At 61.2% G+C, this 113,633-nt stretch carries 105 protein-coding genes and 2 tRNA genes (1 of these 107 only partly in view); 54 read left to right on the top strand and 53 right to left on the bottom strand.

The window, feature by feature from the left end; all coding sequences use genetic code 11:
- Positions 1-251 carry the end of an ATP-binding cassette domain-containing protein gene (locus tag CIK76_RS09010; RefSeq protein ID WP_096285571.1) on the top strand. 385 nt of this gene lie to the left of the window's left edge, so 251 of the gene's 636 nt are visible here — the last part of the coding sequence; the start codon falls outside the window, past its left edge; it ends in the stop codon at positions 249-251.
- A gap of 100 nt (positions 252-351) precedes the next feature.
- Positions 352-924, top strand: coding sequence for a histidine phosphatase family protein (locus tag CIK76_RS09005; protein WP_096285569.1), 573 nt, complete (start codon positions 352-354; stop codon positions 922-924).
- Here the strand turns inward: CIK76_RS09005 and CIK76_RS09000 are convergent, their stop codons facing one another.
- The 6 genes from CIK76_RS09000 to CIK76_RS08975 form a co-directional block, all read right to left on the bottom strand.
- Entirely contained in the window at positions 925-1,962 is a 1,038-nt protein-coding gene (locus CIK76_RS09000) for an alpha/beta hydrolase (protein ID WP_096285567.1), read from the bottom strand.
- Between the two features lie 95 nt (positions 1,963-2,057).
- Complete coding sequence (locus CIK76_RS08995; RefSeq protein ID WP_096285565.1) at positions 2,058-2,510, bottom strand: hypothetical protein; 453 nt, start codon at positions 2,508-2,510, stop codon at positions 2,058-2,060.
- A gap of 339 nt (positions 2,511-2,849) precedes the next feature.
- Complete coding sequence (gene aceB, locus CIK76_RS08990; RefSeq protein ID WP_096285563.1) at positions 2,850-4,487, bottom strand: malate synthase A; 1,638 nt, start codon at positions 4,485-4,487, stop codon at positions 2,850-2,852.
- 78 nt (positions 4,488-4,565) lie between these two features.
- Positions 4,566-5,867, bottom strand: a complete 1,302-nt coding sequence (gene aceA / locus CIK76_RS08985; RefSeq protein WP_096285561.1) for an isocitrate lyase — start codon at positions 5,865-5,867, stop codon at positions 4,566-4,568.
- 310 nt (positions 5,868-6,177) lie between these two features.
- Positions 6,178-6,780, bottom strand: a complete 603-nt coding sequence (locus tag CIK76_RS08980) for a HutD family protein (RefSeq protein ID WP_096285559.1) — start codon at positions 6,778-6,780, stop codon at positions 6,178-6,180.
- Between the two features lie 9 nt (positions 6,781-6,789).
- The gene (locus tag CIK76_RS08975) at positions 6,790-7,527 is read right to left on the bottom strand and encodes a thymidylate kinase (RefSeq protein WP_255248407.1); all 738 of its coding nucleotides are present in this window, start codon (positions 7,525-7,527) and stop codon (positions 6,790-6,792) included.
- Positions 7,528-7,715: 188 nt separating this feature from the next.
- On the opposite strand from CIK76_RS08975, the gene CIK76_RS08970 reads away from it, so the two are divergent.
- Positions 7,716-9,209 (top strand): helix-turn-helix transcriptional regulator, encoded by a 1,494-nt coding sequence (locus CIK76_RS08970; RefSeq protein ID WP_096285557.1) that lies wholly within the window; start codon positions 7,716-7,718, stop codon positions 9,207-9,209.
- A gap of 13 nt (positions 9,210-9,222) precedes the next feature.
- Positions 9,223-9,945: an ATP-binding cassette domain-containing protein gene (locus tag CIK76_RS08965; protein ID WP_096285555.1), complete on the top strand. Its 723-nt coding sequence runs from the start codon at positions 9,223-9,225 to the stop codon at positions 9,943-9,945.
- A 159-nt stretch (positions 9,946-10,104) separates the two neighbouring features.
- Here CIK76_RS08965 and CIK76_RS08960 read toward each other — a convergent pair whose 3' ends face one another.
- The 5 genes from CIK76_RS08960 to CIK76_RS08940 form a co-directional block, all read right to left on the bottom strand.
- Positions 10,105-10,767, bottom strand: a complete 663-nt coding sequence (locus CIK76_RS08960; RefSeq protein WP_096285553.1) for an alpha/beta family hydrolase — start codon at positions 10,765-10,767, stop codon at positions 10,105-10,107.
- Between the two features lie 96 nt (positions 10,768-10,863).
- A complete protein-coding gene (locus tag CIK76_RS08955; protein ID WP_096285551.1) occupies positions 10,864-11,778 on the bottom strand; it encodes a hypothetical protein in 915 nt (304 codons plus the stop codon).
- 77 nt (positions 11,779-11,855) lie between these two features.
- Positions 11,856-12,206, bottom strand: a complete 351-nt coding sequence (locus tag CIK76_RS08950; RefSeq protein WP_096285549.1) for a VOC family protein — start codon at positions 12,204-12,206, stop codon at positions 11,856-11,858.
- Between the two features lie 99 nt (positions 12,207-12,305).
- Positions 12,306-14,858 (bottom strand): ATP-dependent Clp protease ATP-binding subunit, encoded by a 2,553-nt coding sequence (locus tag CIK76_RS08945; RefSeq protein WP_096285547.1) that lies wholly within the window; start codon positions 14,856-14,858, stop codon positions 12,306-12,308.
- 112 nt (positions 14,859-14,970) lie between these two features.
- The gene (locus CIK76_RS08940; protein WP_096285545.1) at positions 14,971-15,645 is read right to left on the bottom strand and encodes a response regulator transcription factor; all 675 of its coding nucleotides are present in this window, start codon (positions 15,643-15,645) and stop codon (positions 14,971-14,973) included.
- Between the two features lie 312 nt (positions 15,646-15,957).
- On the opposite strand from CIK76_RS08940, the gene CIK76_RS08935 reads away from it, so the two are divergent.
- Positions 15,958-17,142 (top strand): histidine kinase, encoded by a 1,185-nt coding sequence (locus CIK76_RS08935; protein WP_096285543.1) that lies wholly within the window; start codon positions 15,958-15,960, stop codon positions 17,140-17,142.
- 1,039 nt (positions 17,143-18,181) lie between these two features.
- On the opposite strand, the gene CIK76_RS08925 is transcribed toward CIK76_RS08935, so the two are convergent.
- Positions 18,182-19,378 (bottom strand): hypothetical protein, encoded by a 1,197-nt coding sequence (locus CIK76_RS08925; RefSeq protein WP_096285540.1) that lies wholly within the window; start codon positions 19,376-19,378, stop codon positions 18,182-18,184.
- A gap of 310 nt (positions 19,379-19,688) precedes the next feature.
- Here CIK76_RS08925 and CIK76_RS08920 point away from each other — a divergent pair, with 310 nt between their 5' ends.
- Positions 19,689-20,966: an FAD-dependent oxidoreductase gene (locus CIK76_RS08920; RefSeq protein ID WP_096285538.1), complete on the top strand. Its 1,278-nt coding sequence runs from the start codon at positions 19,689-19,691 to the stop codon at positions 20,964-20,966.
- A 124-nt stretch (positions 20,967-21,090) separates the two neighbouring features.
- Here the strand turns inward: CIK76_RS08920 and CIK76_RS08915 are convergent, their stop codons facing one another.
- On the bottom strand, positions 21,091-21,948 hold the full coding sequence (locus CIK76_RS08915; RefSeq protein WP_096285536.1) for an NAD(P)H-binding protein: 858 nt from the start codon (positions 21,946-21,948) through the stop codon (positions 21,091-21,093).
- Between the two features lie 211 nt (positions 21,949-22,159).
- On the opposite strand from CIK76_RS08915, the gene CIK76_RS08910 reads away from it, so the two are divergent.
- The 4 genes from CIK76_RS08910 to CIK76_RS08895 all read left to right on the top strand — a co-directional run bounded on the left by CIK76_RS08910 (position 22,160) and on the right by CIK76_RS08895 (position 26,454).
- A complete protein-coding gene (locus CIK76_RS08910) occupies positions 22,160-23,395 on the top strand; it encodes a glycosyltransferase 87 family protein (RefSeq protein ID WP_096285534.1) in 1,236 nt (411 codons plus the stop codon).
- Between the two features lie 78 nt (positions 23,396-23,473).
- Positions 23,474-23,890 carry a translesion error-prone DNA polymerase V autoproteolytic subunit gene (gene umuD, locus CIK76_RS08905; protein WP_096285532.1) on the top strand — a complete coding sequence of 139 codons (417 nt, stop codon included), beginning with the start codon at positions 23,474-23,476 and terminating at the stop codon, positions 23,888-23,890.
- Positions 23,880-25,199 (top strand): Y-family DNA polymerase, encoded by a 1,320-nt coding sequence (locus CIK76_RS08900; RefSeq protein WP_096285530.1) that lies wholly within the window; start codon positions 23,880-23,882, stop codon positions 25,197-25,199. Before umuD ends, CIK76_RS08900 begins: the two co-directional genes overlap by 11 nt.
- 25 nt (positions 25,200-25,224) lie before the next feature.
- Positions 25,225-26,454, top strand: a complete 1,230-nt coding sequence (locus CIK76_RS08895; RefSeq protein ID WP_176484146.1) for a glycoside hydrolase family 3 protein — start codon at positions 25,225-25,227, stop codon at positions 26,452-26,454.
- A 136-nt stretch (positions 26,455-26,590) separates the two neighbouring features.
- Here CIK76_RS08895 and CIK76_RS08890 read toward each other — a convergent pair whose 3' ends face one another.
- The 5 genes from CIK76_RS08890 to CIK76_RS08870 form a co-directional block, all read right to left on the bottom strand.
- Positions 26,591-29,833, bottom strand: coding sequence for a S8 family serine peptidase (locus CIK76_RS08890; RefSeq protein WP_255248406.1), 3,243 nt, complete (start codon positions 29,831-29,833; stop codon positions 26,591-26,593).
- A gap of 528 nt (positions 29,834-30,361) precedes the next feature.
- Complete coding sequence (locus tag CIK76_RS08885; protein ID WP_096285524.1) at positions 30,362-30,850, bottom strand: FBP domain-containing protein; 489 nt, start codon at positions 30,848-30,850, stop codon at positions 30,362-30,364.
- 337 nt (positions 30,851-31,187) lie between these two features.
- Positions 31,188-32,012 carry a hydroxymethylpyrimidine/phosphomethylpyrimidine kinase gene (locus tag CIK76_RS08880; RefSeq protein ID WP_096285521.1) on the bottom strand — a complete coding sequence of 275 codons (825 nt, stop codon included), beginning with the start codon at positions 32,010-32,012 and terminating at the stop codon, positions 31,188-31,190.
- 36 nt (positions 32,013-32,048) lie between these two features.
- On the bottom strand, positions 32,049-32,663 hold the full coding sequence (locus tag CIK76_RS08875) for a hypothetical protein (protein WP_096285519.1): 615 nt from the start codon (positions 32,661-32,663) through the stop codon (positions 32,049-32,051).
- A gap of 184 nt (positions 32,664-32,847) precedes the next feature.
- On the bottom strand, positions 32,848-33,594 hold the full coding sequence (locus CIK76_RS08870) for a TetR/AcrR family transcriptional regulator (RefSeq protein ID WP_096285517.1): 747 nt from the start codon (positions 33,592-33,594) through the stop codon (positions 32,848-32,850).
- 340 nt (positions 33,595-33,934) lie between these two features.
- On the opposite strand from CIK76_RS08870, the gene CIK76_RS08865 reads away from it, so the two are divergent.
- The 3 genes from CIK76_RS08865 to CIK76_RS08855 all read left to right on the top strand — a co-directional run bounded on the left by CIK76_RS08865 (position 33,935) and on the right by CIK76_RS08855 (position 36,993).
- Positions 33,935-34,645 (top strand): queuosine precursor transporter, encoded by a 711-nt coding sequence (locus CIK76_RS08865; RefSeq protein ID WP_096285515.1) that lies wholly within the window; start codon positions 33,935-33,937, stop codon positions 34,643-34,645.
- 64 nt (positions 34,646-34,709) lie between these two features.
- On the top strand, positions 34,710-35,396 hold the full coding sequence (locus CIK76_RS08860; RefSeq protein WP_096285513.1) for an ABC transporter ATP-binding protein: 687 nt from the start codon (positions 34,710-34,712) through the stop codon (positions 35,394-35,396).
- A complete protein-coding gene (locus CIK76_RS08855) occupies positions 35,386-36,993 on the top strand; it encodes a DUF6297 family protein (protein WP_096285511.1) in 1,608 nt (535 codons plus the stop codon). Before CIK76_RS08860 ends, CIK76_RS08855 begins: the two co-directional genes overlap by 11 nt.
- Positions 36,994-37,076: 83 nt before the next feature.
- On the opposite strand, the gene tgt is transcribed toward CIK76_RS08855, so the two are convergent.
- A complete protein-coding gene (gene tgt / locus CIK76_RS08850; RefSeq protein WP_096285509.1) occupies positions 37,077-38,369 on the bottom strand; it encodes a tRNA guanosine(34) transglycosylase Tgt in 1,293 nt (430 codons plus the stop codon).
- Between the two features lie 170 nt (positions 38,370-38,539).
- Between tgt and CIK76_RS08845 the strand changes: the two genes are divergently transcribed.
- Positions 38,540-39,592, top strand: coding sequence for an FUSC family protein (locus CIK76_RS08845; RefSeq protein WP_255248405.1), 1,053 nt, complete (start codon positions 38,540-38,542; stop codon positions 39,590-39,592).
- An 8-nt stretch (positions 39,593-39,600) separates the two neighbouring features.
- Here CIK76_RS08845 and CIK76_RS08840 read toward each other — a convergent pair whose 3' ends face one another.
- Positions 39,601-40,140 (bottom strand): NUDIX hydrolase family protein, encoded by a 540-nt coding sequence (locus CIK76_RS08840; RefSeq protein ID WP_096285505.1) that lies wholly within the window; start codon positions 40,138-40,140, stop codon positions 39,601-39,603.
- A gap of 185 nt (positions 40,141-40,325) precedes the next feature.
- Here CIK76_RS08840 and CIK76_RS08835 point away from each other — a divergent pair, with 185 nt between their 5' ends.
- Both CIK76_RS08835 and CIK76_RS08830 read left to right on the top strand, forming a co-directional pair.
- Entirely contained in the window at positions 40,326-41,774 is a 1,449-nt protein-coding gene (locus CIK76_RS08835; RefSeq protein ID WP_096285503.1) for an MDR family MFS transporter, read from the top strand.
- Between the two features lie 133 nt (positions 41,775-41,907).
- Positions 41,908-42,684 carry an SDR family NAD(P)-dependent oxidoreductase gene (locus CIK76_RS08830; RefSeq protein WP_096285500.1) on the top strand — a complete coding sequence of 259 codons (777 nt, stop codon included), beginning with the start codon at positions 41,908-41,910 and terminating at the stop codon, positions 42,682-42,684.
- Here CIK76_RS08830 and CIK76_RS08825 read toward each other — a convergent pair.
- The 4 genes from CIK76_RS08825 to CIK76_RS08810 all read right to left on the bottom strand — a co-directional run bounded on the left by CIK76_RS08825 (position 42,681) and on the right by CIK76_RS08810 (position 50,206).
- Positions 42,681-43,580: a hypothetical protein gene (locus tag CIK76_RS08825; protein WP_096285498.1), complete on the bottom strand. Its 900-nt coding sequence runs from the start codon at positions 43,578-43,580 to the stop codon at positions 42,681-42,683. The genes CIK76_RS08830 and CIK76_RS08825 overlap by 4 nt on opposite strands.
- 105 nt (positions 43,581-43,685) lie before the next feature.
- Complete coding sequence (locus tag CIK76_RS08820) at positions 43,686-44,693, bottom strand: pseudouridine synthase (protein WP_096286003.1); 1,008 nt, start codon at positions 44,691-44,693, stop codon at positions 43,686-43,688.
- An 11-nt stretch (positions 44,694-44,704) separates the two neighbouring features.
- Positions 44,705-45,520: a DNA-formamidopyrimidine glycosylase family protein gene (locus CIK76_RS08815; RefSeq protein ID WP_096285496.1), complete on the bottom strand. Its 816-nt coding sequence runs from the start codon at positions 45,518-45,520 to the stop codon at positions 44,705-44,707.
- Positions 45,521-45,541: 21 nt separating this feature from the next.
- Positions 45,542-50,206 carry an ATP-dependent helicase gene (locus tag CIK76_RS08810; RefSeq protein WP_096285494.1) on the bottom strand — a complete coding sequence of 1,555 codons (4,665 nt, stop codon included), beginning with the start codon at positions 50,204-50,206 and terminating at the stop codon, positions 45,542-45,544.
- 487 nt (positions 50,207-50,693) lie between these two features.
- Between CIK76_RS08810 and CIK76_RS08805 the strand changes: the two genes are divergently transcribed.
- The 4 genes from CIK76_RS08805 to CIK76_RS08785 all read left to right on the top strand — a co-directional run bounded on the left by CIK76_RS08805 (position 50,694) and on the right by CIK76_RS08785 (position 54,740).
- Positions 50,694-50,984: a hypothetical protein gene (locus CIK76_RS08805; RefSeq protein ID WP_096285492.1), complete on the top strand. Its 291-nt coding sequence runs from the start codon at positions 50,694-50,696 to the stop codon at positions 50,982-50,984.
- A 42-nt stretch (positions 50,985-51,026) separates the two neighbouring features.
- On the top strand, positions 51,027-51,671 hold the full coding sequence (locus tag CIK76_RS08800; RefSeq protein WP_141393516.1) for a hypothetical protein: 645 nt from the start codon (positions 51,027-51,029) through the stop codon (positions 51,669-51,671).
- 827 nt (positions 51,672-52,498) lie between these two features.
- Positions 52,499-53,437, top strand: coding sequence for a formimidoylglutamase (gene hutG / locus CIK76_RS08790; RefSeq protein WP_096285486.1), 939 nt, complete (start codon positions 52,499-52,501; stop codon positions 53,435-53,437).
- Between the two features lie 7 nt (positions 53,438-53,444).
- The gene (locus CIK76_RS08785) at positions 53,445-54,740 is read left to right on the top strand and encodes a sodium/glutamate symporter (RefSeq protein ID WP_096285484.1); all 1,296 of its coding nucleotides are present in this window, start codon (positions 53,445-53,447) and stop codon (positions 54,738-54,740) included.
- A 194-nt stretch (positions 54,741-54,934) separates the two neighbouring features.
- On the opposite strand, the gene CIK76_RS08780 is transcribed toward CIK76_RS08785, so the two are convergent.
- On the bottom strand, positions 54,935-55,393 hold the full coding sequence (locus tag CIK76_RS08780; protein ID WP_096285482.1) for a 23S rRNA (pseudouridine(1915)-N(3))-methyltransferase RlmH: 459 nt from the start codon (positions 55,391-55,393) through the stop codon (positions 54,935-54,937).
- A gap of 64 nt (positions 55,394-55,457) precedes the next feature.
- On the opposite strand from CIK76_RS08780, the gene CIK76_RS08775 reads away from it, so the two are divergent.
- A complete protein-coding gene (locus CIK76_RS08775) occupies positions 55,458-56,174 on the top strand; it encodes a phosphatase PAP2 family protein (RefSeq protein WP_176484145.1) in 717 nt (238 codons plus the stop codon).
- Here the strand turns inward: CIK76_RS08775 and CIK76_RS08770 are convergent.
- A complete protein-coding gene (locus tag CIK76_RS08770; RefSeq protein ID WP_096285478.1) occupies positions 56,140-57,114 on the bottom strand; it encodes a D-2-hydroxyacid dehydrogenase family protein in 975 nt (324 codons plus the stop codon). The genes CIK76_RS08775 and CIK76_RS08770 overlap by 35 nt on opposite strands.
- Positions 57,115-57,258: 144 nt before the next feature.
- The gene (locus CIK76_RS08765; protein ID WP_096285476.1) at positions 57,259-59,106 is read right to left on the bottom strand and encodes a calcineurin-like phosphoesterase family protein; all 1,848 of its coding nucleotides are present in this window, start codon (positions 59,104-59,106) and stop codon (positions 57,259-57,261) included.
- A gap of 180 nt (positions 59,107-59,286) precedes the next feature.
- On the opposite strand from CIK76_RS08765, the gene CIK76_RS08760 reads away from it, so the two are divergent.
- Together CIK76_RS08760 and CIK76_RS08755 are read left to right on the top strand one after the other, a co-directional pair.
- Positions 59,287-60,411, top strand: coding sequence for a hypothetical protein (locus tag CIK76_RS08760; RefSeq protein ID WP_096285474.1), 1,125 nt, complete (start codon positions 59,287-59,289; stop codon positions 60,409-60,411).
- Between the two features lie 50 nt (positions 60,412-60,461).
- Positions 60,462-60,902, top strand: coding sequence for a thioesterase family protein (locus tag CIK76_RS08755; protein ID WP_255248404.1), 441 nt, complete (start codon positions 60,462-60,464; stop codon positions 60,900-60,902).
- An 83-nt stretch (positions 60,903-60,985) separates the two neighbouring features.
- Here CIK76_RS08755 and pcaC read toward each other — a convergent pair whose 3' ends face one another.
- From pcaC to CIK76_RS08720, 7 genes are all read right to left on the bottom strand, one after another.
- Positions 60,986-61,396: a 4-carboxymuconolactone decarboxylase gene (gene pcaC / locus CIK76_RS08750; RefSeq protein ID WP_096285469.1), complete on the bottom strand. Its 411-nt coding sequence runs from the start codon at positions 61,394-61,396 to the stop codon at positions 60,986-60,988.
- A 17-nt stretch (positions 61,397-61,413) separates the two neighbouring features.
- Positions 61,414-62,211 (bottom strand): alpha/beta fold hydrolase, encoded by a 798-nt coding sequence (locus CIK76_RS08745; RefSeq protein ID WP_176484144.1) that lies wholly within the window; start codon positions 62,209-62,211, stop codon positions 61,414-61,416.
- On the bottom strand, positions 62,193-63,599 hold the full coding sequence (locus CIK76_RS08740) for a lyase family protein (protein WP_096285467.1): 1,407 nt from the start codon (positions 63,597-63,599) through the stop codon (positions 62,193-62,195). Before CIK76_RS08740 ends, CIK76_RS08745 begins: the two co-directional genes overlap by 19 nt.
- 143 nt (positions 63,600-63,742) lie before the next feature.
- On the bottom strand, positions 63,743-64,321 hold the full coding sequence (gene pcaG, locus CIK76_RS08735) for a protocatechuate 3,4-dioxygenase subunit alpha (RefSeq protein WP_096285465.1): 579 nt from the start codon (positions 64,319-64,321) through the stop codon (positions 63,743-63,745).
- A complete protein-coding gene (gene pcaH / locus CIK76_RS08730) occupies positions 64,322-65,155 on the bottom strand; it encodes a protocatechuate 3,4-dioxygenase subunit beta (protein ID WP_096285464.1) in 834 nt (277 codons plus the stop codon).
- A gap of 56 nt (positions 65,156-65,211) precedes the next feature.
- A complete protein-coding gene (locus tag CIK76_RS08725; protein ID WP_096285463.1) occupies positions 65,212-66,408 on the bottom strand; it encodes a 4-hydroxybenzoate 3-monooxygenase in 1,197 nt (398 codons plus the stop codon).
- A gap of 311 nt (positions 66,409-66,719) precedes the next feature.
- Positions 66,720-67,466: an IclR family transcriptional regulator gene (locus CIK76_RS08720; protein ID WP_096285461.1), complete on the bottom strand. Its 747-nt coding sequence runs from the start codon at positions 67,464-67,466 to the stop codon at positions 66,720-66,722.
- A 169-nt stretch (positions 67,467-67,635) separates the two neighbouring features.
- Between CIK76_RS08720 and CIK76_RS08715 the strand changes: the two genes are divergently transcribed.
- From CIK76_RS08715 to CIK76_RS08695, 5 genes are all read left to right on the top strand, one after another.
- On the top strand, positions 67,636-67,851 hold the full coding sequence (locus CIK76_RS08715) for a hypothetical protein (protein WP_096285459.1): 216 nt from the start codon (positions 67,636-67,638) through the stop codon (positions 67,849-67,851).
- Positions 67,852-68,120: 269 nt separating this feature from the next.
- Positions 68,121-69,332: a thiolase family protein gene (locus tag CIK76_RS08710; protein WP_096285457.1), complete on the top strand. Its 1,212-nt coding sequence runs from the start codon at positions 68,121-68,123 to the stop codon at positions 69,330-69,332.
- Positions 69,333-69,373: 41 nt separating this feature from the next.
- Positions 69,374-70,045, top strand: a complete 672-nt coding sequence (locus CIK76_RS08705; RefSeq protein ID WP_096285455.1) for a 3-oxoacid CoA-transferase subunit A — start codon at positions 69,374-69,376, stop codon at positions 70,043-70,045.
- Positions 70,045-70,701 carry a 3-oxoacid CoA-transferase subunit B gene (locus CIK76_RS08700; RefSeq protein WP_096285453.1) on the top strand — a complete coding sequence of 219 codons (657 nt, stop codon included), beginning with the start codon at positions 70,045-70,047 and terminating at the stop codon, positions 70,699-70,701. The genes CIK76_RS08705 and CIK76_RS08700 overlap by 1 nt, the downstream gene beginning before the upstream one ends.
- Positions 70,702-70,800: 99 nt before the next feature.
- On the top strand, positions 70,801-71,583 hold the full coding sequence (locus CIK76_RS08695) for an IclR family transcriptional regulator C-terminal domain-containing protein (RefSeq protein ID WP_176484143.1): 783 nt from the start codon (positions 70,801-70,803) through the stop codon (positions 71,581-71,583).
- Positions 71,584-71,587: 4 nt separating this feature from the next.
- On the opposite strand, the gene CIK76_RS08690 is transcribed toward CIK76_RS08695, so the two are convergent.
- Positions 71,588-71,980, bottom strand: coding sequence for a VOC family protein (locus tag CIK76_RS08690; RefSeq protein ID WP_096285448.1), 393 nt, complete (start codon positions 71,978-71,980; stop codon positions 71,588-71,590).
- A 216-nt stretch (positions 71,981-72,196) separates the two neighbouring features.
- On the opposite strand from CIK76_RS08690, the gene CIK76_RS08685 reads away from it, so the two are divergent.
- Positions 72,197-72,865 (top strand): alpha/beta fold hydrolase, encoded by a 669-nt coding sequence (locus CIK76_RS08685; RefSeq protein WP_096285446.1) that lies wholly within the window; start codon positions 72,197-72,199, stop codon positions 72,863-72,865.
- A gap of 92 nt (positions 72,866-72,957) precedes the next feature.
- A complete protein-coding gene (locus CIK76_RS08680; RefSeq protein WP_096285444.1) occupies positions 72,958-73,251 on the top strand; it encodes a hypothetical protein in 294 nt (97 codons plus the stop codon).
- Positions 73,252-73,354: 103 nt separating this feature from the next.
- Here the strand turns inward: CIK76_RS08680 and CIK76_RS08675 are convergent, their stop codons facing one another.
- The 5 genes from CIK76_RS08675 to CIK76_RS08655 are packed head-to-tail and all read right to left on the bottom strand — an operon-like array spanning position 73,355 to position 76,107.
- Entirely contained in the window at positions 73,355-73,564 is a 210-nt protein-coding gene (locus CIK76_RS08675) for a DUF1653 domain-containing protein (protein WP_096285442.1), read from the bottom strand.
- A gap of 30 nt (positions 73,565-73,594) precedes the next feature.
- Positions 73,595-74,101 (bottom strand): molybdopterin-binding protein, encoded by a 507-nt coding sequence (locus CIK76_RS08670; protein WP_343252120.1) that lies wholly within the window; start codon positions 74,099-74,101, stop codon positions 73,595-73,597.
- A complete protein-coding gene (moaC, locus tag CIK76_RS08665; RefSeq protein ID WP_096285440.1) occupies positions 74,085-74,573 on the bottom strand; it encodes a cyclic pyranopterin monophosphate synthase MoaC in 489 nt (162 codons plus the stop codon). The genes CIK76_RS08670 and moaC overlap by 17 nt, the downstream gene beginning before the upstream one ends.
- The gene (gene glp / locus CIK76_RS08660) at positions 74,566-75,828 is read right to left on the bottom strand and encodes a gephyrin-like molybdotransferase Glp (protein ID WP_096285438.1); all 1,263 of its coding nucleotides are present in this window, start codon (positions 75,826-75,828) and stop codon (positions 74,566-74,568) included. Before glp (CIK76_RS08660) ends, moaC begins: the two co-directional genes overlap by 8 nt.
- 9 nt (positions 75,829-75,837) lie before the next feature.
- Positions 75,838-76,107, bottom strand: a complete 270-nt coding sequence (locus CIK76_RS08655; RefSeq protein WP_096285432.1) for a MoaD/ThiS family protein — start codon at positions 76,105-76,107, stop codon at positions 75,838-75,840.
- A gap of 60 nt (positions 76,108-76,167) precedes the next feature.
- On the opposite strand from CIK76_RS08655, the gene CIK76_RS08650 reads away from it, so the two are divergent.
- The 10 genes from CIK76_RS08650 (at position 76,168) to CIK76_RS08605 (ending at position 84,143) form a co-directional block, all read left to right on the top strand.
- Positions 76,168-77,382, top strand: coding sequence for a ThiF family adenylyltransferase (locus tag CIK76_RS08650; protein WP_096285431.1), 1,215 nt, complete (start codon positions 76,168-76,170; stop codon positions 77,380-77,382).
- 5 nt (positions 77,383-77,387) lie between these two features.
- Positions 77,388-77,801, top strand: a complete 414-nt coding sequence (locus CIK76_RS08645) for a molybdenum cofactor biosynthesis protein MoaE (protein WP_217990369.1) — start codon at positions 77,388-77,390, stop codon at positions 77,799-77,801.
- A gap of 696 nt (positions 77,802-78,497) precedes the next feature.
- On the top strand, positions 78,498-79,313 hold the full coding sequence (gene modA, locus CIK76_RS08640; RefSeq protein WP_096285429.1) for a molybdate ABC transporter substrate-binding protein: 816 nt from the start codon (positions 78,498-78,500) through the stop codon (positions 79,311-79,313).
- Positions 79,310-80,122 (top strand): ABC transporter permease, encoded by an 813-nt coding sequence (locus CIK76_RS08635; protein WP_096285428.1) that lies wholly within the window; start codon positions 79,310-79,312, stop codon positions 80,120-80,122. The genes modA and CIK76_RS08635 overlap by 4 nt, the downstream gene beginning before the upstream one ends.
- Positions 80,119-80,880, top strand: a complete 762-nt coding sequence (locus CIK76_RS08630; protein WP_096285426.1) for an ATP-binding cassette domain-containing protein — start codon at positions 80,119-80,121, stop codon at positions 80,878-80,880. Before CIK76_RS08635 ends, CIK76_RS08630 begins: the two co-directional genes overlap by 4 nt.
- Before the next feature lie 94 nt (positions 80,881-80,974).
- Positions 80,975-82,213 carry a gephyrin-like molybdotransferase Glp gene (glp, locus tag CIK76_RS08625; RefSeq protein ID WP_096285425.1) on the top strand — a complete coding sequence of 413 codons (1,239 nt, stop codon included), beginning with the start codon at positions 80,975-80,977 and terminating at the stop codon, positions 82,211-82,213.
- On the top strand, positions 82,210-82,818 hold the full coding sequence (locus CIK76_RS08620; RefSeq protein ID WP_096285424.1) for a molybdenum cofactor guanylyltransferase: 609 nt from the start codon (positions 82,210-82,212) through the stop codon (positions 82,816-82,818). Before glp (CIK76_RS08625) ends, CIK76_RS08620 begins: the two co-directional genes overlap by 4 nt.
- Before the next feature lie 19 nt (positions 82,819-82,837).
- On the top strand, positions 82,838-83,104 hold the full coding sequence (locus tag CIK76_RS08615; protein ID WP_096285423.1) for a DUF6457 domain-containing protein: 267 nt from the start codon (positions 82,838-82,840) through the stop codon (positions 83,102-83,104).
- A 130-nt stretch (positions 83,105-83,234) separates the two neighbouring features.
- Positions 83,235-83,573, top strand: a complete 339-nt coding sequence (locus tag CIK76_RS08610; protein ID WP_096285422.1) for a transcription initiation protein — start codon at positions 83,235-83,237, stop codon at positions 83,571-83,573.
- Between the two features lie 27 nt (positions 83,574-83,600).
- Positions 83,601-84,143: a YaeQ family protein gene (locus tag CIK76_RS08605; RefSeq protein WP_096285421.1), complete on the top strand. Its 543-nt coding sequence runs from the start codon at positions 83,601-83,603 to the stop codon at positions 84,141-84,143.
- 237 nt (positions 84,144-84,380) lie between these two features.
- Here CIK76_RS08605 and CIK76_RS08600 read toward each other — a convergent pair whose 3' ends face one another.
- Positions 84,381-85,337: a YafY family protein gene (locus tag CIK76_RS08600; protein WP_096285420.1), complete on the bottom strand. Its 957-nt coding sequence runs from the start codon at positions 85,335-85,337 to the stop codon at positions 84,381-84,383.
- Between the two features lie 104 nt (positions 85,338-85,441).
- On the opposite strand from CIK76_RS08600, the gene CIK76_RS08595 reads away from it, so the two are divergent.
- A complete protein-coding gene (locus tag CIK76_RS08595) occupies positions 85,442-85,987 on the top strand; it encodes a DinB family protein (protein ID WP_217990363.1) in 546 nt (181 codons plus the stop codon).
- Positions 85,988-86,162: 175 nt separating this feature from the next.
- Here CIK76_RS08595 and CIK76_RS08590 read toward each other — a convergent pair.
- A tRNA-Ser gene (locus CIK76_RS08590) sits at positions 86,163-86,253 on the bottom strand.
- Between the two features lie 94 nt (positions 86,254-86,347).
- A complete protein-coding gene (gene tadA / locus CIK76_RS08585) occupies positions 86,348-86,824 on the bottom strand; it encodes a tRNA adenosine(34) deaminase TadA (RefSeq protein WP_096285411.1) in 477 nt (158 codons plus the stop codon).
- Positions 86,825-87,024: 200 nt separating this feature from the next.
- Between tadA and upp the strand changes: the two genes are divergently transcribed.
- Complete coding sequence (upp, locus tag CIK76_RS08580) at positions 87,025-87,672, top strand: uracil phosphoribosyltransferase (RefSeq protein WP_096285410.1); 648 nt, start codon at positions 87,025-87,027, stop codon at positions 87,670-87,672.
- 11 nt (positions 87,673-87,683) lie between these two features.
- On the opposite strand, the gene CIK76_RS08575 is transcribed toward upp, so the two are convergent.
- Positions 87,684-89,165 (bottom strand): HAMP domain-containing sensor histidine kinase, encoded by a 1,482-nt coding sequence (locus CIK76_RS08575; protein WP_096285409.1) that lies wholly within the window; start codon positions 89,163-89,165, stop codon positions 87,684-87,686.
- Complete coding sequence (locus CIK76_RS08570) at positions 89,162-89,902, bottom strand: response regulator transcription factor (protein ID WP_096285408.1); 741 nt, start codon at positions 89,900-89,902, stop codon at positions 89,162-89,164. Before CIK76_RS08570 ends, CIK76_RS08575 begins: the two co-directional genes overlap by 4 nt.
- Before the next feature lie 613 nt (positions 89,903-90,515).
- Between CIK76_RS08570 and CIK76_RS08565 the strand changes: the two genes are divergently transcribed.
- From CIK76_RS08565 to CIK76_RS08550, 4 genes are all read left to right on the top strand, one after another.
- The gene (locus CIK76_RS08565) at positions 90,516-91,307 is read left to right on the top strand and encodes a winged helix-turn-helix domain-containing protein (protein ID WP_096285407.1); all 792 of its coding nucleotides are present in this window, start codon (positions 90,516-90,518) and stop codon (positions 91,305-91,307) included.
- An 86-nt stretch (positions 91,308-91,393) separates the two neighbouring features.
- Positions 91,394-91,921: a histidine phosphatase family protein gene (locus tag CIK76_RS08560; RefSeq protein ID WP_096285406.1), complete on the top strand. Its 528-nt coding sequence runs from the start codon at positions 91,394-91,396 to the stop codon at positions 91,919-91,921.
- 214 nt (positions 91,922-92,135) lie between these two features.
- On the top strand, positions 92,136-93,290 hold the full coding sequence (locus tag CIK76_RS08555) for a DUF1611 domain-containing protein (protein WP_255248403.1): 1,155 nt from the start codon (positions 92,136-92,138) through the stop codon (positions 93,288-93,290).
- 8 nt (positions 93,291-93,298) lie between these two features.
- Positions 93,299-94,960, top strand: coding sequence for an ABC transporter ATP-binding protein/permease (locus CIK76_RS08550; protein WP_096285404.1), 1,662 nt, complete (start codon positions 93,299-93,301; stop codon positions 94,958-94,960).
- A gap of 19 nt (positions 94,961-94,979) precedes the next feature.
- On the opposite strand, the gene CIK76_RS08545 is transcribed toward CIK76_RS08550, so the two are convergent.
- Genes CIK76_RS08545 through CIK76_RS08535 form a run of 3 tightly spaced genes read right to left on the bottom strand, consistent with a single transcriptional unit; the run spans position 94,980 to position 98,866 of the window.
- Entirely contained in the window at positions 94,980-95,591 is a 612-nt protein-coding gene (locus tag CIK76_RS08545) for a TetR/AcrR family transcriptional regulator (RefSeq protein ID WP_096285403.1), read from the bottom strand.
- Positions 95,588-97,918 (bottom strand): YhgE/Pip domain-containing protein, encoded by a 2,331-nt coding sequence (locus tag CIK76_RS08540; protein WP_096285402.1) that lies wholly within the window; start codon positions 97,916-97,918, stop codon positions 95,588-95,590. The genes CIK76_RS08545 and CIK76_RS08540 overlap by 4 nt, the downstream gene beginning before the upstream one ends.
- Positions 97,919-97,921: 3 nt before the next feature.
- Positions 97,922-98,866 (bottom strand): ABC transporter ATP-binding protein, encoded by a 945-nt coding sequence (locus CIK76_RS08535; protein WP_141393515.1) that lies wholly within the window; start codon positions 98,864-98,866, stop codon positions 97,922-97,924.
- Between the two features lie 219 nt (positions 98,867-99,085).
- On the opposite strand from CIK76_RS08535, the gene CIK76_RS08530 reads away from it, so the two are divergent.
- The 6 genes from CIK76_RS08530 to CIK76_RS08505 all read left to right on the top strand — a co-directional run bounded on the left by CIK76_RS08530 (position 99,086) and on the right by CIK76_RS08505 (position 107,339).
- A complete protein-coding gene (locus tag CIK76_RS08530; RefSeq protein WP_096285398.1) occupies positions 99,086-101,014 on the top strand; it encodes an ExeM/NucH family extracellular endonuclease in 1,929 nt (642 codons plus the stop codon).
- Positions 101,015-101,390: 376 nt separating this feature from the next.
- The gene (locus CIK76_RS08525) at positions 101,391-102,722 is read left to right on the top strand and encodes an extracellular solute-binding protein (protein WP_096285396.1); all 1,332 of its coding nucleotides are present in this window, start codon (positions 101,391-101,393) and stop codon (positions 102,720-102,722) included.
- A gap of 59 nt (positions 102,723-102,781) precedes the next feature.
- The gene (locus CIK76_RS08520) at positions 102,782-103,942 is read left to right on the top strand and encodes a sugar ABC transporter permease (protein ID WP_255248402.1); all 1,161 of its coding nucleotides are present in this window, start codon (positions 102,782-102,784) and stop codon (positions 103,940-103,942) included.
- Positions 103,935-104,819, top strand: coding sequence for a carbohydrate ABC transporter permease (locus CIK76_RS08515; protein WP_096285394.1), 885 nt, complete (start codon positions 103,935-103,937; stop codon positions 104,817-104,819). The genes CIK76_RS08520 and CIK76_RS08515 overlap by 8 nt, the downstream gene beginning before the upstream one ends.
- Positions 104,819-106,237: a GH1 family beta-glucosidase gene (locus tag CIK76_RS08510; RefSeq protein WP_096285392.1), complete on the top strand. Its 1,419-nt coding sequence runs from the start codon at positions 104,819-104,821 to the stop codon at positions 106,235-106,237. The genes CIK76_RS08515 and CIK76_RS08510 overlap by 1 nt, the downstream gene beginning before the upstream one ends.
- Positions 106,238-106,319: 82 nt before the next feature.
- Positions 106,320-107,339 (top strand): LacI family DNA-binding transcriptional regulator, encoded by a 1,020-nt coding sequence (locus tag CIK76_RS08505; RefSeq protein ID WP_096285390.1) that lies wholly within the window; start codon positions 106,320-106,322, stop codon positions 107,337-107,339.
- Positions 107,340-107,409: 70 nt separating this feature from the next.
- On the opposite strand, the gene CIK76_RS08500 is transcribed toward CIK76_RS08505, so the two are convergent.
- Positions 107,410-107,483: transfer RNA gene (locus tag CIK76_RS08500), tRNA-Arg, on the bottom strand.
- 190 nt (positions 107,484-107,673) lie between these two features.
- On the opposite strand from CIK76_RS08500, the gene CIK76_RS08495 reads away from it, so the two are divergent.
- A complete protein-coding gene (locus CIK76_RS08495) occupies positions 107,674-108,909 on the top strand; it encodes a histidine kinase (RefSeq protein ID WP_255248401.1) in 1,236 nt (411 codons plus the stop codon).
- A 95-nt stretch (positions 108,910-109,004) separates the two neighbouring features.
- Positions 109,005-109,679: a response regulator transcription factor gene (locus CIK76_RS08490; protein WP_096285386.1), complete on the top strand. Its 675-nt coding sequence runs from the start codon at positions 109,005-109,007 to the stop codon at positions 109,677-109,679.
- A 16-nt stretch (positions 109,680-109,695) separates the two neighbouring features.
- Here CIK76_RS08490 and CIK76_RS08485 read toward each other — a convergent pair whose 3' ends face one another.
- Genes CIK76_RS08485 through CIK76_RS08470 form a run of 4 tightly spaced genes read right to left on the bottom strand, consistent with a single transcriptional unit; the run spans position 109,696 to position 113,368 of the window.
- A complete protein-coding gene (locus CIK76_RS08485; RefSeq protein WP_096285383.1) occupies positions 109,696-110,622 on the bottom strand; it encodes a hypothetical protein in 927 nt (308 codons plus the stop codon).
- A gap of 11 nt (positions 110,623-110,633) precedes the next feature.
- Entirely contained in the window at positions 110,634-111,863 is a 1,230-nt protein-coding gene (locus CIK76_RS08480) for an insulinase family protein (RefSeq protein ID WP_096285381.1), read from the bottom strand.
- Between the two features lie 9 nt (positions 111,864-111,872).
- Positions 111,873-112,733, bottom strand: coding sequence for a hypothetical protein (locus CIK76_RS19060; RefSeq protein WP_141393514.1), 861 nt, complete (start codon positions 112,731-112,733; stop codon positions 111,873-111,875).
- Positions 112,730-113,368 carry a flavoprotein gene (locus CIK76_RS08470; RefSeq protein WP_096285377.1) on the bottom strand — a complete coding sequence of 213 codons (639 nt, stop codon included), beginning with the start codon at positions 113,366-113,368 and terminating at the stop codon, positions 112,730-112,732. Before CIK76_RS08470 ends, CIK76_RS19060 begins: the two co-directional genes overlap by 4 nt.
- Positions 113,369-113,633 lie beyond the last annotated feature (265 nt).

Here is a 113,633-nt window from a genome sequence, read left to right as displayed (position 1 = left end):
GCGGGCGGGGTAAAGAGATGGTCTATTCCCTTTCCGGTGGCGAACAACAGCGGGTGGCCTTAGCCAGACTGATCGTTAAACGCCCTGCGCTAGTCTTAGCTGATGAACCTACCGGCGCGTTGGACAGCACTAGTGAGTCCATGGTGATGAAGGAGCTTCGTAATATCGCAGCTGGGGGAGCCACCGTGTTAATCGCAACGCATTCGACGGCTGTGATGAACCATTGCGACACGGTTCTGGAATTGAGCTAGGTATACGCTGTCACCGGTTTGGGTCAGAATAGAGGCCGGACTCAGGGGCAGGCACCTGGGACGCGTTAATTATGTTGGCCCGCGGTGGGAGAATAACCCTATGGAACTTGGATTCATCAGACACGGTCAGACTCGCTGGAACCTCGAAGGGCGGTTGCAGGGCAGCAGCGATATCGCATTGAACGACACCGGGCGGGCGCAGGCGCGCGATGCAGTTGAGGTCCTTGGCGCCGCACGCTGGGACGTCATTGTTTCCTCCCCACTGAGCCGGGCCCGGGAAACGGCGCAGATTATTGCCGACGGGTTGGGGCTGGAGCTCGGTCCGGCCTACGATCTGCTGATCGAGCGGGACTACGGCGAGGGCGAAGGGGTGCTGGAGACCGAGGCGGCGGAGCGCTGGCCGGGCAAGCTGGGCGGGGGCATCGAAGCGCTGGAATCGGTGGTGGACCGCGGGCTGCGCGCGATCGAGCAGATCGCCGCGGACTACCCGGGGCAGAACGTCGCGGTGGTCTGCCACGGCACGATCATCCGCTACACGCTCTCGCATTTCGCCGGCTACAAATTGGATACCATCCGCAACGGCTCGGTGGCGATCCTCGCCCGCCGCGCCGCGGGCTGGGAGCTGGAACTGGTCAACGACCGGGTGCCGCAGCCTCCGGTCACCGCACCGTAGCTAGCCGCCCACGGTGCGCCGCACGCTGCGCGCAAGCGACGAGTCGGCCTGCCGGTTCTTGACCGTGGCCAACCAGGAACCCAGGCGCAGGTAGGCCGCGGAGCGCACCGGCGCGGCGGAGAGGAACACGTCGTGCAGCGCATCGGGCAGCCGCACCAGGTGCAGCTCGCGGCCCAGGTTGATGCTGCGCTGCGCGACCACCTGCACGTTCAGCGCCACATCTGAGCGGGTGGCCGCGTCACTCCAGCGCGGCAGCAGGTAGTCCCGGGCGCTGAGCATCACCAGCACCGGCTGGCGCAGCTCCAACCCCTTTTTCACCTTCGCCTGGGCGGCGAATACCGCGGAGATGAATCCGGTGCTGAGCGTGAATCCGTTGGCCGGACGCCATTGCAGGTCATAGTCCCATTCGCCCTCGAAGCGGTTTGAGACGGTGCGGGTGTAGAAGCCCGGGTCGATGGTTGGCAGGTTCCGGTGCGGATTGCGCCCGCTGGCCACCGCCAGGAGCTTCGCCAGGGCGGTGCGCCCCAACTCGGAGGCCTGGAATTCCAGCCAGGGGCTGTTCAGCGCCAGCGCGTCCACCTTTGCCGGGTGCGCCGCGGCATACAGGGCGGCGCTCAGCCCGCCGGTGGAATGGGCGAGCATCACGAAGCGGGTTCCCGGGTGGGCGCTGGAGATGATCCGGTGCGCCGCATCGAATTCCTCGAAGTAGTCTTCCAGGTCGGTGATGAACCCCGGGGTGCTGTCCGCGGTGAGGTTGCGCCCGTAGTTGCGCAGATCCAGCGCGTAGAAGTCGGCTCCCGCGGTGCTCAGGAACTGCGCCAGTTCGCGCTGGAAGAAGTAGTCGGACCAGCCGTGCACGTAGAGGATCGCCAGCCCGCGCAAGGGCGGGGCGAATTGCGGCCGCGCGGATTTCGGGCGGTGGCGGATCAGCGTCGCGGTTGACCCGTCGGACAGCGGGAGCGTGCGCCGGGCGAAGCCCTCGCCCAGGAGGTCCGCCTCCCAGCGGCCGGCGGCGGGGGAACGAAATTGGAAGGCCATGGAAACATCCTACGGGGCACGAAAAACGGCATCCCCCGGATGGGCTGGTTACCATCCGATGAATGCCGTTATTCGTGGCCGTATATTGGTAGTGCTCAGTCCGCTTGCGACGTGGGTCGCCTAGGTGCAGGAAACTTCTTGACGATCCACAGCAACAAGATGAACAACAATGCTGAGACTGCTGAAGCAACCACACAAGCCACCCAAGAGTAGAAAAATCCCGAGTAGCAAACAGTCATGACAACAAATCCGGTGGACCATGATGCGGCTTCTCGAAGAGGCTTGTTGCCTGGAAGTTTCGACTTGAGTACAGCTTCAATGATTCCGGCGACAATCGCAGTCGCAAGCAACGTGCCCATCGCCCAGTAAACGAACCAACCAGCAATATCTTGACGAACTTGTTCCATTCCAAAAATCAAAATTGAACTTCCGATGCCCGCCGAAAGCGGAAGCGAGATGAACACCAAGACTGCAAAGAGAACCAGTATCACCCAGAAAATCGCGATGGCCTTGTTCAAAGGTTTATCGTCGTCGGTAGTTTCAGCCACAAATTCTCCATACCATTTAAAACGTCTAACTTACCATCTGGCTGGTATCAACTAGATGATGATGTTCATGATGACCCACGCCGCGTCCTTCGCAAGGTCATATGGAATTCCAGCTGCTTGGAACGCGATGATCAACTCATTTTCGGATTTCAATTCCGCTTTGCGAACGAGAAGCGCCAGAGGTCGAGCGGTCAATGCCTAGCATGGCGTGGCAACTACGGGGCACGAAAAACGGCATCCCCCGGATGGGCTGGTTACCATCCGATGAATGCCGCAATTCGTGGCCGTACCGCTTCGCTTGTTGAGTTCAGGCGCGTGCAGCCGAGTTGGTGTCCTGGACTAGCCCGCTATCTCGTAGGCCGGAGCCGGGGTGTCCAGGTAGCGCAGGTAGGCGTTCTTGGTCAGGAAGGTCGGGAAGTCGTCGCGCAGCGCGCTGGCCTCGAAGATCTCCACCGCCTGCTCGAAGCGGTCCCCCTCGAAGCGCTCGATCCGCTCCATGGTTTCTTCGGCCAGATCCTGCACCCAGCGGCGGGTGATGATCTCGCCCTCGTCGGTGATGGCCGACTGGTGGATCCACTGCCACAGCTGGGAGCGGGAGATTTCCGCGGTGGCCGCATCCTCCATCAGGTTGCGCAGCGCCACCGCGCCGTTGCCGCGCAGCCAGGACTCGATGTAGCGGATGGCGATCTCGATGTTCTCGCGGATCCCGCGCTCGGTGATCCGGCCCTCCAGGCCTGCCACGTTCAGCAGCTCGCTTTCGGAAACTTCCACGTCCTCGCGGGTCCGGGAGATCTGGTTCGCGTTGGCGCCCAAAACCTCGTCGTACACCTCGCGGGCCACCGGCACCAGGTCCGGGTGGGCCACCCAGGAGCCGTCGAAGCCGTCGTTGGCCTCGCGGGACTTGTCCTCGGAGACCTTCGCGAAGGCGAGCTGGTTGATGGAGGCGTCCTTGCGGCTGGGCACGAAGGCGCTCATTCCGCCGATGGCGCTGGCGCCGCGGCGGTGGCAGGCACGGACCAGCTGCTCGGTGTAGGCGCGCATGAACGGGCTGGTCATGGTCACCAGGTCCCGGTCCGGGAAGACGAAGCGCGGGCCGCGGGAACGGAAGTTCTTGATGATCGAGAAGATGTAGTCCCAGCGTCCGGCGTTCAGCCCGGCCGAGTGCTCACGCAGCTCGTAGAGGATCTCCTCCATCTCGAAGGCCGCGGTGATGGTCTCGATGAGCACCGTGGCGCGGATGGTGCCGCGATCGATGCCCAGCAGCTGTTGGGCCAGCAGGAACACGTCGTTCCACAGCCGCGCCTCCAGGTGGTTCTCCAGCTTCGGCAGGTAGTAGTAGGCGCCGCGGCCCGAATCGATCAGCCGCTGGGCGTTGTGGAAGAAATGCAGGCCGAAGTCGACAAAGGCGCCGGCGATCGGCGTCCCGTCGATCAGCAGGTGCTTCTCCGGCAGGTGCAGCCCACGCGGGCGGACCACGATGGTTGGCAGCTGCGACAGCTCGTAGCTGTGCAGCTTGTAGTCCCGGCCGTCCGGGGCGGTGAAGTCGAGCTCGCCGTCCAGCACGCGCAGCAGGTTCACCTGGTTCTTGATCACGTTCTGCCAGGTCGGTGAGCAGGCGTCCTCCATGTCGGCCAGCCACACGTTCGCGCCGGAGTTCAACGCGTTGATCGCCATCTTGCGCTCGATCGGTCCGGTGATCTCCACCCGGCGGTCCTCCAGGCCCGGAGCGATCGGGGCCACCTGCCAGCTTGAATCTTCGCGGATGTGGCGGGTTTCCTCCAGGAACTTCGGGTCCTTGCCATTGGCGATGCGCGCCCGATTCAGCTGGCGGCGCTGCATCAGCTCGGCGCGGCGGCCTTCGAACGCCTGGTGCAGGGCGGCGATGAATTCAAGGGCCTGTGCGGTGAGGATCTGCTCCTGGTAGCGCACTGGGGTAGCGGTGATCTGGATCGGGTTCAGGGAGGTGGGGGTTGACATGATCTTTTCCTTAAAAGTTTGAGGGCGGTGGGGCCGGCGTCAATGCCGGCCCCACCGTCCGGACCGCTGGGGTCCGAGTTAGTGGAACTGGCCTTCTTCGGTGGAGCCGACCAGAGCGAGGGTGGAGGCATTGGGGTTCAATGCCGTGGCGATCGCGTCGAAGTAGCCGGTGCCTACTTCGCGCTGGTGCTTGGTTGCGGTGTAGCCGCGGGACTCGGAGGCGAATTCGCGCTCCTGCAGTTCGACGTAGGCGCTCATGCCTTCGCGGGCATAGCCCTCGGCGAGGTCGAACATCGAGTGGTTCAGCGCGTGGAAGCCGGCCAGCGTGATGAACTGGAAGCTGAAGCCCATCGCGCCGAGTTCGCGCTGGAACTTGGCGATCGTCGCGTCGTCCAGGTGCTTCTTCCAGTTGAAGGAAGGCGAGCAGTTGTAGGAGAGCATCTGATCCGGGAAGTCGGCCTTGACCGATTCGGCGAACTTGCGGGCCATTTCCAGGTCCGGGGTTCCGGTTTCCATCCAGATGAGGTCGGAGTACGGAGCGTAGGCCTTGGCGCGGGCGATGCATGGTTCGATGCCGTTGCGGACCTTATAGAAGCCCTCCGCGGTGCGCTCGCCGGTGATGAATTGCTGATCGCGTTCGTCGACATCCGAGGTGATCAGGGTTGCCGCCTCGGCGTCGGTGCGGGCGATGACCACCGAGGGAGTGCCGGCCACGTCGGCCGCCAGGCGGGCCGCATTCAGCGTGCGGACGTGCTGCTGGGTAGGGATCAGCACCTTGCCGCCGAGGTGGCCGCACTTCTTTTCCGAAGCCAGCTGGTCTTCCCAGTGGACTCCCGAGGCACCGGCGGTGATCATCGACTTCATCAGCTCGTAGGCGTTCAGCGGGCCGCCGAATCCTGCCTCGGCATCTGCGACGATCGGGACCATCCAGTCCTCGACGCTTTGGATGCCCTCGGAGAATTCGATCTCATCTGCACGGAGCAACGCGTTGTTGATGCGGCGTACGACCTGCGGAACCGAGTTGGCCGGGTAGAGCGACTGGTCCGGGTAGGTCTGGCCGGAAATGTTTGCATCCGCGGCGACCTGCCAACCGGAGAGGTAGATGGCCCGCAGGCCGGCCTTGACCTGCTGGACCGCCTGGTTGCCGGTCAACGCACCCAGTGCGTTGGTGTAGCCGCCGGTCGGGGTTTCTTCGGTCAGCTGCTTCCACAGCTTCTCGGAGCCACGCTTGGCCAGGGTGTGCTCTTCCTGAACCCGGCCCTGCAGTTTCACGACGTCGGCTGCGCTGTAGTCGCGGGTGGTCCCGCTCCAGCGTGGGTTGTTCGCCCAATCGTTTTCGATAGTTGCGATGCGGTTGTCGATCGAATTCTGCTCGGTCATTGTTCTGGCCCCTTCGCCCACATGTTGGTGTTCGCCCGAATCGGAGAGATGCGGTGAACTTCTTCGTGACACTTACTTTTCCGTAGATGCAAGGGGGCGAATAGGGGTATTCGAGGGAAAGATTCGCGGTTCTTCGAGAAAGCTGAAAAAAGTAGGTTTTTTCGCATGAATAAGTGAAAAATGGCAGAAATGGTTGATTTGGAGACTTCGTAATCTGAAGAAGTGTTTTTCTTGAGGAATGAAGTGGTGGCGGTTTGGGGTTGTGGGCGCGCCAAAGGCAGCTAAGCCAGGTGTGTGCGATCTATGGCGGTTACGGCAGGTCTAGCGAAACGACGGCCATGAATCCGCGCCCGGAGATCGTCGGTTCGGCCGCATCACCGCCGATGACGGTATCGCGCAGTTCGAGCTTGCGCTCTTCGCCGTGCAGCGTCAGGACGCCGTTGCCCTGCAGCATGATGCCCAGCTGGCCATCGAAGAGGTACTGCTCGCGCTTCTTGGAAAGCTCAACGATGCGCACCGTGCCGCGTACCCGCTCGGGCCGGGTGAGCAGATGCAGAACCAGCAGCTCCTGTGCGGGCTGGCTGGTGGAGACCGGAAGCGTTGCCTCGATTTTCAGCGGGCGCAGCGGTTCCAGGCCTTGCGCCTGCCCGTCGACGTCGAGCTGGAGAAAATCTCCGGCTAGCAGGGTGAGCACCTGCGAGGTCCCCGCGTTGTGGAAGGACCCGGCCTTTTCGATCGAGCGAATCGAAAGTTGCCAGCTGCCCGAATCTTGGGATGCCGCGGTGAGCTGCCCGCCGTCCGTCAATTCACCGGCGCAGATCTGGCGGACCTGGCCCAGCTCCCACTGCTTCTTGCTGCTCTGGGCAAGCGGGGTGACGGAACCTGGCAGGAATTGCTGGGGAGCTTCACTCATGGTTCGAGTTTACTTCTCCCAGAGGGTCATCAGCTCATCGACCACCCGCGCGGTGCTCTGCGTGGCATCGATGACGGGCCAGCCGTGGGTTGCCGCAAGCCGCAGATACTCTGCCCGGCTGGCGTGCAGGAAGGCATAGGTTTCCGAATCCTCGCCGCGCGCAACGATGCGAGCATGAGCGGTGCGCACGTCGACGTCTAGGACGACCACCTGCGCCCGCTGCACGCTGTTCCGGGCCAGCCACGTCAGGAAGCGTCCGTGCGGCAACTGGCGGATGCTGCGCAGCGCAAGCTGGCAAAAGAGGTGGCGGTCCATCACGGTCACGCCCGGGAACAGCGCAGCTCGCCTAGCGTTCAAGGCGATGTTGCCGGTGCGGATCATCGTCTCCATCGCGTCCTGAAGGGCTATTGGCATAGTGAGCCCGAGCTTTTGTTCCGCACGCGTCAGCCAGCGGCGCCCGGCAGGGTTTGCCAGGCTTTGGGCAGCTTGGCCACGGAGCTCCAAGCTGCGCACCAGTTCGCGGATGGTGGTGGTTTTCCCCGCACCGTCCATGCCCAGAATAATCAGGGCCTGGCAGGAATCCTCGGCGGGGGCTCGAACGGCAGGCGTGATGGGTCTAATGGCAATGGAGGCGATCTTGCGGCTCCCTTCGAATATTGGTGGATGGACAGTGTGCTCGAAACGTATAACGAGTGGCAACGCCGTGGTGATACCAATTTCTGGCTGAAAATTCGATGTGAATCTCATGAAGGCTGCTTGTGCGGGACGCGGTTCAACGGAGGCAACCGGAGCGGCCAGCCGAGGCAAGGGCGAAAACAGAACTCAGCGGTGAAAGCGAAGAAGCCGAAAACTTTGGCGCATAAGCTAACGAAACGACGTTATCGACGCGATTTTTACCGAATTTCTAGAAAAATTACCTGTTCTTCGCTTAGGCTATGAATGTGACTGCACCCACATGGAATCGAAGCTCATCGCAAGAACCGGAAACCGATCAGGGCATTGACGCCGCCCTGGACACGCTCGCGCTCGGCCGGCGGATCCGCCACCTGCGCAAGTCCAAGGGGTTGACCCTGGACGACGTTTCAACCTTGGTCGATACGGCGCCGAGCCAGCTGTCGCTGATCGAAAACGGCAAACGCGAACCGAAGCTTTCCCTGCTGAAGTCTCTGGCCAGGGCGTTGCAGGTAGGTGTTGATGATCTTCTAGGTGCGGAGCCTCCCACTCGTCGCGCGGCGCTGGAAATCGATTTGGAACGGGCCCAACGCGGCCCGCTCTACGAGGCATTGGGTCTGCCCACGGTGCGGGTCGGCACGCGGTTGCCGATGGACGTGCTGGAATCCCTGGTCGGGCTGCAGCATGAATTGGAGCGCCGGCTCAACGAACAGGCGGCAACACCGGAGGAGGCTCGTCGAGCCAACACGGCGTTGCGCCAAGAGATGCGCCAGCGAAACAACTACTACAAGGAAATCGAGCAGGAAGCGGCCAAGGTGCTCGCGGCGGTAGGTCATGACGAAGGCCCGCTCTCGCACCATCGCGCGGCGGATATCGCCGAGCATCTCGGCTTCAGCCTCCGGTTCGTGGGAAATCTCCCGCACTCGACCCGTTCGGTCACGGATCTGAAGAACAAAAGGATCTATCTGACCCAGACCAGCCGCTCCGAGCATGATCCGCGCTCGGTGCTATTGCAGGCGCTGGGCCACTACCTGCTCGGGCATGAGGCACCCACAAGCTATGCGGACTTCCTGGACCAGCGCGTCGCCACAAACTATTTCGCCGCGGCGCTGATGATGCCGGAGAAATCCACCACGGCATTCCTGCGCCGGGCCAAGGCCAACCGGGAACTGGCCATTGAGGATCTGCGTGATGCCTTTGCGGTTTCCTACGAAACCGCGGCGCACCGGTTCACGAATCTGGCCACCGAGCATCTGGGCATGACCTGCCACTTCCAGAAGGTCCACGAATCGGGCATCCTGCACAAGGCCTACGAGAATGACCGGGTGAATTTTCCTGCCGACCATACCGGCGCCATCGAAGGGCAGAGCATCTGCCGCTACTGGACCAGCCGCGTGGTCTTTGACCAGCTGGATAAGTTCCGCTCCTTCGAGCAGTACACGGACACGGTCAACGGGACCTATTGGTGCACCGCGCGGACCGAGCGGCACTCCTCGGGATTGTATTCACTGTCCATAGGCGTTCCCTTTGAGCATGTGAAATGGTTCCGCGGCCGCGACACCAAGGAGCGTTGCCAGTCGACCTGTCCAGATGAAAATTGCTGCAGGCGTCCACCGGCCGAGCTGTCCAGCGAGTGGTTCGGCAACGCATGGCCTTCGACGCGCGCCAACACCCACCTCTTGGCCGCCATGCCAACCGGTGCCTTCCCCGGCGTGGATGAGACCGAGGTCTACCGCTTTTTGCAGCAGCAGAGGTAGCCAATAAGTGGCGATGAATCGAAGCGATTTGTTCTTGCCGGTGCGTCGGATCGAGGCAAGCGAGCCGAATGCCGAGTTGCCCGCGCACTGGCCTATGGTGATGCCGCCGGTACGCCAACTTCTGCTCGAAGGCCTGGACCTGGGAGCGGTGACCGTGATGGTGGGGGAGAACGGGGTCGGCAAGTCAACGCTGCTCGAAGCTCTGGCCATCGCGTACGGGTTGAACGCCGAGGGCGGATCCACCGGCGCCATGCATGCCACCCGGGCCTCTGAATCCACCCTCTCGCAGCTGCTGAAACTTCACCGTGGTGCTGCCGCCCCACGCAAGGGGTTCTTTCTGCGTGCCGAAACCATGCATTCCTTCTACACGTACTTGGAGGAATCGAGCGTGGGATCGGCGTTGCATGAGCGCAGCCATGGCGAATCTTTCTTGGACCTCATCGAGGAACGGATCCGGCTCAAGGGGCTGTGGGTCCTCGACGAGCCCGAGTCGGCGCTGTCCCTAACCGGCTGCGTGCAGTTGATCGAGCGGCTGCGCGGGATCGTGGAGCGCGGCTCGCAGGTGCTCATCTCCACCCATTCCCCGGTACTGGCCGCCTTCCCTGGAGCACGAATACTGGAGGTCGGTTCCTGGGGGTTCCGCGAGAGCGAATACGACCACTTGGAACTGGTCAGAAACTGGCGGGAATTCTTCACCGATCCGGGCGCTTTCCTCGGCTCGCCGGAGACGGAGTAACCGCGCAGAATTGCTGCACCGATGATGGTGAAACAGATGGTGATCACCGCCGGGGGCTTGGTGATCCAGGGACCGAAATGACTGGGGGTTCTGGCCTTGCCCGAAGGTACACGCAGTCATTCGGATACCGTCTGTTTTTGTGTTGCGATGTGCCAGACATCAGTTCAGGTGCCTTCGAATGAATTTCTCGGTGGCTTCGGTCAATTGTGCGCCATCCTCGGCGACGCTGCGACCGGAACGGGCAACCTTGAATGAATGGTCACCGCCCTCGAACCAGATAAGTTCGCAGTCGGCGTTCAACCCTGCGACTACGCGAGAGATGATTGCCGGGTTCGCGAAGGGATCACGGGTTCCTTCGAGGAAAAGCATCGGTGTGCTCAGCGGGTAGAGATGCTCGTCGCGAAGCTTTTCTTCCTTCTTGGGGGCATGCAAGGGATACCCAAGAAAAATGAGCGCTTCGGTGGGCATGTCCTCGGCAACCGCCAGAGACGCCATTCGCCCGCCGAAGGATTTCCCGGCGGTAAAAACGGGTAGGTCGCCTGTCAGGTGGGTGCCGGCCCATTCTCGGACGTGTTTCCACACCGCTAGGGCAACGGGAGCCTTATTAGGAAACTTCTTCCCGGCGTCCATATAGGGGAAGTTAAAACGCAATACCGATACTCCACGCTTAGCCATTGCTTGGGAAAACCCCGACATGAAGTCGTGGTCTTTGCCCGCTCCAGATCCATGAGCCAGAATCAGAAAAGCGCTGGGATGCTCCGCGTGGTCAACGATGGCGGTGAGGGTTCCGCTTTCCCATGGGATTCTCATTTCCTGGTCCATGCCTTCAAGGCTAAGTCTTGTTGTTCGGTTCCACGAACCGGGTGTTCACCACTTTGGCTCGTATGCGCGGGCCGGGGCCCGTCACTGACCAAACGCCTACTGGGTCCACTCTGATTTGTGTTCGGTACTCGTTTCCTCAGTTCCCTGCACCTTGACGGTGAGAGTTTCCACCTGCTCCGGTCCGTGGGCTTTGCTGTTGATTTTGAGCATCATGTTGCCCGAAACGAAGTCGACGCCGGGTATCGAATCGGTATCGTAGGTGTTCCCCTGCCAGATCCCCGGGGCGAGGGTGACGACTAGCTCGCCAATTGCCGGGGAAGAGACCGAATCGATGTAGGCGTGGGGATCGGTGGGAATGCAGTCGCGATAGGTTTCGATCTTCTTGATGCTCGCTGAGCAGAATGACTCGTAGGTATCATTCATTGCTTCGAGCCACTGCACGTACTTTTCCTCGGCCCAGGCCTCCCGGTCCGCCGGGTCCGCTCCGGTGCGGGCACGCGAGAAGGTGCCCGAATGCTGCTTGTTCTCCGTGGCAAAGGTGACTGATTCGAGCTCCGGGGATTTTTCGCCGATGCTTTCGAACATGACCCGCCCCATGATCCGCAGTTCGTCTTTGGGGCCCCCAAGATGATCGGCCGATCCGTCCTGATTAAAACGGTATGAGTTGTCCAGATGAATGGACAGATGCCCGGGCTTGGGTGAATCCCACGAATTTATGAGCTTGTAGGCACCGAGAAAACCCTTGACCGACTTGATGCCGGAGTTATCCAACCAGGCCTGGATCATGGAATCGGCCCAGTCCTGTCCGCTAGCGTCTAGGCCGCGCGCAGGATCATAACGTTGCGTCGCTGAGGATTCGGCCGCAGCGGGGTTCGGGCTTGGCGAAGGTGATGACGTCGTGGCCGAAGCCGGAACACCTGCAGTTTCGCCGGGCGGCGGGGTTGCTTGAACCGAGCAACCGGTCAATGCCAGGGCGGCCAGCGCCGCGGTGAATATGAAGCGCAAGCGCATGAGAACCTCCGGAGACTCGAGTAAATATCAGTCTATCGAAGCGATGCCGCTCTGCACGTTGGGAAAGTGCGTGTGACTTAGTGCGGGTCGGAAAGGCAGAAGGTAATGCCAAAGGGATCGCGCAGTACGCTCCACCCAAAGCTAGGATCCTCGGTGTGTTCTTCAACCAAGACCGCGCCGGCGGCCACAAAGCCGGCGACGCTTTGTTCGCGGTCGCCATCGGCTTCTAGATCGAGATGCACTCGATTCTTATCAGCGGAGACCGATTCAACTTTTTGAAATCCGAGCCTGGCGCTGAAGCCCGGGACGGTAAGCATGGTGAACCCCGGGTACTGCCCGGCGTATTCGGCTCCGAGACGTTTCCGCCACCACTCGGCGGCAGCTACTTCGTCTTGGGCGTCGAGGGTGATCATGGCGATGTTTGGCATGGGCTCAACCTACCGCGAGCCGGCAGTGGTTTCTAGACTTAAACGAAAAACAGAACCTACAGATCGCGATGATCTGTAGGTTCTGGTTTTCATGGAGTCTTAGCTGCCGAAGTAGTCCATAACCGGTGCAGCCGGTTCCGCGGCTGCGGCCGGAACCTGCTTGGCAACCGAGAGCTGGCCTCCGGCGAAGTCCACCTCGATGGTGTCTCCGGCGGCGACTTCGTCGCCGATCAATAGATCGGCAATGGCGTCTTGCACCTTGCGCTGCACCAGGCGGCGCAGCGGGCGGGCACCAAACTCCGGGTCATAGCCCTCGGCTGCCAACCAAGTGATTGCGGCGTCGGTGACGTGCAGCTTGAGTTCTTGCCCCGCCAGGTGCTTGCGGGTCTCATCGAGTACCAGCTTGACGATCTGGGCGATCTCGGATTCGCTGAGCTTGCCGAAGAGCAGTACCTCATCGAGCCGGTTCAGGAACTCGGGACGCATGAACTCGCGTACCTTGCCCATCACCTTGGCTCGAATTTCGGCCTTCTCGCTGCCGGCATTGATCGAGGTGAAGCCGAAGTTGCCGGCCTTGCTGGCGAGGTGCTCGCCACCGAGGTTACTGGTCATCAGGATCAGTGTGTTGGAGAAGTCCACGGTGCGTCCGGCGGTATCCGTCAGCCGACCGTCATCCAGCACCTGCAACAGCACGTTGAACACGTCCGGGTGGGCCTTCTCGATCTCGTCGAGCAGGATCACCGAATACGGGTTGCGGCGGACCTTTTCGGTGAGCTGCCCGGGTTCGTCGTGGCCGACGTAGCCCGGAGGGGCGCCGATGAGCCGCGAAACCGTGTGCTTCTCTCCGTACTCGCTCATGTCGATGCGCACCAGCGACTCGGAGGAGCCAAAGAGGTTGTTGGCCAGGGCCTTGGCCAACTCGGTCTTGCCCACACCGGTGGGACCGAGGAACAGGAAGGAACCGATCGGACGCTGTGCCGGGGCCAACCCGGTACGGCTGCGGCGTACTGCGCGGGATACCGCGGCCACCGCGTCATGCTGGCCGATGACCGAAGCATGCAGCTGCTCCTCAAGGGAGGCCAATCGAGTCTTGTCGTCCCCGTTGATCCGCGAGGTCGGGATGCCGGTAGACCGGGAGATGACCTCGGAAATCTGGGCCTCATCGACGATGCGGGTAACCCCCGAGTCTCCCGCCTGCTCCGCGGCGGCGATGCGTTCGGTAAGTGTTGCGATGTGGTCGCGCCACGCACCGGCATCTTCGAAGCGTTCCTCGCCGACGGCTCGGGCCTTGTCGCGATCTGCTTCCACCAGTTCGTTGCGCAGCGCCTGCACGTCTTCGGTACCGCCTGCGGCGATTGACCTGCGGGCACCGGCAATATCGAGCAGGTCGATCGCCTTGTCCGGCAGGCGACGGTCTGTCAGGTAGCGAGCCGACAAGGAGACGGCTGCTTTCAGTGCCTCGGGAGTGTACTGCACCTGGTGGTGGTCTTCGTAGGATTCGCGCAACCCGTCAAGGATTGCCAGCGCGACTTCCTGAGAGGGTTCTCCCACGGTGACCTTGCCGAATCGGCGGGCCAGGGCGGAGTCCTTCTCTACCTTGCGGAATTCATCCAGGGTGGTGGCGCCGATCAGGTGCAGCTCTCCGCGGGCCAGGCGTGGCTTGAGGATATTTGCGGCGTCCATATTTCCGGACTCGCCGGAACCGGCTCCGACCAAGAGGTGCATTTCATCGATGAATATCAGTGTTTGGCCCTCGGCGTCGGCCACCTCTTCGAGCAGGCCGGTCAGCCGCTGTTCGAAGTCGCCGCGGTACCGGGTGCCGGAGAGCATGCCGGGCAGGTCGATGGAGATCAGCTGGACGCCACGGATCTGTTCCGGGACTTCATCCGCAACGATGGCACGGGCGAGCCCCTCGGCGATGGCGGTTTTGCCGACGCCTGCCTCACCAATGAGCACCGGGTTGTTCTTCGTTCGACGGGCCAGGATCTCAATGGTCTGGGCCAATTCGTCCTCGCGGCCGATGACCGGGTCGATCTGGCCATCGGAGGCCAGCGCCGTCAGGTCGGTACCGTAGCGTTCCAGCATAGAGACGTCTTGCTCTTCGCCGGACTCCACCTCTCCCGTCTGGGCGCGCTGGGCCTGCTCCATGGCTGCCTGCTGCAGGGACTGGCCGGTGATACCGTGCTGCGCGAGCAGCATGCCCACAGGAGATTCGGGGGAGAAGACAAAGGCGAGGAACAGGTGTTCCGGGTCGATGTAAGTCGAACCGTAATTTCGAGCGACCTGGTAGGCATCGAACAGGCTGCGCTGGGCGGCGGACGAGAGGCGTGATGGCTTCTCGGTGGCTTCTTCCCGACGTGGCAAGCGTTCGATGGCGTCTTTGGCCAGGGCTTCCAGATCAACGCCCATGGCGCTCAAGTGCTGGCCGGCGGGTTCGGTGCGAAGCAACGCGACCAGCAGGTGCAGTGCATCGATTTCTGCATGACCGTTTTCATGTGCGAAGGCAGCCGCGATGGACACTGCTTCGTGGGTGCGCTGCGAAAGCAGGCGCGTAATGTCGATGGGACGCGCGGCTTGGGTGCGCGAGGAAAGGAACCGGGAGAGGAATTCCTCGAACGAGCCATCTGACGAGGAGCCGAAAAATGCTGGCAAGTGAGCCTCCTAATAGAAACTTGAGTGGTCTATGCTCATGTTCAACGTAATATGAGCGAATCTATTCCCGCAAAGTCTGTCAAGGCAACAATAAGAGGCCGAGTTCACAACTCTAGACTTGGCGGGAGATCTCGACGAGTCCTAGCCGGGCTGCGGCGACGAGGGCCTGCACGCGGTCGCGCACTTCGAGCTTCATGAAGATTTTCGCCATATGGGTTTTTACCGTCGCCTCGGAGATCGCGAGCTGACGGCTGATTTCCGTATTGTTGAATCCTTTTGCCAAAAGATCCAATATTTGCATTTCGCGATTAGTTAGTCCGAGATCTTCGATAAGTCCTGCAATGTCGTGCGATTTACTATAAACGTTTTTTACAGCCGAGATTAGATCAGAAGAAACCGACGGGGAGATAGCCGCCGAGCCTTGGTGAACGGCATGAACTGCCGCGATGATTTCGGCCGGCTCCGTGTCCTTCACGAGGTAGCCGCTGGCTCCGGCCATGAGCACCGGAACCAGATAGTCATCTGATGAAAAGGCCGTAATTGCAAGGATTGCGGGGCTATTATGGGCAGATTTGATAATTTTGGTCGCTTCAATCCCGTCCATAATTGGCATTTGCAAATCCATAAGAACAACGTCTACATCATGTGTTTCACAATAATTAACCGCCCCTTCACCATTTTCTTGAGTATTAACGGTCACAATTCGACGATCAGTTGCTAGGATCGTGCTAAGCGCATGCCGAATCAGCGGCTCGTCATCGACGATGAGCACCTTAATCTGTTCCATTGGGGTCCTTTGAACGGTGGTTGGCACAAGAAACAACCTGGCATGAATCGAAGTATATAAGTTCAAGAGTTTGGGGTTTGAAATGAAAGCTTTAAAGATCTTGGCCGTGGCCGCGCTGGCGGCAACTCCATTAGCGTTTGCCGCGCCGGCTATGGCGGCACCAGTGGCAGAACCTACCTATTCTTCATCGGGCGTTGCAAGTCCTGCCGGTTGGGGCACCGACTTCTCTAAGTGGGTGTGCAAAAACTACGGCTACGCCTGCGGTTAGAGGCGTATTTGACTTTACCCGTAACCCGGTAAAGTATTCCGCATATGAGACTGCGAATAAAAACCGCCCTGACTAAGCTTTTTGCTGGTCGGGGCGTTGTCGTCTGGACGGGTATTCTCGCCTTTGCCGCCATTACCGCGACAGAGGGCTATACGTTGCTTCAGGACGGGATAGGTAATTCGTCTTCGAGCGTTATTCGCGGGGTGGGCGTTGGGTTGCTGCTGTCCGCCTCGTTGGCGATCGGCATGCGATGGGTTGCCACCTCGCTCGGCATGTATCTAGCCACGCTCTTTTTCTTCTTCTGGGACGGCGGCCTCTTGCTGTGGCTGGTCTTCTCGCTCGTGATCTTCAGTGTCCTTGCCGCGACGGTTGCATCTTCACTGGTGCGTAATTGGTATCTGGTGATGCTGCTCGTATGGATGGGGCAATACGGGGTCAGGGCAGGCGAGGACGCGATCCTACTGGTGATTTTCGTTCCGCTTGCCGTTTTGGCCTATGTTCTGGCCCGCAGTATTTTCCACTTGCGCGAACGAAATCTCAATGCGATTCGGCAGATGCAGGAGAACAGCGAGCAGAGCAGGATTGCCGTTGAGCGTGAACGCAAGAATATTGCGCGCGACCTGCACGATATCGTCGCGCACGACATTACCGTTGTGGCCATGCAGTCCAAGGCTGCAAAGTTTGCCAATAATGGGGAAGCGGCAATCGAGGCTATCGACATCATCGCGAAGCTCAGTACCGAAACATTGCATGATTTGCGCCTGATGCTAAACGTCTTGCGGACCGACGGAACGATGAGTGGTTCGTCCGGGTCCGGTGTCGACAAACCGGCGGCGACAACTGTATACGCGGTCCAGGGCGTGGAGATCTTCTCGCAACGTTTACATGAGTCTGGATTTGAAGTGACGTCTCACACGGGCGAGAACATTTCGGCGCTTCCGAGATCTGCGCAGACTGCGCTGTATCGGGTTATGCAGGAAGCGGCGACCAATATCATCAAACATGGTCGTCGGGGAGGGGTTTGCACCATGAGTTTGGAGGTCGTAGGGCCGAATGCTGTCCTTGAAATGACTAATCAGATGCCAAATTCTCATCCAAGCGGGGGCGAGCTCTCCGGCGGTGGAATCGGGCTGATCGGTATGAAGGATCGCATGAATGCCTTCGGTGGGCGGTTCAGCACAAGGGTTGTGGATGATCGGTGGATACTTAGTGCCAGTATCCCCTTCTGAGCCCTACCCTCCTACTTAAGTATGATTTCGGAATTCTTGTAATCGCGATAAGTTATATACGTATCGGTGAAGACCGATCACCGCAGGGAAATTGGTGATGTTTTGCGAGTGGCATCATCAAGAGTTCCGCAGTGATTAAAAGGTACGTTGCGTCATGGATGGACTGATCTTTCTTCGGCGTTGTGCCCCCATCGCACGCCTGAGTTCGTTAGTGGCGCGACGTACCTTTTATAATCACCTTCAGCCTCAGAGCGCTGTATACCACTCCCCGATTTCGGGATGACCCCATCGAGCTTTCCTGCTAAGCCTCTTGAATCCTATTGTCATTCGAGAGTGGGCATCACATGTTGGTTCAGGCTGAAAACTAGCCCCGCGAATCGCTGAGCATTGGGTCGGAAGCGGCGGATCAACTGTTTTTCGAAGCCTGCAACGCAAACACCTTCAGCGATGAACCGGTTTCGGATGAAGTGCTTGAAGCTACTTACGAGACCATGAAAATGGGGCCAACGCTCATGGATACCCAGCCGACGCGGCATCGCCTAGGTGAAGAGTGCGGACGCTCGCCAAGAGATCTCTGAGACTATGGCGGGAACCAATAAGCAAAAGGCACTGAATGCGCCGGTCTTTGCGATCCTTCCTGTCGAAACCGAGTGGCACGAAGGGTTCGCGTCTTTCTTCCCTCACGCCCCAGAATGCAAGGCGATGCTTGGTGATCAGGGCATGCGCGCAGCTGTGGGCAGCCATTGTGCATGATTGCGGGCAGGGTATTTCATCACGGCAGTTCAGGCCGTCGGCTTTGCAGCAGGCCCAATGGCCGGGTTCGACAACTCTGTCGTTGACGCAATCGTAAACACCGATGGTCGAAACAAGTCATTCTTTGTAGTGAACGTGGGAAAGCCTGGCGCGGATGCGTGGTTCGGACGCATTCCACGCCACGCGGCTGAATTCGCTACGGACAGCATCTAGGCTTCGCAGTGCTTAGACACCGGAGGGGTGGGAAACGCATCGCGTTTCTCACCCCTCCGGTGTTTTGGCCCAGTTACTCAGTCATGCCGACAGGGTCGTTCTCCAGCAGGTGATCCGACACCTTGGATAGCGCACGTTCCAATGCCGCGCGCAGGATCACTGGGACGGTGATTTCTTCCTCAAGTTTCAGCATTCCTTCGCGTTCAAAGGTCCGCAAGATCGCTTCAACCCGTGGGACGGACTCTTCGAGGCTCGTGATGAGGTGATGCTGTTCAACAGGCAGATCGTCTTCGGAAGGGATCTGCAGAGCGAATTCTGTGCGTGGTGGCTTCGAGGAGGCCGCATGGGTCAATAGCCCAGCAACCATCTCGGCAACCTGTGCCTGTCCGGGAATTTGCAAGGTGGTGATCAGCACATGCGAATAGATGATCTCTGCGATGAGTTCCTTGACCAGACGAGCACCCGGTCCGCTGGAGGCTAGCAGGGCCTCTCGCAGTGATTCGGTAGGGACCGCATTCGGCGCGCTGTAGCGAAGCATCGCGGTGCCGATCAAGGCATCCCAGTAGGCCGCGAGTCGGGGGATGGAGGCAAGATCCGAAACAACTGTGCCGTCTTCGGGTTCCCAGGCATTGGTGCCTTGGGCGGCGGGTTCATCGACGGAGACTAAGAGTCCCAGCGCACCGGCGGCTTCCTGGAGCGTCTGTCCGCTGATCATTCCGGAGGGGTCGCTTGGCTTGCCGTCTCCAACCCACTCGATCAGCTCACGTGCCGCGAAAACGAATGGCATCGCCTCCAGGGCTGCGTTAGCTTCCTCGTCATCCATGAAGGGGACCACGATCGGCGAATCACCGGCCATGCGGGAGAGGAATTCAAAGGTCTCCTTGAATTCCTCGACGCTACCGCCGAAGTTCGCGGTGGTGCCCAAGAAGGTCAGGTAATGCTTGAAGATCGCCGCGCTCGCTTCGGAGACCTCTTTGCCCAGTGAGGAAAGGTGGCCTAGCTGTTCACCGAGAACGGTGGGGTCCAGTGTGGTCACGTCGACTTTATTGCGCAACTGCGCGTGCGCGATCAGCAGGGTAGTCAAACCCTCCAGGCCGGCGCGAGTTTCGCTGGCCGGCTGGTCTTCTTCTTGGAAGTGGCGGAACAGCTGCGACTTGAAGGGCTGCAGAGCCTGGCGAACCTCGGATTCGAAGGGGGCACTGCTCCCTCCCGGACGTCGAGCTGGGTGACCTGAGGAGGCCTTCTTCTTGGCGGGCTTACGTGATGCCATGATCTACTGCTGTTCCTTCGCTATGCGGGAAAAGGTCGTTACTTCCAGTCTACGCAGGGCGCTCCGCCCGGCGAGGCCGGACGATCCTTGGGAGAACCAGCTCTGGGGGATACCGCAGAGATAGCCTAAAAGCTACGAATTTTATACGGGAAGCATGCTGAGTTGCCGCAGAAAATGCAGATCACTTAGTTGTGTGGTTGCGGTCACCGTTGAATCCTCAGTGCCCGTTGATTTTCCTTTCTGTTCGCGCGAGAGTGAAGGTATATGGCTCCGCATGCGGGCCTCAAAAGTCGTTCTAGGAGAGTAGCCCATGGCGGTAACACCAGCACCGGATCATGTTGTTATTGTTGGCGCCGGATTCGTTGGACTGTCGACGGCTTGGTACCTGCAAGAGGCCGGCGTCAAAGTAACCGTGGTTGATCGTGGCGGTGTAGCGTCCGGGTCTTCGTGGGGTAACGCTGGATGGCTGACCCCAGCACTGACCTTGCCGATCGCCGAACCGTCGATCTTCTCCAGTGGTCTGAAAATGATGTTCGACCCGGCTTCTCCGCTGTACATCCCGCTGAAGGCCGACGCAAAGCTCTTGCGCTTCCTGCTCGGTTTCACTTGGCATTCCACTCCCAAGAAGTGGGAGCAGGCCATGCGCGTCTTCTCCGAGATTGGCACCAACGGCCTGGACTCCTTTGACGAGATCGCAGAGGCCACCACGGCCGGAGCGGGCGTAGCCGAAAAGACCAAGCCCGCGGATCCATTCCTCGCCGGATTCACGTCCGTTAAAGACAGGGAAGGGTTGCTGCACGAATTTGAGATGATCCACAAGACCGGCGGCAAGGTCGAATTCGACCTGTTGAGTGGTGACGAACTGCGCACCATCGAACCGACGCTGTCCAACAGCGTCGCGGCTGGTATTGCCATCAAGAACCAGCGTTATATTAACCCGCCTAAGTTCATGGATTCGCTGGCGGAATCCGTGATCGCCCGTGGCGGCGACATCATCGGTTCCTTCAACGTCACCGACGTGCGCGATAACGGTGCATCGGTCACCGTGGTTGGTTCGGAGGGGCGTGCGATCACCGCGGATCACGTAGTAATGGCCACTGGCGCGTGGATGACAGATCTGGCCAAGAAGTTTGGCGTCAACGTGGTGGTTCAGGCGGGACGCGGTTATTCTTTCACCGTAGAGCCTGAAGACATGCCAACTCACCCAATTTATTTCCCGGCCCAGCGCGTGGCCTGCACCCCCTTGGGAGATCGCTTCCGCATTGCCGGGACCATGGAATTCCGGGACGTGAACCACAAACTCGAGCCGAAGCGCATCGAGGCCATCGTCGCCGCTGCCGCACCGGTATACCAGGGAATCAATTGGGAGAATCGCAAGGAAGAGTGGGTGGGCGGACGCCCATGCACCGCGGACGGGCTACCTCTGGTCGGCCAAACCGAATCTTCGCGTATCTCGGTCGGAGGCGGTCATGGCATGTGGGGCGTCGCCCTTGGCCCGTTGACCGGCAAAATTCTTGCCGCGCAGATTACCGGCCAGACGGTGCCTAGCTTGGCACGTCACTTCAATCCGTTGCGCAAGGGGTTCTAAACCAGGGCGCATAGGTGCAAATGCTGGGCTCGGCTAATCATTCAACTGACATTTGCCGAGCCTTGTGTTTGTCCTCTCGCCTACAGCGAGGCGGGAATCGAGGCCGTGAGGGCCGGACAGGCAGTTACTCGTGGCGAGTGGAGTCGCCGGCAAGAATTGATTTGTAGCCTTCGCGGTAGCTAGGGAATCGGGGGATGAATCCAGAAGCGAGCAAACGGGCGTTGTTCAGCCTGCGGTCCGCAGACCGACGAGAAGCGTGGCTTTCTGCTTCGATCTCGGGAGATTTTTCTTCGAGCTCTTCGGCGAGGAAGCGGTATACGTCAGCAAGCTGTGCCGGTTCGCTGTCGGTGGCTATATAAAGGCTCTCGGCTCTATTTCCGAGTGCGGCGACGTGGACGATCGCCGCGGCGAGATCATCTCGGTGGATTCTGTTGGTCCAATGAGAGGTTCGGGGAAGTCGTGCGGTCCCGTTGCGCACCAGATCGATCAGTCGCGTGCGTCCCGGTCCATAGATTCCTGAAGCTCGGAGAATCGTTAGCGGCAGACCACTATCGGCCAGCAATAGCTCGGTTTCGGCCAGGATCTGCGATGTGGGGCGAGTCGGGGCTAGCGGTGATGATTCGTTGGCCCATTGGCCTTCCGTACCGCCGGTGACCGCGGAAGAAGAGACGTAGATAAGTCGTTGTAGGCCGGGGCATGAGGTGACCAGCGTCTCGACGAGGCGACGCGCTACTTGCAGATAGCCCCGGTCGTATCCGTCGACATCTCGGGTGGCGGGAACCGGAGTCAAAAGTACGATGTCGGTTTCCGGATCTATCTTCGGCCAGGCTTCTGGTTCGAGAAGGTCTACGCTGTGTCCGGTGAAAGAGGGCGGAAGTTTGCCGCCGTTTCGGCGCCATGCGGTGACCTGGTGGCCCGCGGCCAGGAAGCGTAAGCCTGCTTCGGTGGCGACATCTCCGCAGCTGATCAACAGTATCTTCATTCGGCGCCTCTTCTGTTGGTCGGATGGCACCATTAGTGGAGCCCTGCTACTAACCCTAGGGCTTGCAAGGCGGGTTATGTGCTTGATGAAGAGGCGCGTGGTCCGCGGTTGCGGATAAATCGATAAAATAGACTGGTTGTGTGCCTTGGGTCGCGGTCTTGTTGACGGCGGAGTGCGGGTCGCAGGGGCATTCGCGTTGGATTGACCCATATTGATCACCATAGAAGGGTGCAAGAAGATTCGGTCTTCAATTTTTCGTAAGGTACATCCAGGCACTGCAGTCCTTGAGATTCTGCTGGTCGCGGCTTTGATTAGTGTTCTCGTGGCTATCGAACCAACCGGTTGGGATCTGTCGGTGTATCGTGAAGGCGCACTGACGCTGTTGCGTGAGCCCGAAGCTCTCTACGGTCCATTCGTCGGTCCAGCGAATGCGCCGGGTTTGCCATTTACCTACCCCACATTTGCGGCTATTTTGTTTCTGCCCATGGCGTTTTTCCCTTACTGGGTTTCGGTCTCGCTCACCATGGCCGCCTCGATCATTCTGACCTACCTTGTCGCAAAAGATCTCTCTGCCCGGGTTGTGCAGAAATGGCCGACCTTGGCTCCTGTTATCACGCCATTAACATTGACGTGCCTGATGCTGATGTCCGCTCCCTTCCGGGACACGGTGTGGTTTGGCCAGATCAACATCTTGATACTTGGCGCCTGTTATCTGACCTTCGTGCGCTACAAGTCATTGATGCCGTTCGTGATTGCGGTGGGTATCTGCGCCGGCATTAAGCTCACCCCTATTGCACTACTGATTCTGCCTTTCGCAATGCGCAAGTGGCGTGCGGTGCTGGTCGGGGTAGCAACATTTATTGGTACCCAGGTTGTTGGCTTGCTTTTTCAAACGCAGAACACCTTGGACTACTGGCTAGACGTGGTGCAGGATCCATCGCGTGTGGGCAATGTGGGCTACATCGACAATGTCTCGCTTCAGGGAATGCTTGAGCGACTCAATGCTCCGTCCTTGGTATGGCTCGTGCTGGCCCTGGGTGTGGGCCTTTCCTTCGTCATTTTGCTCTGGAAGTTGCATGAGAAGGTGGATCGGGTGGTCCTGCTCGGTGTGGCGTCGGCCTGTCCGTTGCTCGTCTCTCCGGTGAGCTGGTCCCACCACTGGGTGTGGTTGCCGGTGATGACGTTCGCCTGGACCGTCTTGGCCCTGCGCTTCGCCCCGGTGCTGCGTCGCACGATGCTGATTTCCTTGGTGCTGTGCTACGTCGTGTTGTCGATTGGGGCCAAGAAGATCGTGGCGTTCGCTGGATATTTCCCGGATGGGGAATTGCCAGTTTGGTGCTACATACTTCCCGCGGTGCCCGTGCTGGTGCAACTCTTGTGTCTTGCTATTTCCTTGGTAAGCACGCGGCAAGCCAGCAAAGCGGAGCCCGCCAGTCTGCTTTCCTGAGCCGGGTAACTAGGGGTCGGCAAGCGCTGTACAATTCTTAGTATTCGAAAGTTTGTTCTAGCTAAGGGTGGTGTCTAGGTGAGCGATGCTGACTCGGTGATGCCCCCGGGGGCAACCCAAGGTCCGGTGCAGGCGGTCTCCGCCATGGGCTTCCCCTCGCCTGCGCGAGATTATTTTGACGGCGGGCTCGACCTGAACAGGTTGCTCGTCCATGACCGGGTTGCCACCTTCATCATGCGGGTAGCTGGCCACTCGATGCATTCGGCCGGAATCTACGACGGCGACGAAATTATCGTGGACCGCTCGCTGAGCGTGAAACACGGATCGGTGGTTGTGGTGAGCCTGAATGGGCAGATGCTGGTGCGGCGCTGGCAAGTTGACGGAGCGCATGTTAGCTTGCTCAGCGACGAGTCGCCGCTACCGGTAGTGCTCACGGAGGGCGATGAAGTTGAAGTCTTTGGCGTGATCACTAGGTGCCTGCACCATGTCCGCTGAGCCGGGAGCTTCTGAGCAGAGTGACCACGTGGCGCTGGTGGACGTGAACAACTTCTATGTCTCGTGCGAGCGCGCCTTCGACCACTCGCTGCGGAACCGACCGGTGGTCGTCCTATCAAACAATGACGGGTGCGTGGTAGCTCGGTCGCAAGAGGCCAAGGACCTGGGGATAGCCACCGGTGAACCGTTCTTCAAAGTGCGTCGCTATATGCAAAGCCATAACCTCGCGGTTCGCTCTAGCAACTATGAACTTTACGGCGACATGTCTGCTCGCGTCATGGAACTGCTTGGCCGCTTCGGCACCTGGCATGAGGTGTATTCCATCGACGAGTCATTTGTCGGATTGAATGGAACCCTTGAACAGGTGCGGAGCACCGCCGCGCAGATCCGTGCGGCAATCGACCAGTCGATCGGCGTGCCGGTGTGCGTCGGCGTCGCTGCAACGAAGACACTTGCAAAATTCGCAAACCATATTGCCAAGCACAATCCACATATGCGCGGGTTGTGCATCGAAGGGCTGATGGAACCGGACCAAGTGGACAAGATCATGTCGCAGGTTCCCGCGACCGACGTCTGGGGTGTGGGGAAGAAATCCGGCGAGAAGTTGACCGGCATGGGAATCCAAAGCATCGCCCAGCTGCGCGCCGCTGATCCGCAAGTGATTCGCAAGAAGTTTTCGGTGGTGCTCCAACGCACCGTGCTGGAACTGAACGGGCAGCGCTGTATCGGGCCGATCGAAGAGCGATCGGACAAGGGCCAGGTGATGTTCACTCGTTCCTTCTCCACACCGGTTCGCACGCGCGAAGCGATGGCGGATGTCATGTCGATCTACGCGCAGAAGGCGGCAAGCCGCTTGGCACGCGAAGGACGCTATGCCAGCCTGCTGACAGTCACCGCCGGAACCAGTAGATTTGCGAACTCGGCGGCCTCGTTTCCCACCGCTCAGGTACGGCTGGCCCGGCCCACCAGAGACCCGATCACGCTGACCCGAATCGCGGTCGATGCGATGAGTGAGCTGATGGCACCCGGGATCGACTATGTACGTGGGGGAGTCATCCTCTCGGGGCTCAGCGACCACCCGGGGGCGGAAGAACTCGATTTGGGACTGCTCGATTCGCACAGTGCGCAGGAGTCCGAGAAGATCAACGTGAGCGACGTGGTGCAGCAGGTATCCCAACGCTTCGGGGCCAAGGCCATCGGTTTAGGACGGGCCGGTATTGCCAAGGATCCCGAATGGTCGATGAAGCGCGAACATATGTCACAGCGCTACACCACCGACTGGGACGAGCTGCTCATCGTGCAAGCGTGAAGTCTTCGGTGGCAGAATGTCGAATATGAATACTGCGCTTCGTCGAACTTTGGGACTGGGCCTGCTCGGCACCCTGCTGCTCAGCGGGTGCACAGCCCCCACTGGCACCGCCGACCGGCCCGAGCCCGGCAAATCAAGCAATCCGAATACCCAAACGCCGGGCTCTGCAGCACCCGCGCCGAGTCCGACAGCAGCAGATCCACAGGAAGAACTGCGCGAGAAGGCCGAAGCGCTCGCCGACGAGATGAGCCTTGCCGAGCAGGCCGGCAGCCTCGTGATGGCTGGCGTATCGGCCGACGGGGCTTCTGCCGCGCAGATCCAGGCGCTCAAGCAGCAAGGGATCTCCAATGTGTTCCTGCGTGGCCGTTCGCAACTCTCGCATGCGCAGATTTCCAGCCACGTCGCGGAACTGCATGACTCATTGGCCGCAAATGTTCCAGCGGACCTGCCCGTCTGGGTTGCCACCGACCAGGAAGGCGGGTTCGTCCGGGTCCTTCAGGGGCAGGGCTTCTCCGAGCTGCCCACCGCATTGGAGCAGGGTGCTTGGGATGCGAAGAGGCTTGGTGCGGAAATCTCCGAGCTGGGCGGAGAGCTAGCCGACGCTGGAATCAACGTAAACCTCGCACCGGTTGCAGATGTGGTACCGGCAAGCCTGGGTACAGGCAACGCGCCCATTGGCAAGTTCGGGCGGCAATACGCCAACAATGCGGGGGATGCCGCGGCCGCCATGCTGATTGTTAATGAGGAGCTGGCCCAGGCCGGAGTGCAACCGGTGGTTAAGCACTTCCCGGGACTGGGCAGGGTCTCTCTGAATACGGATACCCATGCGCAGGTGACCGACGCAAAAGTCGGTGACGACAGCACCGACCTTGAACCTTTTGCGGCGGCGGTAGACCAGGACTTGGCCTGGGTGATGATTTCGAACGCCAGATACACCCGGCTCGATAAGGCAAACGACGCACCATTCTCGAAGAAGATCGTCACCGGTCTGCTGCGGGAGGACTTGGGCTACGAGCGGCTCATCATTTCCGATGACCTCTGCGACGCCAAACAGGTTTCCGCGGTTCCGGTGGGCCAGCGTGCGGTGAAGTTTGTTCGGGCCGGTGGCACCATGCCACTGTGCGTGAATGAAAGCAAGGCGCTGACCATGGCTGAAACGCTGGCCACGCAGTCCGGCGAAGACGAAGAGCTGGCGGGGCAGGTCCGCGAGGCAGCAATCTTGATTCTTGCCGAAAAGCTTCGCCTGCAGAGGTAATGCTTGGCCTATGTTCCGGGCCGCTACGCCTTTTGCGACAAGGGAAGACCCGGGCGAAACCCTACTCGCTAGGGAACGCCCGGGTCTAGATTGAAGGTCTGCGCGATCAAGCTCAGACGCTTAGCTCAGGTGAGGTTTAACCCTTGCCGTTTCCTTTCTTGCCACCCTTGGTGATTTCCAGGACCTGTGCACGGTCTCCGGTCTGGTTCTTCTTCTCGCCGAGCGTGCCGGTGCTGTTGTGCAGGTGCAGCAACAACGCCTTGGAAGCAACGGAAGGCTCTGCCACGGTGACCGGGAGCTTGGTGCCGTTCAGATCGGTGAATAGCGAACCCTGAGCCCCAAAATCAACCTGAGGTTCGGCAATATCGAACGTGACCCAGTCGGTCTGATCCACCGGGATCATCGCCCCCTGGTCATTGGTGTGGTACCAGGAGAAACTGGAGACGCTGTAGGAGATTTCGGTGGAATCCTCATCCAGGCCGAGCGCCGCAAGCGATACCGGCAAGACTGCCACATTGGTGTCGAAGCTGTTGGTGTCAACATCTCCGAGCACCCCGTTGACCGGCTGCAGATCCACCTGTTCGCCGGTCTTCAAATCGAAGGTGGCAGCGAGGTCAAGGTCGATTCCGTCGAGCGCGGTCGTGAAGGTCACGAAGTCGGCTTCGCCGTCGCCATTGGTGTCGATGTTGACATCCAATTCGGTGCCGCCGGCTAGATGCGCCCAGTTCCCCCAGGTCGAGATGCCCACGTTGAGCAGGCCATCGGCCACGCCGGTTCCCGGTGCGGTGCTTGAAGCGCCAACGTGCTGCAGGTCCATCGAGCGGGCCCCTGGAACACTGTCCATGGTCTTCGGCCCGCGTTCGCTGGAAGTGCCCAGTTCAAATGCGCCGAGCAGCGAGACTACCTCGGTGGCGTCTTCGCCCGCGCGGACATCCTTGCCCTTGAGCTTCAGCTCGGTGGTGTTCTCACCCTTCTTCAACTTCTTGACCGAAGCGGACATATCGGCAGAGAGCTTTGGAGCTGCCTGAACCGGGACGCGCAAGGTCGGAGCCTCCGAGCTGGTGAGCTCGACGCGACCGCTGGCATCGGAAACCCATGCGCGGGCCAGACCCGACTGGGCGCTGTCCATGGTCGGATCCAGGGTCTTGGTCCATGTCGCCGGATCCACGCTCAGGGTAACCTCGACGTTCTGCGAGGTTCCCGGAGCCAAGGTGAGACTCTGGCGGTCCAGCGTGAAGCTGGTGCCCGGGATCTCGGTAGCCGGCACGTAGTCGACCTGGTAGGTCTGCGTCGTGTCGCTGGTGTTCTCCACGGTGATTGAACGTGAATCAGTAAACGTTTTCTTACCGTCGATTTCAAGCACTCCGAAGACGACGCTTGTCAGATCCGCGGCCTCGGAATCGTAGGCGATGGCCGGGGTGGACAGGGCAGCTTCGGCCATGACGCGGCCCGAGCCTACACGGTTTGGACCATAGGCCTTGCCATTTGCCGCGAGGACATCGGCTGCCGCGGTGTTCATGATGGTGCTCTTGGCCTGCGCGGCGGTGAGCTCCTTATCCTGCATCACCAGGGCCGCCACACCGGCAACCATCGGGGTTGCCATGGAGGTGCCGGACATGACGGCCGGTCCGTTGCCGGTACCAACGCCTACCGAACCGATCTGCGTGCCGGGAGCCGCAACATCGGGCTTCACCACGCCGTTCGAGCCGTGTACGCCACGCGACGAGGAGGAGTTCAGGGTGTCCTTGACTCCGGAGTCACCCGAAGCGGCACCCACAAACGAAGCATCCAAGGTGACCTGCAGCTCGCCAGCGTCGGCCGCTGGACGCAGCTTATTGGAGTAGTCCAGGGTGAACTGGGCGCCGGGGATGGTGGCGTTGCCGGCGATTCCGGCATCGAAGAGGTTGGTTTCAGCATCCAACAGGACGCCGGTGGCACCGGCGGCTTCGGCATTGTCGAAGCGAGCGCCGGATCCACAAGGGAACGCGCCGTTCTCGCTCCACTGCAGCCAAACCCACTTGCCTTCCAGCGATCCTGGTTCAAAGGCCGAGCAGCCGAAAGCGTTATCGGCCGGAGCCATGGCCACTTCGCCGCTCAAGTCGGCCGGATCGGCCGCGGTGTAATTAAAGTTTGCCGAGTACTGGCCGGCGGCGGTTCCGGCAACGCCCTCGGGCGCATCGATCTGGATCTTATCCAAGGTGACCTGCGAGCCAACGGAGTTGGCGACGGTCAACGAGGAACGCGAGTTGCCCGGCGAGCCGCCGACATCGGTGACGTCCCCGGCATTGCCCGAGGCGATGACGGAGAGAATTCCAGCCTCGGAGAGCGCATCGACGATGTCATTTTCCGGATCCTGGACGGGGGAGTGATCCGAGCCGAGAGACATGTTGACCACGTCGGCGCGGTCTGCGAAGTCGCCGTCGCCGTTTGGATCAAGCACGTAGTCAAGAGCCTGGCCGACTACGGCGGAGGAACCGCCGCAACCGAAGACGCGAATGCCGATCAGTTGCGCCTCCGGGGCGGTGCCCGGGCCGACGTTCATCGTGGCTACCTCATCGGCGGTCAGCGAAGCGTAATCGCCGGTGAAGGTGGAACCTTCCGCGTTAACGCCGTAGCCGGCCGCCGAACCGGCCACGTGGGATCCGTGTCCTGCGGCTTCGCAGTCCAGCGGGTTAGGGTCGGGATTTGGAATCGGCTGGTAGTCCGGGGCGTCCGGGTTGGCGTTGTAGTCATCGCCGACCAGGTCCCAACCGCCAATGAACTTCTTCGAATCGATGAGGCCGGAATCCGCCGTCGGGAGTTCATCTGAAGCCTGTGCCTGCTTATAAGCCTCGATAGTTCCGGGGCCGCCAAATCCGGCGTGCGTGTAATCCACGCCGGTATCCAGCACGGCGATTTTCACGCCGTCGCCGGTGGTGTCCAACGCGGTCCACGCGTCGATGGCCTCGGTATCGATGACCGCGCCGCGGTTAGATGGAGATTTTGGCACGATGGCGCTGATTTTTGCGACATCGCCGCGTTCGGCCAGCGCACGTAGCTCTTTGGCGTCACCGGTTAGCGCGACACCCCGCAATGCGTTGGACGTTGTGTAGATGACCTCGGACTTGGCTTCCTTGGCTAGCTCCTTGCCCTTGGCTTTAACCTGGGATCGGACGGATTTAACCTTTGCCTTGTCTTTTTTCTTTCCGGACTTTTTGACCTCCTGGTAAGCGCCGTCTCCTTCGAGCTGGACGAATACCGACACCTCGCCGGAGGCCTTCGCCAGCTGGCCGCTGACCTTCAGGTCTGCAAGAGTTTGGCTTTTAACGATTGGCAGGGAAGCTGCGTTCTCTCCGTCAGATGGTTGCGGGATGTTGGCAGCTGATGCCGGACCTGTCATCGTGACAGCCAATGCTAAAGCGGTGGCTGATCCCAGGATGAGGCGCGGCAATCGTGGATTGCGCCGAGTGACCATGATTCTCCTAGCTGAACAGGAAGCGGGATGCTTCCGTGTGAAGATGCGACGGTTTCACTCGCGGCAGGTCGGTGCGCGTTGAGTGATGACCGGGGCCGACGTCCGCTGAAACGTCGAGTCTCCTACTGAGGAATCCTAAGTGACCCACGTCATATATCAAGGGGTTATTGAATAGTGATATTTTTCAGCTAAAAACATTTTGCATATGCTTCACACCCAAAACCCCGGATCACCAACCGAAACTCGACGTACTAAGCGCCTAGTGGTTCTCTATTTTTTAGAAATTATTAACCAAGTGTTACTCCCGGGTAGGGGATTTCATCACCCGGGTGAGATTAGTAGCCGTCGGAGTCTTTGGTGGAGCCTCAGCCCAAAACGAGCGGACGCAATGTGCTCATGCAGAGCCCGTTGCATCCGCCCGCGAAGCTGCGAAAGCAGTTATGGGAATAGACCTTAAACGCGGTCGATGAAGCTGTTGACCCGTTCCTCGAGCAACTTGATCCGTTCGGCCACGACCACCATCGGGTCCGGATAAATCGGGTTCTTTGGCGGGGGAATCCGCACGTTAGTCGAGCATTCGAAGTTTGCGCAGATCATGGTGCCCAAGGTATCGCCGTCGCGGCCTGGTTGCCCTGCCCGGCGGGTACTGAACATACTCACGTAGCAAGGGATATTTACGTCCCGGCAGATATCGCACATGGCGACGCTGCTGCGTTTTCGCAGTCCATCGGCCGAGCGAAGTAACAGCGCCCGAATCTGGCCGGCTGGATTGCTGTGGATGAGATAACCGCGCTGTGGCATCTTGGGATCGCGCCACCCAAGGTACTCGAGATTTTCCCAGTCCAGCGCCGAGAAGTTTTCCGGCAAGGTCAGTTTCTTCGTCTCGCTGCGACTGGCGTTGAGGAAGGAGGAGCGAATGGTTTTTTCTGTCAATGGCTGCATTGCAGGTCCTTAAAGAGATCTGCGGGCGCACGGCGCGCGCAGAGGGTTGCAAGGAAAGGGCATGTCCCATCAGCAACGGAAAACAGGCAGAGCAGCACAATTAAACGCCTCCAACGCCTATGGCGTTGGAGCGGTGTTTGGAAGCTACCCGTCCGTCGAGGGGACGAACGGGGAAGGCGTCAAAGTGGCTTGCATAGCCGACCTCCCTACCGCGTGCCCTGAGCACGCAACGACTTGACAGTATGGTCTCCAGACTCAAGCTGGAGCCGCGATTTTCCAATCATAGCAAAGGCCACACCCGCAGATGTGGCCTTTGCCGGCTACGACGCAAGTGCTGTTAGCGTCGGCCGCCCTGCCAGAGCGCATCGAAGGGGGTGTTTCCGGCGACGCGGTTGCGGATGCCTTCGGTAACAAAAGCCTTGGCGGTGCGCGCCGCTTCCAGCGGTGTCGCACCCTTGGCCAGCTCGGCGGTCACCGCTGCAGCGAGCGAGCATCCTGCGCCGGAGACGGCAACCTCGCCGATCTTCTTTTCGCGCAGCACTTCGAGGGTGGTTCCGTCGTAGAAGACGTCGATTGCGTCTTCGCCGGCAATGCGCACTCCGCCCTTGGCCAGGACTGCGGCACCGGAAATGGCATGGATCTGTTTGGCGGCCGCAACAAGGTCATCCTCGCTGTTGATGCTCAGTCCGGAGAGCTGTTCGGCTTCGAAGTGATTTGGGGTGACAAAGCTTGCCAGCGGAAGCAGGTTCGATTTCAGTGCTTCGTCGGTGTCCAGCGCGTGCCCTGGCTCCTGGCCTTTGCAGATCAGCACCGGATCCAGCAGCACGTTGTTCCACTGCTGGGATTTCAGCGCGGTGGCAACGGTGTTGATCGTCGCTGGTGATCCCATCATGCCAAGCTTGACGGTGCCTAGCTGGCCCGCGTAGCAGGTCTGGATGGCTTCGAGCTGGTCGGCGATGACCTGCTGCTCTACCGGCACGAAACGGTGATTCCAAGAAGCCTTCGGGTCGAAGGACACAATACAGGTCAGGGCGACAATTCCGTAGGTGCCCAGCTCTTGGAAGGTCTTCAAATCTGCCTGCGCTCCGGCGCCTCCGGTGGCTTCCGAACCGGCAATGGTCAAGGTCAGGGCTGGGCCTGGGGTGTTGATTGTAGTAGTCATAGTCCCAATTGAAGGTAGTGCGGATTGAATAGGTGTTTAGCTTTGCTGCCAAATGCTGATTTTAGTGGCTTTGGACCAACCTTCTGTCATCGCTTCGGAATGTTCCGCGGCGGCAACAAGAAGAATCCATGGCAAATCATGGCTGTAAGCGGCTCCGGCAAAATTTGCCAGTACTGCCCGCCGCGCCAAATCCGGGTTGGTTGGTGCGTACAGATCCGGGTCGGACAAGAGCCCAAAGGTTGAACCATAATGCATTCGTCCGCGCGCTACCGGGCGATCGAATTCGGCCACCTCAACCACGTCGTAGTTGTCCATGGGAGCTTCGAAGACGGTCGACGTCTCGGCCAGCTTGACGACCTGCTCTACGTCCTCCGGTTTGGCTGCCAGGAGGTTCAGTGTTGCGGTTTCATGCCAACCGGCCGAACTTAGCGAGGAGGCAACTGCCGGATTTGGCGCCCCGAGCAGTATGACGCGGCGATATTCGGTGGCTGGAACCCAGTCGTTTCTGGGCCAATAACGCAACAGTTCAGGATCGTCGCCGTTCAGATCGACCGAGCGTAACTGATCTGGGCCGGGGAATGAGGCGATGCGATCGCGTAGGAGTGCGTAGCCTTCAGTCCACTCCGGCAGGGGAGTCACAGTTCCGCTCATCGTGAGATTTGCTCCTAAGCATCTCGGAAGTAATTAAGTCGGTAAATTCGACTTTACGCCTTAAAGGCGGCGAGCACGGAACCATGAAGCGGAACCTGCGCCCCGCGATGCCACGGACCCATCGGGTCTAGCTTTTCCACAGAGGAGGGGACTGCAATCCTCCAACTTGCACCAAGATCAGCTGCTACGAGGCCTTTGCCTTGGTGATGTTCGCTTGGCGGCTTGTTCCGGTGGCGGTACTGCCGCGTTCCGCGTCTTGGTCTCCGCTGGAATCCATCAGGGCGAGTACATCTTCGAAAAGGGAGCGCACCACCGGCAGGCGACAGAGGATTGCAAATTTGCCGACGACGGGAGCGACGCTACGCATCAGCGCTCGCGAACGTCGCTGATTGGGCGAACTGTCGTAGGCCCAAGCGGAGAATACCTGCCTGGATAGCAGCCAGAGGAACCTTGGCAGCTCACGCCGAATACCTAGCGGAGGAAGCGGCCTCGCGCCAGCGACCGCGCGTTCCCAAAGCGACATCTCGAGCTGAGCCAGTTCGCTGTTTTCGGGATCGCGCGAGAGCAAGACTTTCAAGAATGCCGGCCCGAAATCGTGGTACTTCTCCATCACCTGCAGATTTGCGTTGAAGACCGTATGGATATTCGCTTCCAAGGTGTTGCCGTCGTCGAGTTGGCCATTGCATAGTGCAAATTGCTCCGCCCGCAAGGACAGGAGCAATTCGAGGACGATGTCTTCTTTGGAATTGAAGTAATAGTAGGCGTGCGACAGGGAAACTCCGGTCCGGGCAGCAATGGCGCGCATGCTTGACGCCTGGTAGCCGTCTTCGGCGAAAGCAGCCAGAGCGGTGCGAAGCAGTTTGGCCTTGGTCTGCTGTCCCTTGCCGGTACGCGGTTCTTTGAGCTGCGTCGGCTCGCGAGTAATTTCCATACGGGTCAAGTGTATCCAAGTATTGAACGCGTTCAAAAATCAAGTCTGATTACGCCGAAGCGTGCGGACCGAGTCACTGCCATTTTTGGTTCCTCAAATTCATATTTTGAAGAACACAAGGTGAGATAGCTGATTGAAAATTTCAGGGATATCAAACTCCGGTTGCCGTGAAGCAGGTCACGGTGAGTTTGCGATGGCTCCGTGGGATACTGGCAAGGCAAGTGCTAATACAGCGGGACAGCGCTCCGGCACATAACCACAGATCAGCGAAGAGTTGCTGGTACCTGGGTGTCGGTCCACGCGGAGTCTTGGCGAACCACTTTTAACGAGGAACATTTTCATGGGCGAAACGAACGCCAAATCAGTAGCCGCGCGGCCTTCAAAAGCAATTTTTGCCGCCGCCGGATCACCATACTTCTCCGCAGTGCTCGCGCTGATGGGAGCGGTCGTCATACTCTCCAATATTGGAGCGTCAAAGGGCGTGGCCATCGGCCCATTCATCACCGATGGCGGGTTCTTCCTTTTCCCATTGGCCTACATCATGGGCGATGTGATTTCAGAGGTCTATGGCCTGAAGGCCGCTCGCCGATCGATTCTCATCACCTTCGCCCTGGCCTTCTTCGCGGTGCTCGCCTTCTGGATTATGATCCAGCTGCCGTCGGCAGAATTCTACGACGGCCAAGAAGCCCTCGAACGCACCTTGGGGCCGATCTGGCAGATCGTGGTTGCCTCGGGCTTGGGGTTTCTGGTGGGGCAACTGGCCAACTCGTGGGTGCTGGTGCGGATGAAGCAACGATTCGGGGAACGCGGGCTCGTCGGACGGCTGATCGGCTCCAGCGGTGTCGGCGAATTCCTGGACACGCTGATCTTCTGCGCCATTGCGGCTCCGGTTATCGGAATCACCGATATGCCGAATTTCATCAACTATGTCGTGGTCGGGTTCGTTTACAAGACGGCGGTGGAGATCCTCTTCGTGCCAATCACCTCGCTGGTGATCCGCTGGTTCAAGAAGCGCGAACCTAGCTATGCGGCGCTGCTTGCCGCACGGTAGAAAACGAACTCCATCAGCAGTTTGGACGATGCCCCGCCGGCAGGCCACTAGATACTGTTGAGAGATGAGCATAGGGAACGTGCAGCTGGCAGTCGAGCACTTGGAAATCGGCTACGCCGGTCAGGCCCTTTGCGAACCGATCAATCTGTCTTTGACGCCCGGTGCCGGTCTGGGAATCATTGGGGCCAACGGCAGCGGGAAATCCAGCTTGATCCGCACGGTGCTGGGCTTGCAGCCGGCGATCTCCGGTGCGGTCAGCTTTCATGGTGCAGCCCTCGACGAAGGCTCGGCACGCTTCCGCAAGGACGTCGCGGTCCAGGTGAGCGACGGCGTATTCTTTGAAGAACTCACGGTGGCAGAACACCTTGAAATGGTGGCGCGAGGCCATGGGTTGCAAGACTGGAATGGCGCGGTCACCCGAGAACTCGAGTTTTTCGAGCTGCAACAGGTTGCCAAGCAGCAGCCCCGGCAGTTATCGTCCGGGCAGCGGCGCAAATTGCTCCTAGCCGCGGCGCTGGTCCGCCCGGCAAAACTGTTGATCCTCGACGAACCTGAACAACGCCTCGACCAGCGGATCAGGGTCCGGCTGTACCGCAGGCTGGCCCAGCTGCGGGAGGATTACGTGAGCATCCTTGCGGTCACCCACGATCCACTGATGATCCGCGACTGCCTCGAAAGTGCGCTGATGCTGCACGGCGGCCAGGTGCGCACGGTGGACGCGCAGTCCGGGGCGCTGTGGCTTGAGCGCTAGCAAACAAGCCGACGAACTGGGCGGCTACGACCCACGGGAAATGATCACCCGAATGCGGAAGCGGCGGGATCGTTCCGCGCGATTCGACGCATTCTCCGATGCTTATATCTGGGTGCTGTTGGCGGTCATTGCCCTCGCCTATCTCTTCAGCGTGCTCTCCGGGGTGATCTTTGCCCTGCAGGGCGGTGGCATAGCGGCGCTGGATCTGCCAAGCGCGGTCTGGAACCTGCAGGATCTGGCGATCGTACTGATTCCGGCACTATTGCTCTGTGTATTTCGTGGGCTGCTCTACCTCGGCCCATGCGGGCTTTCTCCGGACAAGGCCAGCTGGTGGCTGCCGCTGCCCATCAAGCTCAGCGCCATCAGGCAGCGTGCTCTCGGCAGCGCCATCGCGCTTGGTGCACTGGCGAATATCTTCGTCGGAGTCCTGTGGTTTGTGTGCCTCTTTGCGCTGTCCGGAGGATTCACCGCAGAAGTGCTGCTGCTGGGAATTGTTGCCGCCGCAGCATCCGGGGCGCTCCTGGGTGCCTTGGCCGCGCTCGCGCAAATCGGTGCCCGGCAAAGAGCCGCGCTCCGGGTGTGCCGGACGCTCTGGCCACTGCTCTTGCTGGGCCTGAGCATTTCCTGGAGCCTGCTGCTGTTCGGGAACCGCTGGCTTCAGGGAGCCTACCGGCGGCTCGGAGAGCTGGTCTTTGAACCTAGCCTCTGGGCCGCTGCCTGCTCCGGGTTGCTGGTGCTCGCAGCGGCCGCCACATGGTTGGCGTTCAGCTGGATCGAGCGCTTGGACGCGAATTCCATGCGGCAGGCCGGGCGGGTACAGAACCAACTGGTCGGATCGATGATCCAGATGGACCTGGGAGGAGTCCTGCCGGTGCCGAATGCGGCGGGCAACGCACGGACTTGGTTGGCCCACGGTTCGCTGCATAGGGTGCCGGTGGTGCTTCAGATCTTGGTGCTGCGCTACCTGCGCGGCCGGTATTGGAACGGACCGCTGAGTCTGGTGCTCACGGCCCTGGCCCTGACGCTGGGAGTCCGCGGCATCGCCAACCCGCTGGCGCTGACCGGATTCCTGGTGCTTGCACTATGCCTGCTGACGGAGAACCTCTCCCAAATGAACCGGCCACTGGCCAGCCAACCGGGTCTAGCCCAGCTGCTGGGGTTGCCGCGGAGCCGGCTGGTACGCCCCGCCCTGGGGTTCGCCTTGGGTTTGGCGCTCGGTGGGTTGCTCATCTGTTCGGCGTTGCCGGCCGCGCTGGGAATGATCCCGAGTGCGAATCTTTGGCCCTGGTGCGCCGGGCTGTTGGTGGCTGCCTGTGGCATCACGGCAGCGATGTGGGGCCGGGCCACGCGCGGGGAACGCGACTGGGAATCCTTGATCCTCGGATCAACCAACGAACTGAACACCGGTGCGTTGGCGTTCAAGGAGTTTGGGCATTTCCTGCAGGCGCTGGCCTCGGGGCTGCCGATATTCTTCTTGCTTCTGCTGCCGGGGTCGCCGGTGCCGTGGGGAGTGTGGGTGCTGAGCGCGCTCTGCGCCTACCCCGGCTATCTCGCCCTGCGCCGCGCCGGCGAGCAGCAACCCGCAAGGATCAGTTAGCCGCCGAGGCAGAGCGATGGCGGGCTACCTGTGCTCGGCCTGAACCGCAGGCAACCCGCCGCCGTTCTTGGTGCTCCGCGCCGCTAGGCGCGCAGACCCTGCGGGTCGGGTTCGCCGTTGTAGTACTCGCCCAAGACCTTCTCCTTCAGCTCAAAGAAGCTGCCGTCTTCGATGGCTTCACGGACCGAGTCCACCAAGGAAACGGTGAAGTGCTCGTTGTGGATCGAAATGAGCGTGTGGCTGAGCAGCTCCTTCGACTTGTGCAGGTGGTGGATGTAGGCACGGGTGAAGTTCTGGCAGGTATAGCACGAGCAGCCATCGACCAGCGGGGTGAAATCGCGTTTGTAGCGGGCCCCCGAGAGATTGAAGCGTCCGTGCGGGGTGTAGAACGCGGAATTGCGTGCCACCCGGGTGGGGGAGACGCAGTCGAAGGTATCGGCGCCGTTCTCGATGGCGGTGAAGATATCGTCCGGCTCGGAAATCCCCAGCAGGTGCCGTGGCTTGTTTTCGGGCAGTTCCTCGGAGCACCAGCCGACGATGGTGCCAAGGTTCTCTTTTTCCAAGGCGCCGCCGATGCCGAAACCGTCAAAGGCCATCGCGCCAAGATCCTGGCAGGCCTTGCGCCGAAGGTCTTCATACTGGGCGCCCTGAATGACGCCGAACAAGGCCTGGTAATCCTTGCCCGCACGTGAATCGGTCAGTGCGAAGTGCTCGGCGATGCAGCGCTGGGCCCACAAGCGGGTGCGTTCCAAGGACTCAACCTGGTACCCGCGGGAATTCTGCAAGGTGGTCAGCTCGTCGAAGGCGAACATGATGTCTGCACCGATCTGGTGCTGTACATTCATCGAAATTTCCGGCGAGAAGCGGTGCTTGCTGCCATCGAGATGGGATTTGAACCAGACCCCGTCGTCGTCGACATTGGCCAGGCGTTCCTTGCCCGGGGCTACCGCGTCGTCCGGACCCGACTGATCCACCGACTTCATGTCGATGACCTTCTTGAAGCCCGAGCCGAGGCTCATGACCTGGAAGCCACCGGAGTCGGTGAAGGTTGGGCCTTCCCAGCTCATGAACTTGCCCAGGCCGCCAGCCTCATCGAGGATGTCGGCGCCTGGCTGCAGGTAGAGGTGGTAGGCGTTGGCTAGCACCGCTTGGGCGCCAAGCTCCGCTACCTGAACCGGGGTGAGTGCCTTGACGGTGGCTTTGGTGCCCACCGCGATGAAGGCAGGAGTTTTGATTTGCCCGTGCGGGGTATTGATGACGCCGGTGCGGCCCAACATTGGCGAGCCTTCGGGGGAGGTGAGGCGCGTGCCTACCTCGAAGCCGAATTCGGCTTGGCGGGAATGCGGGTTGCTGGGGTTAAAGTTCTTCTCGGACACGTACCAAGTGTGCCGTATGTGTAGCCGGGTGAGGAAAACGACAACCCAAAAGTGAGCCAAAACCTAGCGGTCGACTTGGTTAAAGGCGAATAATGCAAGTAACTGCACTGTGGCGAATGCGACGAAAGGATCCAGTGAATCTCCAAAATCTTAAGGAGTCCGCGCGTTCCTTGATAACCCTCGGACCTGCTCGAAAAGACCACTGGATCGGACTACGTACTGCCGTTGGCGTATTCGCGCCGCTGATCTTCTTGCTCCTGATCGACCGGTTGGACCTGATGGTGTTCGTGGTCTTCGGCGCCTTTACCGGCGTCTACGGGCGCGTGGATGGCTACTGGAACCGCTTGCGCATGCAGACTCGCTCCGGGCTGTTGTTCTTCGTGGTGATCGGGTTGGCGCTGTTGGCTTCGACCTTCTGGATCGACCATGGCAATCCGGAACTCAAGGCCTGGCAGGTGGTGGGGGCGACAACCCTTGTCGCCGGAGTCTGCTCGGTAGTCACCGGGTTCTTGCGGTTGCGTCCGGGTGGTTCGCTGTTCCACATCTTCGCCTTCGCGGCGATTGCCTCGATCGCCAAGCCTGCGCCCTTTGGCGAAGCAATGTTCGCCGCCGCGGCGACGATCCTGCTGGCGCTGTTCATCGGGGCCAGCGGCGCCCTCGGCCAGTGGTCAAGCTTGTGGAAACGCACCCCGGTGCCGCCGTTGTCCGATAACGTGCGCAAGGCTATCTGGTGGGAGGGCCTGTTCTATGTGCTGACCGCCGGTGTGGCCGGTGCCCTGGCGAATATCGTTGGCAGCCAGGTCGAAGCGGGGCACAACTATTGGGCCATGGTGGCCGCCGTGGTTCCGCTCGCCGGGCACACCACCGCGTTGCGCGTGCGCCGCGGCGTGCACCGTGTGCTTGGCACCTTGGCGGGCATGCTGCTCATCGCTGTGTTGATCCTGATCAACCCTGCCATGTGGATACTCGTTGCCTTCATCGGGCTGTTCCAATTCTTGGCCGAGATGCTGGTGATGCGCAATTATTTCCTTGCGCAAGTCTTCATCACTCCGTTGGCCCTGGTGGGTACCACCCTGATCACCGGGCTGTCCACCGCGGTGATGTACGACCGTGTGGTCGAAACGATCATTGGTTCCGCGGTGGGCATCCTGGGCGTCTTGCTCGGCAGCTGGTTTGGAAACCAAATGCGGCGGCGACTTGGAATCACCGAGGCAAACGGATAGCAACCTGGCTAAATGTTTATTCCGACATGCGCTAATGCCTGACGGAGAATATTTCCGCGGCCCCCGGCAAACGCGCCCTGAATGTCTTCGCTCAGCGCTTCCGCCGGCGAAAGCCAGGTCAGTTCGAGCGCGTCTTGACGCGGGGTGGATTCACCACGCACCGGAACGATATAGCACATCGCCACGGCATGCTGGCGATCGTCGGTCAGCCCGGTCTCGCTGGGAGATGGGAAGTATTCGGCGACGGTGAAGGGGACCGGAGACGCCGGGAGCTGGGGGAGGACCATGGTGCCCAGATCCTTCTCAATGTGGCGGATCAGGGCGGCACGGATGGTCTCGCGGTACATGACTCTGCCCGAGACAAAGGTGCGCAGCATATGCCCCGTCTCGTCGCCGGTGAGCAGCAAACCCACCTCATTGACGTAGCCGAGCGGATCGAGGCGCACCGGAATGGCCTCGACGTAGAGCATGGGGAGGCGTTGGCGGGCTTCGTAGAGGTCCTCCTCGTTGAGCCAGCCTGGATAAGGGTCGGGCGTACGCACGTTCATAGAACCATCTTCATACATATTTGCTCGACCGTGGTGAACTTCCCGCTGTGTTGCGTAATTCACTGTCGATCAGAACTATTCACTCTGGTGCATTAAAAGGCCGAACTGTAGGATTAGTTGCACCGTTTCACCTTATTTTGGCGGTATTTTTCTCCTCGAACTTCTCTCGGAAGCAGTGTCCAGCCTTGACGAACGCCCCAGAGCGCTTGAGCAAAAAGAACTTCACCACGATTGCGGTGCTGATCGTATCCAGCTTCGTGGTAATCCTCAACGAGACCATCATGAACGTGGCGTTGCCCGTACTCATGATCGAATTCAATGTCACCGCCGACGCTATTCAATGGCTGGCTACGATCTTTATGCTCACCATGGCCGTCGTCATTCCAATGACCGGCTTCCTCTTGCAGAAGATGAGCACCCGCAAGGTCTTTTTGCTGGCCATGGGCATGTTTGCCCTGGGCACCACGCTGGCGGCCGTGGCCCCCGGCTTCGGAGTGCTGCTAGTAGCCCGCGTCATTCAGGCCTGCGGCACCGCGGTGATGATGCCATTGCTGATGACCACGATTCTCGATCTGGTCCCACCATCGCGTCGCGGCGTGCTTATGGGGAACGTATCGATCGTGATCTCGGTGGCTCCTGCCATCGGCCCGACACTCTCGGGATTGATTCTGCAGTACCTCTCGTGGCGCTTCATGTTCATCGTGATCATTCCGATTGCGATCCTTGCCTTGGTCATCGGCACTCCACGTCTGGGCAACGAACCGGGGCAGGCGAAGGCCCCGCTGTCCTTCGCTTCGATCCTGCTGGCAGTGCCCGGTTTCGGTGGTCTGGTCTACGGCCTCAGCCGCCTCTCGGCAGCCGGTGCGTCGCCGCTTAACCTTGGGATTCTCTTCGTCGCATTGCTCTGCTTGGTGGCGTTCGCCGTCTTGCAAAGCCGGCTGCAACGTGAAGATAAGGCACTGCTGGACCTGCGACCGCTGACCTATCGCGATTTCAGCCTTTCACTGGTACTGATGATGTTCGCGATGGTGGCGCTCTTCGGTGTGATCATCTTGCTGCCGATGTTCTTCACCAATGTGCTCGGCATGGAGACGCTGACTACGGGTCTGATTATGCTGCCCGGCGGCCTGCTAATGGGAATCCTGGCCCCATTCGTCGGTCGGCTGTATGACAAGGTCGGACCTCGACCATTGGTTGTTCCCGGTGCCTTGGTGCTCACCGCGGTGATGCTTGCCTATGCAATGATTCTGGATTCAACGACCCCGATCTGGCTTTTGGTCCTGTTGCATCTGGCGATGAGCCTGGGCCTGGCGTTGATCTTCACCCCTGCGTTCACCACCGCGCTGAACCCCTTGCCGCATCATTTGCACTCGCACGGTTCCGCCCTGCTCTCCACCTTGCAGCAGCTCGGCGGCGCCCTGGGCACCGCATTGGTGGTTGGCGTCGTTGCCGCTACCACCGCTTCGAAGCTTGCCGAGGGAACCGACGAATTAGTCGCAGCCGTCGAGGGCTTCGCCCCGGGCTTCCTCGTGGGAGCCGCCTGCTCCGTCGGCATCCTCATCATCGGTTTCCTGATGGGTGGCAAAAAACAGCTCGTGACGGAAGAGGCCGAGAGCACTTCTGCCGTGCACTAATTCGACACCGGACAAAACCCCCGCAGGTGAAAATCTGTGGGGGTTTTGCCGTTCCCAAATGCGAACTCTTCTCAAATCTTCTCGTGGCCGTTAGGCTAAATCCCAAGTCAACAACGCCAAAAAAGGGGATTCGATGGAACTGCAGGATACTGTCGCGCTAGTCACCGGAGGGCTATCCGGTCTGGGTCGAGCTACGGCACAAAGACTCGCCCAGAGCGCCACCCACGTGGTGGTGCTTGATCTTCCCCGTGAAGACGGAGACGAAATTGCGGGCCAGATTTCTGCAAACGTCCGTTACGTCCCCGCGGATGTCACCCGGGCCGAAGACGTGGCCATTGCGGTGCAACGCGCTTCCGAGTTGGGGCATCTGCGCGTCGTGGTGAACTGTGCCGGCGTGGCGACTCCGGGCAAGGTGCTCGGCCGCGAGGGAGTGCTCCCGCTGGAGAAGTTCGCCAAGGTCCTCGAAATCAATGTCACCGGCACCTTCAACGTGGTGCGTCTCGCCGCCGAAGCGATGGCGCACAGCGAGGCCGTGCTCGATGCGAAGGGCACCAGCGAGCGGGGAGTGATCATCAATACCGCATCGGTGGCAGCCTTTGACGGTCAGATCGGCCAGCCCGCCTACGCGGCATCCAAAGGCGCCGTGGCCGCCATGACCTTGCCGTTGGCCCGCGAGCTGGCGGCGCACCAGATTCGAGTGATGACCATCGCTCCGGGAATTTTCCACACCCCCATGATGGACTCGCTGCCGCAAGCGGCCCAGGATTCCTTGGGCGCGCAGGTACCGCACCCTTCACGGCTGGGACGTCCGGAAGAATATGCTGATCTTGTGGCGCACATTGTTTCCAACCCAATGCTCAACGGAGAAACCATCCGACTGGACGGTGCCATCCGCATGGCACCGCGTTAATCCTCGGCGCGCAACCCCCGCTGGTTGCGATGCTCGGCGTGGCTGATCTGGAACCGCCGGCTTTCGGCGCAGATGAACACGATTATTGCCATGAAAACCAGCAATGCTGCGAACCACAGCGGTGCGCTCTCCTGCCGCCAGGCCTGAAAGGCGGCGGCGAACATGCCAAAGCCATAACCGGTTGCCAGGGCGTGGCGGCCGCGTTCGGTCTGTGCAAATCCGGCGGCCAGGAGAGTTGTTAAAACGGTGGCGATGCTGATCGCCAGCAGGTGCTCCGGACGGTTCCAGCCGGCCGCGGCAAACCACAGCTGCAGGGTGAAGACCAGCGAAAAGCCGGTGAAAAAACTGACCGGCAAATCGGTTGCGATACGTTCGAGGTGATTGCGGGCGGTGTTCCGGTTCATTTGGAGCATGCCGTACATCCCGAAACCGGTCGCCAGTGTGGCCAGCAGGGCTCCTGGCCAGTGGAGGAACCCGGCGGTGAAGGTCAGCGCGCAGGCCATGAGCGCCACGGCGGATAACCCATAGACGGTGATGGCCCGCTGCCTGCGTGAAGATAGCTGGTGCGGCAGTACCGAGTATCCTGCACTGGCGATCATGATGATCGCGATGGCCGGCCACACAAAGGCAAGCACCGGTGAGGTATCGAGCAAGCCGCCCTGGGTGCTGGAACTGGTCCCCAAGGCGGAGTTCAGCGAAGTGACCAGCAGCAGGGCCGCGGCCAGGGCAAAGAGCGCTGCACGGACCTTGTCGAAGGTCTCCACCACAGGGTTGGGACGGCGATCCGGGGCTGCGTAGGGCAATTGCAGGCTCTGCTTCTGCGATGCCGCGGCGATCGCCTCTTGGGCCGAGTCCACTAGCGAACGTAAATTCTCGGTGGGCTGCGGCTCTGCCATCGGGGTACCGTCCTTGGGTAGGCACTTCTTCTTCTGCGGTATGAGTAACCGCCAGGTGTGTGCAACAGCCTAGGATAATCCAACGGATTTTAGAAGAGCCGCAGGCTAAGGCGCCTCGATTAAGCGTTGCCGCGAGCTGAAACTGCGCGGCTGCCCGGTTAGCGGGTCGATGAAGGAAATCGTGTGCGCCAGCAGCTGCAGGGGGCGCGAATAATCATCCGGTGCCAGATCCCACAAGCGCGGGTAGAAGGCGTCGTTGATGATGCCCAACCCCAACGAGGCAAGGTGAACCCGAAGCTGGTGGGTTTTACCCGACAGCGGATCCAGCTCCATCAGCGCGACCTGCAGGCCGGCATGATGCCCCTTGCTGATGCCGAGGGCACCGAGCGAGATCCGCGTTTGCGCATTGGGAATCCCGTCTTCGACGGTGGAGCGCAACTGGCCTTTGACCTTGGCCATCCGGTTTTCGAAGACCAACGGCATGCTCTGCAGCAAACCATGCAGTTCTTCGGTGGTCCGTACGTTGGGGTGTTCCCCATTGGCTTCGAGCACGCGCCCGGTTTCCAATCCGTCGCCCGGTTGCAGGGCCACGACCGCCTGGTATTTCTTGGAGATCTTTCGATTCTCGAAAAGCATCTGATAGGCGCCACGGGTCTGCGGGTTCGCCGCGAAGAGGATGACACCTGCGGTGGCGCGGTCCAAGCGGTGCATGGGAACCAGCTCGGGGTTGCCGGTCTGGTTGCGAAGTCGCACCAGCGCGGATTCTTGAATGAAACGGCCGCCCGGGGTGGAGGGCAAGAAATGCGGTTTGTCCACGGCGATCAGGTGCTCATCCTGATGCAGTATTTTTGCTTCGAAGGGGATGGGTGTCTCAACGGGCAAGGAGCGGTAGTACCAAATGAATTCATGCTCGCCCAGGGTGGTGCTGGCGCTGAGCGGCACCCCGCCCAGGCCCACGATTTCCTGCTCTTCGAAGCGGCGCATGAGCCCTTGCGGATCCACGTGCCCGAAGCGTTCGAGCAGGTACTCGGCCACGGTTTCCCACGGTCCGTTTTTCGGCACACGCAAGCGTGTTGCGTTGACGCCATTGCGAACCGGGAGTGGGGAGAGCATTGCCATGGGACCTATTCTTTCATTGCCTGGCAATTCGGGCAGTAATAGCAGTCTCGTTCCATCCCGGTTTTCTGCCCGGCAAGCTTGAATACCGCCACGCTCCTCCCGCAGCGCAGGCAGGGCTTCGCGGCGCGGCCGTAGACCCATAACGGCTCTCTGGTGCGTGGATCCCCGGTGGTGACACGGCGGCCGCGGTCCTTATTTAGCTGCAGGAGACGATGGGACATCGAGATGACTGCGGGCAGGTTCTCGACCTCGCCCACGGGGGCCAGCGGATGAACCCTGGTGAGGAACAGCACCTCGCAGCGGTAGATGTTGCCGATTCCGGCCAACAGGCGCTGGTCCAGCAGCGCCTCTCCGATGACCCGCTCGGGATCGGCGAGCAGGTTCCGGGCGGCAAGCTCGGGATCCCAGTTGTCCCCAAGCAGGTCCGGTCCGAGGTGGCCGACCAGCCCCTGCTCCTCGGCGGTGGGCACCAGCTGGAGCTGGGCGATATCAAACCCGACGGCCGTCCAGGGAACGGTATGCAGGGTTACACGGGCGGTATGCGCCGGACGCTTCCAGCGTTCCGCCGGCGCGTAGAGGTCCCACCGGCCATCCATCAGCAAATGGGAATGCAAGGTCAACGGTGCCTGGCCGCTGCCTTCGGGTGGGCTCAAGCGCATCAGCAGGTGCTTGCCGCGCGGCCGAACCTCGTGAACGGTGTAACCCGCCAGGTCGGTGGTGGCCAGCTGAGGCACCCGGAAGTCGCTGCGGATCAGCCGCTGGCCGGCCAACGCCTGGTGCAGCCGTGCGGTGGCACGGTATACCGAATCGCCTTCGGGCATGGGACTCCTTCGTTTTGTCGACTACCGGCGGAACCGGATGCCCTGCGGAGTTGAATAGAATCCCGCCGTGAGCAGCGGTGCCGCCAGCGGGTTGGAACTGACGGCTTGGCCATTAACCGTTGCGATGGCGATCTTGTCGATCTTCGCGGCCCGCAAGACCGCCACCAATTCGGTGGCGAGGAGCTGCCAGGCCGCTTCTTCGTGCTCCCCGAAGGTCAGGACCGTGCGGCCACCGCGTTCAAGGTAGAGGCTCAGCGATCCGTCGAGCAGGCCGACCACGGCTCCTGCCTTGCGCCCCGGGCGGTGCCCGGTGTCGCCGACCGGCCAGGGCAGTGCCGCGCCGTAGGGATTGGCTGGATCGGTCGAGGCCAGCACGGTTGCGGCTGGTTTGCGGCGTGGGTCCTCGGGCAAGGAGAAGCCGCGCAACCGGTCGATGGTGTTGGAGGTGGAGAATTGGGCGGCGCCGAGCTTTTCAACAAAGTAGCCGCGGCGGGCGTGGCCGGCTTCCTCCAACTTGGTCAGGACCCGGTAGAGCTGGCCGAAACCTCCGGGGACGGATTCGGCGGCGACCGAGCCACGGGTGAGCACCCCGTAGCGTTCGAGCAATACCTCGGCGGTGGCATGCGCGGTGATAGTCGGGTCGCTGACCGGGACCGGGAGCAGGGACCATCTGGCCCCGCCGCGAATGGAGCGGGCAGACTGCCCTGCTTGCTCGCGGGCCAAGCGGTTCAGGCCCGAAAGCCTGTTCAGCCGGGCGGCGCGGGCTCGCGGAGCCGGTTTGGCGATCTTGTGCGCGGTGCTGCCGCCGGCAAGGTAGCCGCGCACCGGGGCGAGGGTGTCAGGCGAAATAAGCCCCGCCCAGAACAGGTTCCAGCAGGAGTCGGTGACTTCCTGGGTCGTCGGCGGAGTCTCGTCCTCCGACTCGATGCGCGCGGCGAGCTCCTCGGTGAAGTAGGCGCCGGTGCTTTGGAAAGAATCGAGTACCTTCAGATCCAGTGCGGTCAGGTCGCTGGGGTCCCCGCCGGAGAGGGTCAGTCCGGCATGTTCGGTGGTGTGCAAGGAGAGCCAACCATCCTTGCCGCCGGCGGCGCCCGCGCCGCAGATCAGCACGTCGCCGGAACTGGTCAGTTCGTCGAGCCAGGCGCTCTGGTAATCGCGCAGCCGGGCCGGGAGGATGAAGGATTCGAGGGCGGAGGCGGGCAGCTCGGAACCGGCCAGCTGGCCGATCACCTCGTAGAGCCCGTCGCTGCCCAACAGCTGGGAACCGACCTGTTGCCAGGCCGGCAGGAACCGCGCGTAGGTGGCCTGGTCGACGGGTTCCACCTCGGCGCGCAAGGCCGCCAGGGACCGGGTGCGGATGGTGCGCAGGACCGACACGTCGCTGAACTCGTCTCCGGAAATGCCTTCCGGGACCAGTTCCAGCGGTCGGAAGGCGCCGAGCGACAACCGTCCGGCGGCAACCAGCCTGTCCAGCACCGGACGCAGCAGGGCAACTCCCAGGCCCAGCGTGGCTGCCAGCTCGGTGGCGGTGAATGGCGTGTGTGTGCGTGCGTAGCGCGAGACGAGGTCTTCGACCGGTTGCGCTGCGGGTTCCAGAAACGCTGCCGGGATCCCGGTGGGCAAGGGCGTGCCCAAGGCGTCGCGAAGCTTTGCGGCGTCTTCGATGGCCGCATAGCTCAGCTCGCCACCCAAGCGCAGCGTGAAGGCGCGGCGGGTCGCGACCAGCGCTTCGGCGTGCGCTCGGGCGGCCGGCTCATCGAGCTGTTCAGCTTCGTTCTCCGGGTGGCGCAGGCGCCGGGCAAGTTCCGGTGCGGTGAGCGGGCCGAGCAAACGCAGCAGATCCGCGGCGCCCTCCAAGCCGGCGAACCGGCGGTTCTCCGCCAGATGCTGCAGTTGCTCACCGAGCTGCGCGATCACTTGGGCGTCGAGGACCTCGCGCACATCGTTGCGGCCAAGCAATTCGCCCAGCAGCACCGGGTCCAGGCTCAGCGCCGCGGCCCGGCGCTCGGCCAACGGAGCATCCGACTCGTAGAGGAATTGGGCCACATAGCCAAAGAGCAAGGATTGCGCGAACGGGGAAGGAAGCTCTGTCTGCACTTCAACCAGGCGGATGGCCCGCGAGGAGACCTGGGAGAGGATTTCGCTCAGCGCCGGCAGGTCATAAACATCATTCAGGCACTCGCGCACGGTCTCCAAGATAATCGGGAAGTCCGGGTAGTTGCGTGCCACATCCAGCAGCTGGCTCGCCCGCTGGCGCTGCTGCCACAGCGGGGTGCGCTTGGTCGGGTTGATCCGCGGCAGCAGCAGCGCACGGGCGGCGCACTCGCGGAAGCGGGCGGCGAACAGCGCCGAGTTGGCTACCTGCGAGGTGACCACGTCGAGGATTTCATCGGCTTCGAAGGCAAAGAGCTCGGCTCCGGGAGGTTCGTCGTCCATCGCGGGGATGCGCAGCACGATCCCGTCGTCCGCGGCCATCGCGGAGGCATCCAACCCCCAGCGTTCACGCACCCGGGCCCCGATGGCCAAGGCCCACGGGGCATGGACCGAAAGCCCGAAGGGAGAATGCAGGATCACCCGCCAGTCGCCGAGCTCGTCGTGGAATCTTTCGATCACGAAGTTCTGGTGGTTGGGCACCTGGCCGGTGGCGCGGCGCTGCTCGCCCAGATAGTTCAGCAGGTTCTGCGCAGCGTAGGGATCCAGGCCTCCGGACTCTAGCCTTGCCGCGGCGCTGCCGCGTTCCTCGGCGAGCAGACCGGTAGTGAATTTTCCTAATTCGGCGCCGAGCTCAACGGGGCGTCCCAGCCCGTCTCCGTGCCAGAAAGGCAATTTGCCCGGCTGCCCGAAGGCGGGGGTGACCAGCACCCGGTCGTGGGTGATGTTCTCGATGCGCCAGCTGGTGGCACCGAGCGCAAAGACATCCCCGACGCGGGACTCGTAGACCATTTCCTCGTCGAGCTCACCCACGCGCTTGGGCGCCTTGTCATCCTCGGACCCTGCCAGAAATACCCCGAAGAGGCCCCGGTCCGGGATGGTTCCGCCCGAAATCACCGCAAGGCGTTGCGCACCGGGGCGGGCGGTGAGGGTACCGGCGTCGCGGTCCCAGATGAGCCTGGGTTTGAGCGTGGCGAACTCATCGGAGGGGTACTTGCCCGAGAGCATATCCAAGGTGGCCAGGTATACGCTGCGCGGAAGCTTCTGGTAGGGAGCCGCCCGGCGGACGGTATCGAACCAGGCCTCAACGCTCAGCTCCTCCATCGCCACCGCTGCCAGGGTTTGCTGGGCGAGCACATCCAGCGGGTTGGCGGGGATGGACATCTTCTCGATGGCGCCCGCGCGCATCCGCGTGACCACCAAGGCGGTGGAGAGCAGGTCCGCGCGGTGCTTCGGGAAGAAAATGCCTTTGGACACCGAACCGACCTGGTGCCCCGCGCGGCCTACCCGCTGCAGCCCGGAAGACACCGAATTGGGGGACTCCACCTGGATGACCAGGTCAACGAGTCCCATATCGATACCGAGTTCCAAGGAGCTGGTGGCGACGACCGCGCGCAGGCGGCCGAGCTTCAAATCCTCTTCGATTTGGGCGCGGGAATCCTTGGAGACCGAACCGTGGTGCGCCCGGGCCAAAAGCGGCGCCTGCGGGTCGCTGGGCGCGCTGGATCCGGCTTGGGCCATCATCGCCGCCGGGCTGGAGCTTGCGGTATTCTCGGCGGCGAAGCCTTCGCGTTCGGCGTAGATTTCGTTCAGCCGCCCGGTGAGCCTTTCGGCCAGCCGACGCGAGTTGGCGAAGATGATCGTCGAGTGGTTCGCCAAGACCAGATCCACCAGCTGGTTTTCCACATGCGGCCAGATGCTTGCGCCGGCCGTTGGCGAAGATCCGGGGCCCAAATCGTGGGCGCCCGCCGCCGAGGGCAGATCGGTCATATCCTCTACCGGGACTCGCACCGCCAGTTCCCATTTCTTGGTGGAAATGGGACGCACAATATTTGCCGGGGCCGAACCGGCCAGGAAGCGGGCTACCTCTTCGGCAGGTTCCACGGTGGCCGACAGCCCAATGCGTTGGGCCGGGGCGGGCAGCAGTGCATCGAGGCGTTCAAGGGACAACGCCAGATGGGTGCCGCGTTTGGAACTGGCGATGGCGTGGACCTCATCGATGATGATGGTGTGCACCGTGGCCAGGGTTTGCCTCGCCTGGCTGGTCAACATGAGGTACAGGGATTCGGGCGTGGTGATCAGGATATCCGGCGGGTTCTTCAGTAGCTGACGGCGCACATTGGGGGCAGTGTCTCCCGAGCGCACGCCCACCGAAACCGAGGGCTGGGAGATGCCCAGTTGATGGGCGGTGGCGCGGATTCCGGCTAGTGGGGAGCGCAGGTTGCGTTCGACGTCCACGCCCAGCGCCTTCAACGGGGATATGTAGAGCACCTTGGTGCCGCTGCCCGAGCCTTGGGTCTTCTCCGGCTCGAGACCCGGAAGGGCCGGTTTGGGGATTTCGGCCTGATGGAGCCGGTCCAGCGCCCAGAGGAAGGCTGCGAGGGTCTTGCCCGAACCGGTGGGGGCGATCACCAGCGTATGGTGCCCGCTGGAGATCGAATCCCAGGCGCCTTGCTGGGCCGCGGTTGGTTCGGTGAACACGTCAGTGAACCACTGGCGGGTCGCGGCACCGAACCGGGAAAGAATCTCACTCATATCTTCGATCTTAGGGGTGCGAACCGACTAAGCGAGGCCTTCTGGTATCCGAATTGAACTGAATCGGGCTGCTGCCAGGGGCGCTATTCACTCTGTCTGCCCCATAGCGTGACGCACATGCTCAGCTTCGACATATTGGGTTGCGTTTCTTCGCTGTTGGGAGAAGTAATAAAGCAGGACCGAAGAAACTTCGGTTCCACTTTAGGCGTGGCGCCACGTCCTGAATCAGTAGGGCAGGCATTTAGCTCTCGTTTACCGATGATGCTAAGCAACTCAGCACCGTCTCTAGGCTCAACTTATCTCTGTGGTGTCCGGTTCGTTCTGAAAATTTCGACACCCCGTACTTAAGTATGATCTACAAGTATTTCGGCATTGACTATGCTCAATATAGCAAATCGTCAGGAGTAAGCAGGTCTTCTGTTCGGTGAGCTTTCCCTTGGAGGGCACGGTACCCCTCGGTTTAGGCTACAGGCAACGCAGGAGAAAAATGCTGAAATTTTTTGGACTAACCAAGGATGACGCAGATGATGGAACATTGCCCATCTGGCAGGGTGCAAACAAGAAAAAACGGGTAATCTACTTTTCAGTTTCCCTAGTTCTGGCGATAGCTGTCTTTTTTGTAACGTCATGGTTGCTCGCAGAAGTGCAACCAAAAGACTTCACCAAATATATCCCCGGCATGTTTGCAACGGGACTGCTCTTGTTTTCTACCGTGGTATCTGAACGCTCACTGCTGCGTGCTAAAGAAGGGCCCGCGCGAAACGAAGACGAGCAGTAAATAGATAAGGCAACGTCCTTTTGTTTATATTTTGGAGAATGTGTGTCGATGTTTAAAAAGCGCGTTGTGATGCTTTGCTCGGGGGTTCTCGTAGGAACTCTTCTAGTAGCAGCACCAAGCAGTGCTCTTGCGGCTGAAAGCCCTAACGTACCTTCAGTCGCTGTCGGGCAGCCCAAGTCGGTGGCGCTCGATCTGACTTCAAACCGGTTCGAAGATTGCCCTACGACAAATATTGAGGCCCCGAAAGCTAGCAAGCTCGGCGATAATCTAGGTCCCGGAATCACGGAAGAATTTGATACGGCAACACTCGTGGTTATCAACAAGTCGCGGATCGCCGCGGGCGAACCGGCTTTCGGAGTAAATGTCAAAGCTATGCGTTATTTCGATTCTGGACGGATCGTAACCCTGAGCGCTAAAGGCACGATCATTGAGGAAGTCGCTCCTGCCTATTCCAATACTCAAAACCTTGTTTCTTCCACAATTGCCCAACCAGCCGGTTGGCTTCATCCTGAAGTCAAGCGAATAATCACCGCTTGTCTGGGTGTTGGCTCGCATGGTGCTGCAACTTTTGAGCTGTTCCTTCAAGAACTAGCTACTCCTAAAAACGCTGCAAAGTTCGTCATTCGTCGCCTTGGTGTGTTGGGAGCGATCAGCTGTGCCGGCGGCATTATTTGGGAATACCTATAAACCACTTAGGGTAAAAATTTCTTCCCTACCACTGAACAAAAGCCTGGAACACCTATGCTCATGGTGCTCCAGGCTTTTGCCTTGACTGCCTTAAGTGCAGCGTTAGTCCTCAGGCCAACCGCCCTGGACAGCTCGCGAAAAGAGCTGTCGTGCCGCTGGAGCCGCTCCAGCGCCCAGAGGAAGGCTGCGAGGGTCTCGCCCGAACCGGGAAAGAATCTCACTCAGATCTTCGATCTTAGGGGTGCGAACCGACTAAGCGAGGCCTTGCGGCCTCCAAAGCCGAACTGAATTGCGCTGCTGCCAGGGGCGCTATTCGCTCTGCCATCCTCTGCTGCCCGGCCGGCGGTTGACCTGACACCCAGTCGCAAACGCGGCTTGCTGCGCCAACTCGTTTGGCCCTAGCCATCGAATTTGAGGCTCACGTCGAGCCGCTTCGAGCGGTCGAATCCAATCGAATATTTGAACGTTAAAGAATGCGGTCGGCTGAGCTTTTGTCGGGTTTCCGTGTTGCGGGCCGCCGATTCCGGCCAAAAATCGGTGATTCTTGGCACATTCGAGTGCTTGGAATGAGAGCTGAATCGCTCCACCTTGTAGTGCCCATCACCCTGCTGCCCCCATGTTTCGGCACTTTAACTGTCGTTCTGCCTTCGGCACCGGCAACAGGCAGGCAAATTGGCGGTTCGAATTAGTTCCCTAGAATTTTCTCTGGCCGAGAATTTGCTGCTGATCAAGTGCAAGGGCCGAGCCGAGTGAAAGAGGCAGCTCCGCAAAGCCGAACTGACCGAACGTATCCGCGACCCCGCGGCCAAGCTGAGCGAAGGAACAAGATGACCTGGAATGGAGCCGGACCCTGGTCCGGACGCGATGACGGTCCCGGGGTGCAGAACGCACGCTGGCACAACAGCATCAAGCCGTGGCAGGCAGGCGCGGGAGCCGGTGCCGCGCTGCTGGGCTTCGCCAGCGACGAGGGCGTGCGCCGCAACCAGGGCCGCACCGGGGCCAAGACCGGCCCCGCGGCGCTGCGCGCGGCGTTGTCTTCCATCTCTGTCCAGGAACCGGCCACGCTCTTCGACGCCGGCGACGTGGTGGTCGAAGGCCAAGAGCTTGAAGCGGGCCAGGAAGAATTCGCGGAAGCGCTGGCCGGCCTGTTGCGCGACGGCCAATTCACCGTGGGGCTGGGCGGCGGACACGAGATCACCTTCGCGTCCTATGCCGGCATCGCCAAGGCTCTGGGTGCCGCCGGTCCGTGGAGCCTGGGCTGCCTGAATATCGACGCGCACTTCGATTTGCGCGTCGCGCAGGCGGCTACCTCGGGCACCGGGTTTGCGCAGATCGCCGCGGCCGAGGCGGCCGCAGGCCGTCAATTCCGCTACGCCGCGGTGGGCATTTCCGAGGCGTCCAACACCAAGCTGCTCTTCGACCGCGCGCAGGACCTCGGTGTGCAGGTGCTGCTCGACACTGAATGCCATCTGGGCAATCTGGACGCGGTGCGGGAATTTGTAACCGGCTTCGCCGGCACGGTGGACCACCTGTACCTGACCATCGATCTGGACGCCTTGCCCGCGTCCGTGGCGCCGGGGGTGAGCGCGCCGGCCGGCTACGGCATAGGCCTGGAGGTAGTGCGTGCCATCGTGCTGGCGGCGGCGGCCAGCGGCAAGCTGCTTCACGCGGACATCGCCGAATTGAATCCCGACTTCGACATCGACCAGCGCACCGCCCGCACCGGTGCCCGCCTGGTCCACGACCTCATCATGAGCAAAGGCTAAAAGCTATATGGATATACAACTTGACCTGGTGCAGACCTCGGCTCTGGCAATGATCTTGCTGGCCGGCGGCGAATGGGCGCGGCGCAGGATTGGCTTCCTGCAGCGCTTCTGCATCCCGGCCCCCGTGGTCGGCGGCTTCTTGTTCGCGCTGCTGGTGCTAGCGCTGCGTCAGACCGACCTCGCGCAGATCCAGCTCGATACCACGCTGCAGACTCCCGCCATGGTCGCGTTCTTCACGACCATCGGCCTGGCCGGTTCGCTGGCCACCATCAAAAGGGGCGGCAAGCTGCTGCTCATCTACCTGGTGGCCTGCTGGTCGCTGGCGATCATGCAGAACGTGATCGGGATGGGGATGGCCAAAGCCGTCGGTATCGAGCCGATGCTCGGCATCATGGCCGGGGCGGTAGGCCTCGAGGGCGGGCACGGCAACGCCGCGGCCTTCGGCCCGACCGCCGAGGCCATGGGTTTCGAGGGTGCGACCACGGTGGCGATTGCCTCGGCAACCTTCGGCCTGGTGGCCGGCAGCATGCTCGGCGGCATGACCGCCAGCTTCCTGGTGGCTCGGCATAACGTGCAGATCCCCGAAAAGGCCGGACTGCTGGGCAAGATGGCGGTAGCCGGGGCCGTGGCCAAGAACATGGTGACCGGTGCCAATGCCGCCGGAGGCAAGGATGGCGCGGCTGCGGTGGCCACCGACCGGCGGACCGAGGACGCCAACGCCCAGGGCGAAGGATTCCAATACAACCGGCTGCTGACCGTCCTGGTGGTCATTGCCGCACTCATGGTTGCCGGCACGGTGCTCGGCGGCTGGCTTTCGGAGATCACCGGCCTGACCCTTCCCGCCTATGTGGGCGCGATGATTGTTGCGGTGATCTTCCGCAACGTCAATGACAAGCTGGGCTGGTTCAAGATCAGCGACGAAGCGGTCGAGCTGGTCGCGAAGTTCACCCTCGGTTTCTTCCTGACCCTGGCGATGATGAGCCTGAAGATGTGGGAGCTCGCCTCGCTGGCCGGCCCCCTGCTGCTCATCCTGGTGGTGCAGGTGCTGTTCATTCTGGTGTTCGCCGTCTTGGTGGTCTTCCGGATGCTCGGCAAGGACTACGACGCGGCCACCATGGTCGCCGGCTTCATCGGCCACGGCATGGGCGCCGCACCCAACGCGCTGGCCAATATGGATGCCTTCAACTCCAAGTTCGGCGTCCGCTCCGAGCGGGCGTTCCTGATCGTGCCGCTGGCCGGCGCCGTGCTGATCGATATGGTGGCGCTGCCCTGGATCGTGTGGTGCATGAACCTGGTCGGCTAGCCGAGCCCGGGGAGCCAACCCGCCGGTCACCGACCGGCGGGTTGCGGTCTTTGCGCCTCGAAAAATCGACCTCTGTTGCCGGTTTCGCCCGGCCTTGCCGAATGGACTGCTGGCCACCCGGAATCTTGCGGCAACCGTTGGGGCTGCGCCAGCTGGGGGTGTCCCAACTCTAGGTCCCGAGCGCTGCCACCGGTCTACACGTGGTGGTACTTGCCTCCGGCGAGGATGTCTTGGGCGCGGTAGAGCTGTTCGGTGAGGATCAGCCGCACCAGCTGGTGGGGGAAGACCAGCTTGGACAGCGACCAGGCGAAGTTCGCGCGCTGGTGGACCGAGGTGTCCACTCCGTAGGCGCCGCCGATGACGATGACGACATTGCGTGCGGAATCGATCGGAGCGCGAAGCGTGTCCGCCAGCGTGGGGGAGTCCACGTTCTTGCCGCGTTCGTCCAGGAGCACCACGAAGTCATCGGCGGAGATCTTCGCCAGGATCCGTGCCGATTCCTCGGTGCGTGCCGCGTCGTTCTCGCGTGATGAATGGTTCAGCAGCTGCCAGGACAAATCGAAGGGCTTCTTCAGGCGTTTTGCGTAGCGGGAGATTCCCTCGTCCACCCAGGACTCGTGCTTCTTGCCAATGGCTAAAACCTTGATCGTCATGTGACTATTCTTCCGCATGAGCCGGCATCGCCGGTGCGCCCGGCTGGCCACTACGATGGAAGTCATGAGATCTTCCTGGTATTTCCGTCAAGGCCAACGGCCCCGCGGCACGCAGATCCTGTGGATCATCTTTGGCCTCGTGGTTGCCATGTTCTACTTCACTCGCCGGGTGCTGGTCTCGCTGCATGTGGGAGGCTGGGCCAAAGACTTGGATGAGCCGGCATACCGCTGGGCCTTGGAGCATCAGGTCCCCGCGTGGCAGTCCCTCGCCGAGCTGCTGTACTTCTGGGGTTCCACCCCGGGAATGACGCTGATCATGCTGGTGCTGACCGGGCTGCTGTGCTGGTTCACGCGCAGCGTTTGGCCGTTGGCGGCGGTCGCCTTCACGGCGCTGGTCTCGGTGCTGCTGACGGTGCTGCTGAAGGCGAATCTTCGGGTGCCGCGCCCGCAAGGGATCCCAGGCGGACCCGCGCCGCCCGAATCATTTTCGTTTCCCAGCGGGCATACGCTGAACGCGATGGCGTTGATCGGCATCGCCAGCTATCTGGCCATCGTCTACGGACTGCGCCGCTACGCCTACCTGATCGCTATCCTGGCCGGACTGTTTATTCTCGCCATGGGTGCCTCGCGCATCTACCTTGGGCATCATTGGGTTTCGGACGTGGTGGTGGGGCTGCTCATCGGGGCGGCCTGGGCTGCGGTGGTAGCGATCCTGCATTTCTACTTCGTGCCCCGCCGGCCGGGGGTTAGCCGCCCATCACGCGGATCGGCGAACCCTTAGCCCAGGCGCGGATGTTCTCCACCGAGTCCCGGTAGAACATTTCGAACTGTTCGGCGGTCACGTAGCCGATATGCGGGGTGGCGATCAGCCCGCGCGTGCGGGTGAGCTGGTCAAGCACCGGCAACGGTTCCACATCGAATACGTCCACGGCCGCCAGCCGCAGCAGCTGGTTCTCCAAGGCGGCGATCAGCGCCGGGGTTTCTACAATGCGGCTGCGCGAGGTATTCACCAAGATCGCTTCGGGCTTCATCCAGGACAGCTGCTTGGCGGAGACCACCCCGGTGCTGCGCGCGGAGAGCTTCAAGTGGATGGTGAGCACGTCGCTGGTGGCGAAGAGCTCGGCTTCGGAGACCAGCTCGACGCCCACCTCGGTGGCCCGGGCCTTGGTCAGATTCTGGCTGTAGGCGATCACCCGCATGCCGAAGGCCAAGCCGACCTTGGCCACCCGCGAGCCGAGATTCCCCAAGCCGTACACGCCCAGGGTTTTGCCGGCCAGCCCGATGCCGAAGGACGACTGCCAGGGCGCGGATTCGGTGCGCGGCGAGTCGGTGGAGAACAGCTCCACGTCGAGCCGGCGGGCGGCGGCGAGAATCAGCGCCCAGGTGTGCTCCACCGCGTCGGTCGGCACGTACCCGGTATGGGTAACGAGAACATCGTGCGCCGCGGCAGCATCCAGGTCGATCGATCCATTGCGCCGGCCGGTGGAAACCAGCAGCTTCAGGTTGGGCAGCCGCTGGAAGCGGGCATCGGTGAAGGGTGTGCGCTCGCGCATCGCCACGATGGCATCAAAGGGTTCCAACGCCGTGCAGACGGCGCTGTCCTCGTGGCCTAGGTGCTCGTTGAATACGGTCAATTCGGCGTTCAGCTCGGCCGCGAGCTCGTCGAATTCCGCGAAGTCGCGAGCCGCGTTCTGATAGTCGTCCAAGATAGCAATGCGCATGCCTTCATCATATGCGTGGGCGGGCTTTGGCACCGCAGCTTTGAGCCAATGAGTCGGCCGCGCGGGGCCGGTGGGACAGGCGAAGACACAAAGAAGGTGGCGTCCGCATTGGATTATGCGGACGCCACCAGCAGCTGCTGCAGATTACTCGGTGACCTCGAAGGAGAGCTCCTCGGTGAAGGAGCGGCCGTGGACATCGGTGGCGCTGACCGTGGCGGTGTGTTCTCCCACCGGCAATCCCGTGGGCAGTTCCAGACGCCACAGGTGGTTGGTCTTCTCGGCCAGCCCGCCACCGTGGACGAACTGTTCGGCGATGGCCACCGGATCGGAGTATTCGGCGCCCATCAGTGGACGTTCCCCCGCCATCTGCTGGGTGCGGGTGGCCGGCGAAGCTTCTTCGCCATCCAGGGTGACCTCCACGCTCGAACCGGTGCTGCCCATCCAGAAGTTCGTGGTCAGCCAGGTCTCTGCGGAGAGCTCGGCGCGGCTCACGGACAGGGGATTTTCAAGCGGGGGGACCGTGCCGCGCGGCTGGTCGAGGTTTTGTGCGTACCATTCGCGGTAGGCCGGGGTGTTCAGGCCCAAGGCCATCTGCTTGGTCTCGTCGCCGCCGGTGACGGTGAAGCGTTCGGTGATGACGTCATTCTTGATATCGAGGGTCAGTACACCCGGAGGGGTGCCATCACGCTGAATGGACGTGGGGTATCCGCTGTCGGTGACTCGGCCCGCGTACCACTGCCCGGAGACCGCCGGGACCGTCAGGTGGGTGAAGGGCAGTCCCTCCGCCCCAACCTCGTCACGCCATCCGTCCAGCAGATCCCCGGCACGCAGGTTCTCGGACATGTGGGTGTGCCCGCCCAGCGACACGACTTCGCGGCCCTCAAGGATCTCGTAGATTTCCTTGACCTGCTTGGTGGTGTGCGAATCGCTGTAGAAGAATTCCAGCAGCGGGCTGTGCCCGGCCAGCACGATGGCCTTGTTCTTGGGAACCTTGGCGATATCCGCGCGCAGCCATTGGAGCTGCCGCTCGCCCAGATCATAGGTGTAGTCGCTCTTCTTGGCGGGAACTTTCGTGGGGTACGCGATGGTGCTCAGCGCGACCACGTGCGCCTTGCCAGCGTCATAGGAGTAGTACTCCGGACCGAATTGGGCGCGGTAGCTGTCGAATTCGTGCTCGCCGTCCAGGGCGTCAAAGTCCATGTCGTGGTTGCCCGGAAGGAAGCGTGCCGGCCCGTTGAGCATGGAGGTCAGCTCTCGGGTCTGTGCGAACAAGGACAGGTCATCTTCGACCAAGTCGCCAATGAACAGCGCCCCGCATCCGGTGTAATCGGTGCGCTCGGCCAGATCGGTGAAGACGCCGTTGCGGGCGAATTCAACTTCTTCCTGGTCGTAGGTCTGCACGTCCGCGCCGATGAGGCAGCTCTGCTCCGGGGACTGGGTGGCGGAGCTGCGGGTCAGCGGGAAGTTGACGGCTTGCGGCAGCGGGCCGGTGGGCTCGATTCCGCCGTATTTCAACTCCGGTGAACCTTCCGAAAGGTGGGTGTAGGAGAACTGGGCGACGTTGTTTTCATCAACCGGCACCTGGTAGCCGCGCGGTTGGGTGACGAACATGGTCATATTCTCGAAGGACGGCAATTCGTAGCGTCCCTGGCCGTCCGTGGTGGTCACCTCGCGTCCGTTGGAGACGGCGACCCCTGGCCTGCCCGGCTCGTTGGAGTCATGCTTGGAGTTTTGGTTGCTGTCCTCGAACACCACACCATTGATGGTGTTCGGGGTTACAGCCTGGTCTTGGGTGGGGGTGGGAATCGTTTCGACGGTGCCGCGGTAGGCGCTGGATTCCCAGGTGGCGCCGGATGTATTAGCCGGTTCAGGAATAGGGGAGGAATTCGCTGCGGTAAGGGCAACCGAGGTTGCAACGACGACCAGAGCGCCTGCGGTGAGTCGTACGGGGGTGATGCGATTGGTTTTGCCGGGTCGAGCGAATGATTTCACGAACGTTCCTCCGGGGTGGTGACCATCTGCCGGACCTTTGGCCGGCCAGAGCCAACGTTGCCAGCCGGAGGTAAATAGCAAGCCCTGCTGAGGTAATCTCGAATAATCGATCTCGTTAAAACTAACTCGGTGTCTTGGGCTTATTTAACGTGTTCATGCGTCGAATACTAGGAGTCAGAAGTGGATTTAGCGCATGCCCTGCTGGCCGGACGGCGCGGGCGACGCCTGCTGTGGGAATTTGCGCTGGCCGGCGAAGAGCAGACGCTGCCTGCCTTTGATGAGCATCCGCTGCGTTCGGGAATGTTCCATGCCGCTTATCAGGTAGAAGCATGCCGCGGTGATTCCGTGGTCATGTTCGGGCCGGGAGCCGAGGTGGGACGCGGGATCAAAGTCGGTTTGGAAGAGCTTGCCGAACTCTTGAATGCCACCGAGCTAGTTGCGGTGACCGACATGCTCCTGAAGGCGGCGCTGGAACGCTCAGTCGATGCTGCCAGATACTGGCAGGAACCGGATGGCGAAGACACGCTGTTGGCCGCGCCGGTGCTCGCGGAGCCGCTGCAACGAATCGCTGGACACATTGCGGACTCCGGCAATGCGCAATGGTGGTGTGCGCCCGTTGATCTGCGCTCACAGTTTCACGTGGAATTTGATCAACTAGATCCCAGCGCTTCGGTGACACTCGCAGACTGCAGCGTGGCCAACGAACTCAAGCGCTGGAAGGAACTGCTGATCTTGACCGAGGAGCGTTCTGCCGCCGAAGAGCCGACACCGGCCAGCGCAAACCTCAGCGGCGATTGGTGGTCCATGCCCAGCATGAACCTCGTGGCCACCAGCGGAATTTTCGCCGACAGACAGCCTGTGGGCTTGAGCTGCGTCGAAGACGGTTTCGGCTGGGAACAAGCGGTGACCCGAGCGGCGAGCGTGCCGCCCTCGGCGCGGATCCTGGAGCTCTCTCATGGTGCCGATTGGGTTCGGCTGTGCCGCAAATACGGCATCGAGGTCACCGCGGGCAAACGCCACGACTGGTATCGAACCACCGGCCGCGACGGCTCCTGGGTGATGCCCGACTGGTCGCTGGTCGCGCAGCACTACGACGGCGTGCATCTGAGCGTGGCCGGATATCTGGGCCTTGCCGGAGAATGCCTTGAAGTAGACGAAAATTTCGCCAGCGCGATCGCCGGATGGGACCCGGATAAGACCTATTGGTTCACCGATGAAATCAGATTCTATGCGGAACCCGTGAATTGGAGCTGCCTGGATGCAAACAGCGAGGCGCGCCGTTGGGTTTGCACGACGGGACAATAGAATTCATGAGCAGGTCACGGGCGCAGCTGAACGGCCGGAAATCTGGTGCAATGGAAGCTATGACTGAAGCGAAATCCGAAAACCTGGCCGCTGCTACCGAGATCCTGCTGCAATTGCGCTGGTCGGATCAGGACGCATTGGGGCATGTGAACAATGCCCGCATCGTCACGCTGATGGAAGAGGCACGCATTCGCTGGACTCGTGAAGACGGCAAAACCGGCCGCTTCGAATTCGGCACGGTCGTCGCCTCGATCCAGGTCGACTACCTGCGCCCGCTCTACTACCAGCCGGAAATGCTGATCCGCATGGGGATTACCCGCATCGGGACCAAATCCTTCAGCGTACGCGGGATCGGCTATCAGGAGGGTCATCCGGTCTTCGACTCGACAACGGTGATGGTGCCTTTGGCCGCGGATGGCAAGTCCTCCAGGGCCCTGAGCGAATTCGAACGGGTTTGGCTTGAAAACTCAGTGATTGACTCGCACGCCTAAGCCCTACCCAGCGTAAATGAGCAGTGGCCCCAAGTGAATCTACTGATTCTCTTGGGGCCACTGGCCGGTGTTGGCGCGAACCGCTACTTTGCGGGGTCCTGCGCGGCGTACTCATCCAAGACCTTCTTGCCAATCTTGAACGCGACATTCGCTGCCGGGACCGAACAGTAGATGGCGCACTGCAGGAAGACTTCCTTGATTTCCTCGGAAGTCATTCCGTTGCGCAGGGCGGCATGCACATGCATTTCAAGCTCTTCCCAGTAACCGCCGGCAATCATGGCGGTCAGCGTGATGGCGCTGCGCGTGGTGCGCGGCAGGCCGTCACGGGTCCAGATGGTGCCCCAGGCGTAGCGGGTGATCATTTCCTGGAATTCGTCGGTGAACTCGTTCGAATTCTGGGTGGAGCGGTCCACGTGCTCGTTGCCGAGTACTTCGCGGCGAACCTCCATTCCCGCGTCGTAGGCATCGCCGGGCAGTCGTTGTGAATCAGGCATATCAGCGGCTCTCTTAATTAATTGGCCAAGAAGAACTCAGCCAGCAAGGCTGCGGTCTCTTCGGGTGCTTCGGCCGGGGCCATGTGACCTGCGGAATCGATGACCGCCATGGTTCCGTGGGGTGCATTTTCGGCGATGAACTGAGCGTCCGCTGGAGGGCAGACCTGGTCCTGTGCGCCGTTGACGGCGATGATCGGATCGGTGGTTGCGATCAGCTGTTCGCGCACGTCGAAACCGGCCAGCGCGCCGCAGGCGTGTGCGTAGGCAAAGCGGTCCGCGTCCTGCAGGCTGTGCAGCAGGTCGGTGGAGATCACCGGCTCCTTCTCGATGAATCCGGGTGCGAACCAGCGTTCGGCGGACCCGGCGACCATGGTCGGGGTTCCGGCTTTGGCCACCAGTTCGGCACGTTCGGTCCAGCCCTCGGGGGTGCCGATCTTCGCTGCGGAGCAGATGGAAGACAGTGCGTTGAAGTAACCCGGGTAGTCCACGGCCAGTTGCAGCGCGGTGGCGCCGCCGAGTGACACACCGGCGTAGTACAGCTTGCTGCCTTCGGCGATAATGCCATCGGCACGCAGTGCTTCGACTACCTTGGTGACACCGGTGGCCAGCTCAGACAGGGAGAATGCTTCGGTGGATGGCTTGCTTTCGCCATGCCCCGGAAGGTCCCAGGCGATGACCTGGAACTTTTCCTTGAGGTAAGGCAATGCCGGGGCCCACAGCGGCAGGACGGCGGTGCCCAGCGACGGGCCAACGATGAGGGTGGGAAGTTCCTTGTTGGTGTGCAACAGGGAGGGGGTTAATTGTGGGACTGCCATAGTTCCTTCCGTGCCGAGTATTCGGCGAGTACGGTTTCGGTGAAACGATCCGCGGCACCGAGGTAGCCGGCGGGATCTAGTAATTCGAAGAGGTCTTGGTCGCTCAGATCATGCATTGGTATTTCCAAGCGCAATAGCTCGCGCAGGGAAATATCATCCTCCAGGCTGCGGCGCACCAGCGCCTGGATGGCGGGCTTGCCGCCGGAGACCAACGGAGCCAGAACGGTAGCGAGGCGTTCGGAGAGCACCGCATCCCCGCCCAGGGCGAGGTTCCGCTCGATGGCTGGAAGATTTACGATGAGCCCGTTGGCGAGGGAAGACCCATGGAACGCTGCGCCCGAAGCCAACCGGGCCAGTTCGCGCAGTGCGTTCCATTCGGAGTGCCAGCCGCCATCCGGACGTTCATCTACGGCGGTGCCGGCAGCGGTGAACAGCGTGGAGAGCAAACCGGGGGAGCTGAACGCAGCATTGCGCAGCAGTATCGAACGTACCGGATTCTGCTTTTGCGGCATGGCCGAGGACCCGCCCTTGCCGGCTTCGCGTGGTTCGGACAGCTCGCCGATTTCCGGCCGGGAGGCGGTAAGCACATCTGCGCCGAAGGTCCCCAGCGCGGCAATGGTTGCGGCCAGTGCTGAACCGATCTGCACAATGGGCATCCGGTTGGTGTGCCACGGGGTGCCCGGATCAGACAAGCCCATCAAGCGCGCCAAATCCGTGCCCAGTTGCTGGCTGGTCGCTGGTGCCCCGGTTCGGCTCGACAGGAACTGCTCGAGGGAAGCGAGGGTTCCCACTGCGCCGCCCCACTGCAGGGACAGCTGCTTCGATGCGGATTCCAGCTGCTGCTCGGCGCTGAGCACTGCCGACAACCAGCTGGCCGCCTTCCAGCCGAAGGTGGTTGGCAGCGCGTGCTGGGTCAGCGAGCGGGCAATGCAGATAGTCCCGCGATTGGCCTGCGCCAGGTGAGCCAGTCCCTGCGCGGCACGGCGCAAATCTGCCAACGTCTGGCCGGCAGTCTTGGACAGAACCAGCATCAAGGCGGTGTCGATGATGTCTTGGCTGGTGGCCCCGCGGTGCAATGAGGCACTTGCAGATTTTGGCGCACCATCGGCGTGGAGCAACTCGCGCATCATGCCCAAGAGCGGGATCAAGGCATTGGCTCCATCAGGAGTTTTGGAAGCCAGCAAGGCCAGATCGTAGCGCTCTACCTTGGATACCGCCCGAACGGCCTGCGCGTCTTGGCCGGTGCACAGGCCTGCTTCAGCCTGGACTTGCACCCAACCGGCCTCAACATCCAGCATGGCCTGGACGAAAGCGGCATCGCTGGCCAGTGCCGCCACTGCGGTCCCGGCCCATGCGGGGGAGAGCACGCCGTAATCTGCGCCGTCCATTCGTTTCCTCGCTTCTTCTCTGCAAGGGCGCCTGCCCCTGCTCTAGAACTCTAGTGCCCTGCAACGGGCAAAACCCCGCGGGGTGCCCCGGCGCCCGTAACACTTCGGGCGCCGGGGCGAACCAGCGGGGTGTCGGCTAAGCCTTAGTTTTCGCGCGGGTAGGAGAGGAACACCGTTTCCAGATCTCCTTGCAGGCGAATATCAAAACGTAACGAACCATCTTCTTCGCGGGTTGCGATCAGCGTCTGGCGCTGTTCGTCATCCAGCGCGGCGAGCAGCGGATCGCTGGCCAGCGCCGCGGTGTCCTCGGGCAGGTAGATGCGGGTGAACAACCGGTTCAGCAGGCCGCGGGCGAAAACCGTGAGCACGATGAACGGCGCCTTGCCGGCCTCGGTGGCGCCCGGGTTCAGCGTGGTGAAGGTGTAGTGTCCGACGTTGTCCACCGCGGTGCGGCCCCAGCCGGTGAAAGTGTAGCCGTCGCGAACCAGCGAGCCGTCCTTGGAGACCACGTTTCCGTGCTCATCGGCCTGCCAGATTTCCAGCAGTGCGTCCGGGATGACCTCGCCCTTGCCGTCGGTGATGACCCCGTGCAAGCGGACGGAATTCGGGTTGGCCTGGTTGACCAGCTCGTTGTCGTTTTCGTATTGAAGCGCGTAGCCGTAGAACGGGCCGATGGTCTGTCCCGGGGTGGGGGCTAGCTTGAGTTCTGGTGCTTGAGACATTTAGTGATCTCCCTCTTCGTCTTCCATCCAGGTCCGGTTGGACCCGGTGAGCACGATGTCCCAGTTGTATCCGGTGGCCCATTCGTGGCTGGTGATCGAGTGGTCGTAGCTGGCGACCAGGCGGTCGCGGGCGTCCTTGTCCGTGATGGCCTGGTAGATCGGGTCCAGGCTGAAGAGCGGATCGCCCGGGAAGTACATCTGCGTGATCATGCGCTGGGTGAAGTCGGTGCCGAAGAGCGAGAAGTGGATGTGCGCCGGGCGCCAGGCATTGTGGTGGTTCTTCCACGGGTACGGTGCCGGCTTGATGGTGGTGAAGGAGTATTCGCCATTGGGTCCGGTGATCGCCCGGCCCACGCCGGTGAAGTTCGGGTCGATCGGGGCAGGGTGCTGGTCGCGCTTGTGGATGTAGCGTCCGGCGGCGTTGGCCTGCCAGATCTCCACCAGCTGGCCCGCGACCGGGCGGCCGTCGCCGTCGAGCACGCGGCCGGCCACCACGATGCGCTCGCCGATAGGCTCGCCGTTGTGCTGGATGGTCAGATCCGATTCCAGGGCGTGCACGTCGCGCTCGCCGAAGGCAGGGGAGTACAGCTCGATGGTCTCGGGATCCACGTGGTGCAGGTTCTTCGTGGGGTGGCGCAGCAGCGAGGAGCGGTAGGGGGCGAAGTCGATGCGCGGCTGCGTCTCGGCCTTCTTGCCCTCGACCACCGACTGGCGGTAGGCCGCATGGATGTCGGTGATTTCCTGGCTGATGGCTTCCTGCGAGAGTGTCGTGGCTGCGGGGTCCAGCACGTGCGAATCGTTGAACGTCTCGTTCGCTGTGGTTTCTGTGCTCACTGCGTGCTCCTTTCGATGGGGCGTAATGGTGTGGTGGAGAAAAAGCGGGGTGCAGGCTAGGCGTGGGGCCAGCCGGTATAGGACTCGGCCAGGTATTGCTGTCCGTAGCGCGAGGAGGTGACGGTTTCCAGCTCGCCCAAGGCGCGCCGGGCCATGAACGGGTCGCCGCCAACCGGGGTGTGCAGCATGGAGGTCATCCAGTAGGAGAAGTTCTGCGCCTTCCAGACGCGTTTGAGCGCCAGCTCCGAATAGCCGCCCAGCAACTTGTCGCTGCCGGTGGAGAAGTAGGAATCCAGCGCTTCGAAGAGGACCTTCACATCGGCAAAGGCGAGGTTCAAGCCCTTGGCCCCGGTGGGCGGCACGGTATGTCCTGCGTCGCCGATCAAGAACATGCGGCCGTGGGAGAGCGGTTCGCGCACGAAGGAGCGGAACTTCAGCACGGTTTTGTCGAAGATGTTCCCGGTCTTAAGAGTGAACCCGTCCGGCCCATCGACGCGGCGCTGCAGCTCGGACCAGATCCGGTCATCGCTCCAGGTGTTGACGTCCTCGTTGGGATCGCACTGGAAGTACATGCGCTGGACGGTCTCGGACCGTTGGGAGATCAGCGCGAAGCCATGCGGGGAGTTGGCATAGATGAGCTCCGGTGCGCTCTTGGGGGCCTCGGTGAGGATGCCGAACCAGGCGAAGGGGTATTCGACCTTGAAGTCCTTGCGCACAGTTTCCGGCATCTGGCGCCGGGCGAAGGAGCGTGAGCCGTCGGCCCCGACGATCACCTCCGCATGCACCTCGAAGAGGCTGCCCTGCGCATCGGTGAAGCGGAACTTCGGGGTGGAGGTCTCCACATCCAGGATCTCGGTGACTTCGCAGGAGTACCGCACGTCTCCGGCGTCGCGCTGGCGGGCCGCAGCGAGGTCAACAAAGACCTCGTTCTGCGCATACAGGGTGACGGTGGCATCGACCAGGTCGCGGAAGTCCAGCGGGTGGGATTCGCCGTTGAAGCGCAGGTCGATGCCGGCGTGCTCGTCGCCGTGGGTGAGCACGCGTCCATCCACGCCGGACTCGGTGAGCATCTTGACCGCTTGGGCTTCGAGGATGCCGGCGCGGTGGGTGTTGCGGATGGTCTCGTGGTCGCGCATTTCCACGACGAGGTTGTCGATGCCCGACTTGGAAAGCAGGTGCGAAAGCATCAGGCCTGCGGGGCCGCCGCCGATAATGCCGACCTTGGTCTTGATGATCCTACGACTCTGAACCATGGGAACCTGCCTATCTGTGCGGGACCATCGGCATCGAATTTCGGCGGCGCTGCCGGAATCCCTGTGCGTGGTCGAGGAGGTGGAACTTCCTCAAGGATGCGGTGGAATCTTCCGGCCAAGCATCAGTCGTCTCATTGAACGAGAAAACTTGGTCTTTGGTTACGCCGGCTCATTTCGAGATTGCCACGAACGGCTTTGCGCCTCGGCAAGACGGTTGGGCCGGCAACGGCGCGCATCGCCGAGATAGCCTAGGGCGGGGTCGAAGAATCCCGGGTAGGTGGCACTTGTATTCACCATCCGTGGTCCGTGAATTATTCTGTCCCCGGCCCCAAGGCGCGGGAAATGCCGCGTGCCGCGGTCCGCAGCGCCATGACGGCCGAGGGCAGCAGATCGGAGCCCCTCGGAACCACCACGGAGAGCACGGCCAGTGCGTGGCCACGGGCATCGAGGATCGGTGCGGCGGCGCCGGTGGACTCGGGGTCGATGAACCCGTCGAAGGTTGCGAACCCATTGCGCCGGATCTCCGCCAGCTCGTGGCGCAGCTTCGGGTGCCGGGACAGCATGGCCTCTGAGTGGCGTTCCAGATAGCTCTCCAGCACATCTGCGGGGGAGTAGGCCAGTAACGCCATGCCCATGGAGGTCAGATGCACCGGCATCCGCCCGGCCACATTGGCCTGGTTGACCACGGAGCCGGGTCGGGAGAGCCGCTCGATCACCAGAACGTCATCCTCGTGCAGTACCGCCAGCTGGGTATTCTGTCCCACCAGCTGGTTGATGTCCTCCATGAAGGGCAGGGCCGCTTGGCGCAGGGTCAGCGTGGAAGCGCTGCGGTTAGCCAGCTCCCAGAGCCGCAGCCCCAGGCGCACTTGGCCGTCAGGGTCGCGGGCCAGCAGGCCATGGGTGACCATATTTTCCAGCAACCGGTAGGTGGTTGCCCGGGGCACATCCGCCCGGCGGGCCAGCGCGTTGACGGTCAGCGTCGGATTTTGCGCGTCAAAGGAATCGAGGATCCGCACCAAACGGTCCAACATTGAATCCCCGCTGGGCGAATTGGCCATGGATCTACTCTAAACCAGCGGTCCGCGCGGTGCTTCGCGATGACCCGACAGTCCGCTAGGTCATGGCCCGGCGCTGCCGGCAATCTCCGAAGCCTGCGCAGGGTCAGCGAGATCTTGCTCGGCGTGAAATGCGTGCCAGCTGTTGGCGGCATGCCGCAATGAATGCCGAATGAACAAAATGTTCACTATTCAGCCATCGTTCCCGTTGGGGCGCTACCGTATCGGGGACAGAGATCCCAAGCGCGGCGGCGAATACCAGGCCGTATCCTGCGAGCATTTCGCGGAGCGCCGGGTGGCTATGGCCTACGACGAGCATGGCGAGTTTGCGGGATCGGTCGGCAATATCGCCGTGCCTCATGCTGAAATTGATAAGTCGGCCGGCTAGCACTCGATCGGAGTGGAGTTCAGCGCCCAGTAAAGGCTACGCGGGCCTGGGTCGGTATGCTCGACGCTAGTGCAAGCAGCTATGCAAACGGGGGCTCTGCTCCACTAGTGGGACCGAGATTTGCGGCCCCCTCGGCCCGATTTTCTGCCGGCGCCGGGCCGGATGTCTATTGAAATGACTCTTGAATGGGACTTCGGCAACTGCTAAAGTTCATACTACGAACAGAAGTTCACAGTGTGAACAAAGCGCAGCGATGGAGCAGTGGATACATGCAGCAGGCATACCTTTACGACGCAATCCGTACCCCGTTCGGCAAGATCGGCGGAGCCCTTTCCTCCCACCGCCCGGACGATCTCGCGGCGCACGTGGTGCGCGAATTGGTGGCCCGTGCCCCAAAGCTTGATACCAACTCCATCGACGAGACGATCTTCGGCAACGCCAACGGCGCCGGCGAAGAAAACCGCAACGTGGCGCGCATGGCCACCCTGCTTGCCGGTCTGCCCACCTCGCTGCCCGGCACCACGATGAACCGCCTGTGCGGCTCCTCCCTGGATGCCTCGATCGCCGCGTCCCGCCAGATCGCCACCGGCGATGCTGACCTCGTGCTGCTCGGCGGCGTCGAGTCGATGAGCCGTGCGCCTTGGGTACTTCCAAAGACCGAGCGTCCCTTCCCGATGAGCAATCTCGAGCTGGCGAACACCACCTTGGGCTGGCGCCTGGTCAATCCGGCCATGCCGGGGCAATGGACCGTCTCGCTGGGTGAAGCCACCGAGCAGCTGCGCGAAAAGCACAGCATCACCCGCGAGGACCAGGATGAATTCTCCGCCCTCTCGCACCAGCAAGCGGCAGCGGCCTGGGACGCTGGCAAGTACGATAATCTGGTCGTTTCGGTGCCGCCGGCGAACAAGCGCGGGACCGAGTTCACCCGTGATGAGACCATTCGCGCGGATTCCACCGCCGAGACCCTGGCCAAGCTGCGCACCGTCTTCCGCACCGGCGAGAACGCCACGGTCACCGCAGGCAACGCCTCGCCGATGAGCGATGGCGCCTCGGCGGCCTTCATCGGCTCGGCGCGCGGCGGCGAGCTGCTGGGCGCCGCCCCGCTGGCCCGCATCGTTTCCAACGGAGCTTCCGCGCTGGATCCGCAGTTCTTCGGCTTCGCGCCGGTGGAGGCCGCGAACAAGGCCCTGGCCAAGGCCGGGCTGAAGTGGTCGGATATCGCCGCCGTGGAGCTGAATGAAGCGTTCGCGGCGCAGTCGCTTGCCTGCATCCGCGCCTGGGATATCGACCCAACCATCGTCAACGCCTGGGGCGGCGCAATCTCCATTGGCCACCCATTGGGCGCCTCGGGTCTGCGCATTCTGGGCACCGTGGCACGTCGCCTGCAGGAAACTGGTGAACGCTATGGCGTGGCAGCGATCTGCATCGGTGTCGGCCAGGGCCTGGCAGTAGTCATCGAGAACGAAAACGCTACCAAGTAGTCCAACTGCTTCGGTCCACGAATCTCTAGAAAGGCAGAATTATGGCACCACGTATAGCCAGCTCGGCGGCGGACGCCGTCGCCGAAATCAAGGACGGCTCCACTGTCCTGATCGGCGGCTTCGGCAACGCCGGCCAGCCGATGGAACTGATCGATGCACTCATGGAGTGCGGCGCCAAGGACTTGACCGTCGTGAACAACAACGCCGGGCAGGCTGACGCGGGCCTCGCGTTGTTGATCAAGGAGCGCCGGGTCAAGAAGATCATCTGTTCCTTCCCGCGCCAGTCGGATTCGTGGCACTTTGATGAGGCTTACCGGGCCGGCGAGATCGAGCTCGAACTGGTTCCGCAAGGCAACCTGGCCGAGCGTATCCGCGCCGCAGGCGCCGGCATCGGTGGTTTCTTCACTCCGACCGGTTACGGCACGCTGCTGGCCGAAGGCAAGGAAACCCGGGTCATCGAGGGCAAGGGCTATGTCCTGGAACCCCCGATCAATGCGGACTTCGCGCTGATCAAGGCGCTGAAGGCCGATACGCAAGGCAACCTGGTGTACCGCAAGACCGCGCGGAACTTCGGCCCAATCATGGCCACCGCGGCCAAGCAGGCCATTGTGCAGGTGGACGAGGTTGTCCAAGCTGGCGACTTGGATCCGGAGAACGTCATCACGCCGGGCATCTATGTGGATACCGTTGTGGCACTTGGAGGGAACAAATAATGAGCAACTACTCCAGCACGCAAGAAAAACTCAGCCGCGACGAAATGGCTCAGAAGGTTGCCGCAGATATTCCGTCCGGCGCCTTTGTGAACCTCGGCATCGGCCAGCCGACCAACGTGTCCAACTTCCTGACCAGTGAGCAGGGCGTGACCCTGCACACCGAAAACGGCATGCTGGGTATGGGTCCGGTAGCTACCGGGGATGATATCGATGATGATCTGATCAATGCGGGCAAGATCCCGGTGACCGAACTTCCTGGAGCTTCTTTCTTCCATCACGCAGATTCCTTCTCCATGATGCGCGGCGGACACTTGGATGTCTGCGTACTTGGAGCCTTCCAAGTTTCCGAATCCGGCGATCTGGCCAACTGGCACACCGGTGCCGAGGGCGCGATCCCTGCCGTCGGTGGCGCCATGGATCTGGCTATCGGTGCGAAGCAGACCTGGGTGATGATGAGCCTGTTCACCAAGACGGGTGAATCAAAGCTTGTCGAAGCACTGAGCTACCCGGTGACCGGTCTAGGATGCGTCTCGCGGATCTACACCGAAGTGGCAATTTTTGAATTGCGCGACGGGAAGGTCTTCGTACGTTCCTCGCACGGAATCAGCTTCGATGATCTGCAGTCCAAGGTGCCGGTAGAACTGACCAAAGCCTAAAACACAGTAGATTAGTGGGGGTGCTTCCGAGTTTTTTTCGGGGCACCCCCAATTTTCATAACCTGCGCGCCGCACGGTGAGGCGCGCGCAAGGAGCACGGTGAGCGAGCAGGCAGCAAGTAGTACGTCGGTCCAGTCCCTGGCGCGGGGCCTTCAGGTGATCAGCAGCTTCGACGCTGAGCATCCGTCGATGACGCTCTCCGAGGTCGCGGTGCGCACCTCGCTATCACGCGCCACCGCACGCCGTTTTCTGCTGACCCTGCAAGATCTGGGTTATGTCCGTTCTGATGGCAAGCATTTCGAGTTGACCTCCAAGGTTTTGCAGCTGGGCTACTCCTATTTGTCCAGCGCCACGTTGCCGCAGCTGATCGAGCCGGTACTGGAAGAGCTCTCGGCGACGGTCCATGAGTCGGCCTCGGCCTCGGTGCTGGACGGAACCGAAATTGTCTATATCGCCCGCGTACATACCCGCTCGATCATGCGGGTCGGCATCTCGGTGGGCACCCGCTTCCCCGCAGTGAATACCTCGATGGGCCGGGTGCTCCTGGCCTACCAGCCCGAAGCGGTGCGCGAATCCGTGCTGGCTGCCGGGGTGCATGCGACCACAGGGCTGGGCATCGACAGCGCGGATCAGCTGCGCGTGGAGCTGGAGCGGATCCGCGCACAGGGGTTCGCCGTGGTGGACCAGGAGCTGGAAATCGGGTTGCGCTCGGTGGCGGTCCCGGTTTTCAATTCGGAGACAAGCGTGGCGGCCGCGATGAATGTGTCGATGAGCGTGCACCCGAATTCGGCATTAAGCGCCGAGCAGGCGGCGGAAGCCGTTCTGCCCGAATTGCTGAAGGCCGCCGAGCAGGTGCGCGAAGCCCTGGCCGCGAGCCGCTGAACAGCTACAGCTCACGCGCATCGCGCCGGATTGGATGGCGCTCGGGAACCTGTACCAGCACGATGCGGGTCCCGTCGGGATCCTGGATCCATCCTTCGATGAGACCCCATGGCTCCGTGAGCGCTTCGCGGAGGATGGGCACTCCCTGGCCAGCCAGCAGCTCCAGCTGGGCCCCCACATCGCGGACCTGGATCCACAGCACCAGGGACGAGGTAGCCTCGGGGGCGCGTTGTCCGGAGACCTCCAGCAGTCCGTTGCCGAGGAAAAACACCACGCCGCGGTGCTCGGGCGGCCCGAACTCGCGGGACACCGCCAACTGCAGCACGTCGCGGTAGAAGCTCTGGGTTTCGGCCAGGTTCACGGGCCGCAGCAGCACTCGGCTTGAAAGGATTTCCATGGGAACCAATCTATCCGGCGGCCGTTGTGCAACCTAGCTCCGCGGAGGGGGGAGACCTCCGGCGGGGAAAATTAAGGTTCTCAAAGAATTTGTTGTAACTTCAACTAAATCCTGTAAAATTGTCGTAGCGGAGTCCTTCGCCGCTCCAAGGCGGCAACGGAAACCCAGCCATCGCCGGGCCCGGCCCGGAAGCAAATCACAAGGAGTTGACCCGCCATGACCCAGATACTGAGCGACATCCGTTCGGCAGATTGGAACCGCGCCGCCGAATCCGGCGCGGTAATCCTGTTTTTGCACGGCTTCGGCTCCAACGAAAACGATCTGAGCTCGCTGGCGGAGCCGCTCGGATTCAAACTGCCCTGGGCATCGCTTCGCGCCCCGCTGGAACTCGGCAACGGCGGCGCCGCCTGGTTCCAGATCACCACCCCGGGAGTGCCCGACGCGGCACCCGTCGAGGCGGCCACCGCGGCCATCTGGGCCTGGATCGATGAAAACCTCGATGCCGGCACGAAGATCATCCCCATCGGCTTCTCGCAGGGCGGGCTGATGGCCAGCCAGCTGCTGCGCACCCGTCCGGAGCGCGTACTAGCCACCACGATCCTCGGCGGATTTGTGCTCGGCGGCGAGCAGCCGGCCGATGCCCGGCTCGCCGCTCAGCGTCCGGCGGTGTTCTGGGGCCGCGGCACCGAGGACCGGGTGATCGCCCCAGTGGCGATCGCACGCACCACCGGCTTCCTGCCCCAGCACTCGTCGCTGACCGAGGCACCTACCCGGGGCTGGCCCACGGGATCAACCTCGATGAACTGGACGACGTGCGCAGCCACGTCACCGAGCAGCTGGCCGCCTTGCCGGTCGGCAAAGACTGAGCCCGCGGGCACCTTGTGAGATCGGGATCTCCGGTTTCGGTGAACCGAGCAGAGGCGCCCAGGGTCAGTCGCTGGAGCGGTAGCACTGGTGGTCAAGGGTAATCTTGGTTCATGGCCAGGGTAGAACGAACGTTGATTGAAATCCGCGCGGCAATCGCGAAGTTGCATCGCGCCGCGGCACACGATCGGGATCCGCAGCGTGCCCACGCGGCGCACTGGCTCGACGGGCTCTTTGAAAACGTTGAATCCCGTGCACAATTGCGCGAGGCGTCCAGACAGGCCTTGGAGCTCTACCGGGGAGGAATGGGTTCTTTCCAAGACGTGGGTACCGCGGTCATGGCTGAGGCCGTGGACGGACTGCGCCATGCGCTAAGCGCAGCCCGCTCGTGGTTGCTGCGGGACTAATCGCGGCTCGTTGGGCCCGCCGGAAGAACCCGGCAAATCGACCGGCTGGCCCGCAGATTTTTTATTCGACGGTGAACGATACTCAAGCACGAGGCTGCAGAAGCTAGGCGATCCGGTTGAAGCGCGGCCCGCGATAGCCCTCGCGCTCTATCACTTCCTCGAACATTGCCTGCGGGCGGGCCCAAAAGCTGTAGTCATCATAGAGCTTGCGGTAGAACACCAGCGGCTCCTCGGTTTCACTGTGCCTGCCCACGGCCAGCACCTCATAGCGCTGTCCCTTAAAATGTTCGTAAATGCCTGCTTCAACGCTCAATGGGTGGCCTTTCCTGCCAGAAGATGCAAATTAGCGTGGACCATGTTCGCGAGCACCGCTGCGCTGGTCCAAGAGGTGATCCAGGATCGGGTCCAGCACGGCCAGACCATCGGCCACGCCGCCGGTGGATCCGGGCAGGGTCAGCACAAAGCTGTTCCCGGCGAACCCTGCGACGCCACGGGTCATGATTGCCATCGGGGTCATCGCTTCGCCGCGCCGGCGGATGGCCTCGATGATCCCGGGCAACTGCACATCCAGCAGCGGGGCGACCATCTCCGGTGACTGATCATCCGGGGAAACTCCGGTTCCTCCGGTGACAACCACCACGCGGGCTCCGGCGGCAAGCTGCTCTTCCACGGCAACGCGCACCGGTAGTCCATCGGCGGCCACCAGCGGCTGGGCGGCAGCAAAGCCGCGTTCGACGAGCCACCGGGCAATGACCGGGCCGGTCTTGTCCGTGGCGGTTCCGGCCGCGCAGCTGGTGGAAGCAACAATGACCGCGGCTCGGTCGCCGCCTGCCTTACCGCTGATTGTCACGAGTCCAGTCCCCGCTCTTTCCGCCGGACTTCGACAGCACCTTGATGCCGGTGACTTCGGCGTGCTTGTCTACCGCCTTGGTCATGTCGTACAGGGTCAGGGCCGCGACGCTGGCAGCGGTTAGTGCTTCCATCTCCACACCGGTGACCCCCTTCGTGGTGACCTGTGCGGTGATGCGCACGGTGTCTGCCTCGGCCGCGAAGTCCACCGAGACCTTGGAGATCGGCAACGGGTGGCATAGCGGCACCAGTTCCCAGGTGCGCTTTGCCGCCATGATGCCGGCCACGCGGGCGGTGCCCAGCGCCTCGCCTTTGGGCAGGTTGCCGCTCATCAGCTGCTCGATGACATCGGGGCGGGTAACGAACAGCGCCTCGGCGGTGGCCACCCGCTTAGTGACGGTCTTATCGCTGACATCAACCATGTGGGACGTGCCATCGGCGCGCAGGTGGGTGAGGCGTTGGTTCTCAGACATTAAAGCTCCAGGTTTCAATTTCTGCGCCGGCGGGCAAATGGGTCAGCCCCACCGGTAGATGGACTAGCGCATCGGCTCGGGCAAGATCATGGATCAGGTGCGAGCCCGGAGCGAGCACGGTGACCTGCCCATCTGCCAGCATCGCGCGGCGCACCTGATGTTTGGATCCGGGGGAGCTGACCTCATGGGCAAGCACTCCGCGCGTTGCCTGCGGCTGTGGAAGAGCTGCGAAAGCGCGCAGCAACGGGGCGAGGAAGAGCTCGGCGGAAAGCAGCGCGCTGACCGGGTTGCCGGGGAAGCAGAGGACCGGGGTGCGCGAACCATCTGGGTTTTCCAAGCGCGCATGTCCCTGGGGCCCGCCGGGTTGCATCGCCACATGATGGAAGTCGCCGCCCAGGGGTTCGAGTACCTGGCGAACCACCTCGAATGCCCCGGCACTGATCCCGCCAACGGTGAGCAGCAAGTCAGCCTGCGCGGCATGCTTCAAGAGATGTTCGGAGAAAGCCTGCGGATCATCGGGCAAGCGCGCCACCGAGACCTCGGCACCGTAGTTCCGCAAGAGGGCGGCGAGCATCGGGCTATTGGCATCCGGGATGCGCGCAGCCGCGACCTCGGATCCGGGAGCGGCCAGCTCGTCGCCGGTGGTGCACAGCAGCACCTGTGGTCGTGCCTGTACCGGAACTTGATGCACGCCGCTGGCTGCCAGCGCGCCGATCAAGGTGGGGGTCAGCAGCTCGCCGGCTTCGGCCACGACCGCGCCGCCGGCCAGTTGTTCGCCGGCCTCGCGGATGAAACGCCCCGCGCCGCTTGGCCCGGTAAAGGTGGCCGTGCCGCTCGGCGTGCCTGCACCGACCCGAACCAGCGCAGGAAAAGCTGCAGAAACCGTCTCCTCGATGGGAACCACGGTGTCTGCCCCGGAGGGGATGGGAGCGCCGGTCATCACCGGGATGACGGTACCGGGTTCAAGGGTCAATCGCGGGTCGCCGGCCGCGGCGGTGAAACCAAGCGGGAAGGTCAGCGGGGATTGCCTACTGGCCGCGGCGAGCTGCTGCGAGTGAAGGGCGTAGCCGTCCATCTGCGAATTGGTAAAGGCGGGGATCGGCAGGGTGGCGGTCATTTGCGCGGCGGTGACCCGACCGGCGAGCGCAGGGTGGCCGACGCTCAAGAGTTCCGGCGCTTCGCCGCGAAGGCGCTGCAGCATTGGCGCCAGCAGATCGCGCACATGGACGCGGTGGGATTCGAGAGTGCAACTCATGAAGGGTGGTTACCCGCCGGCGAAGGGTGGAAGCACATCAACGGTCAGCGGTTTGCCGTCTGTTTCATCCCCGGCGGTGCGCAGCGCACCGGTATCGCGGCGGACCGTGCCGTTGACCAAGAAACTTCCGGCGTTGAGCACTTTTGCCATCTCTTGGCCGTACTTTTCCTGGAGTCCGGCGCGTAATTCCGCGAGCGTTGTCACGGTTGGCCAATGCTCCTCTTCGGTGCCGGCGGCCTGGGCGGCGGCGGCGAAGTAACGGATCAGGATCGAGGTCATATCTCCATGCTATCTTGTGCGTAGCGGGCAGGTAAGTCGATAAACGCGTAGGATCCCAGTATGAATCAAAGCGTATCTCCGGGTGGTGCCACGCCTCCTGCCGCGGTGCAGGTGGGCGCGGAACTCAACGACGAACAGCGCGCTCGTGCCCAGCGGCAGCTCTCACTGCCCGGCTTCGGTTTTGAGTCCCAGCGCAGGCTCGCCCACGCGCGGGTCTTGGTCATCGGCGCCGGTGGACTCGGGTGCGCGAGCGTGCCGTATCTGGTCGGGGCCGGGGTGGGGACCATCGGGCTGGTTGATGATGATGTGGTCGAACTTTCGAATCTGCATCGGCAGGTTGCGCACACCACGGCGAACCTCGGCGTGGCCAAGACCTCGTCTTTGGCGCAGGCGGCCAGGGCGCTGGACCCGAGCATTACGGTTGTTGAACACAACCTGCGGTTGACCGCCGAGAACGCCTTGGAGATCTTTGCCGGCTACGACCTGGTAGTTGATGGGAGCGATAATTTCCCCACCCGCTATCTGGTTAATGATGCGGCTCAGCTCAGCGGGATTCCGTTGATCTGGGGATCCATCCTCGCCCATCATGGGCAAGTCAGCGTGGCTTGGCATGAGTACGGCCCGGGCTACCGGGATCTGTTCCCGAGTCCGCCGGAACCGGGCACCGTGGTGAACTGTGCCGTCGGCGGGGTGCTGCCGGGGCTCTGCGGAACGGTTGGTTCCTTGCTGGCCACCGAAACCTTGAAGGTGATCACCGGACTAGGCGACCTGCTCATTGGCCGGGTGCTGATCTATGACGCGCTCGCCGGCCGCACCAGGGAAATCGCCTACGGCCGTGACCCGCAAGGAAATCCGGTGAGCGAATTGATCGACTACGAACTATTCTGCGCCGGCGCGGAACCGCAGCCCGAGGCGATCTCGGCCTCCGAGCTCGCGGGAATGATGCGTTCCGGTGATGCCCCGCGCTTGCTTGATGTGCGGACCTTGGCAGAACGCGAACAGCTGCGCATCGCCGGATCCCAGTTTGTGCCGTTGGATGAGCTTGAAGCGGCTTCCCAAGCGGAGCAGGCATTGTTCCTGCCCGGTAGCGGCGAGCTGATTGTCTATTGCGCCCGTGACCCCCGGTCCATCCGTGCCGCACAGCTATTAGCCAAGCGCGGGGTGCCGGTGCGCTACCTTTCAGGTGGTATCCACGAGTTCGCCCCGCTTGCCCCGGAATTCACCGCGACGGATGCCGCGATGGCATCAACAGACAGCTTGAAGGAGAACTCATGACCGAGTTGAACAATTCACTTGCCCGCATCAGCACTGAGGCCATCGATGAGACCGCGGTTCGAGCGGCGGTGGACGGACCGGACGCCGGAGCGGTGGTGATGTTCCATGGCATCGTACGCAACCATGACGGCGGCGAAAAGGTCATGGGACTGGACTACTCAAGCCACCCGCAGGCCGAAGAGTTCCTGGCCAAGATCCTGGCCGAAGAGCAGGAACGCTCCGGGGTGCGTATGGCGGCGGTGCACCGCGTGGGGGAACTGAAAATTGGCGACGCTGCCTTGGTCGCGGCGTCTGCTGCCGCGCACCGTGGCGAGGCCTTCGCCGCCATCGAAGCGCTGGTTGAGCGCATCAAGCACGAGGTGCCGATCTGGAAGCGTCAGCATTTCGAAGCGGGAACCAGTCAATGGGTGGGACTCTAAGCACGGAGACATTAGCCACCGGTTTCAGTCATCTCGGCGCGGCTGAGGTGACAGCAAAGCTAGATCTGCCGCAAACGACGAGGGATATTCGCTTAGACCGGTGGTTTTCTGGCTTGGCGCACAGCGACAGCAACCCATAGGGCAGCAAGCGCCAGCATCGCACCGCCTGGCCAAACCGTGCCGGTTGTCATCTGCCAAACACCCACGATCAGGAAAAGCGCCGCGAGAACCGAGGCAGTTGTGGGTGAAACCGTGGAATTCTTCATGTCACCAATTTCCGCTTAGTCCCAGATCCAGAGCGCTTCGAAAACGCCTGATTTTGCCAATCCCGGTAAACCGCCCGCGGCAGTAGCAAATCACATGATATCTCTAGCTGCGGCACATTTCCGTGTCCGGGTCAGCCACCGCCGCGGGTGTCGGCGAGGCCCGGCGATACGGAGGCTGCCGCCATCGTGCGAGAGCCTGAAAACGTATATGCCAGCTCGCCACTCAGAAGCTGCCGTTCGAGGGGTTGTAACTCAGATGGCGCCGCCGGCGGGATGGCCGCACCTCGGCTTAGCGCCACGCGGCCGCAGACCGTGCCGGCATCCTCGGACGAGCGGCTGTGATGGATCGTGAAGTCGGCGCGGAAATAACTCGTGACGCGCGTGACATCGGCGGTAGCATGGCAAAGTACCGTTTTTGAAGGAGCCGAGCATGCAACTACGCCCAACGCTGGCGTTAGCTGGATTCCTAATTCTGGCTCTGAGCTCTTGCGCAGCAAATGACGGGATGGAAAACGCCGCGCAGCCGCAGACCCAAATCAACATTTCGGCAGCAACCTCTTTGCATGAGCCCTTCGAACAATTGGCTCAGGAATTCCGGGAGCAGCACCCAGATATTCTGCTCTCCGATATTAGCTATGACGGTTCCGCAACGCTCGCCACCCAGATCATCGCCGGAGCGCCCGCAGATGTCTTTGCCTCGGCAGATGAACGCAACATGGACGCGTTGCAGGAGGCCGGCTTGGTGGCCACCCCGAGCATCTTCGCTACCAACACGCTGGTGATTGCCCTTCCCCAGGGGAACCCGGGCAACATCAGTGAGCTGGCGGACCTTGCAGAGGCCACCACGGTGCTCTGCGCTCCCGAAGTGCCCTGTGGTTCCGCGGCCAAAAAATTGCTAGATCTTGCCGGCGTGCAGGTCGAAGCCGCAAGTCTGGAACAGAATGTAGGCACCGTACTGGTCAAGGTTGCCACCGGGGAAGCGGACGCGGGACTGGTATACCGCACGGAAATGGCCAATGAGCCGACCGCGGAAAGCATTATTCCTCCCGAGGCACAGAAGGTCGTCAACTCGTATCCCATCTCGGTAGTCGCCAATGCAAGCGGGGACAAACAAGAAGTGGCCAAGCGCGAGGCTGCCGAAGAGTTCGTGGACTATGTTCTGAGCGAGCATGGACAACAGGTGATGCGCGAATATGGCTTCGGAAGCCCGATGTCCTCCGCCCAGTTGAAGTCCGGGCAGAAATGACCGCCCAAGTAGATGTCGGCACCCGGGCGCCGAGCCTGGTGCTGCTGCCCGCAGTATTGGCTGTGGCCTTGCTCGTCCTTCCGCTGTTTGCCTTGTTGACGCAAGCCTCCTGGGGTACCTTGTGGGCGGATGTGACCAGCCCCCAGGCCTTGCAGGCGCTTGGCCTATCGCTGCGCACCGCGCTGCTGGCTACCGTGCTGTGCACGCTGCTCGGAGTGCCGCTGGCACTGCTCATTGCCCGTAGCTCCCCGCACGTTGCACAGGTTCTCCGTGCATTGGTGGCGGTGCCCCTGGTACTCCCGCCTATGGTCGGCGGTGTCGCGCTGCTGCTGCTCTTCGGCCGGACTAGCGGCATTGGCCAGCTGCTGGAACAGTTCTGGGGGTTCACCCTCCCGTTTTCCACCGCCGCGGTGGTGATGGCGCAAATGTTTGTCGCACTGCCTTTTCTGGTGCTCACCGTCGAAGGGACCCTGCGTACCAGCGGGGCGGCCTATGAGCAGACCGCGGCCACGCTTGGCGCCGGACGCTGGATGGTGCTGACCCGAATCAGCCTGCCCTTGGCCGCACCGGGGCTGTTTGCCGGGATGATCCTCTGCTTCGCCAGGGCTCTGGGCGAGTTTGGGGCTACCGCGCTTTTTGCCGGCAATGCGCCAGGACGCACCCAGACCATGCCACTGGCAATCTATACGGCTTTCAACGGGGCAGGCGCCGGACGAGAATCAGCCGTTGCGCTTTCATTGTTGTTACTCGCGGCCGCAGTACTGGTCCTGGTTTGCCTGCGTGCCTGGCGTCCAGGGGCGTTGAAATGACCACCGGGCTTCTGGCTGAAATCCGTGTGGCGCGCCCAAACTTCGAAATCGACGTGCAACTGGACCTTGAACCCCGCAAGACCCTCGTATTAATGGGACCCAACGGAGCTGGCAAGTCCACGATTGTGCATGCAATAGCTGGAATTCAGCACCTTGCAGCCGGGCAGATTTCCCTGAACGGTACGGTGCTCTCCGGTCCCGGAGTGCACCTGCCGCCACACCGCCGAGCGATCGGACTGCTCGGGCAGCAGCCCAGGCTCTTCCCGCATTTTGACGCCGCGGAAAATATCGCCTTCGCGGCCCGCGCGGCTGGCCTGAGCAAACGTGCCGCCCGACAGGTGGCGCACGACTGGCTTGAACGCTTAGGGCTCACGGCATTCGCGACGCAACGACCCGCCGCGCTTTCCGGCGGGCAGCAGCAGCGCATCGCGCTGGCTCGTGCCTTGTCCGCGGGACCGAAGCTGTTGCTGGTTGATGAACCCTTCTCCGCACTTGATGTCCAAGCGGCGGTGGAGATGCGCGAGCTGGTCCGGGAAGAACTATCGCGCACCGGAACCACCGCGGTTGTCGTCTCGCATTCGGGGGCGGATGCGCTGGCCCTGGCAGAGCGATTATTGGTGATCGAACGCGGCGTTGTCGTTCAACAGGGATACACGCGCCAAGTGCTTGCGCAGCCGGGTACGGAGTTTGTGCGGGCCGTGGCCAATAGCGTTCCGGCGGGCTACGAGAGCGAACCGGAGAAGAGATGTTCCTCTTAGCAATGAAGCCAAAGATTTCTTCGTCCGGCACCTTTCGATTATTGCTTGTTTCCGGGCCTAAACAACTTTTGATGGTTATGAAGGATGAGGAGCGATGGGGATAAGCCCTGCAGAACACCTGGCATGGATTCTTGACCGAGTCACCCCGGTAGCCACCAGCACGGTTGGCTTGGCCGAGGCGCGCGGTACGGTCCTTGCCGAGGATGTGTTCGCCGCGCATCCGCTGCCGTTGTGGGAGAACTCGGCCATGGACGGCTACGCGGTGCGCAGCTGCGATACGTCGAACGCCAGCGAGCAGCAGCCGATCGTCTTGAACGTGATGGGCGAAGTGGCCGCGGGAAGTTCGTGGGATGCGCCGCTGGAGCCTGGCCAGGCGGTGCGCATCATGACCGGTGCACCCATCCCCACGAGTTCCGACGCTGTGGTGCGCGTCGAATCGACCATTGGCGATCAAGGCGAGAGCACCTGGGCCGAAGAACTCGTGCGAGTATTCAAACCGGTTCAGCCCGGCCAGGAGATCCGCGCCCGGGGAGAAGACCTGGCCCGAGGTGCATTGGTGGCCCGCGCCGGAGATCAGCTGACCGCGGTGCGCCTCTCGGCATTGGCCGCGGCCGGAATAGCCAAGGTACTGGTTCGGCGGGCGCCGCGAGTTGCGGTGCTGGTCACGGGTGCCGAACTGCAACCACTCGGCGCGACGCTGACCCGCGGGCAGATCCCGGAATCAAACTCCTTGCTCATTGGCGGACTCTTGGCCGAGGCGGGCATCGTCGAGGTCAGCGTGCAGCATTGCCCCGATGAGGTAGCCGAGGTGACCCAAAGGCTGGCCGAACTGGGTTCGAGCTACGACGCCATCGTGAGCACCGGCGGGGTGGGCCCGGGCACACGGGACGTGATGCGGTTGGCACTGGCAGATGAGGCAGAAGTTCGTGCCGTGAGGCTTGATGCCCGCCCCGGACAGCCGCAATGCACCGGGCGATTGGCCGCCGGCGCGTTTGTCTTCGCGCTGCCGGGCAATCCGGTCAGCGCGGCCGTCGGCTTTGAACTGTTCGTAGTCCCGGCGCTGCGTGCCATGCAGGGCCATGAAATACCCCAGCGGCCGAGACTGACCGCTACGGCCGGGACCGGATGGCGCGGTTTCACCGGGAAGCTGCAGGTGCTCCCAGTTGAGTTCGAATATGGGCCGTCTTTGCGCTGCTATCCGGTGGTGCACACCAAGCGGGTGTCGCATTCCGTCGGTGGTTTCGGTGCGGCCCAAGGCTACGCCCTGGTCGAACCCGAACGCGGGGACATCGCCGAAGGCGATAGCGTGCAAGTCATCCGGATGCTTCCATGATGGCCGCCGACGCTTTGATTCTTGCCGGTGGCTGTGGGTCCCGGCTCGGTGGCCTGGATAAGGCCGAACTGCTCCTTGGCGGGCAGCGGCTGGTGGACCGCGTGGTGCGCGCTTGCCGGGAAAGCATCAGTGGCCAGGTGATCGTTGTGGGTCCCGAAACTGCTGGAACCCAAGCGGACGCGGTACTGCGCGAAGAACCTGAATTCGCCGGACCGTTAGCCGCAGTTGCGGTGGGGCTTCGCGCGGTGAAGGCTGACTGGGTAGTGGTTCTGTCTTGCGACTTGGAATATCCGGCCGCGGTCTGCCAGGCGCTTTCTGCGGCCATGGAGACTCCTGGGGCGGATGGCGTGGTGCTGGTAGACGACAACGAACGGACCCAATGGCTCGCGGGTTGCTACCGCACCGAGCCGCTGCGCGAAGCCTGCGAGGCGCTGGGCGCCGGCGTCGTCAATGCACCGGTCAGGCGGGCTTTCAACAACCTTCGGCTGAACAGGGCCAAGATTTCGGGGGAGAAATCGGCGGATATTGATACCCCCGAAGCGTTGGAAGAGGCCCGTCTGCGGCAAAAGAATTCAACTCAATCGACGAAGCCAACCAAGACTTAGCGAGCAAAGGAAAATAATCATGGCACAGCATCTCCCACCCGAGGCACTCATTCCGTGGCTGGAGGCCGCGGCCGAGGAACTCGGCTTGGACGCCAACGAGGTATCTATAGGCACGCTGCTCGACGTGGCCAAGCACGTTGCCCACGACGTCGCGCGGCCAGCTGCCCCATTGAGCACCTTTCTCTTGGGCTTGGCTCTTGGCCGCGCGGAACCGGGCACCGAGCTGTCAGCGCTCGCCGAGAAGCTCAACGCACGGGCCGCGCGTTGGGCGGCCGAGCAACAGTAAGCCCGAGCTGCTGAAGTTCCACCACGTGTCTCAGCTCAACGCGTTGTAGCCACCCAATGGCGAGGTAGGCATCTCCGGCTTCAGCGGGCTGAGCATTGCCGTGTGCCGCCTCCGGGCGCACAATCGGGAGATGACTAAATATCTGATCTCGTTTCCGAGCCGGGCCATGGTGATTGCGGACGAAGAGCTGCCGCGTGTCGCCGCCGATGCCCGTGCCGTGATTTCCGAGGCCAAAGCGGCAGGTGTCTATGTCTTCGGTGGTGGCATCGAGGAACGCGTGGGTCCGGTACTGGTATCGGCAGATGGTTCGGTGAGTGACGAAATCTATTCGGGCTCGGAGCTCAAAGGCGGATTTACCGTGCTGGAGGTGCCAACCCGTGAAGAAGCGCTGGGCTGGGCTCGAAAGATCGCGGTGGCCTGTCGTTGCGCACAAGAGCTGCGCGAATTCGCCTATGACTCGGCGAGCTAGCCCCGCACCACTGTAGACTCGTGTCTTATGGCAATCGGCGCGACAATACAAACTTTTGAAGTCCAACTGGCTGATGTGGATCGCGGTGTTTACGAAGATCTCTCACTGCGTGTGGCACAGCAAGCCTCGGAGACCGACGCCTATCTGGTGACCCGGGTTCTCGCCTACTGCCTCGAAGCGGAGGAAGGCATCGCATTTTCTGCCGGAGGGGTATCCACGGGGGAGGAACCGGCGGTGCTGGTCAAGGACCTCACCGGAAGCATCCTGGCCTGGATTGAGGTAGGCGCCCCGGATGCCCAGCGCCTTCACCAGGGAAGTAAGCGCGCAGAGCGTGCCGCCGTTTACACCCACCGAGAGCCTGCGAAGTTGTTGGCCTCGTGGAAGGGCAAGACCATCTACCAAGCCGATGAGATTGTTGTCCGTTCCTTTGACCCCGGCTTCATCGATTTGGCAGCCAAGGCCCTCACCCGGCGCAACACCATGTCGGTCTCGGTGACCGAGGGGCAGATCTATCTCGAACTCAACGGCAGCAATTTTGAGACTCAAATACACGAGCATCACATCGAGTAGTGGCCGCAGGCGGTAAAGCACGCCTCCAGCGTGAATATCATTATTGAACGGATGATTTTGCCTGCAAAGGCACCCGGAATTGCTATTAGTTTCCGGTCCAATCCAAAAGGCCGATTGCCTCCGTTTTATAAGGTATTAGTCCGTGGCTTCACGGGAAAGCGGTGCTGGCCGTGCGACCTGGATCGCTCTTTCGCGGCTCTCCTCATCTTGCATACCTGTGAGTCTGCTTTCCCAGCTTTACTCTCCGGGCCCCGGGGCGAGGTTTGCCGACCATGAGTCAAGCAGTGAGCGCAGTTCCTCCGGTTGCACATCGCTGACCTTCGCCTCGCTCAACGCAAGGCCGAAGGCAGCCCAAGGTAGGTTGGCGTTCTCGGTGCGCACCATGGCGCTGTCCTCATCAAGCGGCTGGATCTCGAACCACCGGCCGATGCGCGGTGCCAGCTCCTCTGCGCTGGCATGCACCCGCGCGCTGATCTGTTGCTGACCGGCTCCGCGCAGCCCTTCGCGGACAAACTGGGCTGCATCGCCGCCGGGAATCTCCCGCGGGACAAAGCGCAGTGCCCGCGCCGCGGCGTTTTCAGCTCGATCCACGCGAAAGCTGCGCCAATCCGCGCGATCCAGATCATAGGCCACCAGATAGTAGCGGTTGCCCACATTGACCAGTTTAGCCGGTTCCACCCGCCTTGAACTGGCGGTTCCCTTAGCATCGCGGTAGTCGAAGGCCACCCGTTCGCGGTCGCGGCATCCCTGGGCGAACACCACCAGCACCTGGGGGTCCACCGGTTCTGGAACAGCGTGCTGCGAGTTCAACGGGACGGTGCTGGCAGTCAATGCCTGGGCCCGCTGCCGCAACCTGGCCGGCAGCACCGGAACGACCTTGGACAGCGCGCGCAATGCGGCTTCGGCTAACGCGGAAGAGCCGCCATGCACCGTAGATTGCAGCCCGATGACCAGCGCCACGGCTTCCTCATCGCCGAGTACCAGTGGAGGCAGGGCAGTGCCGGAGGCCAGCTGGTAGCCGCCACCCACCCCGCGGTCAGCCTGCACCGGGTAGCCCAGATCGCGCAGCCGGTCGATGTCCCGGCGCACGGTGCGCAAACTGACTTCCAGCCGTTCGGCCAGCTCGTCGCCGGACCAGTAGCGGCGGGTTTGCAGCAAGGAGAGCAAACGCAAGAATCTGGTGCTGGTACTCATGCAATTAGTCTGCCTTAATTTAGGACAAAAACTGGCGCTTATTGCTTCTACGCTGGTAATTATCAGCTGGAAATACCGGCTGAAGCTGATGCCAGGAGGCAACAATGAGCACCATGGCCACCACCGAAACCACCCTGACCGGGGAACGCGCCGACCTATTCCAGGCGTTAGCCAACGCCCGGCACTTCCTGCGCTTCACCGTCCGTGGACTCAGTGATTCGCAGGCAGCACAGCGCACCACCGACAGCGAATTGACCCCCGGCGGACTAATCAAGCATGTGACCGCAGTGGAAAAGCAGTGGCAGGAATTCATGGTCAAGGGACGGGCCGCCATGGCCTGGGACGGGGCAGACTTCAGCAAGATGCCACCCGAAGCAGTGGAGGCTTTCCAGAATGAATTCCGCATGTCGCGCGAAGAGTGCTTGGATGAGCTGCTGGAAAACTACGCGCGGGTCGCAGCCCACACCGATGACTTTCTGGCAGAGTTAGACATGGATACCGTCCACGAATTGCCCAAGGCACCCTGGTTTGTCGATACCCATTGGACGGTGCGCCGCACGTTGCTGCACATCATCGCCGAAACCACCCAGCATGCCGGGCATGCCGACATCATCCGCGAATCCTTGGACGGACAAAAAACCATGGGCTAACCACCGAAGCCGGGCGTCGCGATATTGGTGGCAAAGAAGGATGCGCTCCTGGGGATAATCAGGCGACCCCGAATGCTGGCCACTGTTAGTGGCGACAAAATAAGCTTCTCAGCCAGCACGGACATTTTAAGGCAATGAAAAACCCCGAGAATTCAATGATTCTCGGGGTTTTCGCTGGCGGTGACGGTGGGATTTGAACCCACGGTACGGGGTTACCGTACACAACATTTCGAGTGTTGCACCTTCGGCCGCTCGGACACGTCACCAGACCTGATAACTCTATAACGAACCTTTCGAGAACACCAAAACGAACGAGGCGAAAATCCCGGTAAGTGGTTCGAAACACATATGGGTGTTCGCTCAGCCGCGTTTGGATCGGAAGAAATCGCGCAGCAGGTCTGCGCACTCGTTTTCTTTGACCCGCGGGTATACCTCGACCCAGTGGTTCAAGCGGGGTTCGCGGACGATGTCGAAGACCGAGCCGCAGGCTCCGGCCTTCTCATCCCAAGCGCCGAAGACCAGTCGGGGGATGCGCGAAAGCACGATGGCTCCGGCGCACATGGCGCAGGGCTCCAGCGTGACGACCAGCGTGCAGTCTTCTAGTCGCCATCCGTCGGCGTTGTCCTTAACCTGTAGCGCTTTGACTGCGTTGCGGATGGCCACCACTTCGGCGTGAGCCGTCGGATCAAAGTGCGCCTCGCGCTCATTGCGTCCGGTGGAAAGGAGCTTGCCTTCGGGGGAGATGACGACCGCGCCGATTGGAACATCATCGGTGTCCAATGCGGCTCGGGCCTCTGCGAGGGCGAGGTCCATCCAAGTCTCGTGTACGTGCGCCATAGTGCCTTTACCTTACGTGTTTTAGCCTCGTCAGTGCATGCGCTTGGGGACTAGCACTCCGCAAAACACCGATATGCCTTTGCCGTGGGGACCGCAATCCCGCTGATTCCTGTTTAGTTGGGCACATCATGGAGTGATTACACCGGGATTTCGCACTTTTATCTCGTTTGCTTCATTGGTGGGCTGATAGATTTCTACTTATGCGCGTACAGGTAGTCGACCACCCATTGGTGGCACATAAGGTTTCAGTTCTTCGAGACAAAGATACTCCGTCCCCGATTTTCCGCCAGCTGACCGACGAACTGGTCACCCTGCTGGCCTACGAAGCAACCCGCGAGGTGCGCACCGAAGAAGTCGAGGTAGTCACCCCGGTAGCCACCACCACCGGAATCACCTTCGCCAAGCCAACCCCTTTGGTGGTGCCGATTCTTCGCGCGGGTCTGGGCATGCTTGAAGGCATGACCCGCTTGGTGCCCACCGCCGAGGTCGGCTTCCTGGGCATGGCCCGCAACGAAGAAACCCTGGACATCATCACCTACGCCGACCGCGTGCCAAACGATCTGTCCGGCCGTCAGGTTTTCGTGCTGGATCCGATGCTGGCCACCGGCGGCACCCTGGCCGAAGCGATCAAGTTCATCTTCGAGCGCGGCGCCGAATCGGTCACCTGCATCTGCCTGATCGCGGCTCCGGAGGGCGTGGAACGCCTGAAGGAAATCCACGGTGCCGACGAGCGCGTCCACATCGTGCTTGCCGCGATGGACGAACGACTGGACGAGAAGTCCTACATCATCCCCGGACTCGGAGATGCCGGGGACCGTCTGTACGGCGTCACCCCACCGATCGTCTAGACGGCCCTCGCTTAGCCTGCGGTTTCGTCGCTGGCGGGCATTTCGCCCGCCAGCGGCAGCCGCACCTCGAAGAGCGTATGACCAGGCTCTGAGGTCACCGAAATGGTGCCCCGGTGGGCCTCGACAATGCTCTTGGCAATAGGCAGCCCGAGGCCGGTGGTGCCGTCCATTCCGGAGCGGGCCTTGTCGGCGCGGGTGAATCTTTCGAAGACCTTCGGCAGGAACTCTTCGGAGATCCCTTCGCCGGTGTCATGCACCTGCAGCACCGCCTCGCCGCTTTCGAGATCTTGCCCCACGCTGACGGTTACGGAGTTGCTAGCCGAGGTGTGCTTACGCGCGTTGGCCAGCAAATTGGTAATCACTCGGCGCAGGGAGGGCGAATCGGCGTTGACCGTTGTCCCCGGTGCCTGGCAGACAAATTCCCAGAGATGGTCATCCGCGGTGGCCTTGAAATCCTCGGTGATATCTGAAGTTAATGCGCATAAATCCAGGCGCTTCATGGTGAACGAAGTCTCCTCGTCCAGCCGGGCCAAGAGCAACAAATTTTCCACCAGCGAACCCATGCGGTTGCTTTGCTGCAGTACTCGATCCACCGAACGCCTGCCGTCGGGGGAGAAATGCTCGGTTGCCGACAGCAATTCGGTGTAGCCGCGAATCGCCGATAGCGGAGTGCGCAACTCATGCGAAGCATCCGCCACGAATTGACGCATCTGGTCCTGAGATTTTTCACGTGCCGTCAGCGCGGTAGATACGTTGTCGAGCATGGCGTTCAAGGCGCGTCCCACGTTGCCAACTTCGGTGCCGGGAACGGCATCTTCGGAAGCGACTCGCTGGGTCAGCTCGACCTTTCCCGATTCAAGTTCTTCGGCAGCTACCGAGGAGGCCACCGCCGCGACGCGTTTGAGCGGGGCGAATGACCGGCTAATGAGCCAGGTTCCCACCAAACCGGTGCCGATCACCAAGCTGATCGCGATGAACAGCGTCAGCCACGCCATTTCGAGCAGTGTTTGATCCGTGGAATCCAGCGGCAAGCCAACGATCAGCACGCCTCCGGAGCCAGGATCTGGAACCGCCGAGAGCAGATAGTCGCCCACGGACAACGTGCGTCGTACAGGTTCCGCGTTGATGTCGATGGTCACCAGATGGATGGCGTCATCCTGGGAGAGCATGACTCGTTCGCCATGCTGGTCAAGCACGTCTCCGGAGAAAACATAGCGATCCACGAAGCGCGCGGTCAGAGTGCCCGCGGCCTGTCCGGGCGCATAGAGGCGCTGATCCGGGCGGGCTAGCCCTACCGAGTAGCTACTGGCTCGTTCCACCGAGGCCTTGAGCTGTTCGTCCAGCTGGTCCATCAGCGTTTGGCGCATGCCGGCGTTGTAGAGCAGCCCGAGCAAGACGCAGACTGCGGTCAGCGAGCCCAGCAGGATCATTAGCAGTTTGCGCTGCAGCGCGTGTGGCGAACTTGGCCGGAGGCCGGTGGGAAATGAACTCATGCAGCGGGCTTGAGGACGTAGCCCACACCACGCACCGTGTGGATCATTGATTCGGCGTCGACATCGATCTTTTTGCGCAGGTAAGAGATGTAGAGCTCGACAATATTTGCTTGACCGTCGAAGTCGTAATGCCAGACGTTGTCGAGGATTTGCGACTTGGAGACCACTCGCCGGGCGTTATTCATCAAGTAGCTGAGCAGATCAAACTCTGTTGCGGTCAGCGAGATCGAGCGTCCGGCGCGGGAGACATCGTGTGAATCCAGATTCAGCACCAGATCGCCAACTACAAGTTCTGCGGAGTCCGCGGTCGAGGCACCGGAGCGTTCAACCAGACGGTGTAGGCGAATGAGTACTTCTTCGAGGCTGAACGGTTTCGCCACGTAATCATCGGCGCCGGCACCCAACCCTTCGATCCGGTCCTCGACCGCATCCTTCGCGGTGAGAAATAGTACGGGGACTTCTGGCAGGTAACTGCGTACCTTGCGCAGTACCTCGGGGCCGTCGAAGCCGGGGAGCATCCAGTCCAGAACCAAAACATCCGGGGAGAGTGAGCGCGCGGTGGCTACGGCTTCCGGACCATCGTGGGCCATCGTTGCTTCCCAGCCAAGCATGCGAGTACCCATGGCCACCAGTTCCGCCAATGACGGTTCATCATCGACGACCAGGACCTTGATGGGTGTGCCATCTGGATGGGTCAGCCGGGGTAATTGTGCGGGAGAAAAACGTGAATCGCTCATGTTAACCAGCTTCTCCTATTGTCATTGGGCTACTTTATGTTTCAGCTGTGCAACAGCTATGACTGTATGTCGAGTTTATGCGGGAATATTCCGTTCGGGTAGCGGTTAATTTGGTCAAATGCCGCAATGCACGAATGTTTGACCTATGGACCACCCATGAGCCTGAATGAATATTCATGACCGTGAATGGCATGGTCATTCTGCATATTTTTGGCCTCGATATTGGTCATTCCGATTAGTTAAGCGCTTAGATACCTGAGATTTGCCCAAGGTGCTCTCCGTCACTTTTGGACACATCTGTCTCACATACTGAACAGTGGTGACCTTTGTTACTTGCAAGTTTCGAATGTTACGGGGAATACTTGGTGTGTGAGTACGGCGCAGATCAACAACAGCAATCAGGGTAGAGGCCCTGAGGGTACGCTTGCGTGCTGTTGTCGAATGCTCGGCGTCGGTGAAATTGGATCGATCGGCTGAAGTAACAAGCGGCCGAGTCCAGAGACACCGACGGGAAACCCAACTGCTGTTCGTGAAAGAAGGTCGCGGGCGGCGCAAGCAAAACCCGAAGCATTAACGCCAAATCACTTGGCCTTCGCACGAAAAGGAAGTCATCATGTCGGCTGGATCCGGATACGTACACGTTTCAATTCGCAACGCTCAGAATCGCGCGGCGGCAGCACAGCGCGCCGCTGCTGGTAGCGGAAGCTATGCTCCGGCCGGCTATCGCCCGCTGCGTGCGGTCAACAACGTTCATGAAACGCGTGAACCGATGACTCAAGCTATCGCCACACCAGTACAGTCCTCTGGCACGCCTAGCGCGGACACCAGCGCTCGTGGTTTCGTGCTGTATGTCGGACTGGATGAAGCTGCCGCCCAGGCTCAGGGAACCTCGTTGGGAAAGTTGGCAACCCAGGTTCGCGCATTCCTGGCGACCTTGTCGCCGCAGGCGCAGACCCATGCTGCAGTAGCGCTGGCGCCAACCAGCGCGCAAGGCGAGCCAATTGACGTCGTTCGTCAGGCGCTGGGGGATCCCACCCTGTCACGTCGCCCGCGTGCCGAAGCTCGTCCAAGCGCGCCACGCCCATCCGGCGTGCTGATCGATCTGTCCCGCCGAGAGGTTTACCTCGATGGTGAAACGCTGAACCTGACCTTCAAGGAATTCGAACTGCTGAATTTCTTGGTGGAGAACGGCACCCGCACCGTGGGCCGTGAAGAATTGCTGGAAAACCTGTGGCGCAATGCCGAGGAGATCCCGAATGAGCGAACCATCGACGTGCACATCCGTCGCTTGCGCTCGAAGCTGGGTCGCTTGGCGAACACCGTGCGCACCGTGCGTGGACAGGGCTACCGCTTCTACGAGCACCCAGAGGTAGTCGTCTGGGCCGCTCCGGAATACTCCATCTAAGCAGAACGCTTTTTTCGCTGAGGCGAGCAAACCACTCAGGTTTGTTCGCCTCAGTTTTTTAGGTCCCGCGCGTCTAAGCTTGGACTATGAATACTATGCAGCGCCGTCGGCTGATTCTCATGCGCCATGGAAAGTCTGACTACCCGCTGGGAGTGAGTGATCATGACCGCCCGCTGGCCGCTCGCGGCAACCGCGAAGCGCCGGCCGCCGGTGCCTGGCTGGTAGAGAATGACCTGATACCGGATTACATCATCTGCTCCGACGCGTTGCGCGCTAGGGCAACCTGCGCCTGGGTGCTCTCGGAGCTCGGCGAAAAAGGTCCAACCCCGTACGTCGACTCGCGCGTTTACGGCGCAGGGGCCACCGCCTTATGCTCAATCATCAACGAGGTCCCTGATACCGTCTCCACCTTGCTGGTCATCGGGCACCAGCCGACGCTCCAGGACCTCGCACTGCGTCTGGCCTCGGCGCAATCCGATGAGGAAGCAGTCTACGAACTGGCGATGAACTATCCGACGTTGGGCACTACGGTGCTAGAAACAGATCATTCCTACTCACTTTTGGATGCGCGCGATGCGCGGGTCACGCATTTCATCGTCCCGCGGCCTGAATGAGAAGATTCTCATGAGGAATTTTTAAAGACCCTTGTCAGTCTCGTAATACGAGCTGTGTTGGCTTTATGAGGCGTGCATGAGAACGCCCTCATCATTTTCTTCCCAAGGCCTCAGGATTGATTCATCTTCGGTTCATCTTCGCTCGCTTGACTGATATTCATCGAGCCAAACGGCCGACTGAAGATGACGGTTTTCCGCTTCTGCGGGAACCGAAGTGAGAAAGGCCGAAGCCATGGGCATCATTGCAGAGATCATCCCGAACGAAAGCACCGAAACCTGCACCATCAAAGAAGCCCGGATTGCGATCGACGCCCTCCGCGCCAGCACCATCAAGGCGGCCTACACCACGCGCTTTGTCGCAGCCGAACTCTCCCGCAATCCACAGGACTTCCAGATTGTCTCCAGCTCGGGCATGGCTCCGCGCTCCGGTGATGTGGTGATCGCCAAGGTTTCCGAGCTGGGCAAGCACAAGGGCCTGCAGTCGCCGCACGCGCGCCGCCAAAAGCTCTTTGTCGGCCAGGAAATCATGGTGGCCTACGGCCACCGCTACGCACCGGACCAGTTCCTTTCCCACGTACCAACCGATCTTGGGCCATGCGAGCTGGTCGCCGGTGGCGGGCTGGCCTCGCGCGTGGAGCAACAGCACGCCTCGATTGACAAGGCCACCGAAATTGAACCGGTCGGTCTGCTGATGCGCGGCGGCATGGTCGTCACGCTCAGCGACTTCGCCCCGCTAAGCGTCCAGAACCCTTCGGTTAATGTCACCTCCCGCATCGCAGGCCAGCGTCCACCGGTGATCGCGGTGCTCGGAACCTCGATGAACTCCGGAAAATCCACCACCCTCGGTTGCCTGGTCAATGGGTTGAGCAACGCGGGACTGCGGGTCGCCGCAGGTAAGGCGACCGGAACCGGTGCGGGGAACGACCCGAACCTGTTCACCGACGCCGGTGCCTTCAGCGTCTGCGACTTCACCGATTTCGGTTACCCCACCACCTACCGGTTGGACTATGAAACCGTTCGCGCGCTGCTGGTCTCGATGATCAATGAGCAGAGCGCCTCCGGCGCCGACGCGGTCATCATCGAGATCGCCGACGGCTTGTTCCAGGGCGAGACCTCGCGACTGCTCCGGGACCCGGTATTCAAGGAACACGTCGACCGTGTGCTGTTCAGCGCCCAGGATGCGCTCGGGGCAAAGGCGGGAGAAAAAATTCTCCTGGACGCAGGACTCGACCTCGCCGCGGTTTCCGGGGTGCTCACCGCATCCCCGCTGGCGGCCTCGGAAGCGCGATCCCACATGGACACCGAAATCATCGACACTTATGACCTGTGCGACCCACAGGTGGCCAGCGCACTGCTGCCGACACGCTAGGAGGCCCGATGACCGGCTCGCAGCCTGTAGATCCACCCACTATCAAGGAACCTTCGCTCCCGGCGTTGCTGGCGCCGGGGCGACGCGGGCTGCTGGCTGCCCTGCTGGCGCTGGCGCTGGGCGTGGGGGCGCTGTCCATCGCCATCGCTTGGCAGGTAGGCCAGTTGGCAACGGCCTTCGGCCTCGGAGCGCTGACCTGGGTTATCGTCCTGTCCCTGGCGTTTTTCTGTGCGAAGTTTATCGAACGGGTGCTGGCCGAAAGGCTTGGCCAGCACTATGTGGCTCAGCTGCGCGGATCATTGATATCGCATGCCCTCAAAGCTCGCCGGGGACCCTCGGTGGGGATCACCGTGGCGCGATCAAGCAATGACCTGTCTTCCATCCGCAATTGGGTCACCCAAGGAATCGTGCCCTTGCTCGCGGGCATCCCGCTGATCGTTTTCGCCGCGCTCGGGTTGGGAGCTCTGCACCCATTGCTGGCTGCGGCGCTGGTAGTTCCGGTCCTGCTGGAAGTTGGGTTGCTCGCGTTCTTGGCCCGAGGTGCCTTGCGCACCGCGCGCGTGCTGCGCAGGCACCGGGGGAATCTTGCGGCACGGATCGCCGACACGGTCACCGCGGCCACCACCATCGCCGCGGCCGGAGGCGTGCGCCGCGAGGTCGAACGAGTCGACCGAAGCTCGCAGAAAGTCGTTCAGGCCGCCGTGGATCGCGCAAAGTATGCCGGCGCCTTGCGGGCCGGATCGCTGACGGTGCCGTTGTTGGGCACCGCGCTGGTGGTGGCTGCCGGTTCCTGGGCGGGCCTTGGCGCGGGGACCTTGGCCAGCGCCTTGACGTTGATGGGGATCTGTGCCGGGACCATGGGCGAATGGGGGCGAATTGTTGAGTACCGGCAAAACTATCGAGCCGGCCGACGGATTATTGCTCCGCTGCTGCACGCAGTGAAATCCTGGAGCATCGCGGAGCAGAAAATGATCTCCACCCGAGAGTTGAAGGACCTGAACCGCAAAGAAATCACCGTGCGGATCCGTCCCACGGCACCGGGCTTGGAGAACTGGCCGGTGCTTCGAGCGCACGCAGGGCAACGGATCCAGGTGGTGGGGCCCGGGGCAGAATCCGGAGCGCTGCTCGAATCTTTGGCCACCGGCAGGATCTCCGCTCACGGCGATTCGCTCGGTGGGTTGTGGATCGCCGAGGGGCGCAGCGAGGACCTTCCGGCTACCGAACGACGTAAGCTGATAGGCGCAGCGTTGAGTTCCATGGTTCCCGAACGGGGCACCATCATCCGTGCGCTGACCTACCGGCATCCGGGGTCTTCGGTGAAACGCGCGCTGCGCGTGGCCGCCGACTGCGGGCTAGAGCTCGGCCCGCTCCCCGCCGCGGAGCGCACCATGTTGCGTCGTGGGGGAGAACCTCTGGACTCCGCACAGCGCGCCTGCCTGATCATGGCACGCGCCCTGCTGAGACAGCCGCCGGTATTGATCCTCGACCCGGTGCTCAACCGCCTGCCGAGCGCCGCCCGCGAAGCGGTGATTCGAAAACTCAACGAATATCCCGGAGTGGTGATTTTCCAAGGAGAAATTCCGGGGCTCGAAGCAACCGGCACGTGGCAGGCACCGCTGCGCGTCGGAGCCCATGCCGAGAACCCGGCCCCGCTGGAAGACGCGGAATAGCCAAGCCGAGGATGCTCGCCTAGGACGCCACATGCTGGTGGGTGGCAAGCAAACCGTCAACGCTGTACAGCACCGCGTTGAGGGTGGTTTCGCGGTCGGCTACGTTGTCAGAAACGGTGCGCATACGTGCGGAGAACAAGGCCGCGCCGAAGATCGCCGTCGCCGCTGGCTGCTTTTCCTCGGGAGCCAAGATGACCAGGCGATCCAAGACTTCAACGAGGGTCGAGGTGACCCGTGAATACACCGGGGTAATTTGGTCGCCCCAGTCGCTTTCGGGCCGCAGCTGCTCGCTGATCCAGATTTGCGCGAATGACGGGTATTTCTCGACGAATTCAACGGCGATAGTGGCCATTGCCCGCAAAGCCTCGCGGGGCTTGGGATTCGCCGCGGCCTGATCCAGCTCGGCGACCAGCATATCGGCACCGAATTCCAGAACCTGGCCGATCATCTCGTCCTTGGAACCAAAGTTGTAATACACGGTTCCCTTGGAGACACCTGCCATTTGCGCGATCTCGTCCACCGATACGGCGTTGGGGCCGCGGGCGCCGAGCAGCTGCATCGAGGCCGCGAACAGACGCTTCTTGGAGGCGGTGGCCCGCACACGGGGCCGCGCGCTTGGTGGTGTAGTCATACCGTCAGCTCCGGTTGTAGCGTCTTCAAAGTCCAGGTCTTGTGCTTGCGCACCGCCAGGAAGCTCAGCAGCAGACCCAGCAGCGTGTAACCGATGACTGGGAGGATGGTGGCGACGAGCATTCCCAAGTCTGCACCATACATCACATGTCGCAATGCCACCACGACATTGCTCATCGGCAGAACCTGGTGCAATATCTGCAATGGTGCCGGCAACGTTTCCCAAGGGAAGGTGCCGCCAGCGGTCACCAGCTGCAGGACCATCAGCAATAGCACCACAAACTTACCTGCGGCACCCAGCAAGGCGCAGATTCCCTGGATCAATGCGCTGAAGCATAGTGCGGCGAGTAGGAACAAGCCCAAGGTCAACCATGGGTGTGCGGGTTCCAGCCCGACGGCGAACACCACCACCGCGTACAGCGCGGTGCACTGGATGAGTGAAATGAAAGCAAAGGGAAGCCACGCGCCCAACGCGATCTTCCAGCTGCTGCCGTTGGAAGCCAACGCACGGTTGTTGACCGGGCGCATCACCTGGGTGAGGATGAAGGTGCCGATCCAGGTAGCGAGGGTCATGAAGAACGGTGCGAGTCCCGCACCATAGGCACTGGCCTCGGATTGCGCATGGGAGTTCACCCGCAGCGGGTCACCGATCACGTCGGCTAGCTGTGCGGAAGTTGGCGAGTCGGGGTTCGGCACCTGGCCCACACCGCTGTCCAGGCCTTCGGAAAGATCGCCCGAGCCGTCTTGCAATTCGCTTGCGCCATCGCCGAGTTCGCCGACTCCTTGGTCCAGCGTGACCAGTGAATCGTGCAAGGTGGTGGTTCCGGCTGCCAGGTCCTTGGCTCCGGCATCGAGTTTATTGCTGCCTTGGGCCGCGTCTTTGGTACCTGCCAGTGCGGATTTCTGGCCTTCTGCAAGGGTGGAGCTTCCCGAAGCGAGCTTTGCGGCTCCGTCGGCGAGTTTGCTGCCGCCGTTCGCGGCGGATGAGATGCCATCGGCAAGGGCGGGAACGGCATCGTTGAGCTTGTCGGTGCCTTGGGCCAGGGTGTGCAGTCCGGTGGCCAGCTGCTTATTGCCGTCGGCAACCTGTTCGGAGCCTTCGGCGAGTTTATCCAGGTCGTTTTGCGCCGAGGTGAGTTTCACGTTGACGTCTTTGACCTTGGAGTTCAACTGCTCGGTGAGCGTGGAGTTTTCCACGGTGGATTGCAGCTGTGCGTTGATTTGCTCAGCCTGTTCCTGGGTGAGCGTTCCGGATTCGACCTGCCGTGCAAGGAACGCGTTGGTGTTTTGCTGCACCTGGTCCAGCCGGAATTCGGCATCCGCCTGCAGATCCCGGATGACCGCAATTGCCTCGTCGGCCGTGGCGCTGAGCTCGGCGTTTCCATTGGCTACCTGACGCGATCCGGCGGCTAGTTGATCTGCCGAGGCAGCGGCCTGTTGGGCTCCGTCGTTGAGCTTGGAAACCGAGCTGGGCAGGGGGGCCGTCTTTGACTCCAGGGTGTCTAGCCCGCTGCTGAGCGTTTTCGCCCCGGAATTGAGCTCGGCGCTGCCACTGGCCAAGTCATCTGTGCCAGCTACGAGCTTGCCTTGCCCGTCAACGAGTTTCTTGAGGCCGCCGGATAGCTGGCCGGTGCCGTCATGCAGGGTTTGTGCGCCAGCTTCAAGTTCGGCGCCGCCGGTCACGAGCTGCGTGGTGCCGTCTTGGAGGGTGAGGACCCCATCCGAAAGAGAAATCGTGCCGTCGTAGAGTTTCTTCGCGCCATCGGCCGCCTCGTCCATCGAATCGTGGATGTCGACAAAGCCGGCAATCATCCCTTCGGCGGTTTCGGTGCCGACTTCTTTGGAGACCGAATCACGCACTTCATTGGCCAGGGTCTTTGCGAAATTGCCAGCCATGAAATTATTGGCGTCATTGGTAGTTAGCTCCAGATTTGCCGCATTCGCGCTTTTCAGCTCCGCCGGGGAAGTCAACGAGGCGGAAAAGTCTTTCGGAATGGTCATCGCGAATGCGTAGTCACCGTGCGCAACTCCGTCCAAGGCGGCTTCTTGCGAGTCGACTACCTCCCAGCCGAAGGTGGAGTCTTCGAGCAGGGAATCAACAACTTCGTCGCCGACATTTGTGGCTTCACCCTCGCGTTCGGCGCCTTCATCGAGGTTCACCAGAGCTGTTTTGACGCCATCCAGATTCGACTGCGGATCCCAATTGCCATAGAGGTAGAGGGCTCCGTAGAGCAGCGGTACGCAGGTGACCGCGATCAGTGCCAGCTTTGGCAAGGTTCCACGGGTCATGCGCTTGAGCTCGGAGAGAGCTAGGCCCAGAGTCGTCATGAGTTAGTCCTTAGTCGTGGGTGGTTCAAGTGGAAGCTCGGCTTCCTGGGAAGGCAGAGCTACTCGCGCTTCGGCGGCCACGGTTTCCCCCTCCGGGGCTTGGCCTTGCTCGGCCGGAGCTTCGTCGGAAGAGGATTCGTTCGAAGTATTTTCCGCCGGGTCTGCCGCCGGCAGTTCCGCCATCTCGGTGTTGGGTTCAGGGTGCTGCGCGAGCGGCGCCCGGCTAGTTTCCGCGTCTTCAGCCTCAGACCCGGTAGCGGAATCGTGCACCGGTAGTGCTGAATCCAGCTGTGGAACTTCGTCGGTAAACGAAGCGTTTTCTGGCATGTCTTGGGTTTGCCCGATGACGGCCACCGGCCCATCCCAGCAATCTGGAATGCGTGAGACCACGGCAATAACCGCGAGGTTCCGGCGAGTTCGGGTAAACCGCTCGAGGGTTTCCAACCAGCTGGTTTCTTCGATGCCATGGCGGTCGGGGGAGTCGAAGACCAGGGCATCAACGTCATGGTTCTCTAATGCCAAGCGCGTGAGCAAGTTGATGCGAGTCAGCGCATCGACCGCGTCGATCCAGCTGCTGGCGATGTCTTCGAAACCATGCCGAGCCAACCATTTCTTGCTCCGGGCGCGGCGCCAAAGGGGTGCAGGCACCAAGGAGAGGTCTTCGCTGACAACATCGCGAACCTTCAGATGGGCCTCTGGTTCATTGATCTGGGGTGCGTCGAGTAGCGCGCTGTGTGAGCGTATTTCCTTGAGTCGCGAAGCGCCATCCCAACTCAACTCACCTGCGCTGGGCTTCATGCGGCCGGAGAGCATCAACGCGGTGGCGGTGCGCGCGCTCTGCGAGTCTGCGACGACGAGCAGCAGCGAACCGCGGTTGGCTGTCAGCGAGGTGGCATCGACAAGTTGGCTGTGGCGCCCTTGGAAGCTCATTGAATTAGCAATTAACACACTTCCACACTAATTGAACTGACCGGTCAGTTCAATTAGTGTGCTAGTTTCTTTGCTCACCTCTGGACGTGACGTGGCTCATGGACTTGGATAGTTCGTGGACCAACAACCGGTCGCTGTTTATGAATTCACCAAGAGTTCATAACTGGCTGATTGAATCGTTTGCGGGTCGACCGCGCGCTACCGCGCTGCGGTACTTACAACGAATTAGGACAATCCATGAAGAAGCGCGCTACAACAGCGTTCGCGGCTACCTGTTTGGGTGCCGCGCTGGTGACCGGAACGATGGCTCCAGCCTCCGCCGTCGAGCCCGAAGTCGAGTTGACGTCCATCGAAGAAATCCAGGGCACCGAAGATGCTACCGGCATGGCTGGCCAGCAGGTCAACGTCCGAGGAGTAGTAACCGGCGCCTACCCCGAAGGCGGCATTCGCGGTTTCTATGTGCAAACTGCAGGCTCGGGAAGCGAAATTTCCCCGGCCGGAAGCTCTGCAATCTTCGTATATTCTCCCGGCGGCGTGGGCAAGGTAGCCGTAGGTGATCACGTTCAGGTCTCCGGCGAGGTCAGCGAATACTACGGCATGACCCAAATCAGTGCCTCGGACCAAGCGGTCGAGGTGCTGGTCGAACCAGCCGAAGCCATCAAGCCTTTGGCCATCGACATCCCGGCAGCCGATGCCGAGCGCGAGCGTTTCGAGGGGATGTTGATCGACCCGCAGGGGCAATGGACCGTGGCCGATAACTACCGGCTGAACCAGTACGGTGAAGTAACCCTTGCCGAGGGAACCAGCTCAATTATCGAGGGCGAGCGCACCTTGCGCCAGGCCACCGACGTCTTCGCTCCTGGAAGCGACGAAGCCCAGGCGCTGGAGGCCGAGAACCAGGCCCGTGAGCTGGTCTTGGATGACGGGGCCACATTGAATTTCCTGGGGGCGAAGGCGAACAAGCTCGTCGAGCTGCCGTATATCTCCGCGGATCAGCATGTCACCGTGGGCAGGCAGGTGAGCTTCACCGGCCCGGTAATCATGGATTACCGCTATGATTTGTGGCGCCTGCAGCCGCAGGGGCAAATTGTCGGTGCCGAGGACCCGGATATCCCGGTGAGTTTTGAGCAGGTCACGCAGGATGCCCCGGCAGCCGTCGGCGGCAACGTGAGCGTGGGCAGCTTCAACGTGCTGAACTACTTCACCACCACCGGCGACCAGCTTGATGGGTGCAATTACTATACCGATCGCGAAGGAAACCCGATTTCGGTACGAAGCGGCTGCGATGCTCGCGGTGCGGCCAGCGCCGAAAGCCTCGAGCGCCAGCAGTCCAAGATCGTCACGGCGCTGAACAAATTTGATGCCGACGTCGTCGTGCTGGAGGAAATCGAGAACTCCGCCCGCTTCGCTCAGGACCGCGACGCGGCGCTGAAGATCCTGGTAGCTGCCTTGAATGAGGCGGCAGGGCAGGAGCGTTGGAGCTTCGCGCCAAGCCCCGAAGAACTGCCAGCCGATGAAGACGTCATTCGAACCGCAATGATCTATCAGCGCGACGCGGTCAAGCTGATCGACGAGTCGGTGGTCTTGGACGATGCGGCCTTCGACAACGCGCGTGATCCACTGGCCCAGGCATTCCAGCGCGTGGGCGGCAATTCGAAGACTCGCTTCCTCGTGGTCGCCAACCACTTCAAGTCCAAGGGGTCCGATCCAAAAGACGGTTCGGCCAATGCCGACCAGGGCGACGGCGCCGGAGCATGGAACGCAGCGCGCGTGGAGCAGGCTCACGCGGTAGTGCGTTTCGCCGAAGGGCTGAAGGATTCGCGCAACACCGACAAGGTGCTGCTGGCCGGCGACTTCAACTCCTACTCGGCCGAGGATCCCATCAAGGTGATGACCGATGCCGGCTACGTTAATCTGGGTGCCGAAGCGAGCACTCAAAGCTACCTCTTCGGCGGTCGCACCGGTTCGCTTGACCATGTTCTGGGTTCGGCCGAAATTGCCGACAAGGTCACCGGAGAAACGATTTGGAACATCAATGCCACCGAATCGGTCGCCTTTGAGTACAGCCGCTACAACAACAACGTCGCCCAGCTGTTCTCGCCTGACCAGTTCCGCTCCTCGGATCATGATCCGGTGCTCGTGGGGCTGCAGCTGAACAAGAAGTAGGCCTTGAAAATCCGGCGGGCCCACTTGGCTCGCCGGATTCTCTTTGCACTGATTTATTTTCGCGACAGCGTGCCGCCATGTTCTTCAAATCCTAATTTGACCTGTGGTCTTTGCTGGGGCCGATGGCACCATGGAACGTCCGGGGTGACGGGCTCTGGCGGTGGGATGCAAATTCGTTCTTGACATCGCCTCGCAATCGGGCAGAATAATGGAAGATGATTTGTGAGAGCGCTCACACGGGTTCGATTCAAGCGCTTTTATACTTCATGGCACGGATGGAAACTCGCAAGAGTTGGACACTTGTTTTATTTTGAGAGCGCTCTCATTTTGAATGTGCACGAGTCTCTCGAAACCCGCACTCACACCTGGAGACCCCATGAAAACCTCGCGCAAATCGAAGCTCGCGCAGTCGGCAGCCCTGCTCGGCACCATTGCCCTGCTGGCCACCGGATGCGGCGGAGCAGATAACGCGGCCGATGCCGAGCCTGCCTCGGTGGATAATCCGGTCACCCTGACCGTGACCACTTTCGGCACCATGGGCCTGGAAGCCCTGTACGAGAAATACGAAAAGGAAAATCCTGGCGTCAGCATCGAGGCGACGAATATCGATACCGGTGGAAACGCCCTGGTTGATTGGAAGACTAAACAAGCCTCGGGTGCGGGCCTGCCCGACCTCCAGGCCGTTGAAGAAGGCTGGCTCGGGCAGGTAATGGCCGTTTCCGATTCCTTCACCGACCTGCGCGACTACGGCATAGAAGATCTCAAGTCACAGTGGGTCGATTGGAAGGTCGAACAGGCCACCGACGCCGAAGGGCGGATCATCGGCTACGGCACGGATATCGGTCCAGAAGGACTCTGCTACAACACCAAGCTGCTAGAACAGGCAGATATGCCGGCAGATCGCACCGAATTCGCGGAACTCATCGGTGGTGAGGATGCCAGCTGGGAGGACTACTTCGCAGCCGGCAAAAAATATGAGGAAAAAACCGGCAAAGCCTGGTTCGACCAGTCCGGGTTCGTCTGGAATGCCATGGTCAACCAACTCGATGAGGGCTATTACAAGTCAGATGGTTCGCTGAATATCCAGGGCAACGCAGAATTGAGCGAACGCTGGAAGCAGCTGGCAGGGGCCACCGAAGCAGGGCTCTCGTCGGGGCAGACCCAGTGGGACTGGGGTAAAGGCCAGGCTTTCCTGGACGGCTCTTTCGCCACTATGCCCTGCCCAGGCTGGATGTTAGGAGTAGTCAAGGGACAGGTTGAAGGTGCTGGTGGAGATGCATCTTCTGGTTGGGACTTTGCAGATGTCTTCCCTGGCGGTCCGGCAAACTGGGGCGGAACCTTCTTGACCATTCCCGCCACCTCGAAGAATCCAGCCGAAGCGGCCAAACTCGCCACCTGGCTGACCGATGCGCAGTCGCAGGCAGCCGCCTTTGAAACTGCCGGGACATTCCCCAGCAACCTCGAGGCTCAGGGTTCCGAACAGGTCACCGGAAGCAACGAGCTGACTAAGTTCTTCAACGATGCTCCCATCGGCCAGCTCCTGGCAAACCGGGCCGAGGGCGTGAAGGCACAGTTCAAGGGGGCAGATGATTCGGTCATCCAGGAGCAGGTCTTTGGCCCGGCAACTATCGCGTTGGATAGCGGCAAGGACGGCCAAGCCGCGTGGGATGAGGCCATGTCGACGCTGACGAACTTGGACATCAAGTAATCACCACCTGTAGGCCGGCCGGCAATGCGGCCGGCCTATGCGGAAAGAGAATCCGATAAATGAGCATCATGACCAACAACGCTTCGGGCACCTCAGGTGCCTCGGGGCCGCCGGGGGAACAGCCCCCAGGCGAAAAGCGCCGCAAGGTTGATCCGGCAGCCGGGAAGAAAACGCGCCGGCGTCACCGCTGGGGACGGTTGGATTTCAAATACTCCCCATATCTTTACGTCTCACCTTTCTTCATTCTCTTCGCCCTTGTGGGACTGTTCCCATTGATCTACACCTTCGTGGTGTCAATCAATGACTGGGACCTACTCGGGGGAGCAGGGGAATGGGTCGGACTGGAGAACTACGCCGCGGAACTTAGCTCACCACTGTTCTGGAATTCGCTGTTCAACACGTTCAGCATCTTCCTGCTCTCGGCGATTCCCCAGCTGCTGGTGGCCACCTTCATCGCAGCCATGCTGGACCAGAATATTCGAGCCAAGACGTTCTGGCGGATGAGCGTGCTGATTCCCTATGTGGTGACCCCGGTGGCCGTGACGCTGATCTTCTCCTCGGCCTTCGATGAGAAATATGGACTCATCAACAACCTGCTCCAGGTGGTCCACATCGATCCGGTGGCATGGAAGAGCGAGGTGCTTCCCTCGCACCTAGCCATTGCCACCATGGTGAATTGGCGGTGGACCGGTTATAACGCGCTGATCCTGCTGGCTGCCATGCAGGCCGTACCGCGCGAACTGCACGAGTCCGCGGCTCTGGACGGAGCCGGGTCGATGCGCCGGTTCTTCTCGATCACCCTGCCAAGCATTCGCCCCACGATGATCTTCGTGATCATCACCGCGACCATCGGTGGCCTGCAGATCTTCACCGAACCGAAACTGTTCAACGCCAGCAGCTCGGTGCCCGGCGGGCCAGAGCGTGAATACCAAACCACGGTGCTCTACCTCTGGGATCTGGCCTTCAACCGCGGCGACTTCGGTCGCGCATCTGCGGTCGCCTGGATGCTGTTCTTGATCATTATCGTGATCGGCCTGATCAACTTCGTTCTTTCCGGTTCCATTGCCTCAGCTAGCGAAGGGGGAAGCCGCAAGCGGCGCCGAGCGCAACGGCTGGCGCACCGAAACGCCGTGCAGCTGGCAAAAGCCAAAGTCGCCTCGAAGGGCGAAAGTTTAACAGACGCAGCATTGAGCCCGAAGGAGGGGGATTCCCATGACTAGCACCGCCTTGGACAATGCTGTGGAAGCCGGGAAACCTGCAGCCAAACGCAAAAACTTCTCCATGGATCGCCGCCCAGGCTTTCTCACTTACGGGTTGCTGATCGCGTTCTTCCTCGGGAGCACCTACCCGCTGTGGTATTCGATGGTGATTGGTTCGAATACCGGGGCGGTATTCGCCTCGACGTACCCACCGCTACTTCCCGGAGGCTCGTTCTGGACGAATGCCGCCGAAGTTTTCAACACCATCGATTTCTGGGGCGCACTGGGAAACAGTATCCTCGTCTCCTCGGTCATCACGATCTCGGTGGTGACCTTCTCGACACTGGCCGGTTATGCGTTCGCAAAATTGCGCTTCCGCGGACGCCAGGGGCTGCTGGTCTTCGTGATCGCTACCCTGGCGGTGCCGACCCAGCTGGGGATCATCCCGTTGTTCATGGTGATGAAGGAATTTGGCTGGACCGGATCGCTCGGCGCAGTCATGGTGCCCACCCTGGTCACCGCGTTCGGAGTGTTCTTCATGCGCCAGTATCTGGTGGACGTCGTGCCAGATGAATTGATCGAGGCCGCCCGAATCGACGGCGCCAGCATGATCGGTACCTTCTGGCATGTGGGAGTTCCCGCGGCCCGACCGGCGATGGCCATCTTGGCACTCTTTACCTTCATGACCGCATGGACCGACTATCTCTGGCCAATGCTGGTCGCACCCCAAAACCCCACCTTGCAGGTGGCGTTGAGCCAGCTGCAATCCGCACGCTATGTGGACTACACGATCGTGATGTCCGGTGCGCTGATGGCAACCATCCCGCTGCTGCTGCTTTTCATAGTGGCGGGTAAACAACTTGTATCCGGAATTATGGCAGGAGCTGTAAAGGGCTAATGACAACCCACTTATCTGAGAATTTCGCCTGGCCCAGAGAATTCCTCTGGGGCTCGGCCACCGCGGCGGCGCAAATCGAAGGCGCCAGCCACGCCTACGGTAAAGAAGACTCCGTCTGGGACGCATTCGCGCGCAAGCAGGGGGTGATCGCCGGCGGCGACAACCTGGAGACTGCGGTAGACCACTACCACCGGTACCGAGAGGATGTCGGGTTAATGCGTGAGCTCGGCCTTGATTCCTACCGCTTCTCCACCAGCTGGGCGCGAGTGGTTCCCGGCGGGCGCACCGTCAACCCCGAGGGCCTGGATTTCTATTCGAGGCTTGTCGACGAGCTGTTGGAACAGGGAATTCTGCCCTGGCTGACGCTGTACCACTGGGATTTGCCGCAGGCCCTCGAAGCCCAAGGCGGCTGGGCCAACCGTGACACCGCCTATAAATTCGCTGAGTATGCCGAGCTGGTTTATGCAAAGCTCGGGGACCGAGTCAAACACTGGACGACCTTTAACGAGCCGCTGTGTTCCTCGCTGATAGGTTACGCAGCCGGGGAGCATGCACCGGGACGCCAAGATCCGGCGGCGGCTTTGGCGGCCGTGCACCACCAGCATCTGGGACATGGCCTGGCGACACAGCGTTTGCGTGAACTCGGCGCCCAAGAGCTTGGTATCACTCTGAATCTGACCAACGCGGTGCCAAACGATCCAATCGACCCGGTGGATCTGGAAGCGGCCCGTCGTATCGATGCGCTGTGGAACCGGATGTTCCTGGATCCCTTGCTGCGCGGTTCCTATCCCGAAGACCTGCTCGTAGACGTGGAGGGTTTAGGGCTGGCCGAGGTTATTGTGCCAGGGGACCTAGAGATCATTCATCAGCCCATCGATTTTCTCGGGGTGAACCATTATCACGATGACAACGTGTCGGGGCATCCGCTTGGCGAAGGCGAGCCGGCGGCGGTTGTACCAACCGAGGCGCCGAAGTCCTCGCCTTTTGTGGGCAGCGAATATGTCAGCTTTCCGAGCCGAGACCTGCCGCGTACTGCGATGGGTTGGGAAGTTAACCCGCAGGGCTTGCGGGTACTGCTGAACCGGCTACGGGACGAGTACGAGGGTCTTCCGGCCTTGTACATCACCGAGAACGGAGCCTCGTATGCCGACGAACTGTCAGCGGACGGAGTCGTGGCCGATGTCGAACGACGTGAATACGTTTTTAGCCACCTGGATGCTGTTGCCGGTGCCATCCAGGACGGAGTGGACGTGCGTGGCTACTTCCTCTGGTCCTTGCTCGATAATTTCGAATGGGCCTGGGGCTACCAGAAGCGATTCGGCATCATTTACGTCGACTATGAAACACAGGAACGCATTGTTAAGGACAGCGGCAGGGCCTACGCGGGACTAATTGCCGCCAACCGTACAATGGCATAGCACTGGTGCGTGGCGCTTAGCCAAGCGCCACGCACCACACGATAGTCATAAGGACCCGCCCAGCTACCGCAAAGAAGTAACGATGCCCGAACCACGCAAACAACAGCCGACGCTGGAACTCGTTGCCGAACGTGCAGGAGTTTCCAGAGCCACGGTGTCGCGCGTGGTCAACGGGTCGGACAAGGTCAAGGCCGATGCGGTGCGGGCAGTGGAAAAGGCCATCGCGGAACTGAACTACGTCCCGAATCGGGCGGCCCGTTCCCTCGCGCAGGGTCGTACCAATTCCATCGCCCTAGTCATCCCCGAAAGCACCGCGAAGTTCTTCGCAGACCCATATTTCGCTGCGGTAATACAGGGAGCTGCGATGTACCTGAGCACCACAGAATTTACGCTGTCCCTGTTGATCGCCACCGAGTCTGACCCCGCGAAAACCAGCCGCTACCTACGCGGCGGAAACGTTGATGGGGCGTTGATCCTTTCGCACCACGCGGATGACAGCTCATACAGCGAACTGGCCGGAGCGTTGCCGTTGGTCTTCGGCGGCCGCCCCATGAGCAACGAAGACGGCGACGTGTTCGTCGTTGACGTAGATAACGCGGCCGCGGCACGGGAAGCAACTGAAGCCATGCTCAAAGCGGGTCGCAAATACCCGGCGGCGATCTCGGGACCGCAGAACATGGGTGCGGCCCTCGACCGCCAATTGGGTTTCGAACAGGCGGTGCACGCCGCCGGTCTTGGCGTTGCCGCGGTTGCGGTGGGCGATTTCACCCCGGGCAGCGGAGAAACCGCCATGCGCGATTTGCTGGCCAGCGGCATAAAAATCGACTCGTTGTTTGCCGCCAGCGCGCAAATGGCCTTTGGCGCGATGAAGGTGATCGCTGAGGCGGGGCTTTCCGTGCCCAGAGACATCGCCATCACCACCATCGATGATGATTCATTTGCGCGCAATGCCTCGCCTGCGTTGACTACCGTGGCGCAGAATGCGGAAGAGCAAGGAGCCAAAATGGCGGAGGTTGTGGTGCAGCGCATTAATGGTGAAATGGTGCCCGAACGAATCATCATGCCAACAAAGCTGATTTTGCGCGGGTCCCACGGCGGCTAAATAAGTGCTTGGAGTTAAGCAAACAGTTAACCAAAAAATTCCCACTCCGGAGAGTGGGAATTTCAATTTGTGCGCCCAGAGGGATTCGAACCCCCGGCCTCCTGTTCCGTAGACAGGCGCTCTATCCAGCTGAGCTATGGGCGCATATTTAGTTGTTTTTCGCCTTGACGACTCCAATGACTTTACACCAGATTATCCGAAGGGCAAAAGCCGGAGAGGCCAAAGTGTGGCGTTTCACATCGGCCGTGGTGAATGTCGCCTGGGTCCGTCAAAACTGCCTTGGGTATGCAACCAGTGGAGCGTGCTTGAGTGCTGAAATGACACAATAGCTGGTGTGAATACTTGGACTGCATGGACTGGTGAAATTAAACCGTTACCTGGCGGGCGCCTCGGTCGTTTTGTCCCGCTGGCGCTTGCGCTGTTCATGTACGCGGGTGATGTGTGGCTGGGGACAGCCGGCTACCTCGCAGAACTTGGCGTGTTGTACCTGGCTTTTCCGTACCTGCCCCTGGCGGCTTTGTCGCTTGGGGTCCTGCCAAGCATTGCCGCATGGTTTGTGGGGTTGCTGCTTATCGCGGCGGTCGGTATGCCCGGGGTCTTATTGGCCAGCATGGTTTTTCCCTCGGTATTTGTCATTGTGCTCTCCTGCTATTTGCTGCCGTGGCGGGCGGCACTCGCTTTTCCCTCCGCAGCCATGGGCATGTTGTTCCTGCTGTATCTACTCTTGCCGGAGGTGGAGCTCCTGGCGGTCATGTTGCTGTGCGGTTTCGGCGTCATGTCGGCCGTGGCCGGGTTGAGCCTGAATGTCTATCGCCGGAAGAATGAAACGAGCGCCAAACGAATCAGGGATCTGGAAGTCGAGCAGGCGAGAATTCGCTCCGAGGAACGAACGCAGCTCGCTCATGAGCTGCACGACATTGTTGCCCACGATGTCACGATCATGGCTATGCAAGCCCGTCGGGCCGAGTTCGTCAACGACCCGAAGAAGACTGCGGAAATCCTCGCTGGAATTGGCAATGCCGCGCAGCAAACCCTGCAGGATCTTCGCAGCCTTGTCGTCTTGCTGAAAACGGAAGCCAACGAAAATGAATTTCAGAGTCCCTCGGGGCTGGAAGCAGAAGAAGGCCAACAGATCTTGGAGTCCGATGAACTTTCCGGGGAGACCACTACCGCGGTAGGGCTGGTACATGATTTGGACAAGGTCATGCAAGCGCTCAAACGGGCCGGATTCGACGTGGCCTTCGCGCTAGAAGGCGAAGTAGCGCGTATTCCGGCGAGTTTGCGCCAAGCCCTTCGGCGAACCATCCGGGAACTGGGAACCAATATCCTCAAGCACGCGAATCCTGACGGAGCAGTGGAACTCCAGCTCCGTATCCGGCCAGACCGCGTATTGCTCAGCTCGACAAATGATATTGGACAGGGCACTCCCATCATGTCGTCGCAGACAGGTTTGGAAGCGATGCGCGCACGCTGCGAGGTATTTGGCGGCACCGTGGAGACCAGCGATTCCACCGGCCGCTGGTCGATCGGCGTAACTATCCCGCTTGAAGGCTTGCCCGCTACCGGATAACGACGGCAACCATGCAAAAATAGTGACCAGATGCGCTATCACCGTACGCGCATGAGAACCAAGTGCGTGGACTACCGCCAAGCGAGGAGTTATCAGTGACAACAGTGCTGCTTGTGGATGACGAGGCCTTGACCCGGGAAATTTTGCGAGATTATCTCTCCTCAGACCCCACCATTGAAATCGTCGGCGAAGCATCCAATGGGAAATCCGCCGTAGTCCAGGCGGCCTCGTTGCAGCCCGAGGTCATCTTGATGGATATGCAAATGCCGGTCATGGACGGCGTTGCGGCAACAGCCCAGATCCACCAGAGCAACCCTGAGATCGCGATTCTCGGTTTGAGCACTTTCGCCACCGACCGATATGTGGTGGACCTGCTGCGTGCTGGTGCCTCGGGCTACATCGTCAAGGATGCTAAGCCCCAGGAAATCACCGATGCGATTAATAAAGTGGCAGCCGGTGAGTCCATTCTGTCGCCGCAAGTGGCTCGACATGTGGTCAGCGGGCTGGCGAACTCAATCCCAGCCGAAGTCGAAGCCGATGCAGAACTGATCGATGCCCTGACCGACAAGGAACTGGAAGTCATCAAGCTTCTCGGGCGGGGCATGAGCAACAAGGAGATGGCCACGGAACTTTTTGTCACCGAGTCAACTATCAAAGCTCGCTTCGTGAAGGTTATGGAGAAATTTGGTGTGCGGGACCGCGTGCAGATTCTAGTCAAGGCCGTGGAACATGGGCTTCTGGACATGAAGCCGGGGTCACGCGCACGCTAGGCGCAACTCCGGTAGCTTAGGATTTGCCGAGCACCGCACGCGGGGAGCGCAACAAGCCTTCCAATGCCAATTCGAGGTCGGCGTTTGCGACTTCATTCACCTGCGACTCGGGATTCAGAATCAAGTCGCCACCCCAACCCATGACCTCGTACTGGGCCAGCGCCCGAACCAACTCCACTGGTGAGCACCAGGCACGATTCAGATTGGCGATCGCGAACTGCTTGATTAGCAGCTCCTCATCCCGGGTCACCCGCAGGCCAAGATCTGCGACCGCGTCCAGCGTTGATTCCAAGGAGCCCAGCGAGTGGTTCTCCTGAGCAATGACCTGCCACATGATCGCAGGCTGGCGGTCCTTCAGGACGCGCATTATTTTTATCAATGCAGCGTGCCCGGCCTGTTTCGTGGCCTTGGGCAAAAGCGCGACTGGACCTCCGGACAAGGTGGCAAGGGCCAAAAAAGTGGCCGCCGAACCGAGAGCCGCGGAGGGATCGGCACCTGTAACCGTGATTTGTTCATAACCTTGGGTAGTCGTTCGCTCCAGGCGGTCCGAAAGCCCCGGGTTGTCTTTGCTTTCGAGGTGCCCGAAAAGTTCTGCACCGGGTGCTGCTAAGTTTTCTAGCTGCGCTTGCGGCCCGACCAGCGCCAGGGCGGGAGCGCCGGCCAAATCCGGGTCGATTTGCTGGGCATGCTCGGCGAAGGTTTGGAGCCACCGCTCCGCACCGCGCAAGGGAAGTGCTGCCGTCACATTGACTGCTCCAGCGCTGACCGCCCAGTCGTGCCAAATTGTTCCGGAATTCGAGGCGCAGACTCTGTCGGCTACCGCGCGCAGGGTTTGCTCCGCTTCGGAGGAACGCCGCTGATCGGTGCGCCAAGCCAAACTGACTAGGGTGAAGTGCGTTCGGTCATCTGGTATGGATCGGACGGGAGGGAATGCGCTGTTCACGGCTGGGACTCCTATGCGGGTTCAAGGGTCAAATGGTGGTGCTGCTGTGCAGCGAGACGTTTAGCCGAGGTTTGGAGCGCAGCGCGCAGGCCGGGCACATCGCCTAAGCCGTCGCGTAGTTTTTGCACTAAACTGGCCGCGAAACCGGGGGCATCTCGCAGCAAGATATCGCGGGCCACGGCGCGGGCGAACCGTTGGTCGTCATGCACAAGTTTTTCGGCGGTAAATAGTGCTCGCTGGCCGGCACGCAGCAATAGGTCATCATCGCAAAACCTCAGGGCAGCGAGGCGTTCGACAGGTTCGATTCCCGAGTTTGTGTCATCAACCAACACAAAGAGATCGTTGTGGACACGGTCGCCTGGGCCAAACATGCCCGCGCTGGCATCCAATCCTGAAGGCAGGGACAGCATTGCTGCGGCCAGCAGGTCTCCCAAAATTTCGGAATGCACTCGTGGTGCCGGCGCACTGCGGGTGGCTACGAGCAGGCGGGGGCGCTGCAGTCCTGGAACGGTTACGGTGCGCCGGCTGGCCGTGCGGAAAATGGACTCCTGCGCGGGCGGCACCGCCGGGGCCTCGGGGGTTTCAGTGGGCAGGGCATCTTGCAGACTCTGCAACATGTCCGCCGGTTCTTTGGGCCCGAAAGCGACCATTACCGCGTTGGAGGTGCGGTAATGGCGTGCGTGCAGCTCGCGCAACCGCCCTCCGGTCGCGCGCCCGAGGAGGTCGGCGTCTCCCGAACCGTCATGGGAATTTGCATGATCTTGCCAGCAGTGCGCCGAAAGATGCGGCCAAGGCAGAACGCCGCCGGGCGCCGAGGCGAGGCGGCTAGCGCGCTCAGTGGCCACGGCAGTGACCTGTGTGGTGATCTGTTCTTCTCTGAGCCTTGGGTAAAAGACCTGGTCCGCGATCCGCCGAGCCATGTCGTCAATCTGGTTTACCGGAGCAGTTTCATAGAATTCGGTGTAGTCCATATGCGTATGACCGCCGAGGACCCCGCCGGCGTGGAGCACCTGCAGTTCACGGTCCGCTCCGGTGATCGTGGAACTGTCCTGATAAATTAGGTGTTCCAGCAGGTGCATCATTCCCTCTTCGCCTTCCCGCTCATGACGCATTCCAGCGGCGACGCCCAGTACTACCGAGGCATTGCGCGTTTGGGGAGCATGAACGGCCGCTATGCGTGCCCCCGATTTCAGCGAGCGGAATTGTATGTGCCGTGTGCTGGCATCGATACGGGTGAGCAAGGCCTTCTCCTAAAGTTTCGCGTACTGGGTAGACAGATGGTTGACGGCCAAGTCCAAGAGCAGTTGGGCTTCGCGCAACGAGGCATGTCCGTAGTGGTGCCAGTCGTAAGCATGCTGGGTCAGCCGGTAGGCGCAGGCCAAACTAAAGCCGGATTCGCCAATGGCCTCGGGATAGGTATCCAGCAGTCCCAAGCGCAGCGGGTCGAGGTTTGTGCGCAATGCGGGGTAGAAGGCATAGAGCTCGGCAATTTCACCAAGAACCCATCCGAAGTCATAGGCGGGAGCCGCAAGTCCAGTGTCCTCTCCGGTCAACAGCGATCCACTACGGCCATTTGCGGTGAGCACCCAATGAGCCATGCCGGGGGAGCCATGCGCCAACGCCGAATCCTGAGTGCCCAGCATTCGCTGCGACCACCGCTTCAGTTGGCCTAGGGCCATGGGGCCCAACGTGTGCAACGCAGGCAACCATTTTCCACTCAGCCAGCCTTCGGCCCGTTGCAACGTGCGCGGTTCGCGAAGCGTTGTTTGACCGGTTATGGGGGTAGCGTGCAGATTATTGAGCGCCTCACCCCACAGCAGACCTATGCGGTGCATGTCCTTGGGGGAGCGTTGCTGGAGTTGTTCAGCAACGGTTGTGCCGGCAGCGGTAGCGTAGCTGCGAAATGTGGCGGTTCCCTCTCCCCACACAATGTGTTGCCGCTGATTCTCCGCAGAAGGGTTTTGCGTCTGGGAGAAATCGAGTGGTGCCTGGGCACCCAATCGTCGAGTCCACACGGCTTTGCCCTGCCCCAAATGCAGCTCCGTGACGAGCAGGCCCGTCGTGAGCCGGCGCCTTGGCGTGCTGCGCGGTTGCACTTCGGTTGTAGTCATTGCCGCTCAACCCCCGTAACAAGATCAACGAGTAAACGACGTTCCGACTCGAGGCGGCGCAATACTGCTGGAAAGGCGGGTGGAACCCAGGCGTCGGAAATAGCGCTGGATTCGCTCGGGCCGGGGACAGGATTGATCACGAGGAAGTTCTTCGGTTTGCGCAACTTCTCCAGAATATCCCTGACCAGTTGGTTTTCCATTGCACGTGGAGGAAGCGACGGCGCTATGCACACCCTTGCATGGGTGCTCAGCGCCGCAAGCAGTGAGGGGGAATCGCTGATGCCGTGGGCAAGCCGCGAAGTGTAGTCCAACGTGGCCGGGTAGATCAGGATCAGATCCGCCCACTCGGCCAAATCGATATGGGCCGCGATAATTTCATCGTCCCAATGGTCGGATTGGATCCGGGCCCGTAGCCGAGTCTCAAGGCTGTGACGGGTGATGAAACGGCTGGCAGAATCGCGCATGACGATCCTGAACTGTGTTTCGGGGGCAGCTTCTAGGGCCCATTCAAGCCAAAACGGCATCATTTGAGTGGCAGCGGATCCGGTAAGGACCAGCACGACTTTTCGGTAGCCGAATCCTTCGAGCGTGAGATCCAGCTTGGAGGCGTCGGCCTTACTTTCTGCGGTGGTCATGGTGTTCCTTTTTGAGGGACTTGATGGGTCCGGTTGGGCGACGGCCCGAATAACGGCTCTGGGGCCGTCGCCTGACCGGGGTAGGACGGGGACTAGCAGCCCATCGTGAGCGTTGCGCCAATGAGCACGCCAGCGCAGAACGGGCTGGTGGCGGGTGCTTCGGTGGCGGCGTCGGCGCCGAGTTCACCGGCGGTGGTGAAGGTGTTGTGCGCCTGGGCGAGGTCGGTGAGGTTGGCTTGTGGTGCGAGTGCGTTGTTGTCCATGT

This window comes from Glutamicibacter sp. BW80, assembly GCF_002332385.1.
Taxonomy (GTDB): Bacteria; Actinomycetota; Actinomycetes; order Actinomycetales; family Micrococcaceae; genus Glutamicibacter.
The sequence above is the reverse complement of the archived record's forward strand: the minus strand, read 5'-3'. Positions and strand labels throughout refer to the sequence as shown.

What these genes read in the sequence shown, in the direction of transcription:
- CIK76_RS08820 (WP_096286003.1), bottom strand. Translation starts at nt 44,693, where the DNA reads ATGCTCTCCCCACTCCCGGTTCGCAATGGCGTCAACGCAACACGCTTG.
- CIK76_RS08900 (WP_096285530.1), top strand. Translation starts at nt 23,880, where the DNA reads ATGTCCGCTGAGCCGGGAGCTTCTGAGCAGAGTGACCACGTGGCGCTG.
- CIK76_RS08570 (WP_096285408.1), bottom strand. Translation starts at nt 89,902, where the DNA reads ATGAGCGATTCACGTTTTTCTCCCGCACAATTACCCCGGCTGACCCAT.
- CIK76_RS08860 (WP_096285513.1), top strand. Translation starts at nt 34,710, where the DNA reads ATGAGCATAGGGAACGTGCAGCTGGCAGTCGAGCACTTGGAAATCGGC.
- CIK76_RS08515 (WP_096285394.1), top strand. Translation starts at nt 103,935, where the DNA reads ATGACTAGCACCGCCTTGGACAATGCTGTGGAAGCCGGGAAACCTGCA.
- CIK76_RS08600 (WP_096285420.1), bottom strand. Translation starts at nt 85,337, where the DNA reads ATGAGTACCAGCACCAGATTCTTGCGTTTGCTCTCCTTGCTGCAAACC.
- CIK76_RS08740 (WP_096285467.1), bottom strand. Translation starts at nt 63,599, where the DNA reads ATGGACGGCGCAGATTACGGCGTGCTCTCCCCCGCATGGGCCGGGACC.
- CIK76_RS08525 (WP_096285396.1), top strand. Translation starts at nt 101,391, where the DNA reads ATGAAAACCTCGCGCAAATCGAAGCTCGCGCAGTCGGCAGCCCTGCTC.
- CIK76_RS08725 (WP_096285463.1), bottom strand. Translation starts at nt 66,408, where the DNA reads ATGGTTCAGAGTCGTAGGATCATCAAGACCAAGGTCGGCATTATCGGC.
- tadA (WP_096285411.1), bottom strand. Translation starts at nt 86,824, where the DNA reads ATGGCGCACGTACACGAGACTTGGATGGACCTCGCCCTCGCAGAGGCC.
- CIK76_RS08980 (WP_096285559.1), bottom strand. Translation starts at nt 6,780, where the DNA reads ATGAGTGAAGCTCCCCAGCAATTCCTGCCAGGTTCCGTCACCCCGCTT.
- modA (WP_096285429.1), top strand. Translation starts at nt 78,498, where the DNA reads ATGCAACTACGCCCAACGCTGGCGTTAGCTGGATTCCTAATTCTGGCT.
- CIK76_RS08970 (WP_096285557.1), top strand. Translation starts at nt 7,716, where the DNA reads ATGAATGTGACTGCACCCACATGGAATCGAAGCTCATCGCAAGAACCG.
- CIK76_RS08700 (WP_096285453.1), top strand. Translation starts at nt 70,045, where the DNA reads ATGAGCAACTACTCCAGCACGCAAGAAAAACTCAGCCGCGACGAAATG.
- CIK76_RS08805 (WP_096285492.1), top strand. Translation starts at nt 50,694, where the DNA reads ATGCTGAAATTTTTTGGACTAACCAAGGATGACGCAGATGATGGAACA.
- CIK76_RS08605 (WP_096285421.1), top strand. Translation starts at nt 83,601, where the DNA reads ATGGCAATCGGCGCGACAATACAAACTTTTGAAGTCCAACTGGCTGAT.
- CIK76_RS08920 (WP_096285538.1), top strand. Translation starts at nt 19,689, where the DNA reads ATGGCGGTAACACCAGCACCGGATCATGTTGTTATTGTTGGCGCCGGA.
- CIK76_RS08620 (WP_096285424.1), top strand. Translation starts at nt 82,210, where the DNA reads ATGATGGCCGCCGACGCTTTGATTCTTGCCGGTGGCTGTGGGTCCCGG.
- CIK76_RS08870 (WP_096285517.1), bottom strand. Translation starts at nt 33,594, where the DNA reads ATGGAAATTACTCGCGAGCCGACGCAGCTCAAAGAACCGCGTACCGGC.
- CIK76_RS08775 (WP_176484145.1), top strand. Translation starts at nt 55,458, where the DNA reads ATGAGATCTTCCTGGTATTTCCGTCAAGGCCAACGGCCCCGCGGCACG.
- CIK76_RS08830 (WP_096285500.1), top strand. Translation starts at nt 41,908, where the DNA reads ATGGAACTGCAGGATACTGTCGCGCTAGTCACCGGAGGGCTATCCGGT.
- CIK76_RS08955 (WP_096285551.1), bottom strand. Translation starts at nt 11,778, where the DNA reads ATGCGCTTGCGCTTCATATTCACCGCGGCGCTGGCCGCCCTGGCATTG.
- CIK76_RS08825 (WP_096285498.1), bottom strand. Translation starts at nt 43,580, where the DNA reads ATGGCAGAGCCGCAGCCCACCGAGAATTTACGTTCGCTAGTGGACTCG.
- CIK76_RS08755 (WP_255248404.1), top strand. Translation starts at nt 60,462, where the DNA reads ATGGAAGCTATGACTGAAGCGAAATCCGAAAACCTGGCCGCTGCTACC.
- CIK76_RS08530 (WP_096285398.1), top strand. Translation starts at nt 99,086, where the DNA reads ATGAAGAAGCGCGCTACAACAGCGTTCGCGGCTACCTGTTTGGGTGCC.
- CIK76_RS08915 (WP_096285536.1), bottom strand. Translation starts at nt 21,948, where the DNA reads ATGAAGATACTGTTGATCAGCTGCGGAGATGTCGCCACCGAAGCAGGC.
- CIK76_RS08505 (WP_096285390.1), top strand. Translation starts at nt 106,320, where the DNA reads ATGCCCGAACCACGCAAACAACAGCCGACGCTGGAACTCGTTGCCGAA.
- CIK76_RS08895 (WP_176484146.1), top strand. Translation starts at nt 25,225, where the DNA reads ATGAATACTGCGCTTCGTCGAACTTTGGGACTGGGCCTGCTCGGCACC.
- CIK76_RS08865 (WP_096285515.1), top strand. Translation starts at nt 33,935, where the DNA reads ATGGGCGAAACGAACGCCAAATCAGTAGCCGCGCGGCCTTCAAAAGCA.
- CIK76_RS08575 (WP_096285409.1), bottom strand. Translation starts at nt 89,165, where the DNA reads ATGAGTTCATTTCCCACCGGCCTCCGGCCAAGTTCGCCACACGCGCTG.
- CIK76_RS08940 (WP_096285545.1), bottom strand. Translation starts at nt 15,645, where the DNA reads ATGGAACAGATTAAGGTGCTCATCGTCGATGACGAGCCGCTGATTCGG.
- pcaG (WP_096285465.1), bottom strand. Translation starts at nt 64,321, where the DNA reads ATGTCTCAAGCACCAGAACTCAAGCTAGCCCCCACCCCGGGACAGACC.
- CIK76_RS08780 (WP_096285482.1), bottom strand. Translation starts at nt 55,393, where the DNA reads ATGACGATCAAGGTTTTAGCCATTGGCAAGAAGCACGAGTCCTGGGTG.
- glp (WP_096285438.1), bottom strand. Translation starts at nt 75,828, where the DNA reads ATGAGTTGCACTCTCGAATCCCACCGCGTCCATGTGCGCGATCTGCTG.
- CIK76_RS08560 (WP_096285406.1), top strand. Translation starts at nt 91,394, where the DNA reads ATGAATACTATGCAGCGCCGTCGGCTGATTCTCATGCGCCATGGAAAG.
- CIK76_RS08595 (WP_217990363.1), top strand. Translation starts at nt 85,442, where the DNA reads ATGAGCACCATGGCCACCACCGAAACCACCCTGACCGGGGAACGCGCC.
- CIK76_RS08685 (WP_096285446.1), top strand. Translation starts at nt 72,197, where the DNA reads ATGACCCAGATACTGAGCGACATCCGTTCGGCAGATTGGAACCGCGCC.
- CIK76_RS08615 (WP_096285423.1), top strand. Translation starts at nt 82,838, where the DNA reads ATGGCACAGCATCTCCCACCCGAGGCACTCATTCCGTGGCTGGAGGCC.
- CIK76_RS08650 (WP_096285431.1), top strand. Translation starts at nt 76,168, where the DNA reads ATGAATCAAAGCGTATCTCCGGGTGGTGCCACGCCTCCTGCCGCGGTG.
- CIK76_RS08890 (WP_255248406.1), bottom strand. Translation starts at nt 29,833, where the DNA reads ATGACAGGTCCGGCATCAGCTGCCAACATCCCGCAACCATCTGACGGA.
- CIK76_RS08510 (WP_096285392.1), top strand. Translation starts at nt 104,819, where the DNA reads ATGACAACCCACTTATCTGAGAATTTCGCCTGGCCCAGAGAATTCCTC.
- CIK76_RS09005 (WP_096285569.1), top strand. Translation starts at nt 352, where the DNA reads ATGGAACTTGGATTCATCAGACACGGTCAGACTCGCTGGAACCTCGAA.
- CIK76_RS08950 (WP_096285549.1), bottom strand. Translation starts at nt 12,206, where the DNA reads ATGCCAAACATCGCCATGATCACCCTCGACGCCCAAGACGAAGTAGCT.
- CIK76_RS08745 (WP_176484144.1), bottom strand. Translation starts at nt 62,211, where the DNA reads ATGGCAGTCCCACAATTAACCCCCTCCCTGTTGCACACCAACAAGGAA.
- glp (WP_096285425.1), top strand. Translation starts at nt 80,975, where the DNA reads ATGGGGATAAGCCCTGCAGAACACCTGGCATGGATTCTTGACCGAGTC.
- CIK76_RS08885 (WP_096285524.1), bottom strand. Translation starts at nt 30,850, where the DNA reads ATGCAGCCATTGACAGAAAAAACCATTCGCTCCTCCTTCCTCAACGCC.
- CIK76_RS08705 (WP_096285455.1), top strand. Translation starts at nt 69,374, where the DNA reads ATGGCACCACGTATAGCCAGCTCGGCGGCGGACGCCGTCGCCGAAATC.
- aceB (WP_096285563.1), bottom strand. Translation starts at nt 4,487, where the DNA reads ATGTCAACCCCCACCTCCCTGAACCCGATCCAGATCACCGCTACCCCA.
- aceA (WP_096285561.1), bottom strand. Translation starts at nt 5,867, where the DNA reads ATGACCGAGCAGAATTCGATCGACAACCGCATCGCAACTATCGAAAAC.
- CIK76_RS08770 (WP_096285478.1), bottom strand. Translation starts at nt 57,114, where the DNA reads ATGCGCATTGCTATCTTGGACGACTATCAGAACGCGGCTCGCGACTTC.
- CIK76_RS08550 (WP_096285404.1), top strand. Translation starts at nt 93,299, where the DNA reads ATGACCGGCTCGCAGCCTGTAGATCCACCCACTATCAAGGAACCTTCG.
- CIK76_RS08540 (WP_096285402.1), bottom strand. Translation starts at nt 97,918, where the DNA reads ATGACGACTCTGGGCCTAGCTCTCTCCGAGCTCAAGCGCATGACCCGT.
- CIK76_RS08935 (WP_096285543.1), top strand. Translation starts at nt 15,958, where the DNA reads ATGAGACTGCGAATAAAAACCGCCCTGACTAAGCTTTTTGCTGGTCGG.
- CIK76_RS08565 (WP_096285407.1), top strand. Translation starts at nt 90,516, where the DNA reads ATGTCGGCTGGATCCGGATACGTACACGTTTCAATTCGCAACGCTCAG.
- CIK76_RS08875 (WP_096285519.1), bottom strand. Translation starts at nt 32,663, where the DNA reads ATGAGCGGAACTGTGACTCCCCTGCCGGAGTGGACTGAAGGCTACGCA.
- CIK76_RS08815 (WP_096285496.1), bottom strand. Translation starts at nt 45,520, where the DNA reads ATGCCCGAAGGCGATTCGGTATACCGTGCCACCGCACGGCTGCACCAG.
- CIK76_RS08635 (WP_096285428.1), top strand. Translation starts at nt 79,310, where the DNA reads ATGACCGCCCAAGTAGATGTCGGCACCCGGGCGCCGAGCCTGGTGCTG.
- CIK76_RS08810 (WP_096285494.1), bottom strand. Translation starts at nt 50,206, where the DNA reads ATGAGTGAGATTCTTTCCCGGTTCGGTGCCGCGACCCGCCAGTGGTTC.
- CIK76_RS08710 (WP_096285457.1), top strand. Translation starts at nt 68,121, where the DNA reads ATGCAGCAGGCATACCTTTACGACGCAATCCGTACCCCGTTCGGCAAG.
- CIK76_RS19060 (WP_141393514.1), bottom strand. Translation starts at nt 112,733, where the DNA reads ATGACTACAACCGAAGTGCAACCGCGCAGCACGCCAAGGCGCCGGCTC.
- CIK76_RS08975 (WP_255248407.1), bottom strand. Translation starts at nt 7,527, where the DNA reads ATGAGATTCACATCGAATTTTCAGCCAGAAATTGGTATCACCACGGCG.
- pcaC (WP_096285469.1), bottom strand. Translation starts at nt 61,396, where the DNA reads ATGCCTGATTCACAACGACTGCCCGGCGATGCCTACGACGCGGGAATG.
- CIK76_RS09000 (WP_096285567.1), bottom strand. Translation starts at nt 1,962, where the DNA reads ATGGCCTTCCAATTTCGTTCCCCCGCCGCCGGCCGCTGGGAGGCGGAC.
- CIK76_RS08720 (WP_096285461.1), bottom strand. Translation starts at nt 67,466, where the DNA reads ATGGCCAATTCGCCCAGCGGGGATTCAATGTTGGACCGTTTGGTGCGG.
- moaC (WP_096285440.1), bottom strand. Translation starts at nt 74,573, where the DNA reads ATGTCTGAGAACCAACGCCTCACCCACCTGCGCGCCGATGGCACGTCC.
- CIK76_RS08925 (WP_096285540.1), bottom strand. Translation starts at nt 19,378, where the DNA reads ATGGCATCACGTAAGCCCGCCAAGAAGAAGGCCTCCTCAGGTCACCCA.
- CIK76_RS08470 (WP_096285377.1), bottom strand. Translation starts at nt 113,368, where the DNA reads ATGACCACCGCAGAAAGTAAGGCCGACGCCTCCAAGCTGGATCTCACG.
- CIK76_RS08520 (WP_255248402.1), top strand. Translation starts at nt 102,782, where the DNA reads ATGAGCATCATGACCAACAACGCTTCGGGCACCTCAGGTGCCTCGGGG.
- CIK76_RS08880 (WP_096285521.1), bottom strand. Translation starts at nt 32,012, where the DNA reads ATGACTACTACAATCAACACCCCAGGCCCAGCCCTGACCTTGACCATT.
- CIK76_RS08690 (WP_096285448.1), bottom strand. Translation starts at nt 71,980, where the DNA reads ATGGAAATCCTTTCAAGCCGAGTGCTGCTGCGGCCCGTGAACCTGGCC.
- CIK76_RS08840 (WP_096285505.1), bottom strand. Translation starts at nt 40,140, where the DNA reads ATGAACGTGCGTACGCCCGACCCTTATCCAGGCTGGCTCAACGAGGAG.
- CIK76_RS08655 (WP_096285432.1), bottom strand. Translation starts at nt 76,107, where the DNA reads ATGACCTCGATCCTGATCCGTTACTTCGCCGCCGCCGCCCAGGCCGCC.
- CIK76_RS08960 (WP_096285553.1), bottom strand. Translation starts at nt 10,767, where the DNA reads ATGGACCAGGAAATGAGAATCCCATGGGAAAGCGGAACCCTCACCGCC.
- upp (WP_096285410.1), top strand. Translation starts at nt 87,025, where the DNA reads ATGCGCGTACAGGTAGTCGACCACCCATTGGTGGCACATAAGGTTTCA.
- CIK76_RS08785 (WP_096285484.1), top strand. Translation starts at nt 53,445, where the DNA reads ATGGATATACAACTTGACCTGGTGCAGACCTCGGCTCTGGCAATGATC.
- CIK76_RS08680 (WP_096285444.1), top strand. Translation starts at nt 72,958, where the DNA reads ATGGCCAGGGTAGAACGAACGTTGATTGAAATCCGCGCGGCAATCGCG.
- hutG (WP_096285486.1), top strand. Translation starts at nt 52,499, where the DNA reads ATGACCTGGAATGGAGCCGGACCCTGGTCCGGACGCGATGACGGTCCC.
- CIK76_RS08965 (WP_096285555.1), top strand. Translation starts at nt 9,223, where the DNA reads ATGAATCGAAGCGATTTGTTCTTGCCGGTGCGTCGGATCGAGGCAAGC.
- CIK76_RS08715 (WP_096285459.1), top strand. Translation starts at nt 67,636, where the DNA reads ATGAACAAAATGTTCACTATTCAGCCATCGTTCCCGTTGGGGCGCTAC.
- CIK76_RS08610 (WP_096285422.1), top strand. Translation starts at nt 83,235, where the DNA reads ATGACTAAATATCTGATCTCGTTTCCGAGCCGGGCCATGGTGATTGCG.
- CIK76_RS08630 (WP_096285426.1), top strand. Translation starts at nt 80,119, where the DNA reads ATGACCACCGGGCTTCTGGCTGAAATCCGTGTGGCGCGCCCAAACTTC.
- CIK76_RS08545 (WP_096285403.1), bottom strand. Translation starts at nt 95,591, where the DNA reads ATGACTACACCACCAAGCGCGCGGCCCCGTGTGCGGGCCACCGCCTCC.